This is a genomic window from Pseudonocardia xishanensis (assembly GCF_039541715.1).
Classification (GTDB): Bacteria; Actinomycetota; Actinomycetes; order Mycobacteriales; family Pseudonocardiaceae; genus Pseudonocardia; species Pseudonocardia xishanensis.
This window is the reverse complement of the sequence record NZ_BAABGT010000083.1, coordinates 1-114,281: the sequence shown is the minus strand read 5'-3', so window position 1 is coordinate 114,281 and position 114,281 is coordinate 1. Positions and strand designations below refer to the sequence as shown.

Sequence of the window (114,281 nt, the reverse complement as noted above, 5' to 3'; positions counted from 1 at the left end):
AAGGGCGGCCGCCTCGGCGTGCCTGCGGTGGCGCACCTCGTCCTCGCCGAGCGACCGGTCAGCAGAGATCGCCTCCAGCTCGGCGAAGTCACCACCGACGCAGTAGGAGCTACCCGCGCCGGTGACCACCACGACCCTGATCGTCGGGTCGGCGTCGCAGCGGGAGAGGTGGGCGAAGTATGCCTCGCCCATCGCGTCCGTCCAGGCGTTGTGGCGGTCCGGGTGGTTGAGAGTGATCACCGCGACGTCGTCGGTGACGGACATGGTCGATGCCTCGGTCACCGGTCCTCCAGATGCTCGAGCGCGTCATCGTTGTGCATGACGCCGATCAAGGCTTGATGAACGAGAACACGGGAGTGGTGTCGACGGGCGGCCCAGCCACGACGACCTTGCCGTCGCGCACCTGGAGCAGGTAGGCGTTCGGGTTGAACACCCGGTTGTAGCCCTGCACGGGCAGCTCCTTGCTGAAGTCGATGGGCTCCAGCCCCAGCACCTGGACGGCCGTCGAGCCCTCGAGGGCCTGCTTGAACGACTCGGCGGTGATCGGCCCGGTCATCGCAGCGGCGACGGTCTGGAACACCTCGAACCCCAGGTACCCCTGGATGGAGACGCCGTTGACCGGCACGTTCTTCGCGGCGAGATCCGTGCGGAACTCGTCGAGCCCGGTGAACGTGGTGTCGGCCAGCGGCGGGTACGCGGAGCCGATGGTCAGCGCGACGCCGTCCTTGGCGTAAGCGCTGGTGACCTCCTCCGGGGAGATGCCGATGATCGAGAAGACCTTGATCGTGGAGCTGGTCTGGCTGATCACCTTGCCCATGTTGAGCATGTCGGTGGGAGCGAAGGCGACGCCGACACAGTCGATGCCCTGGCTCTCCAGCGACGCGATCGTGGGGGCGTAGTCGGGGGAGTTCAGAGGAACGGTCAGGTTGATGTCGATCGGGGCGCCGCCGGCACTCTGGTACCCCCACCCGTACGCCTTACCGACGAACTGCGAGGAGGTCGCGGGCGAGGCGATCGTGGCCGGCTTCACACAGCCCTCCGTCCTCATCGCGATCCCGGCCGACCCGGCGTCGGAAAGGGTTCCCCCGGTGAGGGGGAACGAGTCGTCGTTGGAGTACTCGTCAGGTCCGGTGGGAGCGGCCTTGAGATAGGCGATGTCGGCCCGCTGCAGCACCGGCAGGACCTGGTCCGAGAAGTTGATGCTCGCGCTGATCACAGCGACGACGTTCTGCGACACCGCGTCCCGCGCGCACTGAGCAGCCTGGTTCGGGTCGCGCTTGTCGTTGCAGATGATGAGGTCGATCTGCTTGCCGTTGATGCCGCCCGCCGCATTGATCGAGTCGACCGCGGCCTGTGCGGCGTCGCGCCCCTCCGGTTGCTGCAGGCCCGGGGAGACGAACTGGCCCATTGCCATGACTTTGATCGTCTCGCCGGCGGAAGCAGTCGAGTCACCCCCGCCACCCGAGCAGGCGGTGAGCAGCGACGCGAGGCCGACTGCGGCACAGGACACCACGACTTTGCCGAGTTGTCTCTTCATCGGAACAACCCCTTTCTGACGATTGCGGTGAAAGCCGCCTGGCATGCCCGACCCCGATCTCGGCGCCGGCCCCGACGAGCGCGAACACTAAGGACGACCGCCGACGCCGGAGGCCCGGTGTCCCACATCAGGACAACCACGCCGATGCCGTAGCTGGTCGACGCCGTCGCCCCGGATCACCGGCGCGGCGGCCCGCCGTCAGACGCCGTCGGTGGAACGGGTCAGCCACTCCCACTCCGCGAAGTCTCGGGTCTGGTGGGCGCGGGAGGTGCGCACGAGATCCATCGCATCGGAGCCCAGAAGCACGTGCATCGGCGCGCGGGTCCCCGGTTCGACGAGCCGGAGCACGGCGGCGGCCGCCAGCTCGGGGTCGCCGAGCTGGGCGCCGTCGTAGTCGGCCCGGGCGGAGTGGACCGCCGCCGCCATGTCGTCGTAGTCGTCGATCGGCTGTTGCCGTCCCACAAGGGCGGACCCCAGCATGTCAGTCCGGAAGCCGCCCGGAGCGACGGCGGTCACTCGAACCCCGAAGGGTCGGACCTCTCGCGCGACGGACTCGACGAGACCCTCGAGACCGAACTTGCTCGCCTGGTAGGCGGCGAGGCCCTGCATGGTGATCATGCCGCTCATCGATGTGATCTGGACGATGCTCCCCGCCCTACGGGCTCTCATTCCGGGCAGCACCCCACGGATGACCGACGCGGAGCCGAGGAGGTTCACCTCGAGATGAGCACGAAGCTCCGTCGGCGAGGTCTCCTCGAAAAGGCCGGCGCGACAGAAGCCCGCGCAGCCGACCAGGACGTCGATCCGTCCTGCGGCGGACTCGATCTCACCCACGACCCGGGCGACCGCGGCCTCCTCGGCGATGTCGAGGATCCAGCCGTGGGCGCGCCCGGGTGCGACGGCCTCGAAGTCCTCACGATCCGCCGCCTTGCGGAAGGTCGCGTGGACGGTGTCGCCGCGCCGGAGCGCGGCCATCGCGACCGCCCGGCCGATTCCTCGACCCGCCCCGGTGACGAGCACGACCCGCCCGGTCGCCTCGCTCACTGCGCGGCCTCCTCGCCGGTGGGTCCCTCAGACCGACAGCAGCGCGGCGAGTCGGCGCGCCTGCGCTTCCGGTCGACCCAGCAGGACCGCGTCGACGCGCGCGCGTCGGAAGTACAGGTGGGCATCATGCTCCCAGGTGTAACCGATGCCGCCGTAGAGTCGCAGCGACTCCGCGGTGACGTCGAGTGCCGAGTTCGTCGCCTTGTGCAGCGCCACGGCGGCCTCAAGGGCGGCATCGGGCTCGCTGTCGTCGATGGCCGCGGCCGCGGCCCGCACGGCGGTATCGGCGAGCTCGAAGGTGCAGTACATGTCGGCGAGCTGGTGTTTGACGCCCTGGTAGGAGCCGATCGTCCGGCCGAAGGCGACCCTGGTGTTGACGTACGCGCCCAACGCCTCGACGCAGTGCCGGATCACCCCCACCAGCTCGGCGGCGACGAGGGTGTCCAGGCGGCTCCGGATGTCGTCCATGACCGGTGGTGACACGGCCTCCACGTGAGCCGCCGCTCCGGTGATCTCGACCCGCGCGAAGGAGCGGGTCAGATCGAGGCCGGATAGGGGGTCCCGGCGGACGCCCGGCTCGTCCGCGTCCACCAGCCCCACCCCGGGACGACCATCGGCCAGAGCGCCGAGCACGACGAAGAAGTCCGCGTCGACGGCGTCGAGTACGCCGGACACCCGCGCATCGACGCGCGCCGGCCCCTTCTCCGACGCCGCGGTGAGCACGATGGTGTCGCGGTCCGCCCGGGTCGCGAGCAGCAGGGCGACCCGGCGCCTGCCGTCGACGGCATCTGCCACCCAGGCCCCGCCGGCTGTCTCCCCCACCGCGCGCAGCGCCGCCATCGCCAGGCTGGTGGACAGGAGCGGGCTCGTGTCGAGCACGGCACCGCCTTCCTGCATGACGAGGGCGGCCTCGCGCAGTCCGGCGTCGCTCCCGCCCCATTCACCGGCGGCCAGCAGCCCCGCCAACCCGAGCTCGCGGCACGACCGGAGCCATGACGCCGGGTCACAGCCAGGAGCCCGGTCGGCGCTGGGAGCTCCGTGCGACGCCAGGAAGGCCCGAGCAGCAGCTCGCAGCTGCTCCTGCTCCGACGTGAGCAGCAGGTCCATCAGTTACCGCCTCCGATCGCACGTCCTTCGGCGATGATCTCGCGGAAGGTCCTCCCCTGCTGGGTGCTGGGCTCCCGGGGCAGGCCGAGGATCCGCTCGCCGACGATGTTCTTCTGGATCTCCTCGGTGCCGCCCGCGATCGAGAGGGACGGCGAGCTCGTCACCGCGAGGATGAGGGCGCGGCTGTCCGCGTCGCCGCCGTCGAACACCGCCGTCGGACCGAGGATGCGCACGGCGGACCGGGCTGCCTCGATGTCCTGGCGCCCCAGGAGGAGCTTGGCCATGGACTCGCGTGCACCCAGGTCCATACCCGCCTCGGCCTCCTGGCTCATCCGCAGTTTCAGCAGGTCGACGAGGTGCTCGCCGACGAACAGCGCCACCAGGTCCGCTCGGACGTCCGCCCTGGGGTCACCGTGCTCCCGATGGAGCCGCAGGACGTTGGCGAAGGAGACGGATCGCGTCTCGGCTCCGTCGCGACCGACGCCCCGCGCGACGGCGACCCGCTCGTGCTGCAGCATCCGCGACGCCACGGCCCAGCCGTCGTCGGGACGGCCGAGGACCATGTCGTCGGGGACGAACGCGTCTTCGAGCAGCACCTCGTTGAAGTGCGTCCGTCCCGACATGTCCCGCAGCGGCGACACCGTCACGCCGGGCTGCCGCATGTCGAGCATGAGCATCGTGAGCCCGCGGTGCTTCGACCGATCAGGGTCGGTCCGGGCCAGCAGCGCGCCGTGGCTCGCGGTCTCGGCACCGGAGGTCCACACCTTGCGGCCGGCAACCCGGTACCCCCCGTCGACCGGCACGGCCCGGGCGCGGAGGCCGGCGAGGTCGGAACCCGCCTCGGGCTCGGAGAAGAGCTGGCACCACACGTGCTCGCCCGCCAGGATCCCGGGACAGAGCCGGGCACGCTGGCTCTCGGTGCCGATGTCGACGATCGTCGGGCCGACCGTCCCCAGCCCGACCCGGAAGGGCCGCAACGGCAGCTGGTACCGGGACAGCTCCGCGACGATCGCCCGCTCGTCGTCCTCGCTCGCCCCCGCTCCGCCGGCGGACGTCGGCCACGTGACGCCGAGGAGCCCGGCGCGGTGGAGCTCCCGCATCAACGCCCGCGCGGTGTCGAGATCCGCCTCGGCAGGCTCGCCGCCGGCGTAAGCGGCGGCGTGCCGCAGTAGCCAGTCATGGGCTCGCTCGCCGGGTGCCCGCCGACTGTTCGCCACAGCGGCGGCAACATCCAAGGCTGACATGTCCGTGCCTCACACTCGTCGGGGTCGGTCGACCACACCGGGAAACCCCAACGTCGCAGGCGGGTCTCGACGTCCTCGACGTCCTGTCTCGAATTGGGACAACCGGCCGCGGCGCCGCAGCGGCCGGGATCGCCCTCCACCTGCCCCGTCATGTGAACATCGTGCACACTCCGGGAGCGTCCCGCGCACGGTCACGTGTCCGCGATGATCGAGGCCCTCACCGTTGCGTGCGGCTATCCTGGCAGCGAGGCCGGGGGTCGGAGCCGGGCGCTGCACGGGCGACGATGGCAACCACGACCCACCGACACTAGTCTGTCAAGCGGCTTTCCAACGGCGGAGGTTCGGACATGCTGGGGCTCACGCAACGGGCGGAGGCGATCGCCGGCGCGCGGAAGTCCTTCTTGGAACACGATGAGATCCCTGATGCCACGATCGTCCGACCGGAGATCTATGCGTCCTGGGTCCGGTCCGCCACCTACGGGCTGCGTAGCGACACGGTCCGGCTGACCCGCATGGCGGGTACCTCCACCGACGGCGAGCTGGTCAAGGCCAGCGAGGCCGTCGTGGCGGGGCGCCTGGAGACGATCAGCGGGATGCACTGGGGTCTGACCCTGACGAACGAGGTCGGCTGCCTGCTGCGCCGCTGGGTCGGAGACAGCAAGTTCGAGCGGCGGCTCGACCGTCGATCGGTCATCCCCGGGTTCAGCACCGCGGAGAGCACGATCGGCACGAACGCCAGCGGCTGCGCCCTTCTCACCGGTGCCCCGATACTCGTCGCAGGCCCCGAGCACTTCGCCGACGACGCGGCCCACATGAGCAGCGCGGCTGCCCCGATCCGACACCCCTTGACCAGGCGGATCATCGGGACGCTCAGCCTGTCGCTCGACTTCCGCGACACGAATGCACTTCTGCTCCAGTGGGTGCGAGACCTCGTCACCCTGATCGAACAACAGCTGAGGGCCGCCCTCTCCCGGCCGGACCACATCCTGTTCGACGCCTACATGGCCGCCGTCAGGGACTCTCGCCATCCCGTGCTGGTGATCAACGAGAAGACGGTCATCGGGAACGCCGCGGCGTTCCGGTCGATCGGCACCGCGAGCCAGCCGCTTCTCTGGGAGATCGCCTCCCGTTCGGCCGCTGAGCATGGGGAGCAGGAGATCGTGCTGGCGCCCGAGGGCGCCGAGCACGCGGTCCTGGCCCGGTTCTCCCCCGTGCTCGACGGGGACGCGCCGATCGGCGCGCTGGTCCGGCTGCGGATGCAGCGGACCGGGACCTCCATGATCAGCACGGCCACGGGTCATGCGCGCCTCTCTCCGTCGCCCCCCACGCTCGAGGGCCTGGTCGGGGCGAGTCCGGCCTGGCGGAGGTTCTGCGCCGAGGCGCTGGCGGCGGTCAGTGCCGGGCAGCCGCTCCTCGTCGTGGGCGAGCGGGGGGCCGGCCGATCCGCGGTCGCCCACAGCCTGGCCCGTGCGTGCGCGGCCGGACGGCCAATCGAGGTCGTAGCCCCGGGTCCACAGGAGCTCGCCCGGCTCGAGGGCACTCCCGACGACGAGCTGCCTCCGGTGCTCGTCCTGGACGGGGCCCAAGCGCTTGAGGGCGACGACCTGAGCCGATGCTCGGCACTGCTGACCCGGCTCGACCGCCTATCCGTCCAGGTCATCCTCACCGCTCGCCTTCAAGAGCACACCGGCACCGACGAGGGCGTGCGGACCGCGGCGACGTTCGCGGATTGGGACGTGGTCCGGGTCGGGGTCCCGGCCCTGCGCCATCGGCTGCAGGACCTGCCGGCCCTGCTGGATGCGTTCGGCACCGAGCTGGGCGGCCGGGTCACACAGCTGGTGTGGTCCCCCGAGGCCCTGCAGCTCCTCCACCGGGCCCCGTGGCCGACAAACCTGACCGCGTTGCGGTCCCTGGTCAGGACCCTGCTCCAGAAGCGCAACGGCTCGTGGGTCTCGCTCGACGACCTCCCACCCGCGCTGCGGGCGAGCGCCGCCCGGCGGGACCTCGGGGGCATGGAACAGGCCGAGGTCGAGGCCATACTCAGAGCACTCCGGGACGCGGGCGGGAACCGCCGGCAGGCCGCCGTCCAGCTCGGGGTCGCCCGCTCGACCCTGTACCGCAAGATGCGGGCGCTCGGCCTGGACCTCAGCGCCGCCAACTACTGATGGGCCGGTCACGTGACCGGCCCATCGCAGCGTGACGAGCGAAGTGAGTACGTGGCGACGCCTGGTCAGTCAGTACTGGGTCGCTCCTGCGTCGACGGCGAGCGCCTGGCCAGTGACGTTCCGCGAGTCGTCCGAGGCCAGAAACAGGACCGCAGCGGAGATGTCCTCCGGCTCCTGTCCGTCGACCGGCAGGAAATCGCCCATCATCCCGGCGATGCGTGGGTTCAGCCGCGCTGCGTCCGCGATGATCTGCATCGTGGTGCCTTCCGCGGTCATCGGGGTAGGCACGCCGCCCGGGTGCACCGTGTTCACGCGGATGCCGTGCATGCCCAGCTCCGCGGCGAACGCCTTGCCCATCCCCGTCACGGCAAACTTGCTTGCTGTGTAGTTCACCATGAACGGCACCACCTTGAGTCCGGCCACCGAGCTGACCAGTACGATCGATCCGCCGCCGCGCTTGATCAGGTGCGGGGCGCTTGCCATGACGGTGTTCCACGCTCCGACGGTGTTGACGTCGAGCGTGTCGCGGAAGACCTCCTCGGTCACTGCATCCCACGCGGCGGGGATGCAAATTCCGGCATTGGCCACGACCACGTCCAGCCCACCCAACTCGTTGACGGCAGCTCGCACTCGTTCACGCAGAATGTCCAGGTTCCGCACGTCGGCCTCGATGGGAACGATCCGCCGGTCGAACGCCTCGACCTGCGCCACCGTGGAGGCGAGGTCCTCCGCGGTCGCATGCGGGTAGGGGAGGTTACGGATAGGTCCCGCGATATCGACCGCAATGACGTCAGCCCCCTCCTGCGCAAATGCTAGGGCGTGCGAGCGCCCCTGACCGCGTGCAGCCCCGGTGATCAGTGCGACCTTGTCCTGCATTCGTTCTGCCATCACATCCTGCCTCTCGTGCTTTCCAGCCTCGGGGACTCGGCGTCACCGACCGCCATCTCGTATGGGTCCATGGCGATAACCACAATCCCTCAGCTCATCTGGCATCTGGCGTCATGGTTGGAGTCTCCCGATATTGATCGGATGCTCCTCGGGATATTCGCCTGCGACGACATCAACGGCTCGCTTCTGTTGGTCGAAACCGAAATGTGCGTCCACATTTCCACCAGCGGGAACTTCGATCGGGAGTCCGGCATGGTGCGCGTATTAATCCCCTCGTTACCGAGACACCTCCCACTCCACCGCATCTGAATCCCTACTGGATCGATTCAAAGAGGTATGACGATATGCAGACGAGATATCGAATCCTTCCCTGCAGTCGCCCAGTCGGCAATATCGACCAGATCCAGGTTCTCGACGTCCACCGCCGGGCGCGAGTACTTCGACGCGCATTTGCGACTTTGATCATCCAGCTACCTCGTCGCTTCGCTAGTCACCGACGCCTACGGGCTGCTCGACGCCGAGGTAGGCGCGGACGACCTCCGGGTCGTTGCGGATCTCCTCCGGCCTGCCGGTGGCGATGACCTTGCCGCTCTCGAGGGCGACGACCTCGTCGCACACGCTCATGATCAGATCCATGTCGTGTTCCACGAGGAGGATGCCGACCCGGCCGGCGCGGACCTGGTCGCGCAGCAGGCGTCCAAGCTCTGCCTTCTCGACATCGCCCAGGCCCGCGGCAGGCTCGTCGAGGAGCAGGACCTGAGGATCGGGGGCGAAGGCGCGGGCGATCGCGACGAGCCTGCGCATCCCGAACGGCAGGTCCGCCGGCGTCTCGTCGAGATGCGGGGCGATCCCGAACTGCTCGATCGCGGCGATGGCCGGTTCGGAGAGCGTGCGGCGGGCCGGCCGGACGACATCCGCCACGAGCGGCACCCAGCGGTGCCGGTCGGCGGCGGCGCGAATGTTGTCCAGGACGGTCATGTCCTCGAACAGCTCCAGGGACTGGAAGGTCCGAGCGAGCCCGCGACGGGCGCGGACATGCGGGGAAGCGTCGTCGAGCGACTGTCCGCCGAGCCGCACCGAGCCCGCCGCAGCGGGTGCGAAGCCGCTGACCGCCTCGATGACCGTGGACTTGCCCGCCCCGTTCGGCCCGATGAGACCGAGGATCTGGCCGGGTCGCACCGTGAGGTCGACCCTCTCGACGGCGACGTTGCCCCCGAAGCGGACGGTGAGCCCCTCCACCACCAGCTCGGCCGGCTCGCGTCGGACGTGCCCCGGCATGACCATCGTCGACAGGTCCAGCGTCGGGGCAGCGGCGGGCCGTCCCCGCCGCAGGCGGTTGCGCAGGGCACGCCAGAGCTTGGCGTTGATCGACGCCAGCCCGTCCGGGTTGGTCAGGATCATCTGAAGCAGCAGGAGGCCGAGGATCAGGTTCAGCCACTTGTTGGAGTCACCGAAGAGCTGGTTGGGCACGGTGGCAAGCAGGCTGCCCGGCTCGATCTGCGCGCCGAGCAGCGGTCCCGCCACCCAGCCGACACCGCCGACGACGGACTCAGCGACAGCGTTGGTGGACACCGCCGGCGAGAAGTGCTCGAAGAGCAGGCGTGAGTTCCGGAAGCTGAGGAGGACGCCGCCAGCCGCAGCGATCGCCGAGCCCACGACGAACGCGTACAGCTTGGACGCGGCCACGTTGATGCCGATCGCCGACGCCGCCCGTTCGTTGGTCCGGACCGCGAGAAGGCGCCGTCCCGAGCTCCCTCGGCGGATGTTGGTCACCGCCAGCGCCAGCAGGGTGAACACCAGGAGGCACACGGTGAAGTAGCGCTGGGGACTCAGCAGGGCGTCGACCTCGAGGCCGAAGACCGTGGGCGGATCGACCTCCAGCCCCCCGAAACCGCCGTTGAGCTGCTCGTTGCTGAACACGAGCGCCTCGACCGTCACCGCCAGACCGATCGTGACCACCGCGAGGCTGACCCCCCGGACCCGCACTGCGGGGAGGCCGACCAAGAGCCCGATCGGCAGCGCGACCAGCATGGCGACGACGAGGCTCACCAGGAAGGGGGCCTGCAGGTGAGCAGAGACGTTCCCCGCCACCAGAGCGCCCAGGCCGGCGAGCGTGTACTGCATGAGGGACAGCTGGCCCGCGTACCCCGTGATGACGACGAGGGACAGCAGGACCGTGGCCGCGGCCACCGACACGATGGCGGCGTACACCCACACGTCGGGCAGGAGGAACCAGACCGCGACGAGCGCGACGCCGATCCACGCGAGGACCGTCGGGACGCTGACCTTCCCGCTGCCCGCGCTCGGGAAGCGCTGCCCGGCGAGTGCCTTGAAGGAGATACGATCACCCCGCAGCAGCAGGGCGAGCATGATGAAGATGAACGGGACCGCCGTGGTCAGGCCCGGGACCGGAACATACTGGCCGACCTCGGACTGGACGACGCCGAGCACGATGCCGCCGATCAGGGTGAGGGGGAACGACCTGAACCCGCCCAGCAGCGCCACGGCGAGAGCCGGAACCACCAGCAAGGTGAGTCCGTCGGCGGTGAGGCCCGTGATCGGCACCAGCAACAGTCCCGCCAGGCACGCGAGACCGCTGCCGATGGCCCAGTTCGCGATCGCCACACGCTCGACCGAGATGCCGTAGACCGACGCCGTCTGCACGTTCTCCGCCACCGCCGAGCTCCGCAGCCCGAAGGCGGTGTAACGATAGATCAGCCACAGGACCAGCGTCAGCACACACGCGATCAGGAAGATCAGGACCCGGTCGGAGGGCATCCGGGCGCCGAACATGCTGAAGTCGAAGACCGGGAGGAAGCCCTCGACCGGAACGATGGGCACGTCGAACACGAAGGACACGACGGCCTGCAGGATGACCAGGACCGCGAGGGTGGAGATGGTCCGCATCAGCTGGGTCGCGTTGCGGAGCGGCCGGAGCACGGCGACCTGCATCATCACGCCGATGGCCGCGCTGGTGAGGATGCCTGCGATCCCCGCCAGCAGGGTGCCGAGCGTCGGGCGGACCGCGACGAACACGAGCACACCGATCAGTCCCACCGCGCCCTGGGCGAAGTTGACGACGCCGGTGCTGCGGTAGATGAGGACGATGCCGAGGGAGGAGAGGGCGGTGATGCCGCCGACCCCGAGCCCGAGGATCGCGAACTGGATGACTTCCATGTCGTGTCAGTACTCCCGAGTGAGCCCGGTTCGACCGGGTGGGCGGAATCGCGAGGTACTCACCGGACCGCTTCCGGCGCGGGGCCGGACGACCCGAGGTACTCCTCCTCGATCGACTGCATGTTCTGGGCGAGGTCGGCGCTCGTGCCCTCGCGCACGACCCGGCCGTGTTTGAGGACGTAGATCCGGTCGGCGGTGGCGAGGGCGAGGCGGACCTTCTGCTCGACGACGAGGACTCCGGCCCCGCGGTCGGCCGCCTCACGAAGCGCGCGATGGAGGCGGGCTGTCACCTGCGGGGCGAGTCCCAGGGAGAGCTCGTCGGCCAGGAGCAGCAACGGCGACGCCGCGAGGGCCCGCGCGAGGCTGAGCATCTGCTGCTCGCCACCGGAGAGCAGCGCCGCCCGGCGGCGCAGGAGCGGCCGCAGCTCCGGGAAGTACGACAGCGCCTCCTCCGTGGGACCGAGACCGAGGCGCAGGTTCTCGTGCACGGTGAGGGTGGCGAGCACAGAGCGGTCGTCGGCGACCAGTGCCAGCCCACGCCGGGCTCGCCGGTGCAACGGTTCGAAGCGCGTCGAACCGAGGCAGGCGACCTCGCCGCCCTGCGGACGCCTGAGCCCCGCGAGTGCCCGCAGAGTGGTCGTCTTGCCGGCACCGTTGGCCCCGACGAGGGCGACGACCTCACCGGCCCGGACGGTGAGGTCGATGTCGGAGACCACGGCCAGCCCGTTGTAACCCGCCGTCATCCCCCGGCAGGACAGCAACGACGATGCCTGCTCTGTCATTCACAGCTCCTTCGGCGACGGCGGCGTCGATGCGCCAGGGCAACGACCGGGTCCGGTCCGGCGCACCGGCGCACCATGCTCACCGCCCGGCCCCGACGGGCGCCTGGACCTGTCCTGTTATCGGACACGGTCGGGAGACCATCACGTCCGCTCGGCGCCCGTCGCGACGACCGCACCCGGGACCCCGTCGAACACCAGTCCCGGATAGCCTGCCGCGACCTCGTCGGCGATCCGCTGGGTGTAGGCGGGGAGGCCGCCGGCGTAGGGCATGAAGATCCGGGGCTTCCCCGGGATGTTGGCCCCGACGTACCACGACGCGGCCCGGGTGAGAAGTGAGCCGGCGGCGACCTCGTTCACGTGCCGTACCCAGCTGTCCTGGGCCTGCGCGGTGACCTCGAACCGGGTGGCCCCGCTCGCGCGCATGTACTCGAGGAGGTCGCCGATCCAGGCGACGTGCTGCTCGATCGCGACGATCATGTTCACCAGCACCGAAGGACTCCCCGGCCCGGCGATCACGAGCATGTTGGGAAAGCCTGCCACCCCGAGGCCCAGATGGGTCGCCGGTCCCGCGGCCCACGCGTCGGCCAGCCGGAGGCCGTCACGCCCCTCGATCCCCATCCTGGTGAGCGAGCCGGTCATCGCGTCGTACCCGGTCGCGAAGACGACGTCGTCCACGTCCAGCGTCCGCTCGCCCACCGTGATGCCGTCCGGCGTGAAGCCTCGGATCGGTTCCGCGCGGAGGTCGACGAGCTCGACGTTGTCCCGGTTGTAGGTCTCGTAGTAGCCCGTGTCGACGCAGATGCGCTTCGCGCCGATCGGGTAGTCGGTGGGGCAAAGGCGCTCCGCGACCGCCGGGTCGATCACGTACTCGCGGATCCGGTCCCGGACGAAGTCCGCGACGTAGCCATTGGACTCCTCGTTGCGGCCGATGTCGCCGAACGCCTGCATGAAGCCGGCGCCGCCCTCCGTCCACGCCCACCGGAGCTGCTCCTCGCGGTCGCCGGCGCTGACGTCGACGACGTTGCGCGGGTCCAGGCCGTGGTACACGATGCCGGTGCGGGTCTGGGGTGCCTGATAGCGCTCGGCACGCACCGTAGGGTTCGTCCCGATCTGCTCGGTGTCGCCGAGCTTGCGGTTCCGAGCGGGAACGCTGAAGCTCGGCGTCCGCTGGAGGACGTAGAGCCGCTCGGCCTGTTCGGCGAGCTGCGGCACGAGCTGCACGCCTGAGGAGCCCGTGCCGATGACCGCTACGCTGCGGCCGGCGAAATCGACGGGCTCGCGGGGCCACTGTCCTGAGTGGAAGGTCCGTCCGGCGAAGCCCGCGATGCCGGGGAGCTCGGGAACGTTGGAGGTCGAGAGGCACCCGACGGCGAGGAGCAGGAACCTGGCCCGGGCGTCGGCGCCGCCGTCGGTCCGCAACGTCCAGCTGTCGGTGTCCTCGTCGAACCGCGCGCCGACGACGCGCGTACCGAACGTGATGTCCTTGCGCAGGTCGAACTCGTCGGCGACGTAGCGGGCGTAGTCGTAGATCTCCGGCTGTGCCGGGTAGCGTTCGGACCAGGTCCAGTCGTGGCTGATCCGGTCGTCGAAGGAGTAGCAGTAGAAGCGGCCCTCCACGTCGCAGCGCGCCCCCGGGTAGCGGTTCCAGTACCAGGTGCCCCCGACGTCGTCGCCCGCCTCGAAGACGCGGCACGTCATGCCCTGTGACCGGACACGCTGCAGGGCACACATCCCGGCGAATCCGGCACCGACGATCACGACGTCATAGGTGTCCTCGGTCAGGGCCATCCGTGTCCTCCACTCGATACCGTCAGAGCGGGCCGCCGACGGCCCTCACGAGCCGAGCCGACAACGGCCCCCGGGCACGGTATGTGGGCTGCTCTCGGCGGCCCGAACGCCTGTCCTGAAATGAAACAAGGTGAAGCACGCCGTCCTCCGGCGGCACGGCCCCTCTCGCTCCGCTGTCGCACAACGCGACACCTTCCTCCGTGTCACCATCCCACCGGTTGGATCCGACCGAGGCCGGCCGGTCGGCCGTACCGCATGGAAGGGGAGGCGACGTGGTGGAGCACGTGGGACTCGTGACCCGCATCGAGGGTGCCGCGGTGCGGCTGGAGCTCGCCCGGCCCGACGTGCTCAACGCAGTGGACAAACCCCTGCTGACCGCACTCACCCAGGCGATCGACCGGCACGGCGCCGATCCCGCTGTCCGCGTCATCGTGATCGCCGGGCAGGGCCGCGCGTTCTGCGCGGGCGCCGACATCCGCGCCGACGACCAGGTGCTGGTCGAGGCGGCCTCCGGCCTGATCCGGTCGATCACGAACGCCCGGGTGCCCGTCGTCGCGGCCGTGCACGGCCTCGCGGCGGGGCTGGGGGTGTCCCTCGTCCTCGCGTGCGACTTCGCCCTGCTCGCCCGGTCGGCGTCACTGACCCTCGCCTTCACCAGGATCGGCCTCATGCCCGACGGCGGAGCGACGGCTTTGCTCGCCGCGACGGTCGGGAGGACCCGGGCGATGCGCATCGCGCTGCTCGCGGACAGGATCGAGGCGGAGCTGGCCGAGAGCTGGGGCCTCGTGACGAGCGTGCACCCCGACGACGGGCTCGACGCCGCGGTGGCCGACGTCGTCGACCGGCTCGGTCGCGGCCCCGGGCTCGCCTACGCGCAGACCAAGAAGGTGCTCAACCTGCTCTCGATCGGGCAGCTGGAACAGGCGTTCGAGGCCGAGGAGGCAGGTCAGCGGGTGCTTGCCGCGAGTGCCGACTTCCGTGAAGGTGTCACCGCGTTCGCCGAGCGGCGGCGCGCGCAGTTCACCGGTGCGTAGGCGGCCGACTGGAGGCCAGTCGGCCGATGTCGCATTGCGGGACAGTCGAGCCCGCCGCCCACCGCAGACCCTACCGTCCCCCGGGCGGCCCCTTTTGAGAGACAGACACGTTCGAGAGGCATCGTGAGCATGTACGCCAGAGCAGCCGTACTCCGCAGTCAACCTGGCAAGTGGGACATCGTCGATGTGGATCTCGAGCCGCCGAAGTCGGGCGAGGTCCTCGTCCGGATGGCGTACGCCGGTCTCTGTCACTCCGACGACCACATCGCCACGGGTGACTTCACGATGCCCACCCCGATCAACGGTGGCCACGAGGGCAGCGGCGTCGTCGAGGCCGTGGGGCCGGACGTCGTCGGCCTCGCCGTCGGCGACCATGTCGTGACGTCGTTCGTGCCCGCCTGCGGGCAGTGCCGCTGGTGCGCGTCGGGGCAGCCCAACCTCTGCGACGCGGGCATGCGCTTCGGCACCGGCGCCATGGCCGACGGCACCTTCCGGATGTTCGCCGACGGCGTGCCCATCTCGCGCAGCGGCGGCCTCGGGACCTTCGCCACCTATAACGTCTTCGCGCAGCAGTCATGCATCAAGGTGCGGGCCGACGCCCCGCTCGACGTGGCGTGCCTGGTCGGCTGCGGCGTGCCGACCGGGTGGGGATCGGCGGTGCACGCCCTCGCCACACAGCCCGGCGACACGGTCATCGTGATGGGCATCGGGGGCGTCGGCGCGAACGCGCTGCAAGGCGCGCGCCACGCCGGCGCGACCGACGTCATCGCGGTCGACCTGGTCGCGAGCAAACGGGCCAAAGCGCTAGAGTTCGGCGCGCACCACTTCTTCACCTCCATGGACGAGGCCATCGACCTGGCCCGGTCGCTCACGAACGGCCAGGGCGCCGACGGGGTGGTGATCACGACCGGGGTGGTGGACGGCACCCAGATCGAGCGCGCGTTCGCGGGGATCCGCAAGGCGGGCACCGTGGCGGTGACCGCCGCCGGGAGCATGGACACAGTCGGCATCCCTGTCCGCCTGTTCGAGCTGTCGATGTACCAGAAGCGGATCCAGGGGGTGCTCTACGGCATGGGTGCCCCGCGGCGCGAGGTGCAGCGGCTCCTCGACATGTACCTGCGGTCACAGCTCAAGCTCGACGAGCTGATCACGCACCGGTACACGCTCGAAGAGATCAACGCCGGCTACGCGGACATGCGCGCCGGGCTGAACATTCGCGGCATCATCGACTTCGAAACGGCCTGAGCATGAACAGGATCGTGATCGTGGGGGGCAGCATCGCCGGAAGTCTCGCCGCCGCGGCGGCGAGTCGACACGCCGACGAGGTGGTCGTCCTGGAACGTGATGAGCTGCCCAACGAACCGGTCGTGCGGCGCGGGGTCCCGCATGGCGGCCAGTTCCACGCCCTGCTGGCCCGGGGCCTCGCGGCGATCGAGACCCTGGTGCCCGGCTTCGAACAGGACGCGCTGGCCGCCGGCTGCCATCGGATCTGTGTCACCCGCGACATCGCCAACCACAAGCGGTACGGATGGGCGGCCCGGCCCGACTCCGACATCACCAACATCCTCGCCAGCCGGCCGATGATCGAACACCTGGTGCGGGCCCGGGTCCGCGCACTTCCCGGAGTCGTCTTCCGCGAGGGTGTCCGAGTGGAAGGGCTCGTCGCCGGTGACAACGGCCACATTGCCGGCGTCCGGACCGAGGGCGGCGTCATCGCCGCCGACCTCGTGGTCGACGCGAGTGGGCGGTCGTCCGCGACGCCCCAGTGGCTGGTCGAGCTCGGTCACCCCGCGCCGGAGGAGACCGAGGTCGACGCACGCTGGGGGTACGCGAGCTGCCAGGCCCGCCGACCGCCCGGGGTCCACTTCGGCTTCGAGGCATTGTCGGCGCTGCCCCTCGGCGTGACCGCGAGCGGGACGCCCCGCACGCGCGGCGTCGCGATGTGGCGCCAGGAGGGTGACGACCGCTGGATCGTCACCGCCGTCGGCTCCGCGGGTGACCATCCGCCGTCGGACGCGGAGGGGTTTCGGGCGTTCCTCGCCAGCCTCCCCTATCCAGAGGTCGCCACGACGCTCGACGCGCTCGAGCTGGAGCTGCCCGCCCGCGTGTGGCGGCGCACCGTGAACCGGATGCGGCACTACGACCACCTCTCCGCGCCGCCCGCCGGCCTCGTCGTGCTCGGCGACGCCGTCGCCGCCTTCAACCCCGTCTACGGACAGGGGATGACCGTCGCCGCGCTTGAGGCGCTCGACCTGCGCGCCGAGCTCGAAGCGCATGCCGCCCACGGTGGTCCGGCCGCGGAGCACCTCCCCCGATGCTTCCACGAACGCGTGGCCCGCACGGTCGGGTACTGCTGGGAGCTGTCCACCGGCGCCGACTATCGGGTCGAAGGAGTGATCGGCGCGGGACCTCCGCCGGACGCCGTCGAGCGGCGGGCCTTCATGGACCGCGTCGAGGGGCTGTCCAGCGAGGACCCCGCGGTGCTCGTACAGCTGCTCGAGACCACCCAGCTGATCCGCACTCCGGAATGGCTGGCCGAGCCCGGCCTGCGGACCCGAGTGCGGCAGGACTGGGACAGGCTCGGCCGCCTCGTCGATGCGCCCGCCTGACCACCTCCGGACGAAAGGACACCCCGTGCCGGCCCGCACCGACGCCACTCAGCTGCTCCACGCTCCAGACCGCATCTTCGTCGACGGCAGTTGGGCCGTGCCCTCGGCCGCCGCACACTTCGAGGTCGTCGACTCGGCCACCGAGGAGATCTGCTACTCGGTCGCGGCCGCGAGCGCCTCTGACGTCGACCGGGCGGTGACGGCAGCAAGCCGCGCCTTCGAGGACGGGCCGTGGCCGCGGCTGTCCCCGGCCGAGCGAGCGGGGCACCTCCGGGTGATCGCCGACGAGATCGAGCAGCGCATCCCCGAGTTCGCCGAGATCTGGCCCCGCCAGTCCGGCATCCTGCACCGCTCGGCGACGGCGAGCACCGGGCTTATCCCCGGCGTGTTCCGGGCCCACGCCGAGCTGGCCGGCTCCTTCGGGTTCATCGAGCGGCCCGCCGGTCGGCTGCAGCCCGACAGTGTCCTGGTCCGCGAGCCGGTCGGTGTCGTGGGCGCCATCATCCCCTGGAACGCCCCGCTCTTCCTGATCGCCCACAAGCTGGCCCCAGCGCTGCTGGCGGGGTGCACCGTCGTGCTCAAGGCCGCACCGGAGGCACCCGGCGAGGCGTACCTGTTCGCCGAGGTCGCCGAGGCGGCCGGCCTCCCGCCAGGTGTGGTCAACGTGCTCGCCGCGGACCGGGACGTCTCGGAACGGTTGGTCCGCGACCCGCGCGTCGACAAGATCAGCTTCACCGGGTCGACTGCGGCTGGGCGGCGCATCGCCGGGGTCATGAGCGAGCGGATCGGCCGGGTCACCCTGGAGCTCGGCGGTAAGTCCGCCGCGGTCGTCCTGGACGACTTCGACCCGGCCGAGGCGGCGCGCAGCCTCGCGGCGACCGGCTGCAGCATCACCGGCCAGGTCTGCGCCTCGATCACCCGGGTGATCGTCAGCCGCGCGCGGCACGACGAGTTCGTCGAGGCGATGGCGGACGCCTACCGGGCCATCACCGTGGGCGACCCGTTCGCGGCCGAGTCCGACATGGGACCCCTGGCGATGAGCCGACAGCGCGACCGGGTCGAGGGGCTGATCGCCGACGGCGTGGCCGGCGGCGCCCGGCTCGTCACCGGCGGCCGTCGCCCACCGGGTCTGGACCGCGGGTTCTTCATCGAGCCCACGCTCTTCGCCCACGTCGACAACTCCTCCACCATCGCGCAGGAGGAGATCTTCGGGCCCGTCATGTCGGTCATCCCGGTCGACCGGGACTCCGACGCCGTTCGCGTGGCCAACGACTCGATCTACGGTCTGAACTCCGCCGTCTTCACCCACGACCTGCGGCGGGCCGCCGAAATCGCCCGCCGGCTGCGGGCCGGCACCGTCGGGCACAACGGGTTCCGAACGGACTTCGGGGTCGCCTTCGGCGGCTTCAAGCAGTCCGGTCTCGGCCGCGAAGGCGGCCGGGAGGGTCTGTTGCCCTACCTGGAGACCAAGACGGTCGTGCCGGATCCTCGGGACCCGGCCCTCTCCTCGTACCTCGGAGGAGCGACGTCGTGAGCACCGAAGGACTGAGCACCGAAGGACTGAGCAGCGTCGAGCCGACGGGTTTCGACGACGTCGACGTCTTCGCCCGGTTCGACGCCGGAGCCGGGGCCCGGGAGAAGGTCGACCTGTACAACACGTTCCGGCGGCTACGCGAGCGCGCTCCCCTGGTGGAGTCGACGCTGACCACCGAGCTCGGCGTCGATCCCTCGATCTGGGTGACCCCGGCGCACACGGGGTACGAGGGGCTGAACGCCCCGACCTTCCTCGCCGTCGGCTACGACGCCGTGCACACCGTGCTGCGCGACCAGGAGAACTTCGGCCAGCTCGCCCAGGTCCGCGCCTACCGCCACACCATCGGCGACGTGCTGACCGCCCTGGAGAGCGACGCCCACCGCAGCGAGCGCTCGCTGGTGTCGCAGGCGTTCAGCCGGCGGGCCATCGAGAACTGGGGCGACGAGGTGATCGCGCCGGTTGCGGCCGGTCTCGTCGCCGAGATCGGCGCCGGCGATACAGCCGAGCTGATGTCGCAGTTCGCCTTCCCGTTCTCCGCCCGGGTCATCGCGGGCGTGCTGGGGCTCCCCACGTCGCAGTCCGACCGGATGCTCAACCTGGCGTTGGCCTGCGTGGCGCTGGCCGAACCCGAGCTGGCCGAGTGGGGCAAGACCGGGATGACGCGCTGGGCCGATGAGGTGATCGCGGCGCGGCGGGCCGACCCGTCGAACGACGGCCACGACGTCATCTCGATGCTCGTCCGCGCCGAGCAGGACGGCGAGTCGCTGACCGGCGAACAGATCACGACGTTCGTGCGCTTCCTGTACCCCGCCGGCTTCGAGACGACCTACCGGGCGATGTCCAACACCATCGTCGCACTGCTGAGCACCGGCCAGTGGGATGTGCTGCGGGCCGACCGGTCCCTGCTCGGCAACGCCGTGGCCGAGGGGCTGCGGTGGCAGACCTCGTTGATCGGCCACCCGCGCGTGGCCCGCAGCGACGTCGAGGTCGACGGGGTGCACGTCCCCGAGGGCGCGGTGGTGCTGGCCTTCCACGCCGCCGCCAACCGCGACCCCTCCCGTTGGGAGGACCCCGACCGGTTCGACATCACCCGCCCGATCAAGCTCAACGCCACCTTCGGCTTCGGCGCCCACCTGTGCCTGGGCAAGCCGCTGGCCGAGGCGGAGATCAAGCGGGCCCTCGACGTGCTGCTCGACGCGTTCCCGGACCTGCACCTCGACCCGGACGCGGACCCCGCCGACCGGGTAGTCAACGGGGTCGCCTTCCGCTCACCCGCCGGCGTCCAGGTCCGCCTCCGATGAGCGGCGCGGCAGGCACCACCGTGGCGGGGAGGATGCGGCCCTACCGGATTCGTGTACCCGAGAGCTCGATCGATGACCTGCGGCACCGGCTCCGGCAGACCCGCTGGCCGCAGCAGTGGGAGGTGGGCGGCTGGGGCTACGGCACCGATCCGGTCTTCCTACGGAGCCTCTGCGAGTACTGGGCCGAGTCCTACTCGTGGCGGACCGCCGAGGCGGAGCTCGACCGGTGGCCGGGGTTCGTGGACACGATCGACGGCGAACAGGTCCACTTCCTGCACGTCCGCTCCCCCGAGCCGGCCGCCGTGCCGCTGCTGCTGCTGCACGGCTGGCCGGGCTCGATCTACGAGTTCCACCGCGTGCTCGGGCCCCTGACCGATCCGCGAGCACATGGTGCCGAGCCGGCGGACGCCTTCCACGTCGTGTGCCTGTCGCTGCCCGGCTTCGGCTTCAGTGGACCGACCAGGCAGCCCGGGTGGGACATCCGGCGGATCGCCCGGGCGGCGAGCGAGCTGATGACGCGCCTGGGCTACGAGCGCTACGGAGTTCAGGGCGGGGACTGGGGCGCTACCGCGGCCATGCATCTCGGGGTACTCGACGCGGATCGGCTGGTCGGCCTGCACGTCAACCTGGTCAACGTGCCGCCGCCGGATCCCGCAGCCGCCGAGGCGACGTCGCCGGACGAGCAGGCGTACCTGGACCGGCGGGCCGAGCTGGCCGCGCACGGCCTGGGCTACCTCGCGATCCAGCGCACCCGGCCGGCGTCACTGGCGTTCGGCCTGCTGGACTCGCCCGCCGGGCTGGCCGGCTGGGTGCTGGACAAGTTCCGGGCCTGGAGCGACTGCGACGGCGACGTCCTCCGGTCGTTCACCCCCGACCAGCTCCTGACCAATCTCAGCATCTACTGGTTCACCGGCACGATCGGCAGCTCCGCCCGCCTGTACCAGGAGACGGCCGCCGCGAACTCCGGGCTCGTCCGGCAACGGATCACGGTGCCGACCGGCTGCGCGCTCTTCCCCGCCGAGCCGCTCCTGGCGCCCCGGAGCTGGGTGGAGGCGGCGTGCAACCTCGTCCACTGGTCACAGATGCCCGCCGGCGGCCACTTCGCAGCCTTCGAGCAGCCCGAGTTCTTCGTCCGCGACGTACGGTCGTTCTTCGCGCTGGTCCGCTAGCCCGCCGAGGCCGGATCAGGACGCCGGGCCAGCTCGCCGGTGATGGCGGCCGCGACGAATTCGACCGCCTCGGCTCCGCCGGGAAGGAGATCGAACAGCGTGAAGAAGCCGTGCATCTGGCCGGGAACGACCCACCTGTCGACCGGTACCCCGGCGTCCCGCAGGGCCTGCCCGTAGGCCGAGCCCTCGTCGAAGAGCACGTCGTGCGGCGCCTGGACCAGGACGGTCGGGGGCAGTCCCGCGAGCGACGAGGCCTGCAGCGGCGCGACGTCCGGTGTCGCGCGCTGCGCCTCGGTCGCGTAGTGAGCGGCGAACCAGGCCATGTCCGCCGCGGTCAGCAGCAGCTGGTTCCCCGGGTCGCGGTACGAGGGACGCGTCATATCGGTGTCGACCACCGGATAGACGAGCACCTGCTGAGAGATCCGGATCTCGGCGTCCCGCCGGGAACGCAGGGCCGTGACCGCCGCGAGGTTGCCCCCGGCGCTGTCGCCCGCGATCACCAGCGGCAGGCCGCCGAGCGGGCTCGCCTCGACATATCCCATCGTCTGTCGGACGTCGTCGAGCGCGCACGGGAACGGTCGTTCGGGAGCCAGCGAGTAATCGGGAAGCACGACTGTGCAGCCGGCCAGGTTCGCCAGCCGCCGAGCGACCGGCTCGGCGCCGTCGACGCTTCCGACCACCCACCCGCCGCCGTGCAGGTAGACGATCACCCCGGCCGGGTCACCGACCGGGGACACGACCCTGACCTCGAACTCGGTGTGGTCGCCGCGGGCGAGAACCACCGACGCCACGTCACCGACGGCCTCGGTCGGCGGGCGGACCCCCGCCGCGGTGAGCTCACGGGCCTGCTGCGGGGTCAGCCCCGAGAAGGGCTGCACACCTCGCTCCCGCATGGCACGGACCAAGGACGCCGACGCCGGATCCAAGCCCACCTGGTTGCCCCTCTCGCCCGCGGGACCACCCCGACAACGGGAACCTAGGGGAAGCACCGCCCGCCCGCTGCAGGTGTCCGACAACGCGACACGGCCCGGCGCCGCGCCCGGCGGGACCGCGATCGCCCGACCGAGGAGCGTCGCAAATCGCTACACCCGGGGCCGGAAGGTGAGCACCGCGGAGATCGTAGGAGTGGCAGACGACACATCAGGAGGCGTTCGTGGCCGAGGACCTCGTGATCCGTGGTGGGACGATCGTGGACGGCACCGGTGCCGACGGCTACCGGGCGGACGTCGGTGTCCGCGACGGCCGGATCACCGAGATCGGCCGGGTACCCACGGCCGGCCGACGGGTCGTGGATGCCTCCGGTTGCGTCGTCACCCCCGGCTTCGTCGACGTCCATACGCACTACGACGGACAGTCGACGTGGTCCGACCATCTCGATCCGTCCTCCCGACACGGGGTCACGACCGCGGTCCTCGGCAACTGCGGGGTCGGTTTCGCGCCCTGCCGGGCCGAGGATCACGCCCTCCTGGTGAACGCGATGGAAGGCGTCGAGGACATCCCCGAGGTGGTCATGACGACCGGGTTGCCCTGGGACTGGGAGACGTTTCCCGAGTACCTAGACGCGCTCGACCAGCGTGCGCGTGACATCGACGTCGCCGTCCTCCTCCCCCACTCACCGCTGCGGGTCTATGCCATGGGCCAGCGCGGGGCGGACCGCGAACCGGCCACCGACGCCGACCTGGACCGGCTGTGCTGGCTTGCCGAGGAGGGCCTCGAGGCGGGGGCCATCGGATTCGCGACCTCGCGGACGGCGGTCCACCGCCGGGGCGACGGCGAGCACATCCCGAGCTTCCGCTCGGCCGACCGCGAACTCCTGGCCATCGCGCGGGCGATGGGCGGCAACGGCATCGTCCAGATGGTGACGAGCGTCAGCGACGGTGGCGGGCTCGACGAGGTCCGGCACGAGGTCCACCTCATGCGGGACGTGTCGCGCGCCGCCGGCGTGACGGTCACGTTCAGCATCTCCCAGCAGAACGCGGCACCGCACATGATCGACACGGTCTTGAGCTGGACCGATGCGGCGAACGAGGAGGCAGGCGTCGATCTCCGCCCGCAGTTCGCCCCCCGTCCGATCGGCGTCCACATGGGCTTCGCCCTATCGGCCAATCCCTTCTCGGCCTCCGAGACCTACCAGTCGTTGGCGGACCTGCCGCTGCCCGAACGCCTGGTCGAGCTACGTAAGCCGGAGGTCCGAGAGCGAATCGTCACCGAGCCGCCTTCGAGTCGGGTTCTCCCGCTCGTGTCGGCCGCACGCCAGTTCGAACGCACGTACGTCATGACCGATCCACCGACCTACGAGCCGCCGCCCGATCTGAACATCGCCACGATCGCGAGGCAGAAGCGCACCCGCCCGGAGGAGGTCGCCTACGACGCACTCCTGGCGGACGACGGCCAGGCGATGCTCTACGTGGCCTTCTCCAACTATGCCCACGGCAACCTCGACCACATCGCCGGCCTCGTCCGACGGCCGGACAGCATCATCGGCCTCGGCGACGGCGGCGCTCACTACGGGATGATCTGCGACGCGAGCTACCCGACCTTCGTCCTAACCCACTGGGCACGGGACCGGCCGGCAGGCCGGCTGACGCTGGCCGAGGCGGTGCGAGAGCTCACCTCCACACCGGCTGACGCGATCGGGCTGCGGGACCGGGGCAGGATCACACTGGGCGGCAGGGCCGACATCAATGTGATCGAGCACGACCGGATGTCGCTGCCGCCGGCCCGCGTGGTCCACGACCTGCCGGGCCGGGGGCGACGACTGGCCCAGCACGCCCGGGGCTACCGTCACACCTTCGTCGCGGGGCAGGAGATCGTGACCGCCGACGAGTACACCGGCGCGCTGCCGGGCCGGTTGGTGCGCGGTCGCCGCCAGTAACACGACTACCACTCGAAACTGCGCCAAACGCACACCAACGTGAAGGGACAGGTCCGTGTCCAGCATCCAGACCGCACGAGGACCGGTAGGAGCCGACGAACTCGGCAATACCCTGGCCCACGAGCACATCATCACCATGACCTCGATGGAGTACGTCGCCAACTACCGCGACGACTGGAACACCGACGAGCGCATCGACCAGGCGGTGGCGGCCCTGGACGAGGCCAAGCGTCTCGGCGTCGACACGATCTTCGACTGCACAGTACTCGGCCTGGGCCGCTACGTCCCCTGGATCCAGCGCATCGCCGCCCGCACCGACATGAACATCGTCATGGCGACCGGCCTGTACACCTACCGCGACGTCCCGCTGATGTTCCACACCGTCGGCCCCGGCCTCGCCATCGACATCGACGAACCGATGACCCCGCTCTTCGTCAACGACCTCGAGAAGGGCATCGCCGGGACCGATGTCCGCGCGGCCTTCCTGAAGTGCGCCATCGACGAGCCGGGCATGACTCCCGGCATCGAACGCGTGATGCGCGCGGTGGCCCGGGCAAGCGTCGAGACCGGCGCTCCGATCACCGTGCACACCCACCCCGCCACGCGAAACGGCCTGGACACCCAGCGTGTGCTCCGGGAGGAGGGGGTGGACCTGACCAACGTCGTCATCGGTCACTCCGGAGACAGCACCGACATCGACTACCTCGTCGAGCTGGCCGACGCGGGCTCCTACCTCGGCATGGACCGCTTCGGGCTCGGGCTCGGCGCCCCTGACCGCATCGCCACCATCACAACCTTGATCGAGCGCGGATACCTCGAACAGCTCGTGATCTCCCACGATGCCATGTGCTACACCGACTTCCTCCCGCCAGGCGGTCTGGAGGCACTCCCGGACTACAACTACCGGTTCATCCCCACGGCGGTGCTGCCGATGATGCGCGAGGCGGGGATCACCGACGAGCAGATCGACACCATGTTCCGGCTCAACCCCCAGCGCTACATCACCGGCCGGCGCTGAGACGACCATCTCCGCACTGCGCGGCGGCTCGAGGAGGAGCAAACATGCAGGATGCACAGGACGGTCCGTCGCGGACGGACGTCGACGCGATCGTCGTCGGTGCCGGGTTCTCCGGGCTCGACGCCGTACACGTGCTACGCGAACGCGGCTATACGGTCCAGGGAATCGAGGCCGCCGGAGGCGTCGGGGGCACCTGGTACTGGAACCGCTACCCCGGCGCCCGGACCGACAGCAAGGCCTTCATCTACTGCCTCAGCTTCTCAAAGGAGCTGCGTGAGGAGTGGGACTGGTCCGAGCTCTACCCCACCCAACCCGAGGTCCTCGCCTACCTCGAGCACGTCGCCGACCGCTTCGACCTGAAACGATACTTCGCTTTCGACACCACGGTGACGGCCGCCACCTGGGATGACGACACCTCGCTGTGGACGGTCGACACGAGCACCGGCCGCCGCTTCCGAGCCCGCTACCTCATCTCGGGCGTGGGTTGCCTGTCCGCGGTCAACCGCCCGCAGTTCGACGGGATCGAGCGGTTCCAGGGCCGGGTCGAGCACACGGCGCGGTGGCCACAGGAGGGCGTCGACGTGTCCGGGCAGCGCGTGGCGCTGATCGGCGCGGGGTCCTCGGGCGTCCAGCTGCTTCCCGAGCTCGCCAAGACCGCAGGCTCGGTCACACTGTTCCAGCGGACGCCCAACTATGTCGCGCCCTACACCAGCACCAGGTTCTCCGACGAGGACCGCGAGGCGTATCGCCGCGACCACGAGGCCATCCAGGCGCACATCCGCCAGAACCCGGGGACGATGTACTTCAGCCCCGCCGGCCCCTCGGCCAAGCTGGCAGACCCGGCGGAGCGCGAGACGGTCTTCGAGCAGGCCTACGCCCAGGGCGGCCTCGCGATGCTCCTGGGGACCTACGAGGACCTGCTGGTCGACCCGGAGTCGAACGACCTCGCATCGGAGTTCCTGCGCAGCAAGATCAAGGAGACGGTGCACGATCGGGAGACCGCCGAGATCCTCACTCCGCGCACCTATCCCTTCGGTGTGAAGCGGCCGCCGTGCGGCGTCGGCTACCTCGACGCGTTCAACGAGCCCACCGTGTCCGTGGTCGACGTGCGGTCCACCCCGATCGAAGGCTTCACCGAGCGGGGACTCGTCGTCGACGGCAGCGAGTACGAGTTCGACGTCATCATCCTCGCCACCGGTTTCGACGCGAGCGTGGGAGCCCTTCTGCGGCTCAACGTCACCGGCCGCAACGGCCGCAGGCTCGCCGACGTCTGGGCACACGGACCGGAGAGCTATCTGGGCCTCGGCATCCCCGACTTCCCGAACCTGTTCACCATCATCGGCCCGCTCTCCGCCTTCGGCAACCTGCCCACCGTCGTCGAGCACAACGTGGACTTTGTCGCCGACCTGCTGGACAAGGCCCGCGCGGCGGGGACGCCGGTCGTCGAGGCCGATGTGGCGGCCACCGACGCGTGGGTCCAGGAGTCCCGCACCATCGCCGCCCAGACGCTTCTCACGTCCGCGAAGGCGGCCAACTCCTGGATCATGGGCGCGAACCTCGAAGGACGTGAGCTCGCTGTGCTCTGGTACCCGGCCGGCGCCAACACGTACTTCGACCGCTGCGACGAGGAACGCGAGCGCGGGTTCCCCGGGTTCAGCCTCGCACCCGCCGTCCCCACGACGGCGATGGCGGTCTGACCGGAGTCAATCGCCCCGCGGTCGGTCACCCACGACGGGGGAGCCCGCCAGTCCCGTCGTGGGTGACTACCGCCGCCGACCGTTCGCCCGGTACGCGGAAGCCACAGCGCCAGCGCGCCGAGGTCCGCGAGGGGTACGGCCGCCTTGATCCGGCCACGTCCTTGTCCAGCCACAGCCGGTGCCGTGGCAAGAGCCGGTCGGTCGAGGAGGTGCTCGTCAACCGGTCGATATCCTGCTCGGTGATGGCGTAGCCGAACTCGCAGATCAGGACGTGGACATCCTCGGTGTCGAGTCGCGCGCCGGGCCCGCTCATGCGCGGTCCAGCGATCGCCCGGGTGATGAGAATCCCGCGCTCCCGGAACGCCCGAGGGCCGCCCTGCTCGGCCTCGACCGGACGATCGCCGGCACCGCCGGACACCATCCTTCGGCTCGGCGCGCAGGGTCGGCGTAGGACGGCGACCCTGCGCGCCGACCAGGGGGCGGAGCGTCCATCAGGCGATGCGGTATGCGCGCGGACTCGACAAATAACATCCCACCGGGGGCCGAGCACCAAGGCATCCGCTCGCCGACGCCGATCCCTCCGCTCAGCGTGCCCCGCGGACGAGGCGCCCCGGGAGTTCGCCGGTTGCCTCACCGTCTCGGTAGGTCTCAACGCCGCCGACGAAAGTGTGCACATAACCAGAGGCAGACTGAAGCAGCCGCCCCCCGCCGGCAGGGAGGTCGAACACCATCTGCGGCTTGTGCAGCCGGAGATTGGCGTGGTCAACGACGAGCAGGTCGGCGCGCAGCCCGGGGCGGATGCTCCCCCTGTCCGACAGCCCGACCGCTTCAGCCGTGCGGCTGGTCTGCGTCCGTACCATCTCGGGCAGGCTGAACCGGTTGTCGCGGTCCCTGGCCCAGTGGGTCAACAGGTACGTCGGGAAGCTGGCGTCGCAGATCGTCCCCACGTGCGCTCCGCCATCGGACAGGCCCGCAACGGTGTACCGGTGCCCCAGCATCTCCCCGACGACGCCCAGGTCCCCGGACACGTAGTTCCCGCTCGGCTTGTACAACATGCCGCGTCCGTTGTCGGACAGCAAGATGTCGTAGGCGAGCTCCTCGGGTGTCCGGCCGCAGGCGGCGGCCCGTGCCGCGAGCGACTGTTCCGGACCCGGCTCATAGTCCGGCTCCTCTCCCAGCTCGAACATCTGCTCGAACTGGGTCACGTGCCCGCTGCCGGCGATGAATGCCCGTTCCACCGACCCGTCCCCATCCAGGATCTGAGCCCGGACGGTGGGATCGGCCATCCGCCGGGCCTGTTCGGCCACCGGAAGGTGGGAGATCGCGCGCCACCCGGGGCTGAACATGAAGGGGTGGAGCGTGCACTCGAGGCCGAGGATGAGGCCGATGGCGCGGGCCGCGACCTGGGCCCGCACTCGGTGGCCTTCGGCGTTGACCTCGTCGAGGAACCCGAGGACGTCGCGGTGCTTGTCGGGCGCCGCCCGCGTCTGGAGCAGCGAGATCGACATCGGCCTGCCCGAGGCGGCGAGCATCGCCCTGACGAGGTCGAACTCCGGGCGCGAGTCCGCCGACCAGTCCGTGATCATCTGGATTACGCCGCTGCCCGCACCGTGCATCGCGGTCGCGATCCCGACCAGCTCCGAGGCCGCCGCACCGTAGGAGAAGATGAGCTCACCGGCCCGCGTCTTGTGGTTGACCGTCCGCGACGTGGAGAAGCCGAGAGCACCAGCCTCCAATGCCTCGACTGTGAGGCGGCCCATCGCGGCGACCTCGGCCTCGGTGGCGTCCTCGTCGGCGACCGCACGGTCGCCCATCACGAACAGGCGTAGGGCGGCGTGCGGTACCTGGGCCGCGATGTCGACGTCGTGCCGACGCACGGCGAGGTGGTCCAGGTACTCAGGGAAGCTCGTCCATTCCCACTTCAGCCCCTCGGCCAACGCCGTGGCCGGGATGTCCTCCACGCCCTCCATCAGCGCGATCAGGCGGTCGTGATCGTGTCCCGCCACCGGGGCGAAACCGACACCACAGTTGCCCATGACCACGGTCGTGACACCGTGCCACGAGGACGGCTGCATCTGGTCCGCCCACGTGGCCTGGCCGTCGTAGTGGGTGTGGATGTCGACGAATCCCGGCAGGACATGGGCACCGTCGGCCGAGACCTCACGATGTCCGCGACCGGACACCCTGCCGACCTCCACGATGCGCCCGTCGCGGACGGCGACGTCAGCGACCCGCTCGGGGGCACCCGTCCCGTCGACGACGACGCCGCCGCGAATCACCTGATCGTACTCGGTCATCGGAACTCCTCTTCGAGTGTCGTTGCCGGCACCAGCGAGCAGCACGCCCCACCAGATTCCGAGGAACCCCTCAGGGAGCCGCACCGACTGTCGCGTATTGGTACATCCAAGAACCCATCCCGCCGGGCAGGTGTCCCAAAACCGGCCTTGCTTCTCGACGACGTGCGTGCGCCTGCGAAGCTGCACCGCGATGCCCGACACCAGCGATGGCCCAGACCTCGCCGACGCACTCGAGGCACTGCTCGCGTCGAGGAGGAGTTGCCGAGCGTTCCTGCCCACGCCCGTGCCACACGCCACGATCATGCGGCTACTGCGGCTCGCGCAGCGATCGCCCTCGTGGTGCAACACCCAGCCCTGGGAGGTCGTCGTCACCTCCGGCCCGGCAACCGACCGTTTCCGGGAGGCGATACGTGCACAGGCCTCCACCGGAAGCGGCCAGGCCCCGGACTTCCCTTGGCCGGAGCGTTACGACGGCGTGTACCAGGAGCGTCGGCGCGAGTCCGGTTGGCAGTTGTATGAGGCGGTCGGCGTCCGGCGCGGAGATCGTGCCGCATCCGCGGCTCAGGCGGCCCGCAACTTCGAGCTGTTCGGAGCCCCGCATGTCGCCATCGTGACGACCGATGCAGTGCAAGGCGTCTACGGCGCCGTCGACTCGGGGATCTACGTCGGGGCGTTCCTCCTTGCTGCGGAGAGCATGGGAATCGGCGCCATCGCACAAGCTGCTCTGGCCGGATACGGCCCCCTGATCCGGGAGCACCTCGGCATTCCGGACGACCGAAAGGTGCTGCTCGGCATCTCGTTCGGGTTCCCGGACCGCGACCACCCCGCCAACAGCTACCGCACGACGCGCGCAGACCTCGGTGAAGTGGTTCGCTGGGTCGAGTAGGGGCCGCCTCGCGAGGGCGGCGTGCCCCTCGCTCACCAGAGGGAGGCGCTCAGTCCGGCGTTCGTCCGCGCGTGTTCACGGTGGGTGCCGCTCTCTGGCTCGATGCGGCGCTCCCGCGAAGCAATGCGACGCCCGCACCCCAGGTCTCCAGACGAGACCACAGCAGTTCCCGGGTCGGCGCGAAGTTGTGCATGTGGGCCATCCGCGGCGTGATCGACACCGTGACGTCACGGGCGCTTTCGTAGTAGAGCGGCTCCATGCGGGGTTGAGGCACCGTGTCCCGCTCCCCGGTCGCGAGGAGCACCGGACACTCGATCACCGACGCCTCGAGAGAGACCACCCCCGGAGAGGTCACCGAGAAGGCGGCAGGTGGGACGGTGGCGCTGGCCCAGGGCGGGAGCACGCCGCCGCGGGTGGGGTAGTCGACCAGGTCTGCGGTGACGACGTCGAGCGGCGTCTCCTCGTGGTGAAAAGCCCAGGTGTGTGGGGGCAGGCGTCCGTCGGGCGACCGGTACGACACCGCCGGATCGGCCGCCCCCACACGGGGTGGGATCACGGTGGTGGCGAGCGCACCGCGCGGGATCAACCGGCCGGGATGCGCGGGCATTCCGGGCGGCCGTGGGATCACGGTGTGGTAGGCGCTGAAGCCGAGCACCGCGATGGCGTCGAACGTCGCGTGCCGGCCTTGGTGGACGATCAGGATCGCGCCACCCATCGACTGCCCGATCCCGATCCGGGTCGGTGACGCGAGTGGCGGCAGGTCGCGGAGAAGCCTGCCTTCCTGCAGTCGCGTGGAGACCGTCTCGACGGTCGCCGCGTTGGCCGCCGCCAGGACGTCCAAGGTCAGCTGCGCGGGGTTCGCCGGCGTCGAGCTGTCCCCGACCCCCAGATGGTCGCAGGCAACGACGATCCACCCGCCCGCGGCGTGATGGCCGGCCTGCCCACCTCCGGATGAGTCCGGCATGTCGAAGGAGAAGTAGCCGCGACCGTACCCCGCTCCCGGAAACGCAAAGCACACCAGCGGGTGCGCCGGCACGACGTCCGGGCACGCGACGGTGACCGCGGTGTGCAGAGGCTCGCCGAGGCCCGTCGCCCTGGACACGTCGATCTCGAGCTCTGCGATGCGGACCACGTCGTTTCTCCTGCCGCCGGTCCCGAAAGGGTCTCAGCGGTTCCGGACCAGGGCACTGCCGATGATCGACTTCATGATCTCGTTGGTCCCGCCGTAGATCCGCTGCACGCGGGCGTCCTCGTAGGCGCGGGCGATGGGGTACTCGCGCATGTAGCCATAGCCGCCGAACAGCTGCAGGAGCCGGTCGATGGCCCGGCCGCCGACCTCGGTGGCGTGCATCTTGGCCTGGGCGGCCTCGACCGCGGTCAGCTCGCCGGCGGAGAGCGCCACAACCGCGGCGTCGAGGTAGGCGCGCAGCACGTCGAGCTCGGTGGCGACCTCGGCGAGGACGAACCGCGTGTTCTGGAAGTCGGCGATCGACCGACCGAACGCCCTGCGCTCCACGACGTAGTCGAGGGTCCAGCTGAGGGCGGCGTCGGCTGCCGCCATGGCGCTGGCCGCGATGGCCAGCCGTTCGGTGGGCAGGTGGTGCTTGAGCTGCGCGAGTGCTTCGCCCTCGACGCCGAGAAGGTTGGCGTCGGGTACGAAGACGTCGGCGAAGGACAGCTCGGCGGTGTCCTGCGCGGCGAGCCCGATCTTGTCGAGCTTGCGGCCGCGGGTGAACCCCGCCATCCCCTCCTCCACGACGAGGAGACTGAACCCGTCCGGGCCACCGTCCGGCTTCGTCCGGACCACGGTGATCACGGCGCCGGAGTTGATACCGGAGCTGATGAAGGTCTTCGCGCCGTTGACGATCCATCCCCCGTCGACGCGCTCACCCGCGGTGCGGATCCCCTGGAGGTCGCTGCCGGTCCCGGGCTCGGTCATGGCGATCGCCATGATCAGCTCGCCCCGGCACATCGGGGGTAGCCACCGTGCCTTCTGGTCGGCGTCGCCCAGCGAGGCGACGTAGGGGGTCACGATGTCGTCCTGGACGGAGAAGCAGGCCGAGAGCGCGCCGGCCGGGACCTTCGCGAGCTCCTCCATGATCACGTTGCGGAAGCGCCAGTCCGTCAGCCCGGCGCCGCCGAACTCCTGGGGGGCGAGCAGGCCCACGATGCCCTGGTCGGCGGCGGCCCGCCAGGCCCGCGGGCTGACCGAGCGGTTCTGGTCCCACTCCTCGAGATGTGGTCGGACTTCGCGCGCGATGTACTCACACACCGTGGCGCGGAACATCTCGTGTTCGGGCTCGTACAGCGATCGCTTGATGTCAGTGCCTTTCTGCTCGATGTGGCGTGCGGGATGCGGATTCGGCGCGATGCGGGGCGGTCAGCGCGACCTGTCCAGGTCCGTGACCGGGGCCTCGGCGTTGAGGAACTCGCGCAGCCGGGAGCGGGAGAGCTTCCCGTTGGGCGAGGTCGGTAGGTGGTCGAGGAACCTGATCCGGCGTGGCCGCTTGTAGGTGGCGAGCCGGGCGGCGCAGTGCTCGGCGACGACGTCCTCGGTCACGGAGCCGACCAGCGTCGCGCAGACGACCTGTCCCCATTCCGGGTCCTCGACACCCACCACCGCAGCGGCGTCGACGCCGGGGATCTCCAGCAGGACCCGCTCGACCTCGGCGGGGTAGACGTTGAGTGCACCGGACAGGATGAGGTCGTCCCGGCGGGCGGTCAACGACAGGAAGCCCTCCGCATCGAACTCGCCGAGGTCCCCGAAGCCGATCCAGCCGCCGCCGCGCAGCGGTCCCGGCAGTTCCGGCGCGGGGATGCTGCCCATCACGGTGGCGGTCATCGGGCCGCGGACGTAGATGGTGCCCAGCTCACCGGTTCCGAGGCTGCGGCCGGCCTCGTCGCAGACCACCACCTCGGCGAGGAACGCGGGCTTGCCCACGGCCTCGGGATGGTGGTGCTGCTCTTCGGGGCGGAGCACAGTGACCATGCCGGCCTCCGTCGAGCCGTACATCTCGTACAGGCCGACGCCCGGCCAGTTCTCCGCCATCCGCCGCTTGAGCTGGGGCACCAGCGGCGCGCCGAGCGAGACCACGGTCGTCAGGCACGGCGGCGCGGGCCGGTCGACCAGCCTGGTGATCATGGTCGGGACCAGCATCGCGTTCGTGGCCCCGACCGCCTCCACGTCCGCGAATAGGGTGGCCGCGTCGAACTTCTCACGGACCACAACCTGCGCGCCGACCGCCAGGTTCGACACGGCGATCTGCATCGCCGCGTGCGCGAGCGGGGCGACCACGAGGTTGACGTCGCCGGCGCCGAGGCCCATCTCGAGGGCCATCTCGAGGGCGTAGTGCTCACGCAGCCGCTGGTCGCGGCCGAACATCTTGGGTCGGCCGGTGGTCCCCGAGGAGAAGCTCAGGCTCATCACGTCCGTCTCCCGGACGTCGTGCCCCTCCGGCATGCGGTCGGAGCCGGCGGACAGCACCTCCGGGACGGTGACGGCGGCCGGGGACGTGACGTCGCCGAGGACGAGGCGGGGAGCCAGCTCGGCCAGCAGCCAATCGATCTCCTCGGCCACTGCGTGCCTGCTGATGGGGGCGTAGGCGAATCCGCCGCGTGAGGCCGCGTAGTACATGGCGAGGTACTCGGGGATGTTGTCGAGGCAGACCGCCACGACCTCGCCGCGGCGGGCACCGAGTGCGAGCAGTCCGCTTGCGAGCCGGGTGACGAGGTCGTCGAACTCGGTGTAGGAGTACGAGCCGGAGCTGCCGACGACCGCTGTCCTCGTGCCATGGCGGCGGGCGAGTCGCGCGAGTCTGCGGTGGGGCAGCAGGCGACGGCCGTCGGGCCACGGCGATTCGTCCGATGTCGAGTAGGCACGGACTCGCGGCTCGGGACCCTGCCCCTGGGTGCTGTCGATCATGGTTGGCCTCGTCCTTCCGCGTGGGCTGCGGTGGTCACGCCGGCTCCTCGGTCGGCCGCCCGGGTGCACCGAACATGTCCATCGCGCCACGCAGGCTCTCCGCGGCGTCGGTCACGATGCGCTCCACGAGATCGGCGACCGAGGGCACGTCCTCGATCAGCGCTTGGGCGAGGCCGGCCGTCCAGATGCCCGCGTCCAGGTCACCGCTCTCGAACACCTGGCGGCCGCGGACGCCCCTCACCAGCTCGCGGACGTCCGCGAACTCACCGCCGTCGGCGAGGATGCGCACGACCTCGGTGCTCACCGCGTTGCGCGCGACCCTGGCGGTGTTGCGCAACGGGCGGAAGATCAGCTCGGTGTCGTGCTCGCCGGCCGCGACGATGCACCGCTTGACGGCGTCGTGGACCGGTGCCTCGGCGGTGCACATGAAGCGCGTCCCCATGTTGATGCCGGCGGCACCCAGGGCGAGCGCGGCGGCGAGGCCGCGGCCGTCGGCGAACCCGCCGGAAGCGATCACCGGGATCGTCACGGCACGCACGGTCAGTGGGATGAGGACGAGCCCCGGAACGTCGTCCTCCCCGGGATGCCCGGCACACTCGAAGCCGTCGATGCTGATCGCGTCTACCCCGGCGCGCTCCGCCTTGACCGCGTGCCGGACGCTGGTGCACTTGTGCACCACCCTGATGCCGTGCGGCGAGAAGGACTCCAGGTGGGGCTCGGGGTTCGATCCGGCCGTCTCGACGATCGAGACACCCGAGTCGATGATGACCTTGCGGTACTCGTCGTAGGGCGGCGGCGCGATGGTCGGCAGGATGGTGAGGTTCACCCCGAAGGGCTGGTCGGTGAGGGTTCGGGCCCGCTCGATCTCGACGGCGAGGTCGGCTGGTGTCGGGAAGGTCAGCGCCGTGATCATGCCCAGGCCGCCCGCGTTGGAGACCGCGGACGCGAGCTCCGCGCGGCCGACCCACTGCATTCCGCCCTGCACGATCGGGTAGCGCACCCCGAACTGCTCGGTGAACGGCGTGCTCAGCTGCGCGGTCATCGGCTCGTCGGCAGGCCGAGGGCCTTCTCCGCGACGAAATTGAGCAGCGTGTCGTTGTTCACCGGCGCGATCCGCCACAACCGCAGCTGGCGGTGGAAGGTGACGATGTCATAGTCCTCGTCGAAGGCGTACCCGCCGTGAACCTGCGTGACGGCGTCGAGCGCCTCGCAGGCGTACTCGGTGGCGAGGTACTTGGCGGAGTTGGAGAGGACGCCGGCCGGCGCTCCCGCGTCGATGGCGTCGGCGGCCTCGAACATCAGCGACCGGGCGGCGCGAAGACCGATGAACGCCCGCGCGAGGGGATGCTGCACCGCCTGGTACTCACCGATCGGGCGGCCGAAGGGTGCCCGCTCACCGGCGTAGCGGGTCGCCTTGGCGAGCAGGAACGTGGCGAAGCCGATGGCCTGCGCCGCCACGAGCAGGCGCTCGGGGTTCAGCGCGCTGAACAGGTAGCGGGCGCCCTTCCCCGCCTCGCCGACCAGTGCCGTGGCCGGCAGCCGGACGTCCTCGAGCCGGACGATGTACTGCTTGTCCACCCCGCCCTGGTGGATGTTCATCGGCGTCGCCGTCAGCCCGGCGACGGGCAGCTCGGTGAGGAAGATCGACAGGCCGTCTGACCTCGCCGCCTGGTCATACGGCGCGGAGCGGGCGACGATCATCGCGTGGGTCGCCGAGCCGATGTGCGAGATGAAGCACTTCTCGCCGTTGAGCATCCAGCCGGTGTCGGCCCGGTCCGCCCGGGTGCGCATCGCGAAGGTGTTGGTGCCGTTGTCCGGCTCGGTGATGGCGAAGCTGTAGATGCCGGTCCCGTCCAGGGAGCCGGGGACGAACGACGCGACCTGCTCTTCGCTGCCGTAGCGCAGGACCAGGCTGCGCACGAAGTTGCCGATGAGGAACGTGCCCGCCGGGACGCCTGCGCGGGCGAGCGACTCGACGAGTGTGAGCTCCTCGCCCAGCCCGCCGCCCTGCCCGCCGGCTTCCGGTGCCACGCCCAGACCGAGCAGCCCGCCCTCCGCGAGGGCCGCCATGAGCTCGTTCGGCCGTTCCTCGAGCGCCGTGCACTTGCGGATGTAGTCCCGGTCGTACTTCTCGGTCAGCCAGGCGACGGCATTGCGCACATCGGCGTACCGCTGGTCAGCCGGATGGGAGAGGAGCTGGTCGATGTCCACGGCTGTGCTACCGCGGGGCCATGCGGATCGAGCCGTCGAGCCTGATGACTTCACCGTTGAGCATCGGGTTCTCGACGATGTGGGCCACCAGCTGGGCGAACTCGCTCGGGTCGCCGAGGCGCGACGGGTGCGGCACCTGCCGGCCCAGCGACGCGCGCGCCTCCTCGGACAGCGTCGCGAGCAGTGGTGTGTCGAACAGGCCGGGTGCGATCGTCATGACCCGGATCAGGTGCTGGGCGAGGTCCCGAGCGATCGGCAGGGTCATCCCGACGACGCCGCCCTTCGACGCCGAGTAGGCCGCCTGGCCGATCTGGCCGTCGAACGCCGCGGCCGAGGCGGTGTTCACGACGACACCGCGCTCCTCCCCGAGCGGCTCGAGCTTGACCATTCGCTCGGCGGCGAGCCGGATGACGTTGAAGGTGCCCACGAGGTTGATGCGGACGACCCGCTCAAACTTGTCCAGTGGGTAGACGCCGTGCTTGCCGAGGACTCGGATCGCGTCGCCGGTGCCGGCGCAGTTCACCACGGTCCGCAGCTCGCCGAGCTCGAACGCGGCGTCAAGCGCGGCAGCGACCTGATCCTCGTCGGTGACGTCAGCCGCCGCGAAGGCGGCATCCTTGCCCAGCTCGCCGGCGACGGCCGCTCCGGCCGAGCTCGGCAGGTCGACGAGGAGCACCCGGGCCCCGGCGGAGAGCAGCCTGCGGGCGGTGGCCAGGCCCAGGCCCGAGGCGCCGCCGGTGACCAGCGCCGACGTTCCGGTGATGTCCATGGGGGTTCGTCCTCCCAGTGTTCGAGTCAGAGAAGTTCGATGATGGTGGTGTTGGCCTGCCCGCCGCCCTCGCACATCGTCTGCAGGCCGTAGCGGATACCGGCGTCGCGCATGTGATGGACGAGCGTGGTCATGAGGCGCGCCCCGGACCCGCCGAGCGGGTGCCCCAAGGCGATCGCACCGCCGTGGACGTTGAGCGACTTGGGGTCGGCACCGGTGTCGGCCAGCCAGGCCAGCGGGACCGGGGCGAATGCCTCGTTGACCTCGAACGCCCCGATCTCGTCGATGGCCAGGCCGCTGCGGGCGAGCGCCTTCTGGGTGGCGGGGATCGGCGCGGTGAGCATGATGATCGGATCCGCCCCGGCCACAACCGCGGTGTGCACCCGGGCGAGAGGACGCAGCCCGAGCTCGGACGCCCGTTCCGACGTGGTCATCAGCAGCGCCGCCGACCCGTCGCTGATCTGCGAGGAGTTGCCGGCCGTGACGACGCCGTCAGGGTGGAAGGCGGGGGTGAGGCCGGCCATGCGCTCGGGGGTCGTCCCGCGGCGGACTCCCTCGTCGCGGGTCACGACCGAGCCGCTCGGCGTGGTCACCGGGATGATCTGGTCGTCGAACCGGCCCTCGTCCTGGGCGCGAGCCGCCTTCTCGTGGGACTCCAGGGAGAACTCGTCGAGCTGGGCGCGGGACAGACCCCACCGCTCGGCGATCAACTCCGCACCGATGCCCTGGTTCGGCGCCTCAGGGCCGTAGCGGACGGCGAACGCCGGACCGATCGGGTTGCCGTCCGCGAAGCTGGAGCCCATCGGCACCCGGGACATCGACTCCACGCCCCCGGCCACGACGACGTCGTAGTGCCCCGCGACCAGGCCCGCGGCGGCGAAGTGCACCGACTGCTGGGACGAGCCGCACTGGCGGTCCACAGTCACCCCGGGAACGCTCTCGGGCCAGCCCGCGGACAGCACGGCGGTCCGGGCGATGTCCAGGGTCTGGTCGCCGATCTGGCCGACACAGCCCCAGATGACGTCGTCGACGAGCGCGGGATCGATCGCGCTGCGCTCGGCGAGCCCGGTCAGGACCTGCGCGGAGAGATCGGCCGGATGGACGTCCGCCAATCCTCCGTTGCGCTTGCCCAGCGGCGTGCGGACCGCTGCGACGATGACGGCGTCTCGCATGGAACTCCTCTGTCGTGGTGCGGACGTAGCACGGACCGGGCGGTCCCGGTCGGGCGGCGGTCCGTGGCCTGAGCGCCGAGGCGGGCCACCGTCCGATCCTCACCGTAGGAACGGCCGGGCCCGGGTCCGCCGTCGCTGTCGCACATTGGGACAACCCCGGCTCCCACGTCACGGCCGCCATCCGGCCCGTGCGGACCTCGCTCGCCGCGCGCTGTGAGGGCGGCCCTCGGCGAGGAGCGTTCGCGACGAGCAGACAGCCATGGTCAGCCGATCCGCCGGGTCCCCTGCCAGAGTGAGCCCCGCAGCTCGCGGCGCAGGATCTTGCCCTCCGCCGACCGGGGCAGCTGGTCGACGAACACGACCCGGCGCGGTCGCCGGAACCCGGCGATGCGGTCCTGGGTCCAGGACAGCAGCTCGTCCGCCGTCAGGCACCCGCCCGCAACGGGCACGACGACGGCTACCACGGTCTCGCCCCATTTCTCGTCAGGGCCGCCGACCACGACCAAGTCGTCGACGGACGGGTGCTGCAGTAGCACAGACTCGACCTCGCGTGGATAGACGTTCTCCCCGCCCGTGACGATCTTGTCGGTCATCCGGTCCGTGAGAAACAGATAACCGGCGCGGTCCAGGTACCCGACGTCGCCGGTGCGCAACCAGCCACCCGGGGCGTAGAGCGCCGAGGTCGCCTCTGGCCGGTTCCAGTAGCCCGGCGTGCACTGCACCGAGCGGATCCAGAGCTCCCCCACCTCGCCGTCGGGGCACGGCTCGAGGGTGACCGGGTCGAAGATCCCCACCTCGTTCCACGGGAACGCCCGGCCGGCGGAGAGGGCCAGTCCTCCGGTGTGCTCGTCGGGCTCGAGGTTCGTCACCGCCCCACAGGTCTCCGTCATGCCGAAGGCCTGGAACAGCCGTGTCTCCAGGATCTCGCGGATCTCCCGGATCGCGGCCTCGCTGATCGCCTGCCCGCCGTACATGACGGCGTCCCATCTGGACAGGTCCCGGGGATGCTCGTGCTGGGCACGGACGAGCATCGTCAGCATCACTGGGGCGAGGGTCAGGAAGGTGACGCGGTGCCGCTCGATCAGGTCCAGCGCATTGTCCACGCGGAAGGCTCTGAACAGGACCACGGTGCCGCCCTGGGTCAGCCCCATCGAGAACGTCGCGTTGCCCCCGACGTGATGCACCGGCTGGGGGAGCCCGATGACCGACCGGTCGTCGAGTCCGTAGGTCGGGCAGATTCGGATGTAGGACTCGTACATGCGGTTGGTCAGCAGCACGCCCTTGGGCAGCCCGGTCGTTCCCGAGGTGTACGACTGGACCACCACGTCGTCGGGCGACGGTGCACGGCACGGCACGAGCCCGCCCTCCTGCCGCTCCCGCCAGCTGCCGAAGTCGGCGCCGGTCAGCAGTCGCCGCACGCCGTCGGGCACGAGTGCGGCGAACTCGTCGTCGACGACCACGAATCTCGCCCGCGTGTCGGCGATCAGCGCGGCGATCTCCTCGTCTGTCACGCGCCAGTTCAGCGGGGTGATCACCGCGCCAAGCTTCGCGGCTCCGTAGAGCAGCTCGAAGAACTCGAGCCGACCGTGTCCGATGTAGACGACCCGCTCTCCGGGCGCCACCCCCGCCCCGGCAAGGCCCGCAGCGACCAGATCCGACCGGCGGTGCAGCTCGCGGTAGGTGATCGAGATCTCCCCGTCGACCAAGGCCACCTTGTCGCCCCGCAGCGCCACCTGGTCGGCCAACGAGGCCGGAAAGCTGAACGGCACCGGCTGATCCTCCTTCGGATAGCTCGTGACCAGCACGAGATCAGGCGAGAGCCCACTGCACAAGCGAGTAGCCCTCGTGGTGCTCGAAGACGGCGTTGACCGCGGAGCCGATGACGATCGGCTGGTCTGGGTCGCCCACGAGGTTCCCGATCACCCGGACGTTACCGGCGTCGGGCAACGACACGAGCAGCACGACGTAGGGGCAGGCGGCGGCGAGGGCGTCGTCGACCGGATGCCAGACCCGCGCCCAGCTGAACACCACGCCCTGCGGCGCGTGGTCGACGAAGGCGAGCTCCTCCGACAGACACGCGTGGCAGAGGTGTTCCGGAGGGCTCTGGAAGCTGCCGCACTCGGCACACTGCTGCACGACCAGACGGCCCTCCCGGGCGGCGACCTGAACCGGGGCGACGATGTCGACGGCGCCGCCGGCCTGCCGGGTGAACAGCTCGGGAAGCACGTGGTCGCTCACCGGGTCGTTCACAGGGTCGCCGCCGACCCGTAGACGACGGTGCTGGCCGGGGCCGACATCGGCCCGGCGATCACGAGGCTGACGTCCGCGTCCCGCACCTGGTTGGACGAACGCCCCTGCAGCTGGCGGACCGCCTCCGTGTGCAGACCCATCCCGTGCACGTAGCACTCGGCCAGATTGCCGCCGCTGGTGTTCAGCGGCAGCGACCCGGTGTCCGCCCGGAGGTTGTCGAGGGTCAGTAGCGACCCCGCGTTCTCCCGCGTCACGAAGCCGTGCTCGAACAGCGACATGACGACACCTCCCGTGAAATTCTCGTAGGCCTGGACGACGTCCACGTCGGCCGCGGTGATCCCCGCCTCGGCGAACATCCGTGGGGCGAGGGTCGTGTACTCGGCGGTGGCGAAGTTCCGCGCGTCGAGGACGTCGCCGAGGATGCCGCCCCCACGATGGCCGTTGCCCTGCGCCGCACCCAGCACATAGGCGGGACGTTCGGACAACGACGGGGCCCGTTCCGCGGGCACGACGATTACCGCGGCCGCGCCGTCGCTCTCCTGGCAGCAGTCGTAGAGCCGGAACGGCTCGACGACCCAGCGTGCGGTGTCGTAGGTCGCCGCGTCGAGCGGCCGTCCGTAACGGACGGCACGCGGGTTCTGCTGTGCGTGGAAGTAGCTGGTCAGGGCGATCTCGCGCTGGGTGCTCGCAGGGATCCCGGTCTCGTGGAAGAAGCGGTTGACGATCAGTGCGTAGTGCTGCGCGGCGCTGAGCAGCCCGTACGGCGCGGTGAGCGGCGAGGTCCGGCGGGTCGCCGCACCGACCTTCGGCCGGCCGAAGCGTCGGCCGTCGACCTGGGCGAGCGCGCGGTACACCACCACGCACTCGGCCGCGCCGACGGCGACCGCGGCACAGGCCTGCTGGACGGCCCCGGCCCCGCCGACGCCGCCTCCCTGCCACTGCATCGTCGACCATCGCACCTCGTCCACCCCCAGGGCGGCGGCGACCCTTGAAGACGTGTTCGCGTCGTTGGCGAAGCTGACGAAGCCGTCGATCGACCTCGGTGAGACACCCGCGTCCGAGCAGGCAGCCAGGATCGCGTCGAGGCAGAGCTGGAACTCGCTCCGCCGTGACTGACCGTGCTTGGCGAACTCGGACTCGCCGACACCAACGACCGCGGCCTTGCCACGGAGGGTTCGGCTCACGGCGCGCCTCCTCGCCTGCCCGGCGTCATCCGCTCGATGTCGGGGCACCGGCACGCCCCCCGTCGATGCCGGCCACCCCCCACTCGCCGAGGACCTCGGCGGCGTGCTCGCCGTGGCCGGCTGGCGGGGTCAACCCACGTGACGGAGTCCGGCTCAACCGGGGGGCCGGAGCGGGCTGCGCCACCTCGTCGACCGTCACGAACGCCTGCCGCGCCCGCGCGTGCGCGGAGATCGCCGCCTCCGCGAGCCCCAGGACCGGCGCGACGCAGGCATCCGTCCCGGCGAAGTGCTCGCTCCACTCGTCCCGGGTCCGGGAGGCGAAGCGACCGGCCAGCTCGGCTCGCAGCGCCGGCCACGACGACTCGTCGTCGCGGTCCCAGGAATCGGGATCCAGGCCGAGTCCGTGCATGAGCTCGGCGAAGAACTTCGGTTCGAGTGCCCCGACCGCGACGTGGCGGTCATCGGAGCAGCGGTACACGTCGTACCAGGGTCGGCCGGAGTCGAGGAGGTTGACCCCGCGCTCGTCCTGCCACTCACCGCTGTGCACGAGTCCGTGCAGGAAGGTGGTCAGCGACGCCGCGCCGTCGACGATCGCCGCGTCGACCACCTGGCCCAACCCGGAGGTGTGCCGCTCGTGGAGCGCGGCGAGGATGCCCATCACGAGGTAGGCGGACCCGCCGCCGAAGTCACCGAGGAGGTTCACCGGGATCGCGGGCGGCTCGCCCGCGCGTCCGACGACGTGCAGCGCACCGCTCACCGCGAGGTAGGTGATGTCGTGGCCGGCGGTCTGCGCGAGCGGGCCGCCCTGTCCCCACCCTGTCATCCGGCCGTAGACCAGGCCCGGGTTGCGGTCCAGGCAGACCTTCGGCCCGAAGCCGAGCCGTTCCGCCACGCCCGGCCGGTAACCCTCGATCAGGACGTCGGCCCGGTCGACCAGCCGGAGCAGGATCCCGAGGTCGTGCTCGGACTTCAGGTCGAGAGCCACGGACCGGCGGCTTCGCCGCAGCAGGTCCGTCGGCTGCACCGCGGGCCCCCGCAGTACCTCGGGACGATCGACGCGCACGACGTCGGCACCCATGTCGCCCAACAGCATCGCCGCGAACGGACCGGGCCCGATCCCGGACAGCTCGAGGACCCGAAGCCCGGCCAGCGCGCCCGAGCGCGCGGGCGCCCTCATGCCGCCGCTCCGCCGAGGTCGCTGCGCTCGAGCACCGCTCTCGGCACCTCGGCCGAGTCCGCGATCACGACGCGCGCCCGCGCCGCGGAGCGCGAGCCGGACACCAGCTCCACGCCCAGCCTGACGACGTGCACGCCGTTGACGAGGGTCCCGGAGCCGCGCACCGTCGCCCTTCCGACGAGGTCAGGCCCGACGTAGGCCGGCGCGAGCAGCGACATCTCACGCTTCAGGACGTACCAGGCCGGGCCGACAGGACCGAGGACGGTGCGGTCGATGAACCCCTGCAGCATCATCGTGTTGGCGTAGACGGTCTCGAGGTGCTGCACGTCGCGGGCATAGCTCTCGAGGTGATGGCCGGCGAAGTAGTCACGGCTGGCCGACGGGATCAGCAGGACGCGACTGGCGGTCATCGCCAGCACCGTCTCGGGCAGCTCCAGGCCGTCCTCCATCGCAGCTGGGGCGAGCGACCGGGCGGCGGTCACGATCCGCTCCCGGGCTCGTCGGGACTGAACCGGAACAGCACGTTGACGTTCTCGGCGACCTCGTCGCCGTCCTGGTCCACGTAGATCGACCTGGTGGTGACGAAATGTCCCTTCCCCAGCCTGGACTGCTTGAGCTCGCTGACCGCGACCAGCTCCTCGACGGCCGTCAGCCGGTCACCGACCCGCAGCTGTCTGAAGAACGTGGTCTCGGTGGAGACGTTGACAAGGGTGCGCATCGGCAGCGGGATGGTGGCTCCGAACGCCACCTCACGCTTGGCACCTCCCGGGCGCCAGGGCAGTCGCTGGAAGACCGCCATGAGCAGGCCACCGGGCGCATCGGACAGGTCGTGGTCCCAGTAGGCCGCCCGGGCGTCCTCGATCTGCGAGCAGAAGGCCTCGACTTGGCCCTGCTCGACGGCGACCTCGGCGACCAGCTCGCGGCGCGCCACGCCTACCAGCGCCAGTGCCTCCTCGTAGCTCCCGCCGGTGTCGTAGTCGATCAAGTACCCGCACCTCCCGTTTCGATGGTGCCCGGCCGGCCCGGGGCGCACCTTCGAGCCGGGCGGAGCAGCAGTGTGCGGGGCCTTGCCGATTCTGACTTCCCCGGCCACCCGTGCAGGGCGATGTCGCGTTATAGGACATCGCGGGTGGGCGTGGTGTTCCATTACGAATCAGGCTCGGGCGGGCGCGCCCGCCCCCCGCTAGCGTCCGTGCCGTCAACAGGTCCGTCTGCCGGTCCGACCGGCGTCACCCGGAGGTCTCCGTGTCGCTCGACAGCGGGCTGCGCAGCTCACTCGTGCTCCCGGCCATCTGCCCGCCGATGTTCCTCGTCAGCGGCCCGGACCTCGTCGGCGAGGCCTGCCGCGCCGGAATCGTGGGTGCGTTGCCGCGCGCGAACGCCCGGACCACGGAGCAGTTCGAGTCCTGGCTCGCCGCCATCCGGTCCAGCCTCGACGAGGTCGAGAATCCCGGCCCGCTCGCCGTCAACTTCACCGCCAAGATCGATCCCGCCGAGCTGCGGGACAACCTGAGGATCTGCGCGAAGTACGGGGTGCGCGTCATCATCAGCGCGACCGGGAACCCCAGGCGGCTGACCGAGGAGGTCCACGACTGGGGAGGCCTGGTCTTCCACGACGTGACCAGCGTCCGGTTCGCGGAGAAGGCAATCGACGCCGGTGTCGACGGCGTCGTCTGCATCGGCGCGGGCGGCGGCGGGCACTCCGGCACGGTCAGCCACCTCGCGCTGATCCCGAAGGTCAGGGAGTTCTACGACGGCACGATCATCGCGGCCGGGGCCATCGCGACCGGGGCCGCCGTGCGGGCGGCCGAGATCCTCGGGGCCGACCTCGCCTACCTGGGAACTCGCTTCATCGCCACGCAGGAGTCGATGGCGCACCGTGACTACAAGTCGATGCTCGTCGACTCGACGTCGGTCGACCTGCGTTACGTCGCAGCCGAGGGGGGTGTCCCGGCGAACTGGCTGGCCGCCTCGCTCGCTCGCGTGGGTATTGACGTCGACGCCCTCGACGCCCCTGCGTCGCCAGGCCTGCCGAAGGACCTGCGTTACTGGGTCGATGTCTGGAGCGCCGGGCAGGGCATCGACCTGATCGACGACCTCCCCACCGTCGCCGAACTCACCCGCCGCCTCCGCCGAGAGTACGTCGCGGCCTGCGAGCTGTCCGACATGTCGGCGGCGGCGCGGCTGGCGAACGACGCGCTCGAGATCGGCTGAGCAGACAGGGGGTGCCCGCCGGTGAACGGCGGGCACCACGGCAGGCGGCGAGCCGACGTCAGCGGCCGGTCCACTCCGGCGCACGCTTCTCGGCGAACGCCGCGGCACCCTCGCGGGCGTCCGCAGAGCCCAGGATCGCCTCGAGGAGCGGCTGCTGGCGGACGAACCCGGCTTCAAGACTGTCGTCGAGCGCGCCGGACACGATCTCCTTCGTCGCCGCGACGGCGAGCGGGCCGTTTGCCCTGATCTGCGCGGCCAGTGCCTTGGCCCCCTCGAGCGCCCGACCAGGCTCTGTGAGCCGGTTCACCAGCCCGTACCTGTGGGCGACCTCAGCACTGAACGCCTCACCGGTCAACGCGTACTCCATCGCCACCGCCGGCGGGATACGCCGCGGCAGACGCAGCAGCCCCCCCGCCGCCGCGATCAAGCCACGCTTGGTCTCCGGCAGCCCGAACCGTGCATCCGAGGCGGCGACCATCAGATCGCAGGCAAGCGCCACCTCGCAGCCGCCGGCGAGCGCCCAACCCTCGACCGCGGCGATCACCGGCTTCCGCGGCGGCCGCTCGCAGATACCAGCCAACCCCCGCCCCGGAATGATCATGTCCTCGCCGGCGAGGAACGCCTTCAGGTCCATGCCGGCGCAGAAGGTGCCGCCAGCGCCGGTGATGATCCCGATCACCACATCCGGCCGAGACTCCATCTCGTCGATCACCGACGCCAGGCCGACCGCAACCGCATGGTTGATCGCATTCCGTGCAGCAGGACGATTAATGGTGATTATTGCCAACCCCGCATCGATGTGCATCAGCACTTCATTGCCAGACTCGTTCTCCATCCTAGCGACACTAGACAGAGAACCGACTGACTACGTAACACTGTCCGAAAATGCGACACAGCGCATGCCGGCTCGATGGGACCAGTAACCCACCGGCAACCGGCCTCTGCCGATTCAGCAGCAATCCGTGAGCGCGCGGCAGCCGTCGTAACTTCCGCCAGAAGTACTCTTCGCGTTATCACAGCCGCACCGGTCAACGACCTTGCATTGGCAGCGGAAGGCCCCTCGCCCTACGGAAACGCGTACCGCGCCGCCGTTGCGCTGACCGGACTGACGCGGGCCATTGGCCTCACCAGTGGGCGCCCGTATTCCGGACATGCCGAGGCGCCCCATCTCCACGATTCGAGACGCCTCTTCTCGTACTTTCCAAGAATCCGTTGGCCAGCGACGGCGTGAGGTTGCAGGCAGGACTCATTTGGTTCGCCCGGATTTGGACTGCAAGGACTGCTGCGCAGTGCTGTAGCGACTGGATCCGGTAGTTGAGCAGGTTTCGGAAGCCCAGGGCGCTTCGGCGCAGCGCCTCGCGGCGGCCGTTGATTGCCTCGGTCGGACCGTTCCAGACGTGGTGGTCGAGTAGGCGAGGACGTCGCCGAGGCGACGGTGCAGGGCCCGACCGAGGGGGCCGAGTTCGTCGAGCCCGGCCGGTGGCCCGCTGCGGAGCCGGTCGATCATGTGTGTGAGTAGTGCCTTGCCGCGTCGCCGGTCCTCGGTGGCGTAGACGGCGATGATCGGATGATCTGCCGAGAAGCCCGCCAGGTGACCTCGACCGCGACGAGCTCGTCGCCGCCTGACACACATCGAGCTTGTGCCCGGCCACTGCAACGACGTGGAACGGGCCAATCACCGTCACCGCGTCCGGGACATACGTTGGTGGCGGCGTTCTTGTGGAGCCGCCGAACCCGTCCATCGCCACCACCCAGACCTGTCACGGAAGGTCTGGTCGCGGGACGCCGAACCAGGTCCTCAGCGCTTCGGCCGAGCGGTCCGCGGCCACGTTGAACAGTCGCGCGGTCCCGTGACCTGCAACGACGGCGGTCTAATCGGTGATCACGGTGACGAACCCGTCGCCGCTGGCTACGAACACATGGGCCCACTCGTGCACGTCGAGTCCGATCACCTGGACCCCGTCGAGGCGGGCGGGGCCGGCGGCGAGCGGCAGAGCCTCGGTGGCGGCGACGGCGACGCTGTTCACGGTGTCCCAGCAGCGGCCCAGCTCGCGGGCGACCACGGCGGCGGTGGCCTTATCGATCGCCAAGCGCCGCAACATATCGTCCGCGCACCGCCGGGTGGTCGAGGCCCCGGGACGAGTCGTGGACGAAGACCTCGCGGGCGCAGCCGTCATCCTCGCACTGGTAGCGCGGCACCCGCACGCGCAGCTGCAGCGGATGCCCGACCACCGGCATGTCGCTGACGCGGCGCTCGACGCTGTCGCGGTAGACCCCGACCGCCCCGCACCCCCGGGCACGACCCAGGGCGTCGATGGGCAGGTCGCACTACAACACCGCGGTCTCACAGTGCAGAGCGGCGTCGGTGATCCGCACCCCGAGCTGGACGGTACGGACGATCGTGACTGCCACGATCTGAACAGGCGGGAACGCATCATCAACTTCTCGTGGCCCGCGCCTCAGCGCAGCGACACAACCCCACTCCGGCGGCCGCTCATGTCCTCACCTGCACTCCGTTCTTGGAAGGCCGGTTTCGCCCGCCACATCCGATATCAGAATGCTGTCCGCCATGTCCGATATCGGGACAGTGTGAGCTGCCCGCCGAGCCCGCCCGGTGAGCATGGTGCGTCGGTGCGCGGTCCCGTGCAGCTGTCGTCCTGACGCCCCCGACGCCGTCGCCGCGAAGGAGCTGCGAATGACAGAACAGGCCTCATCCTCGCTGTACCGTCCCGTAACGACGGGGGGCCACGACGGGCGGCGGGGTCGCCGGCACGCCGGCGACGGCGAGTGCCATGAGCAGGCCACGGAGACGGTCCGATGACAGTCATCGCCCGACGTGCGTCGTCGTTCCGCCAGGGCATCGTGCTGGGCGCCGTGACCTCACTGTGCTGCGCCGTGACCGCCTGCTCCGGGCCCTCCGGGTCGGCGACATCGATCGCGAAAATGGACCCGGTCGAGCTGGTCGTCAACGTACACAGCGTGAAGGGTGTCGACCAGGCTCTCGAGTTCGAGGCGTTCGCCAGGAACGTCGGGGAGCGAACCGGCGGCAAGATCACCTTCGACCTCCAGTATGGCGCTGTGCTGATGCCGGTGGAATCCTCGCTGTCCGGACTCAGTGACGGTCTGGCGGACATCTCACTGATCGTCACCTCGGTGAGCAACGAGCTCCCCCGAACCAACGCGATCGCCGGTCTGCTCTCCGATCCCGACCGCAAGCTCCCGCACACCCTCCTCGCCGGCGCCGCGGCCATGTACGAGACGGCGGTCGAGGACCCGGACCTTCGGGCCGAGTACGAGGCCCAAAACGTCGAGCTGCTGGGCGGCACCGCAGTGTCGAACGACCTGTTCTGCACCAAGCCCGCGGACAGCGTCAGCGACCTGGCGGGCCGCCGGGTCCGGCTGGCAGGTGAGGCCTGGTCCACCCAGGCGGCGAGCATCGGCATGGTACCGGTGCAGATCCCGCTGACCGAGGCCTACGAAGCCCTCCAGCGCGGTGTCATCGACTGTGTCATCGCGCCGATGTACCTGCTGGAGAACCGACAGCTGTGGGACCACGCCAAGTGGATCATTCCCGGGGTCTTCGCTCTGAACACCAGCCTCGTCTGGGGCATGAACAAGAACACGTTCGAGTCGCTGCCACCCGAGGCGCAGAACATCCTCCGCGAGGAGACCGCGACCCTGTTCAGGACCGACATCTCCCAGATCCTGACCGACCTCTCCGAGGTGGCGACCCTCGGCCCGAGGGAGCACGGTCTCCAGTTCGACGATCCGAACAAGATCCGGGACGTGCTGGCGAGCGGCTCCGTCGCTCTGCGAGCCGCGTCGCTCAAGAAGCTGGCCGACGCCGGCATCGCCGATCCGGAGGCGTTCGACACAGCATTCCAGGAGCGTGTGGCCAGGTGGGAGTCCTCGCTCGTCGCGGCCGGTCTGAGGACGAGCGACGCGGCGAACCCCGACGCGGTCCGCGATGCCTACGCGGCCCTGGGCAACAGCACCAGCGTCCTCAACACCTGGTTCGACGAGATCGCCACACAGCTGCGGTGACCACCGCGACCCCACATGTGCCGTCCGACACCGCCTCGGTCCGGGGCAAGTCCGCTGTCCCTCCCCGGGCGCCGGTGCGTGGACGCTCCACGCTGGCGAACGGAGATTGCCGACCATGACCGAACACAGCCCGCGCACCGTTGCCGACGGTGCGGTCCTGTCCCTGGTGCGCAGGATGGCGCACGCCGCCGCCACGGTCGCCGGGGCCGCAGTGGTGGCGATGGCCGTCCTCGTGACGCTGGATGTCGTGATGCGGTGGGTCGCCAACCGGCCGGTGGAGGGGACCCTCGACATCGTCGGTCAGTGGCTGATGCCCGCGGCCGGCCTGCTCTGCGTGGGCCTGGTCCAGATCAACGGCCAGCATGTACGGGTCACGCTCGTCTTCGACAACGCGGACGCCGGCCTGCGGCGCGCGGCGGCGGCGGTCTGCGAGGTCGCCAGCGTGGTCATGCTGCTGTGGATGGCGTACCTGGCGATCGGCGAAGCCGTCGACTCGGTGAGCAACGGGGAGCGCTCGACGGTTGTGGGCTGGCTCCCCTTCTGGCCAGGACACGTCGCGGTCGCGGTCGCGCTCGTCATCGCGACCTGCTGTGCGATCGCCCGGCTGTACGCCGTCGTACTTCGTCCAGATCTTCTCCCCGAGCCGGAACCGGAGGCCGTTGCATGACGGGAATCCCCCCCTCGACGACCACCCCTGCCCTCGACACGTCACCGCGCCCCGCCGTTGTGCTCCGCCTGGTGTACCTCGCCACGACAGTCGCGACTATGGGGCTCTCGGTTGTGGTGGCGACAGGGGACCTGGGGAAGACCGCAACGGGCGGCCTGACAATCCTCGTCCTCCTCGGCCTGCTGGCGATGGGCATCCCCGTCGGCTTCGCCATGATCCTCGCTGCTGTCGTGGCCATGATCGGGATTCGCGACGTGCAGTTGGCGGAGTCGTCCCTGCAGTCGATCACGTTCGAGGGCGTCGCCTCATGGAGCTACAGCGTCATCCCGATGTTCGTGCTCATGGGCATCGCGATGTGGGTCTCGGGCGTCACCGGCCGTGCCTATGGGTCGGCCCGGGTGTGGTTCCGTCAGCTGCCGGGTGGTCTCGGCATCACGACGAACTTCGCTGGCGCGGTCCTGTCGTCCGCCAGCGGGAGCACCATGGGAATCACCATGGCGCTGACGAAGATGGCCGTCCCGGAGATGCTCCGGGCGAAGTACTCGCCGGCGCTTGCGACCGGGTCCGTCACCATGGCGGGGACGCTGGGCCAGCTGATCCCGCCGAGTGTGCTCCTGGTGATCTACGCCGGCGTCGCCGAGACCCCGATCGGGCCCCAACTGCTGTCCGGCATCGTGCCGGGCGCCATCATCGCCGTCGCGTACTGCGTTGTCATCGCCGCCTGGGCAGTGCTGGTCCCGACGGCCGCACCCCGCTCCGAGCGCGTCACCTCCACCTGGGCGCAGCAGCTGCGGGCCGTAACGCAACTCCTCCCGGTCATCGCGATCATGCTGCCGGTTCTCGGCGGCATGTACGCGGGGATCTTCACCGCGACCGAGGCCGGGGCCGTCGGCGCGGTCGTGTCGGTGCTGGTGAGCTACTTCGCCCAGACGCGCGACGGCAACGGCGGCCGGCTGGGCCCGCTGCGGTTCGTGGCGACGTGCGTGCGGGAGTCCATCACCTCCGTCGCCGGGATCTTCCTCATCGTCATCGGCGCGCTGATGCTGACCTCGGCGATCGCCCGGAGCGGCCTCGCCACCCTCGTCACCGAGGAGCTGATCGCCTGGAACCTCACCCGGGTGCAGCTGCTGATAGTCCTGATCCTGGTCTACCTCGTCCTCGGGATGTTCCTCGAGTCGCTGCCGATGATCCTGCTGACCGTCCCGATTCTCGCCCCGGCCCTCGAAGCCGCCGGGGTCGACCTGGTGTGGTTCGGTGTCTTCATCGTGATCATGTGCGAGATCGGCATGGTGTTCCCGCCGATCGGTATGCTGGTGTTCGTTGTCAACCGGCTCGTCCAGGAACCTCGCACCAATCTCGGCGAGCGCATCACGTTGACCACTCAATTCAGGGGAGTTCTCCCCTTCGTCGCAGCAGCCGCGGCCATCCTTGTGCTGCTCATCATGTGGCCCGACCTCGTCACCTGGCTGCCGTACAGATCCGACAGCGGGGGATAAGATCGCGCCGTGCCCATGTAATCGGAGTGAGCTCGCCCTGGCACGACGTGCGCGAGATTGAGTCAGCGATCTCAGCGTGGGTGAGGTGCGGGCCACTTCATCCGACCGGCCGGGACATTCCGGACCGTCGAGGCAAGGATGGCGACCCAGGACATGTCGTGAGGGCCGTCCTGCACGTCACAGATCCGGTCACATCTCCGGGCAGCTTCCCGTCGCACGCGGGCTCTGGAGTGCCAACTTGTTGATGTGCCGGCCCAGCGAAGGGGTCAAGTCCCGGGTTTGATAACGGCTCGGTTCTCACGCTCCGGCGTGCTGCCGGGCGAGGTCGGCGTCGGCGTGTAGGGCTTCGGCCAATGCGTCGACTTCCACGAGTCGCTCGCCGTAGCGCACAGCAACATATTGCTTGGATTCAAGAATGGCGTTCGCCCGCCGTAGCTCCCGAACCTCACGCTCGAGCTCAGCCAACCGCGTCGCGCCGTCGATGGTCGTGCCCGGCCTGCCGCCGTTGTCGATCTCGACCTGCTTCACCCAGCCGCACAACGTCTCCGGGCTGATCCCCCACTGCCCGCCGATGCGCTTGAAGACGTTCCCGCCCCCGCCGTCCGGGGCGGCCTTCGCGTCGAGCACCAGCCGGATCGTTTGTTCCCGCAGCTCGGTGCACTCGGTCCGGAACACGCCACGGTCCTGCAGCTCGGGCACGACCTTCGCGGCGAACTCGTCCAGCCCGCCAGGGGTGATGTGCTGGAAGAGGATGAAGCCGTCGGCCGCGTCGTTCTGCACGTGGTGGTTGATCTGCTCGGCCACCGAGGCGGGGGTACCGACGAACAGCTGGCGTGCGCCGCTGACCTCGATCACCAGCTGGCGGATCGACAGGCCCTTCGCCTCCGCGAGCTCACGCATCTGCCGCGCCTGCCCGGCCCAGTCGATGTGCGGTCCGGACGTCTCCCGACCACGTGCTCGCCGAGGCCCGCCCGCTCTATGCAGCGTGACCTCCCGCTGCTCAGCGAGATGATCGACGCCATCGAGCAGATCCAGCACCTCGCCGCCGCGACACCACCCTCGACGAGCTCGACGAGAGGCGCGAACGGGCGCGACGCGCTGCTCCGGAACTTCACCGTGCCCGGCGAGGCCGCGGGCCAAGTCTCCACCGAGACCAAGGCCCGATTCCCCACCCTCGCGAGGCAGCAAGACGTTCGGCTGCGCATCCGCACCCTCCACGGGTACCGGTACGGGTACGGGTCCATCGACTGGCGATCCTCATGACTACGCCGCCCGGAGCCGACTACCCGCATTCGCCGGCGAGCCATGGCGATCATCGTCTCGGCACGCGAATGCGGTTCCACCGCCCTCCGACCTCAGAAAACCTCGACCGGGCCGCCGCGTTCTGGCGCGACGTCATGGGCTTCAGGGCCGCCGTGCGCCGGACGCTCCCCGACGGCGAGGCCGACGACCTCAGACGAGCATGGCACCGGCTCTGCTCGACGACATCTTGAAGATCGAGGGAGCCGCTCGCTCTGCGCCGTGACAACACACCCTTACGGAGCGGTGATCGAGCTCCAGCAGCCGATCAACCCGTTGGTCGTGACGACGCCTGAGGAGAACCTCCGCTACTGCCACACCGGCGTGCATGAGCTCGGCTTCCAGGTCGACGACATCGACTCGTGGTTCGAGAGGATCAAGAAAGCCGGGTACCGGCATAGTCGGACGCCAGGTTGGTCAGTCCCGGCACTCTGGCCAGAACGCTGTTGACATATCCGTCAACGACTGCTTGGGTAATGCTCGTCACTAATCGAGTCCTGCCGGCACCGGCCCTACGCCGTCGGCTCCACGAGATCGGGACACGGCCGTGCCCGGACGCAGGTTCGCCGAGGCCGCGCCTCCCCCGACCTCCACCGTTCGGAAGGAGTGCTGCGATGCAAAAAGGGATCTGCTATGTGGAGTCCTACCCCACATCGCCGGAGCAGGAGGCCGAGTACAACGAGTGGTACGACAAGGTCCACCTGCGGGAGATCGTGTCGTGTGACGGCTTCGTGAGCGCCCGGCGCTACGCGCCGGCAGGCCCGGGACTGCCCTACGTGGCGATCTACGAGATCGAGTCGGAGGACGTCCAGAGTTCGGTCGACGGGATGTGGGCCTTCGCTCGATCAGGTCGGATGACCGCGTCCGAGGCCATCCAGAGCGATCCTCCAGCCGTGGTGCGCGCCCTCGTCTGCACCGCCGAGCACGTCGCGGTCGACGCACCTCGGTAACTCTCACCGGTGCGGATCCGAGACGTGCAAACCACGGCGCGACCGGCCCCGAGGCCTCGGCGCCGACCTGACCGAAGGAGATCGATAGTGCCCGACCAGCCCAGCATCGACGCTGTGGAAACCGACGCGCTCGTCATCGGCGCCGGATTCGCGGGTCTCGACGCGGTGTACGTCCTGCGCGAACGCGGATTGACCGTCCGCGGTCTCGAGGCCGCGGACGGTATCGGCGGCACCTGGTACTGGAACCGCTACCCCGGGGCCCGTACCGACAGCAAGGCCTTCGTCTACTGCTACACATTCTCGAAGGAGCTGCGCGAGGAGTGGGACTGGTCGGAGCTCTACCCGACGCAGCCCGAGGTCCTCGCCTATCTCGAGTTCGTAGCCCGGCGACTCGACCTCACCAAGCATTTCCGTTTCGGCTCGACCGTCACCGGCGCCCGATGGGACGACGACACGGCACGGTGGACCGTGCACAGTGCGGACGGCAGCGTCTACCGCTGCTCCTACCTCATCGCCGGGGTCGGCTGTCTGTCCGCCGTCAACGTGCCCCGCTTCCCCGAGCTCGACTCCTACCGCGGCACTCTCGTGCACACTGCCCGGTGGCCACACGAGGGCCTCGACGTCACGGGCAAGCGAGTGGCCGTCATCGGCTCGGGGGCCTCCGGCATCCAGGCGCTGCCGGAACTGGCCAAGACCGCGGCCGCAGTGACGGTGCTGCAGCGGACCCCCAACTACGTCGCCCCCGCCGTCAGCCCCGAGTTCACCGACGAGGACCGGGCCGCCTACCGCCGCGATCACGACGAGATTCAGGCCTTCCTGCGGTCCAGCCCGTTCTCCCAGTACCTCAAGTCTGCGGGGCCCTCGGCCAAGGCCGCCGACCCCGAGGAACGCGCGGAGGTTCTCGCGCGAGCCTGGACCGAGGGTGGTCTCGGCATGCTGATGGCCACCTACGACGATCTCCTCGTGGATGCCGAGTCGAACGAGGTGGTCGCCGAGTACATCCGGCAGAAGATCCGGGACACGGTTCACGACCCTGCCACGGCCGAGAAGCTCATCCCAACCACCTACCCGTTCGGGATCAAGCGTCCGCCGGGCGGCGTCGGCTACCTGGAGACCTTCAACCAGCCGAACGTCTCGGTCGTGGACATCGCGGCCACGCCCATTGAGCGGTTCACCGAGGCAGGCCTGATCATCGACGCAACGGAGCTCGAGTTCGACGTCGTCGTCCTCGCCACCGGCTTCGACGCCGCGACCGGGGGCATCCTTCGGCTGAACATCGCGGGCCGCGGTGGACTCCCGCTGACCGAGGTCTGGGCCGAGGGGCCGTCGAACTATCTGGGGCTTGCGGTCCCGGAGTTTCCGAACCTGTTCACCATCATAGGCCCGCTCTCGGCTTTCGGAAACCTTCCTTCCTGCATCGAGCACAACGTCGAGTTCATCGCCTCCGCGATCGATCATGCTCGCTCGATCGGCGGTCCGGTCATCGAGGCGACGGTCGAGGCCGCCGACGAGTGGACCACGTCGGCCCGAGGAATCGGCGAGCAGACCCTGCTCACGCTGTCGACCGGCCAGGCGGCGAGTTCCTGGATCGTCGGCAGCAACATCGACGGTCGCAAACCGAGCACCCTGTACTACCTCGGCGGCGCCAACACCTACTTCGATCTCTGCGACGCGGAGCGTGAACTAGGGTTCCCGGGCTTCACCTTCATCAAGGCCGGGGATCGGGTGCCTGCCCACGCTCACAGCGACTAGTAGGGCTTTGACAGGTCGGGTTGGGGTAGGGGCGTTTGCAGGTGTGTCAGGCGCCGGTCCAGGCGCCGAGGAGGGTCTGGATCTCGCGGAGGACGGCATAGAGGGTCAGCCGGCGCAGGGGCTTCCGGGTCGTGACGCAGGCTGGCAGAAGGCCTGGGCGAGTTGCGGTGACGGTGACGTGGCGGTGCCAGCCGAGGTAGCTGCGGCCTTCGACGGGGTCCAGGCCGAGGCCGTCTTCGAGTTCGCGGTAGTCGTGTTCGATGAGCCAGCGGATCTTTGCCGGTTGAACGAGTAATCGGAGTCCGGTGTCGGGTGGGAGTGAGGACGATTGATGATCATGACCAGCACGTCTGCATCGACCGACGCCTGTAACGACACGTTCGCTCCCTCAGTACGGAGGGAGCTCGTGGTCGAGCGCCAGGGGTGTCAGACGAGGGAGTCGCAATGACAGGCAGGGTCGAGGGCAAGGTCGCTCTGGGCACCGGAGAGGCGCGCCGACAGGGCCGCTCACACGCCGTGGCGCTCGCGCGTGAGGGTGCGGGCGTGATCGCAGTGGACATCGCGGGGCCGATCAGGAACCCGCCGCCCAGGAGTCCGAGGCCATCTCGGCGGCCGTCCTGTTCCTCACCTCGGACGCGGCTCGTTAGTGCGGTGACCGCGCAGGCCCTCGCAGTGAACTCCGGAGCAACCGCCTCCTGATGTGATGTCGTGTCGCATCGCGGGACACGGACAGCACGCCGGCACGGCAGCCGCTTAGCCTCGCAGCCGCCGACAGGTGTGCATATCGCAAGGCCGCCCCGAGATGGGGCCTGGAACGGTTCCAGGGTTCGTCAGCCAAAGGACCGGCCACCCTTGCTGAACAAAAAGGAGTCATCGTGGACGACCTCAGTGCAGTGCCCGGCGGCCTCTCCAGCCGCAGGTGGACAAGGCTCATCCCGCTGTTCGGCGTCTGCATGTTCGTCCTGTACGTCGACCGTTACAATATCGCACTCGCCGCGCCAGTGATCCAGCAGGATCTCGGTCTGTCCAACGCGGACATCGGCACGATCACCGGCGTCTTCTTCCTCGGCTCGGTCATCTTCCAGATCCCCTTGCTGGCCTCGATGGCGCGCTTCGGGGGCAAGATCGTCATCGCCGTCTCGATCTTTGTCTGGGGCCTGGGGGCCAGCGCGTCGGGCCTCGCGCAGACGCACGACCAGCTCGTGGTCGCGCGGCTAGTCGTCGGGATCGGAGAAGCGGCCTTTCACCCCGCGATGTATGTCCTCATCGCACTGTGGTTCATGGAGCGCGAACGCGGCCGAGCGAACAGCATCTTCTTCTCCTTCAACATGGTCGCCGGAGTGGTCGCCACCCCGTTGACCGGGCTGATGCTCGAGCACATGAGCTGGCACACCGTGCTCGTCCTGCAGGGACTGCCGGCCATCGTCCTGGCAGTGGTATGGCTCATCGTGTACAACGACCGCCCGAGCCGGGTGTTCTGGCTCGCGCCGGGCGAAGGAGAGCTGATCGAGGACGCGGTGGCGCAGGAGAAGAAGGGCAGGCCCTCGGTCGCCTCGCTGGGATACCGGCGGGCCCTGCTCAATCCCACGGTGCTGCTCCTCATGCTGATCTACGGTCTGCTCGGCGGGGTGTCCGGAGTCTTCTCCATGTGGCTTCCGACAGTCATCCATGCGACCTTCCGCGGGCTCGGCCCGTTCGCCATCGGTGCGCTGGCGGCGGCGCCGGCGCTGGTCGGGGGCCTCGTGGCGATCGCACTGGGTCGTTTCGCCGACCGCACGAACCGCTACCGCTCGACGGTTGCCGCAACCATGCTGGTCGGCGCACTGGGACTGGCGGCTGGACCGCTGATCGCCGAGCCGCGGTGGTTGCAGATCGTGCTGCTCTGCGTGGTGGCAAGCGGCTGCGTCGGAGTGGTACCGCTGTTCTACGCGTCCCCGACGTGGATGCTGCCGTCGGCAGCCGTCGGGGTCGGGATCGGGCTCATCAACACCACCGGTGCGCTGTTCGGCTTCGCATCGTCCTACCTGGTCGGGTATCTCGCCGACGCGCTCGGATCGGTACCGGCCTCCTTCTCGCTTCTCGCGCTGTTGCTGGGTCTTGGCGCGCTGCTCGCCGCCGTGGTGCTGCGGAATCCGGACTCGTCGGTTTCCGTACCGCAGGCCCCCGGGTCGATGGCCGAGATCGAAGACCGATGACGGACCGACGTCAGACCACCCGACAGCGGCCCCGGCTGAGAGCCGGCGTCGTCGTCGGACCGCCTTGCTACGACCGTTCACGGCTCGACTCACTGAGATCGCCGGCTCGTGACGTGCGCCTGTCGGGCGTGGCCCACGAGGTCACCGAGATCGGCGCGTCCGACCTCGGACTCCGGACCGCCACCGAACCGGCCGCCAAGCCGCGCGGATCGCCCACTGCACCGACATCCCGATCATGGCCGACTCGATACCGGGTTCGGCCAGCGCGCACAACACAAAGTGGCACACATTGGCGTATTGACACGCAGCGGCGCTTGTCTCTAGCGTCCTCGGCGGTGGATGTGTCGCAGCCCACTAAATCAGGAGGTAGCGAACGATGGCCGTACCGGTCCCGTATCCCCTTCCCCTTCGCCAAGACGAGGTACTTGCCCCACCGCTCGAGCGCGACTTCGCCGAGCTCCGGTCGATCTCGCCGCTCGTGCGCGCGACCTTCCCCTTCGGCGGCGAGGGCTGGATCGCGTTGGGATACAAGGAGGTCAAGGCCGTTCTGAGCGATTCCCGGTTCAGCCTCGCAGAGGCGATGCGGGGGGATCATCCCCGGATCAGGATCACCGAGGGCGGGCCGCCGTTCCCGCCGTCCTTCACCCAGCTCGACCCTCCGGAGCACACCAAGCAACGCGGCGTGCTCATGAAGCACCTGACCGTGAAGCGCGTCCGCGCGCTCCGTCCGGCGATCGAGAAGATCGTCGGCGAGCAACTGGACGCGATCGAACGGAAGGGGCCGCCGGCCGATTTCGCCACCGATTTCGCGCAGGACATCCCGGTGCGCGTGCTCTGTCATCTGCTCGGAGTGCCGGCGACGGAGCGTGCGCGATTCCTCGCCGATGCGTCTCCTCTTGCCAACTCACGGGTCGTCGACGTCGAGGAGGCGGCCCGGCTGTTCGCATCGCTGACGGAGTACTTCGGCGAGCTGGTGGCGCGCAAGCGCGCCCACCCCACGGACGATCTGCTCAGTGCACTCGTCCACGACACGGAGTTGGGTGGTCTGTGGACCACCGAGGAGCTGCACGGTGTCGGCGTGGTGTTGCTGATCGCAGGCCATGACGCCACGGCCGCGATCCTGGGCGGCATCCTCCGCTGGCTCGTCCACCAGCCGCACACGTATGCCTCGCTGCGCGACGAGCCGGAAATGATTCCGAAGGCATTCGAGGAGTTCGTGCGGTTCCTGCCCGCCGGCCTGGCCGGCACCAGGTCGAGGATCGCCATGGAGGACGTCACGATCGGCGACGTCACGATCGCCGCCGGTGAGGCCGTCCTCCCGATCGTGCACGCCGCGAACTTCGACGAATCGGAGTTTGCGCACGCTGGCGAGCTGGACCTGAACCGGAGCGCGTCACCGCACGTCGCATTCGGTCACGGTGCCCATTCGTGCGTGGGGTCGCAGCTTGCCAGGGTCGAGATCGATGTCGCCGTGCGGGCGACGCTCCAACGGTTCGAACGACTCGTCGCGGTCGATCCCGACCCCGAATGGCGACAGCAGATCCTGCTGCGCGGCCCGAAGTCCATTCCCGTCACATGGTGACGGGTCATCTCAAAGGAGACGCAACGTGATCGGCAATGGAGCCAGGACGCGCTTCACCGCCCTCCTCGACCAGGGCAAGGTTCCCCTCGGCATGTTCGTCGCGTGCGAGGATCCCGCGTTCACCGAGATCCTCGGACGATCCGGCTACGACTTCGCCATCCTCGACGCCGAGCACTCGCACATGGGGCCTGCCGATCTCCTGGGACACGTCCGCGCCGCGGACGTGTCAGGACTGGTACCCGTCGTGCGAGTCTGGGAGAACTCCCGGCCGTTGATCCAGAAGTTCCTGGACATCGGCGCTGAGGGGATCGTCGTGCCGCACGTCGACACCGCCGAGCAGGCAGCCGCAGCGGTCGCGGCCACGCGCTTCCCCCCGCACGGCGAACGCAGCATCTGCCCGACGAACCACGCGTCCGGATACTCGATCGCCTACTGGGACGCCTACCGCGAGCACTCCCTCGAGAATGTGCTCGTCATCCCGATCATCGAGTCCGCCACGGCGTTGGAGAACCTCGAGTCGATCCTCGCGGTCGACGGGATCGACTATGTCTTCTTCGGTCCGGGCGACTACTCCCTCTCGATCGGCGTCGCCATGGACGCACCCGAGGTGGGGCTGGCGTGGGAGCGGGCCCGGGCACTCGCACGCGCGGCCGGCAAGCGTGTCATGACCACCGACAACGTACCCGGTCTCAGTGCGGGGCAGGCCGGCGCGATCGTCCACGGCATGGACCTGATGCACGTCAGCGAGTGGGCGGTGGGGGCCGTTGCGGCCCTGCGTGCCCGCTACGACAACCCTGCCGGTGTCGACCGGCTCGTACCCGTGGGAGGACAGTGAGATGGCCCGCGTGCTGATCACAGGTGGATCCGGACTCATCGGCTGGCGTGCCGTGGAACAGTTCGTCGAGACGGGTCACGAGGTCGTTGTGTACGACCTCCGACCCAACTATGAGAACCTCGCCGGAGTCCGCGACGAGGTGGAGGTGGTCACCGGTGACGTCACCGACCTGCCGCGTTTGCTGTCGGTGATGAAGAAGCACCGGATCGACCGGGTCCTGCACCTGGCGGCCTTCATCGCCCACGAGTCGCACAGCAGCCCGGTGGCCTCGTTCACGGTCAACATCATGGGCTCGGCCAACGTCTTCGATGCGGCGCTCGCGCTCGATGTCGAGCGGGTCTGCTGGGCGAGCACCGTCAATGCGGTCGGCATCATGCCCGACTACGACGGCACTCCGGTGGACGAGGACTACCGCTGCTCACCAGTCAGCCCGTACGGAGCGGCGAAATACGGCTGCGAGGTCATGGCCGGTGTCTACCGGGCCGAGCGGGGCCTCGATGTGATCGGCATCCGCCCGTCGCTCGCCTACGGACTGGGCCGACTGACCGGCGGTACGGGCCTGTTCAACGATGCGGTCCGGCGCGTGGCGGTCGGTGAGCCCGCGGTCGTCAACGACTTCGGTCGCGTACCCCATTCCCCGATCTACAACCGGGACATGGCCGCGATGTTCGTTGCCGGCACGCTGGCGCCCCGCACGGAACATCACCTCTTCAACACCCCCGTCGAGGCCACCTACACCGGCGAGGAGATCGCGGCTCTGCTTCGGAAGATCCGCAGTGACGCGGACGTGCGGGTCGAGCCGTTCCCCGACTACGCCACACCCGCGCCCGTGATGGACGGCAGCCGCGCTCGCGCCGAGCTCGGCTTCACCCCGAGATACACGCTCGAAGAGGGCCTGCGCGAGATGCTGGACTTCTACACCTCGGCACCGACGTCCGAGGCCCAGTCGTGAAGATCACGGCGAGCGCGGACAGGTGCATCGCAGCCGGCAACTGTGCCCTGATCGCTCCGGAGGTCTTCGACCAGAGCGACGAGGACGGGACGGTCGCCGTCCTCGACGACTCCCCACCGGTCGAGGCCCACGACACAGTTCGCCAGGCCGCGGCCGCATGCCCGGCTGCTGTCATCCACATCGACGACTGAGTCCGTCCGGAAGTGGACCGACCTCGAGGAAGAGGGACCCAGATGGCCGTTTCGGACGCTGACATCACGATCCTCCCCGACGCATCGCCCCTCATCGGGAGCGAGCGGCGCGGTACGACCTCCGGGGGTACGCACGATCACATCTACCCTGCCACGGGCCGGGTCACGGTTGCGGTGCCCTTGGCCGGCGCGCTGGAGGTCGACGAGGCGATCACGACCGCCCGTCGGGCACTCCCCGCGTGGCGGAACACGACAGCCGACACGCGCCGTCGAATCCTGCTCGACATCGCGGCGGCCGTCAGAACACATGCGGCGGAGCTCACCGCTCTGCAGGTCGCGGAGAACGGGACGCCTTCCGCGGTCGCGGCCTTCTCGGCCGGGGTCGTCGCCGACAGCCTCGAGTACTACGGGGGCTGGGTGGACAAGGCGGGCGGGGAGGTCCACCCGATGTGGCCTGCTCCGGCGCTCGACTACTCTCTTCGGGAACCGCTCGGCGTCGTCGGCGTGATCATCCCGTGGAACAGCCCGCTCTACACCCTTGGTTCGGTGGTGGCGCCGGCACTGGCGGCCGGCAACTGCGTCGTCGTGAAGCCACCTGAGCTGACCCCGTTCACCGCCGCACGCTTCGCCGACCTCGCGCTGGCGGCGGGTCTGCCGTCGGGCGTGCTCAACATCCTTCCCGGCGGTGCGGAAGCCGGCAGCGCGCTGGTTTCCCATCCAGGACTCGACAAGATCCATTTCACGGGCAGCGGGCGGACTGCGGGCGCCATCCTGGCCGCTGCGGCCGCGACCCTCGTTCCGGTCGGGCTAGAACTCGGAGGCAAGTCCCCCAACATCGTCTTCGCCGATGCCGACATCGAGGCCGCCGTCGGACAGACCGTCTCGGCGGTGCTCAGCCTCTCCGGTCAGGGCTGCATCAACGGAACACGCGTGCTCGTCGAGGACCGGGCGTACGACGACGTGGTAGAGCGGTGTCGAGTCGCCCTCCGACAAGCGTCCGTCGGGGACCCGGCCCTGACCAGCACGGTCGTCGGGCCGGTGATCGACGAACGCTCCTGTGTCCGGATCCTCGACACGATCGACCGGGCCCAGGAGAACAAGGACGGCACCCTGATCACGGGTGGCGGCCGGTGCCAGGGAGACCTTGCCGCCGGGTACTTTCTCGAACCGACGCTGTTCGCGGACGTCAAGCCGGACGCCGACATCGCTCGCGAGGAGATCTTCGGCCCGGTGCTGTCGATCATGCGTTTCGGCACCGAGACCGAGGCGCTGGAGCTGGCCAACGACACGCCGTACGGTCTCGCCGCCTATGTGCAGACCAACGATGTCAAAAGGGCCCATCGACTGGCGGCCCAGCTCGACGCCGGCATGGTCTGGATCAACGGGTTCGGTGGGCTCCCGCCGTCCTTACCTTTCGGCGGGGTGAAGGCAAGCGGTGTCGGCAGGCTCGGCGGCAGGTCCGGGCTCGACGAGTTCAGCCGCACCAAGAACGTTTGGCTCGCACTGTGACCACAGATCATGACGAACTGGAGGCCCGACGATGACGGGACGTGTGGAAGGCAAGGTCGCCCTCATCACCGGCGCTGCCCGAGGTCAGGGGCGCTCCCACGCGCTGCGGCTCGCAGAGGAGGGCGCTGACATCATCGCGGTCGACGTCTGCGCGCCGATCGAGACGGTCAACTACGACCCTGCGACCCCGGCCGATCTCGAGGAGACGGTACGGCTCGTCGAAAAACTGGACCGCCGGATCGTCGCCACCCAAGCGGACGTCCGGGACTTCGACGCGCTCCAGGCTGCGGTCGACCGAGGTGTGAGCGAGCTCGGCAGGCTCGACATCGTGCTGGCCAACGCCGGCATCGCCACCTACGGGCCGGCCGCAGAACAGTCCGAGCAGCAGTGGGAGACGATGATCGGGATCAACCTGACCGGTGTGTGGCACACCGCGAAGGCCGCCATTCCGACCATGACCGCCCAGGGCTCCGGCGGGTCGATCGTCATCACCAGCTCGCTGGCCGGGATCAAGGGATTCCCGAACTCGGTGAGCTACTCGGCCGCCAAGTTCGGCGTGGTGGGGATCGCCCGGACACTCGCCCACGAGCTCGCTCCGCATGCGATCCGCGTGAACACGGTGCATCCGACCAACGTGCACACGACCATGCTCGACAACCCGGGCATCTACAAGCTCTTCCGACCGGATCTCGACAACCCCACCTTCGAGGATGCCAAGGACGTGTACAGCGTCATGAACCTCATGCCGTTGCCGTGGGTCGAGACCATCGACATCTCCAACGCCATCCTCTGGCTGGCATCCGATGAAGCGCGATACGTGACGGGCATCAGCCTGCCCGTCGACCTCGGCGCCAGCGCCAAGTAGCCGATCAGGCATCCGCCACCAAGTACTGGAGAGCTACATGTCCACTTCATCCGCCCAGCAGGAGACCCCGCGCGAGCGCTCGGGTCGAGCGATCGTCATCGGTGGAAGCATGGCCGGCTCGCTCGCGGCCGCCGCATTGTCGCGGCACTTCGCCGAAGTGACCGTCCTCGACCGGGACGCCTTCCCCGAGAAGCCAGACCATCGCAAGGGCGTGCCGCACGGTCATCATTTCCACGCACTGCTCGCCGGCGGCCGGGAGGCGATCGACAGCCTCCTCCCGGACTTCTCCCGCCGAGCTGTCGAGGACGGTGCGCACACCCTCTCGGTGACTGCCGACGTCAGATACCGGCAGAGGTGCGGTTGGATGCCGCGGTTCCCGGGAGCCCTCGAGGTCGTGATGGCGAGCCGGCCCTTCATCGAGTGGACCGTCCGCGAGCTGGCCGGCCAGATCGACGGGATCCACTACCGGCCCCGGACGTCCGTCCTCGGCTTGCGCCTGGCCGATGGCCGAGTGACCGGAGTGTCGGTCAAGGACGAGCAGTCCGGTGCCGAGTCCGATCTCGATGCCGACCTGGTCGTCGACGCCAGCGGCCGCAACTCCAAGGCGAGCTCCTGGCTGCGCGAACTGGGGTACCCGAGCCCCTCGGAGACGACCGTCAACGCCCACTGGGGGTACTCGAGCGTCTTCGTCCGGGTGCCGAAGGGCTGGGATCCCGGCTTCCGCGCCATGTACACCCCTCCGCTGGGCGAGGGGGCTCCCGAGGGCGGCGCGCGGACACGCGGCTGCGCGATGTGGGTGCAGGAGGGCGAGGATCGCTGGATCTTCACCGTGCAGGGTGCTGCCGGCGACTACCCGCCACGGGACGAGGCCGGTCTGCGCGCGTACGTGGCAACCATCGGTGTCGCCGAGGTCGACGCGGCGGTGGCCGAGTTCGAGTTCATCAGCCCCGTCCAGGTGTGGCGCGACACGACGAACAGACTGCGCGACTATGCGAACCTCGCGATGCGTCCGGAGAACTTCGTGCTCCTCGGCGACTCGGTCGCGGCCTTCAACCCGGTCTACGGCCAGGGCATGACCATGGCGGCCATCAGCGCTGTCACTCTGGACCGCGAGTTGCAGAATGTGCCCAGCACGCGCCCCGATGCGCTCGCCGGCCTCGCCGAACGGTTCCAGAAGTCGTTGGACGGGTCGATCCAGTTCTGCTGGTCGACCTCCACCGGACAGGACTACCGAGTACCCGGGGTCGAGCTCATGGTGGACGGGCAGGCACAGCCCAGCCCTGCCGGCGAGGCGGAGTTCTCCGACCGGCTGCTCGCATTCGTCTCCCGCGACCGCGAGACGTACGAGAAGTTCATGGAGACCACCCAGTTGATCCGCTCACCCGAATGGCTTGCCGGCGACGAGGTGGTGTCGGCGATCCAGGCCGACTGGGACGAGCTCGGCAAGCTGGTGCTCCGATGACCACCGCGTCCACGAGCCGTGAGACGGCCGGTACACCCCGCGAAGGGGTGACCCCGTTCGAGGTTCACGTCACCGATGAGGATCTCTCCGACCTGCGCGAGAGGCTCTCGCGAACCCGCTGGCCCGACCAGATCCCGGGCAGCGGATGGGGTTACGGCACGGACCGCGACTATCTGAGGGATCTGTGCGGTTACTGGGAGACGACGTTCGACTGGCGGAGTGTGGAGTCACGGCTCAACCAGTGGCCCCAGTTCGTGACGACGATCGACGGGCAGCAGGTACACGCCATCCACGCCCGTTCGAAGGAACCGAGCGCCACTCCGCTGCTCCTGCTCCATGGCTGGCCGGGGTCGGTCATGGAGTTCCTCTCGCTCATTGGTCCGCTGACCGATCCCGTCGCCAACGGTGGACGCGCAGAGGACGCGTTCCACGTCATCTGTCCTTCCCTCCCGGGATTCGCCTGGAGCGGCCCCACGACGGAACCGGGGTGGGACGCCGCTCGGATCACGACGGCGATGCTGACTCTGATGGACAGGTTCGGCTACGAGCGGTTCGGGGTCCAAGGCGGCGACTGGGGCGCAGTCGTGGCCACTCGGATAGCCGCTGCGGCTCCCGAACGCGTCATCGGCCTGCAGCTGAACTTCGTCGTCACCGCCGGGCCGATCCCGGAGGACGGCGACCCCACAGCGGAGGAACAGCAGCTGCTCGCCGAGATGGGGGCCCACCTCGCCACGGGAAGTGGGTACGTCGCGATCCAGAGCACCCGGCCACAGAGCCTCGCATACGGTCTGACGGACTCGCCGGCCGGTCTCGCAGGCTGGATCGTGGAGAAGCTGCACGCGTGGACCGACTGCGGCGGTGACGTGGAGACCGCGATCTCGCGGGACGAGATCCTGGCGAACCTGAGCGCCTACTGGTTCACCGGCACGATCGGTTCCTCCACCCGGATCTACTGCGAGTCGGAACGCTCCGGAAACGGGGGACCACTGCCGGAAGCCGTGACGGTGCCGACCGGCTGCGCCATGTTCCCTCGTGAGCTGTTTCGGCCTTCCCGACGCTGGGCCGATCGCCACTACAGCGACATCCGGCGCTGGACGGTGATGCAACGCGGCGGCCATTTCGCCGCGCTCGAACAGCCCGACGCCCTGCTGACAGAGATCCGCGCCTTCTTCGCGGCGCTCGCCTGACCCGAGGAGACCGACGATGAGCCCCGCCACCGTTCCGCCACGACCCGGTGCACCCGAGTGGGACGGCGAATTGATCGTCACGGAGCGAGAAGTCGTCGCCGACGGTGTCGTCATGATCGCCTTGGGCTGCCCGGACGGTTCGCCACTGCCCCGATGGGATCCTGGTGCCCACGTCGATCTCGTCCTGGCTCCGACCATCATCAGGCAGTACTCGCTGTGCGGTGATCCCGGTGACCGCGCGAGCTGGCGGATCGCGGTGCTGCGGGAGCCCGAGAGCCGCGGGGGCTCCCGTCTCGTCCACGATTCCCTCATCGCGGGTTCGACTGTACGAGTGCGGGGGCCCCGCAACAACTTCCCGCTGGTAGACGCTGATCGTTACCTGTTCATCGCCGGCGGCATCGGCATCACCCCGATCCGCACCATGATCGCGGCGGCCGAGGCGGCGGGGAGAGAATGGACGTTGCTCTACGGCGGGCGAACCAGGGGGGCGATGGCCTTCCTGAACGACTTCGACGACCGAGCGCCGACTTGGGCGTCCTCGGCATCCGGACGGGTCGTCGTCACTCCGCAGGACGAGGCAGGGCTCCTGGATCTCGACGCTCACCTGGGCGCTCCCGATCCGGGTGCTGTCGTCTACTGCTGCGGGCCGGAGGGTCTGCTCGACGCAGTCGAGTCGAAGTGCGCAACCTGGCCGCCGGGGTCGCTGCACGTCGAGCGGTTCCGTCCGCGCGGGGACGCGCAGTCCTCGGCGTCACGATTCCAGGTGGAGCTGCGGCGATCCGCTCGGACGATCACCGTGGAGCGCGACAGATCAATCCTCCAGACCCTCGAGAACGCGGGTGTCGATGTTCTGACGTCCTGCGAAGAGGGCACGTGTGGCACGTGCATGGTCCCGGTGCTCGACGGGATCCCCGATCATCGCGATTCTGTTCTGACGGGGGCCGAGCGTGCCTCCGGTGAACAGATCCTGGTCTGTGTGTCCCGTTCACACTCGCCCACGTTGGTTCTCGACCTGTAGCAGGACCAGCCGCCCGCGACAACTATTACAGTCGGGTCGGTAGCATGAAGGCCGGGCGCAGGAAGTGGGACATGGCGAACGACAATCAGACGCCTCGACGGCCGGGGCTGCGCGAGCAGCGTCGCGATCAGCTCCTGCACGACGTTCGGCAGGTGGCACTCCGCCAGTTCGGTGAACGCGGCTACGAAGCGACGACATTGAAGGAGATCTGCGAGGAGGCCGGAATCTCGCTCAGGACGCTGTTCCGCCACTTCAGGGGCAAGGACGACATTCTTGCCTCGCGGATCGCGGACTGGTCGCGGCGGATCCCGGAGAAGCTCAGCGAGCAACCGTCGGATCTTCCACTCCTGCAGGCCTATCGGATCGCCCTGCTCGCGACAGTGGGTGATCTGGAATCCGACCGCGAGGAGGTGCGCCTGACACTTCGGCTCTACGACGAGGTGCCGGGCATCCGCGGCGAGTACCTGGGGCGAGCAGGGGGCCACGCGGAGGACACGATGAGCGTGGAACTCGCCGAGCGGCTCGACGTACATTTGACCGATCCTCGAATACGTCTACTCCGGTCGTACATCACGTCAGCGGTTGTGCAAGCCATGTCGGACTGGTCGAGGGGGGCGGTCCCGGGCGATCTCGGGACTCTCGTCGACCGCTACCTCGCGACGATCGACGGGGTCCCGGACGCCATCACCGCTACTCCCTGGGTGCGGGAAGAAGCAACCGCCGACACAGCGATCGCTGCGACGACGCCGCGGCCTGGCGGTCGATCCGCAGCTCGGTGAGCCCGGCGACGGGTTCGGCGTCGCGCTCGGCCGCCCCGTAATGGAACTCCACTTCAGACGGACACGCACCGCGTCGAGCGGCGGCTCGCGTGCGGGCAATTCACCAAGCCCGGAGAGCTCCGCGACTACGAGCCCGATCCAGAAAACCATCGACGAGATTGTCGACGAAGCCGCGGGCAACAGCCAGGTCGAGTTCGTCTCGGAGTTTGCCATACCGCTCACCGCGCGCGTGACAATGAGCACCCTGCACCTGCCGGTCGTCGACACACTGATGACGTCCGTGGGTTCGACGTAATATCTATTGCTGTGATGCGCGCCAACCCAGGATCGCCACTTGATCTGGTTACATGCATGCATGATAATCGCTAGTTGGAAAGCATCCCGATGACGTGGAGGCGGTATGATCGGCCTGGCTCAAAAACCTTCGGCTACTGATCAGCTGGACCGGTGGTTCGAGGGGGCCGTCGACCGGTTCCGGTCCAGGACTCCGCGCTCCTCGGCCGCGTTCGACGAGGCAAGCAGGCTCATTCCCGGCGGAGTTATCCCCGGCACCCCGGACAGCGTGGTGCCGCTCCCGTTCAACGACCCCGACGGTGCGGAGACGCTCGATTTCGGTCTGCATTGGACCGAAACCCCGGTGACCGATTTCGACACGACGCAGGCCTCGGATCGTGAGGTCATCTCCCGACTGATCCTCAACCTCTACAACGAGGGTTTCCTCATGTTCCGTGCGGGCACCGATACGCTCACCGCGGCCATGACGCACGATGACGTGGATTCCGTGCTGCGCGCACTGGATGCCTCCCTGCGCGAAAGCGGACTGGGCGGATGAGGTTCGGCGCCGTGCTGCCGACCCAGGAGATCGGCTCGGACCCGATCGCGATCCGGGACTTCGCCCAGGCGGTCGAGGAACTCGGGTTCGATCACCTGGTCGCCTACGACCACGTACTGGGCGCCGTCCACGAGGGTCGCGAACCGCCACTGGCCGGTCCCTACGACGAGCAAGACCCGTTCCACGAACCGTTTGTCCTCTTCGGATACCTCGCGGCGCTGACACGGAGGATCGAGCTGGCGACCGGGGTGCTGGTCCTGCCGCAACGTCAGACCGCGCTCGTGGCGAAGCAGGCAACCGAGATCAGCCTGCTGTCCGGCGGGCGGCTCCGCCTCGGCGTCGGCACCGGCTGGAACTACGTCGAGTACTCCTCGCTCGGCACCGAGTTCGCGCAACGTGCTTCGGTGCTGACCGAACAGATCGAGGTGCTGCGCGCGTTGTGGCGCGACCCGGTCGTCGACTTCCAGGGCAAGCATCACCGCATCGACCGGGCCGGCCTTCTCCCTCGGCCCGAATCGGACATCCCATTATGGTGCGGCGGCAGCAGCCTGCCCGCCGTCCGACGCGGCGCCCGCATGGCCGATGGATTCATGTTCGGTTCCACCCGGCCGGTCGTGTTCGAACTGGCGCCCCGGGCGCTCGAACTGGTCGACCAAGCCGGCCGGGACCCGCGGCAATTCGGGCTCGAAGCGGTCATCGACTACACCGCAGGGGAAGCCGAATGGGAGCGGGCGCTCGCCGACTGGGAAAAGGTCGGCGGAACACACTTCTCCTTCCGCACCATCTCGACCGCCGCCGACTGGATGCGGATCGAGGCACCTGGCTTCACCTCACCCACCGAACACATCACCGCATTGGAAAGGTTTGCCCGGAAATGCCTGTAACGACGGAACCCCTCGACACTCGACAGGCCGTCGACGCGATCGCCCTGTAAGGATCGCCACTTCCGTACTTTGGACACCAACGACTGCGTCACGTCAGGTCGTCCACCGACCGACCCCACGGCCCGTTCCCGGACGTTCACGATCAACGAGGCGTGGCTGACCGTTGTCCTGCTCGCCGTCGACCTGCTCTCCGCGACCCAACATCTGCTGGATCCGGGCGAAGGTGCGGCGTTGACCTCGGGTGATTCGGGCGGCGAGGGGTCCTGGCCCTGGGCCGAACAGCTCGCGGCGGCCTTGGCCCGGCTCCACACGCTGCCCGTCCCCGTAGGCTGAACCAGCCTGACCGTCGGCACGAGCAGAGCGGAGCACCCGGCAGAACCGCAGGCCGGACGACCCCGCACGTCCCGATCGAGGTAGACGACGTCGAGGACGCCTACGACACTCTGCCGGAGCTCGCGATGGGCCCAGGAGGAAGCCATAGCGTTGTCGGCCCCGGAGGAGTGGGACCTCGATGAGCAGTTCGGCAACCGTCGGGTCCTCCTGACCGACCAGCCGGTGTCGGCTTCCAGCTGGTCGAGCGACCGCCCTCGCCCCTGACGGCCCTGCACCCCTTCAGCGGAACGGGCTTCGCCCACGAGTAGGGGCTCCGGGGAGGGCTCGCGGTCGGTGACCGCGAGCCCTCCCCTCAGCGACTCGCCCGACCGAATGTCAGGCGCGGATCGTGCGGGCCCTTGGGCTCGACCCAGGCGTCGAGCGCCAGGTCCTCGGGCCGCCCGCCGTCCAGGTAGGAGTCGAAGTCGGCGACGCCCTCCTCTTCCAGGACCTCGTCGTCGATGAAGAAGTTGCCCGTGCAGGTGCTCGCAGGCCGAGTGAGCACCGCATGGGCGGCGTCCGCCATGATCTCCGGCTTGCGAGCGTGTCGAGCGAACTCCGGCCCCATCAGCATCCGCACCGCCGCGGTGCTGATGGCGGTCCGCGGCCACAGGCTGTTGCAGGCGATCCCGTCCCCCCGCAGCTCCTCGGACAGCCCCAAGGTCACCAGGCTCATCGCGTACTTCGACATCGTGTACGCCGTGTGCGCACCGAACCACCGCGGCGCCGTGAGGATGGGTGGGGACAACGTGAGGACGTGGGCGTTCGCGGAGGCCCTCAGGTGCGGGATCGCCGTTCGGGCGAGCAGGAAGGCGCCGCGCGCGTTGATGTCGTGCATCAGGTCGTACTTGCGCATCGAGATCGTCTCCGAGCTCGACAGGTCGATGGCGCTCGCGTTGTTGATGACGACGTCGACGCCACCGAACCGCTCCACGACCGTCCGCACGGCGGCGACCACGAAGTCGTCGTCGCGGATGTCGCCGACCAGCGGCAACGCCCGACCGCCCGCGGCCTCGGCCGCCGCTGCCACCGAGTGGACCGTGCCCGGCAGGTTCGGGTTCTCCTCCGCGGACTTCGCGAGGAGGGCGACGTTCGCGCCGTCTCTGGCGCACCGCAGCGCAATCGCCTCCCCGATGCCCCGGCTTCCGCCCGAGATCACCACCGTCGCCTGGTTCAGGGTCACCGAGAACTCCTCACGGTCGGCACGACGGCAGCGCGCGCCTGGTCGAGAGCGGACGCGACACGGTCGAGGTGGGAGTCCGCACTCCCCCACGACATCTGGAAGCGCTTCATCATCCGGGTGTACAGGTGCAGCGGGTACTCCGTGGAGAAACCCATCGCGCCGTGGACGAGGTGCGAGCTCGCCTCCACGTCGTCGATCACCTGGTCGACGTAGCTCTTGGCCACGGAGGAGGACGCCGGCGGCGCGGACTCGGCGTCGAGTGCCCACGCCGCCTCCAGGACCAGGAGCCGAGCGGCGTCGATGCCCATCCGCATGTCGGCGCACCGGTTGCTGACGGCCTGGAACGACCCGATGGGTCTGCCGAACTGCCGGCGGTCCTTCGCCCAGGTCACGGACAGCTGCAGCGCGGACTCGCACGCGCCGACCGCCTGTGCGGCACCGAGCACCATCGCGGTGTCCAGCGCCGTGGTGACGAAGGCCTCCACCTCCTCCTGGCTGTCGAGGACGACGTCCGCCTCGGTCACGTGCATGCCGTCGAGCACGACCCTCGCCGAAGGCGAGCCGCCGACCACGCGGAGGCTCCGGGTGGCGAGACCACTCGCCCCGCCCGCGATGGACAGCAGCCGCGGGCCCCGCCCTTCGAGGTCGACGACGACGAGGATCGTGTCCGCGGCGGCGCCCCAGGGAACCATCGCCAGGACGCCGGACACCGTCCAGCCGTCGCCGCTCGCCGCCGCCGTGAGGCTCCGCCGAGCCCATTCGTCCCGCATGCCCTCCTCGAGTACGGCCAAGGTCGCGAGGGTCCGGCCCTCGACCAGGTCGGCGACGAAGGCCGCGGACCGCGGCGCGGTCCGCGCGAGCGGGATGGCGACCAGGGCGATCGAGGCGTCGAGCGGCGTGGCGACCGCGGCCCTGCCCAGCTCCTCGTAGACCAGGGCGAGATCGAGGACGGTCGCCCCCAGCCCCCCGTGCGACTCCGGCAGCGGGATCGCCGTCCAGCCCAGGTCGACCGCCTCGGCGAGCAGGGCCCTCGGGTCGGCTTCGGCGCGGACCCGCTCCGCCGTGTCGTCGAGGGGGTACCGGGTGGACAGCAGCTTGCGCGCGGTCCGGACGAGTTCCTGCTGCTCGAGATCGAGAGTGAGCTTCACGGCTCAGCCCGCCTTCGGGAGGCCGAGGCCGTGCCGGGCGACGATGGACCGTTGGATGTCGGACGTGCCGCCGGCGATGGTCATGGGGAGCATCTCCACCCACTCGCGTTCGATCCGTCCCTGCATCGGTGCCCCGGGCTCGTCCTCCAGGATGGCGCCACTCGCGCCCGCGACGGCCACGCCCGCTCTGGCCGCCTTCTGCACCACCGTGGCCCCGTGGACCCAGGCCATCGACGACTCCGCCACCGGGTCCTGGCCCGACTCCACCATCGAGGTGATGCGATAGCTGATCAGCCTCGCCGCCCGGTAGTCGCAGTAGGCCCTCGCGATGGCCCGCCGCACATCGTTGCGCGCCATGAGCGGCTCGCCGTCGGCGACGGTCTCACGGGCGTGGTCGACGAGCTGCTCGAGCATGGCGCCCGCGCGCGCGTGCATGGCGATGCCCGTCCGCTCGAACGAGAGACCGAAGGTGATCGCGGGCCAGCCCGCGTTCTCCTTCCCCAGCAGGTTCGCCGCCGGGACGTGCACGTCCTCGAAGAAGATCTCGTTGATCTCTCCCATGCCCGCCATCGACCGAATCGGTCGCACGGTGATGCCCGGTGACCTCATGTCGACGAGCAGGATCGAGATGCCGGCGTGCTTGGGCTCGGTGGGCCCGGTCCGGACCAGGAGCATGCACCAGTCGGCGGGCGAGTTCGCGTAGCTGTTCCAGATCTTCTGTCCGGTGACGACGTACTCGTCCCCCTGCCGGACGGCACGCGTCGACAACGAGGCGAGGTCGGAGCCTGCCCCGGGTTCGGAGAAACCCTGCGTCCAGATCACCTTGCCCGCCGCCATCGGCGGTAGGTGGGTCCGCTTCTGCTCCTCGGTGCCGAATCGCATGATCATCGGGCCGATGTAGTTGAGGTTCATGTACTGCGGGCCGCGCGGCTCGCCCGCGGCCCACATCTCCTCGCGGAGCACCATCTCGGTCCAGAGGTCACCGTCGCCGCCCCCGTACTCCGACGGCCACGCACGGGCCAACCAGCCCCGCTCCGCCAGGGCTTCGCAGACCGCGCGGGTGATCGGGATCATCTCCTCCGAGTTCGACCCGAACAGTCCGCGCCAGCCGTCGGGAAGGAGCCCGCGGACGAACTCCCGCAGCTGAACGCGGAACTCGTCCTGCTCGGCGCTGAACGCGAAGTCCACCTCACGCGCCTTCCACGATCAGAGAGGCCACCGTGGCCATGCTTCCTCCGAAGTTCAGGGTCATCGCCCGCCGCGCGCCCTGGACCTGGTAGTCCCCGGCCGAGCCGGTGACCTGTCGGTGAGCGTCGAGGAGCATTCGGAGCCCGCTAGCCCCCACCGGGTGCCCGACGCCGAGGAGACCGCCGCTCGGGTTGACCGGTGACCCGCCGTCCGGCGCCAGCTGACCGGTCTCCAGCAGCTGCGCCCCCTTGCCCGGAGCAGCGAGTCCGAGGTGCTCCACGATGACGAGCTCGGAGATGGAGAAGCAGTCGTGGACCTCGAACAGGTCGATCTCGGCGACCGTCGTGCCCGCTGCGGCGAGCGCCCGGTCCGCGACCTTCTTGACCCCGGGCATCAGGTAGCCGCCGTCGGCGGACTGCTCGAGCTTCGTCTGCAGCCCCAGCGGGCCCGTCCCGTGGGCCGTGCCGACGATCCGGGAGGCGTGTGACCGGAGCTCGGGACGCCGGTCCAGGAACTCGTCGTCGACGAGGAGGACCGCGACCCCGCCGTCGGTGATCTGGCTGCAGTCGGACCGTCGCAGCCCACCGAGGACGAAGGGGTTCGTCTCGTCGGAGGTGCCCGCGGGCCCGGCCAGGTCGACCTCGGGCCAGCCCCGCGTCTGGGCCAGCGGGTTGGCGCGGGCGTTGCCCAGGTTCAGCGCCGAGATCGCGCGCAGGACGCCGTCGTCGAGCCCGTAGCGGCGGTCGTACTCCTCGCGGATACGGTCGAACACGTAAGGCCAGGTCAGTGACACCCCATCGGCCTCGTGCCCGACCCAGGAGGCTCCGGACATCAGACCACCCGCGTCTCGGCCCGCGGACCGCTCGAGCTCGAGCCCGACCACGAGAACACAGTGCGAGCCCGTTGCCAGGTCCTTGAGCGCACCCAGCGCCGCCATCGATCCCGAGGCACAGGCGGCCTCGTGCCGGCTCGCGGGAAGCCACTGCAGCTGCGGCAGCACCGTCGCGGGCATGGTCCCGAGATGCCCCTGCCCCTGGTACGCCTCCCCGAAGGCGTTCGCCACATGGATGGTCTCGACGTCGGTCGGCTCGACGGGAAGGCTCTCGAAGAGCGAACCGAGCACCTCCGAGCACAACGCGGCGAAGTCGGCGCCTTCTCGGGCGAGACTCCGCGCGAAGTCGGTCTGGACCCCACCCAGTACCCAGTAGCTCATGTCCGGCCTCCTCGCCCTGCGGGCCGCGTCCGTGGTTCGGCGGCTGCGGGAGCCGACTCTAGGCAGCGTTGACACTATAGTCAACACTGCCTAGAGTGCGTTCCGGGTGCCGCCGCGGGGGCGCACCGGTACGTGAGGAAGCGGATGACGATCAGACGAGTCTTGATCGCGAACAGAGGCGAGATCGCGACCCGGATCGCAGGCACCCTGAATGAGCTCGGAGTGGAGACCGTCGCGGTGGCGGCCACCGACGACCTCTCGGGCCTCCATGTGGACGGCGCCGACACGGTGGTCCGGCTCGACGGCCCGGGTGCCGCCGCGTACCTCGATGCCGATGCGCTGATCGAGGCGGCGAGGTCCACGGACTGCGACGCCGTCCATCCCGGCTACGGCTTCCTGTCCGAGAGCGCCGAGTTCGCCGCCGAGTGCGAAGCCGCCGGGCTCACGTTCATCGGGCCCCGGCCGGACACCTTGTCGACCTTCGGCGACAAGGCCGCCGCACGCCGCCATGCCGCCGCCGCGGCGGCCCCGGTGCTCCGCGCCACGGACGGGGCCACGAACCTCGAGGGAGCCGTCGAGTTCCTCGAGTCGCTGCCCCCTGGTTCCGGTGTGATGCTGAAAGCCCTGCACGGCGGTGGCGGTCGCGGCATGCGCGTCATCACCTCGGTGGACCAGCTTCGCGACGAGTTCCCGCGCGCCGCGTCCGAGGCGACGAAAGCCTTCGGTGACGGCGACCTCTTCGTCGAGCAGCTGTTGCTCGACGCTCGCCACATCGAGGTCCAGATCGTGGGTGACGGCACGGGCGACGTCTCACACCTGTGGGACCGCGACTGCAGCATCCAGCGCAACCGCCAGAAGATCATCGAGCTCGCCCCCGCCGAGGGGCTCGACCCGGACTCGCGCCGGCAGCTCCTCACCGACGCCGTGACGATCGGGGCGAAGGCGCAGCTGCGCGGACTGGCGACGGTGGAGTTCCTGGTGAAGGGATCCGCCTTCTACTTCCTCGAGGTGAACCCGCGGATCCAGGTCGAGCACACCATCACCGAACAGATCACGGGGGTCGATCTCGTCGCGGTGCAGGTGGGGATCGCCGAGGGACGGACCCTCGCCGAGCTCGGCCTCACACAGGAGCAGGTGGCCGAGCCGTCCGGCTCGGCGGTCCAGCTCCGCCTCAATGCCGAGACACTGCTCTCCTCGGGCACCGTCGCGGCGGCGGTCGGCACGGTGGACGAGCTGGTGTTGCCGTCGGGGCGCGGGATTCGGGTGGACACCTGGATCCGGCCCGGCACCCCGATCGGCACCGCCTTCGACACCCTGGCGGCCAAGATCATCGTGTGGTCGGGACGAGGTCTGGTGTCGACAGTGGCGAAGGCTCGGCGCGCGCTGGCGGGAACCGTCGTGGGCGGTGTCGACACCAACCGCGAGCTGCTGCTGGCGATCCTCGACCACGACGCTCTGCCGAGACACCCCTCCACGACCTTCGTCGAGCAGCATGCCGCGGAGCTGATCGCGGCCGACGCGGCACCCCGGGTCCACGCCGAGGCACCCGCGGACCCGAACCAGAGCACGGTGTGCTCGGAGATGCCCGGGACGATCCTGAGTGTCGAGGCCGGGCCCGGCACCGGCGTCGACGCAGGAACCGTCGTGGTCGTGGTCGAGTCCATGAAGATGGAGCACGCCGTCACCGCGCGGGTATCGGGCCTGCTGGCCGAGGTCCATGTCGAGGTCGGGCGATCGGTCACCGCGGGGGCGCCGCTGTTCTCGATGATCCCGGACGGCCGCATCGACGCGAGCGGGGAGGCGGCGGACGAGCTCGACCTCGACCACATCAGCCCCCAGCTGGCGCAGGTGCTGGACCGCCGCCATCGCACGACCGACGAGCACCGCGCCGCGGCCGCCGCCAAACGCCACGCGGCCGGGCGCCGCACGGCCCGCGAGAACATCGCGGACCTGTGCGACCCGGGCACCTTCCACGAGATGGGCGCGTTGACGATCGCGGCACAGCGCAGCCGCCGCTCCGTCGCGGAGCTGGTCGAGTCGACCCCGGCCGACGGGTTGGTCACCGGCTTCGGCGAGGTCGACGGGCACCGGGTGACGGTCATCTCGTACGACTACTCCGTCCTGGCCGGGACACAGGGCATCCACAGCCACGAGAAGCTCGATCGGTTCGTGCGCATCGCGATCGACGAGACCCTCCCCGTGGTCATCTTCGCCACCGGAGGCGGCGGCCGCCCGGGCGACACCGACTTCGCCGGAATGGTGGGTCTCGACCAGCCGAGCTTCCGGTACTTCGGCCAGCTGGCGCGAGCCGTCCCGGTCATCTCCGTCGTCGCCGGACGCTGCTTCGCCGGGAACGCGGTGCTCGCCGGGTGCGCCGATGTCATGATCGTGACCCGGGACAGCTCCCTGGGCATGGGCGGACCGGCGATGATCGAGGGTGGCGGCCTGGGCCGCGTACACCCCGACGACGTCGGTCCCCCGGATCTCCTCAGCCGGATCGGTGTGATCGACGTCGTCGTGGAGGACGACGCGGCCGCGGTGGGTGCGGCTCGGGAGGCCCTCCGCCACGCGCTCGGGGTCCGCTTCCCGGAGTGGGAGTGCGAGGACCAGCGCATCCTGCGGCACGCGATTCCGGAGAACCGGGTGCGAGCGTACGACCTCGACCGGCTGATCGGATGGATGTGCGACCGGGACTCGGTCCTGGAGCTGCGGGCCGACTTCGGCAGGAGCATCAAGACCGTCCTCGCGCGCATCGAGGGCCGCCCCGTGGGCGTCATGGCCAACGACAACCGCTTCCTCGGCGGAGCGATCGACTCCGAGTCCGCGCGCAAGGCGAGCTATCTCCTCGCACTGTGCGACAAGTACGGCATCCCGGTGGTCTCGTTGGTCGACACCCCCGGGTTCATGGTCGGACCGGACTCCGAGTCGGAGGGCGCGGTCCGCCACATGAGCCAGATGTTCGCCGCGGGTGCCAACCTCCGGGTCCCGATGTACGTGCTCGTGCTCCGCAAGGCCTACGGTCTGGGCGCCATGGCGATGGCGGGCGGAGACATGAAGCAGTCCATCGCCAGCGTCGCGTGGCCGACGGGCGAGTTCGGCACGATGGGATTCGAGGGCGCCGTGCGCCTGGGGTTCAAGCGGGAGCTGGAGGCCATCGCGGACGACGCCGAACGTCAGGCGCGGTTCGACGAGCTCCTGGCGGAGATGTACGAACGCGGGACCGCGCTCAACGTCGCAGGCGTGTTCGAGATCGACGACGTCATCGACCCCAAGGACACCCGCGAGTCGATCGTCGCGACACTCTCGGTGAGTCGGCGGTCGGTATGGAACGGAGCTGGATATGAGCGCTGAGGACACTCGGGACAGCAGTACGCAGGACGGCACCGGGGACATCCGGGACTGGCCGGTCCGCTCCGCCGAGGGTGGTCTCCTGGTCACGCAGAAGGGCGCGGCCGCGGCGGTCGTGTTCAACCGGCCCGAGCGGCTCAACGCTCTGACCCTGGACGACACCCACTCGCTGCTGACCGTGCTCCGCGAGCTGAGCGCCGACCCGACGGTGCGGGCCGTGGCGCTGACCGGAGCGGGACGGGGCTTCTCCGCGGGCGCCGACCTCGAGGGGGCGTTCACCCCGGACGCCCTGGCGGCGATGCCGGCACACCTGCGCGAGATCACCACCCCCACCCTCACGCTCATTCGGGAGATGCCGAAGCCCGTCGTCGCCGCCGTGAACGGGGTGGCGGCCGGAATCGGATGCTCGTTCGCACTGGCCTGTGATCTGGTGGTGGCGCGCAGGAGCGCGCGCCTGACCATGGCCTTCAGCAAGATCGGGCTGAGTCTGGACGGCGGGTCGAGCGCCACGCTGGTCGCTCGGGCGGGCTTCGGCACGGCGGCCTGGATGGCGATGACCGGCAGACCCGTGTCTGCCGAGATGGCCCTCGGAAGGGGACTCGTCGACGAGGTACTGGAGTCCGAGGAGTACGACTCCGGGGTCTCGCGTCTGCTGTCCGACCTGGCCGCCGGGCCGACGCGTTCGTTCGCCGCCACCAAGCGGCTGTTGAACGCGTCCGGGTATCCCCGACTGCGGGAGGCCCTCGAAGCGGAAGCCGAGATCGTCGAGGACATGTTCGCGACCAACGACTTCCGTGGCGCGATCCAGGCAGTCGTGGCCGGACGCCCGGTCTCGTTCCAGGGCGACTGACCGCACGGCGAGGCACGCATCGGAGCTCTCATGATCGGTTCAGCAGACCCGTGGCACGTTCAGAACGTCCCGCCGGACGCCGTGCGCTCGAAGTCGGTGGTCCAGTTCGACCCTCTGCCCGAGATCGGGCGGGAGGTCGCTGACCGTTACTACCGTGGAGCCCACACGGGCTACGCCCGACGCTTCATGCGGGCGATGCCGGACATCGTCAGCTACCACATCGGGCTCGCGACGGGCGGATTCGACATCGCAGGCGGTTTCGCCGCGCCTCCTCCGACCTTCCGCTACCTGACGATGCGTTTCGCGACGTCGGCCGGTCTCGACATCCCCGCGGAACTCGCCGACCGGCTGGCCGAAGACCACCGGGTCTTCCTGTGCAACATCCGAGGATTCGGCGTCGCGGAGAGTGTGCGGTTCGATCGTCTCGGTCGGGCGACCTCCCTGCAGAGATATCAGTTCGAGTACGAACGCACGGACGACGAGCCCGACGCCGTGAGCGCCGAGCGGCTGGACCGGCAGGTCTCCTCGATCGAACGGCTGATCGGCGAGGCCTTCGGCGCCCGGTTGCTCGTGGTCGACCGGGTCGTCGCAGAGCGGCGGCCGCTGGCGATCGACCAGCCTGGGCAGCGGTTGTCCGCGGAGCTCCTCCCCCGATCCAACCGCACCGCCTTCATCTCGGTGTACTTCGACCAGGAGGAGTGGGCGCAGGAGTGGTTCGGACGAGACGACGTCCGAGCCGCCGTACTCGGCACCGGGTGGTCGGCCGTCCGCGGAGCCAAGATCGACGAAGAATGTGGTCTGGACCGACGGTGACGGATCCCCAATAGATCGTTAACACTACCGTCAATGCTCGGCGATCATCGTCGCACCATCCCGAAAGACTCAAAGACGAGGGAAATCGATGGCACAATCTCGTGCGCGCCTGCTCCTGGTCGCACTCGCCGGGGCTCTGGCACTCGTCGGTTGCGGCAGCGGTGGTCAGGCGGCGTCCAACGACGAGTTCGAGGTGCTCTACCTCGGCGGACTGAGCGGGCCGCTCGCGCCCGTGACCGCCCAGAGCGTCGCCGGCCTGAAGGCGGCCGCGGACATGCTCAACGAACGGGGTGGCGTCAACGGTCGACGGGTCGTCGTCCGGACCGAGGACACCCAGGAGGACGCCGCCCGGGCAACGGCACTGGCTCAGCGAGAGCTGATGGGATCGGACAAGCCGGACGTCGTGTGGGCGGGCGCCACGAGCACGAACGCCGTCGCGATGGCTCCGGTGACCACCCGGGCCGGGGTACTGTCGATCAACCAGGCGCAGACGCCGGACCTGTACGCGCCGTCGACCTACCCACTCACCTTCGGCTTCCTCCCGTCGGCGGACGAGCTGACCCGGCTCACCCTGACGCACTTCGCCGACGCCGGGGTCACGAGGATCGGAGTGCTCGCCTCCAACGACGTGTTCGGGCAGAGCTTCCGGACCGCGTTCGAACGGCGAGCCGCGGCGCTGGGGATCGAGGTCGTCGCCGAGGACTTCTCCACCACTGACCTGGATCTCACCGGCAGCTACCAGCGTATCGTCGCCCAGGAACCGCAACAGATCTTCATCAACACCCTCGGGCCCGCGGCGGGCCGCATCATGGACGCCCGGCTCAAGATCGGCGCTACGGACATTCCGACGGTGCTCGGAACCGGCCTGATGGCGACGGGAGACGGGCCGTTGTCGTACACGAGCCCGCAGGCGCTGGAGAACGCGTTGATGTCGATCTACACGACGCAGCGATACGTCGCGGGAGACCCCGACGCCCCCGAGCCGCTCAGGCAGTTCTACACCCACTACGCGCAGTACGCGCCGAAGGTGGGGCCGAACAGCACGGCGCAGATCGCGTGGAACGCACTGGTCACCGTGGGTGCCGCGGCCGAGCAGGCGAAGTCCGCCGACGGGCCCGCGATCGCTGCGGCGCTCGAGGACCTGACCCCGCCCGACCAACCGCTGTGGACTCCCATGGGGGACTTCACCTCCCTCACGAAGGACGTTCACATCGTGGCGGCCAACGACGACCTGCTGTCCTTCGTCGTCCCGGTCGCGCTGACCGAGGGCGGGTTCCCCGACCGGGGGTGAACGAGAGCTCGCGTGGCCCGGGCGGGCAAGCTCTCACCCGGGCCACCGACCCACGTCGTGAACGACAGACCCAGGAGAGACACCCATGGCGATCACCGACTTCGAGGGCGCGCACATCGGGCGCTACACCTCACTCGCCGCACACCTCTACGGAGAACGGGAGCTGGTCGCCGACCGCGGGGTACGCCTGACGTTCACGGCGTTCCATCAGTGGGTGGAGGCGGTGGCGACCTGGCTCGTGCAGCAGGGCGTGCAGCCCGGCGACCCGGTCCTCATATTCTCCGGCAACTCGGCAGAAGTCCTCGCGGGGCAGTGCGCGGCCTGGCGCATCGGCGCGGTCCCCTCCCCCGTCGTGTCGGCCTACCGCGCCCACGAGATACGCCAGATCGTGGCCGCCCTGCGTCCGCGCGTGGTCATGTCGACCGTGGTTCCCATCGGGTCGCGACGGCTGCACCGGGAGCTGGACGAGTGCGTGAGCGGCGCGCAGCAGGATCCGCTGCGGGTACTGCTGGACGGTGAGGAACCCGGCTGGACGCGGATGCCCGGCCCCGGGACGGCGGTGAGCGGGCCGGACCTGCCGTCGGCGCCCGACGACCCGAATGCCACGAGCCTGATCCTCTACACCTCGGGGTCGACCTCCGCCCCGAAAGGCGTGCGGCTCACGACCACGGGACTGTGGCAGGGGCTTCGGCTGTTCGAGCAGCGGGGGCTCTTCGACGAGCACTCGGTCGGTCTCACCGTCGCCCCGCTCAGCCATGTCGGTGGGTTGGTGACGTCCTTCCTCGCGCCGCTGGTGCTGGGCGGACGCACCGTCGTGATGCGACTCTGGGACGCCGACGAGGCGGTCGCCCACATCGCTGCGGAGCGCGTGACCTACATCGGCGCCTCGATGACGTTCATCAGCGACATCCTCGACAAGTACGAGTCCGCTCCGGACGGAGCGTACCGGCTCCCGACCTTCACCACGGGGGGCGCGTCAGCTCCTCCCGCGCTCATCAAGAGGGCGGACCGCCTCGGCATATGGGGCGGCCGGATCTTCGGGATGACCGAGACCTCCGGACTCGCGTCGGCGCCCGCCCGGGATGCGACGCTCTGGGATCGCGCGCACCTCGACGGTTTCCCCGCGGACTCGGTCCAGGTCCGCATCGTGGACGAGGACGGGCACGAGCTGCCCCCAGGGTCAGTCGGCCGGATCCTGCTCAATGGCCCGCAGCTGACCATCGGCTACACCTCGGACGAGGACAACGCGCAGCATTTCGTGGACGGCAACCTCGACTCCGGCGACGTCGGTTGCGTGGACGAGCGCGGCTGGCTGAGCATCACCGGACGGACCAAGGACATCATCAACCGCGGCGGGGAGAAGCTGCCTGCCCGCGACATCGAGGAGGCCCTGCTCGGGCACCCCGACGTCACCGGAGCCGCGGTCATCCCGATCGCCCACGAGCGACTCGGCGAGGTCCCGTGCGCCTTCGTCACCACACGCCTCGGGACGTCCGTGGACACGCAGGAGGTTCAGGTCTTCCTGCGGGGCCGCCGGCTCGCGGCGGCGAAGGTGCCCGCTGAGATCCACTGTGTACCGTCCTTGCCGGTCTCGGCGACCGGCAAGGTGCAGAAGCACGTCCTGGCGACCATGCGCGAGGCATGACGGGTTCGACGATGGGAGTGAGTCGATGACGAAGACACCGAGTCCGAGCGAGACCCTGGAGCGGTTCCTCGGCTACTACCGGGCGGACGACCATGACGGGCTTCGTTCGATCACCGCGCCCGACGCCGTGTGGCGCGAAGCCGAGTCCCTCCCGTACCGGGGCGAGTGGCACGGCGCAGACGGCTTCATCGACCTGGTACGCGAGATCAACACGCCCATGGTCTTCGAGGTCGAGTCGCACACGATGCACGAGGCGGGTGAGGTCGTGACCCTGGAGCTGACCGGGGTGTTCGTCTCGCGGGCCACCGGGCGGCGGCTCTCGATGCCGATCATCGAGCTGTACCGCGTCCGAGGCGGCTTGGTGTACGGAGCGGACATCTACTACTTCGACACCGCCGCCCTCAACGAGCTCGCCGCCGAGCGCTGACGACAGGCCCCCCCCCGACGACCACGGCGGCCGCGAGCACTCGCTCGCAGCCGCCGTTGTCCTGTCGGGCCCGACGTCGCTCAGGCCGGGGACAGTCCCGCAGCGTCTCGAGCCAGGGCGAGGGCCTCCGCCATGGGGTAGTGGAAGCGGGCGACCAGGCGTTGGGCGTGGAGCCCCCCTCCCCCGTGCAGGGTGGTGACCGCGCGCCATCCCCCGTAGCTGTCGGCGACGAAGTCCCGGACCGCGTGCAGGACTCGGAGTCGGTCCTCACCACCGAACCCGGGCGAGCCCGCCATGTATCGGCGGACGTAGGCGCCGGTCTCCGGTGACTCGAGGTCCGCGATGGCGGGAGCGGTGGCCACGGCACCGCCTGCGATGTCGATCAGGTGGCGTGCCATGAGACCGAACTCGGCCGCACCGTGGTACTTCGCCGCATTGGTGAACAGCTCGTCCGGGACCAGGTTCCCGTCCGACGTGGACGCCGTGTTGGCGATGGCCGCCTCGAGCCCCGACCGCACCAGGGTCGCGTAGATGACGATCTCGCTGATCTTCTGGCGGACGTGCTCCACGCGGGTGAGGCCGTTCGCCTCGGCGGCGAGCTGGGCGAGCCCGACCATCAGGTCGGCGTCGTGTGCCATGTCCGCGATACTGCCCAGCCGCTCCCAGAGGCCGATGGCGTGGGCGAACCGAGCCGACATCTCGACCTGGCCGTCGAGGAACACGCGGTCCCAGGGGACGAAGACGTCGTCGAACACGACGAAGCCCTCGGGCATCTGGCGTCGGCTCGAGATGGGGTGGCTGCGATCGTCCGCTCCGCGGAACTGATAGCTGGTGTTGAGGATGGTGACTCCCGGCGCGTTGACCGGCACTGCGCAGGCCACGGCGAAGCGCTCCTCACCTGCACGCATCTTCTTGGTCGGCATGACGAAGAGCTCGTGGGCGAGGGCGGCACCGGTGATGTGGAGCTTCGCGCCCCGGAGCACCACTCCGTCGGACGTGCGGTCGACCACCGCGAGGTACGACTCCGGGTCGCCCTGCTCGCCCGGGTGTCGTGAGCGGTCGCCTTTGGCGTCCGTGATGCAGGTGGCGACGCGCAGGCCCTCGTCGGCGAGGCGGTCGACATGAGACCGTGCCCGTTCCCCCGACACCGGATCCAGCCGGTCCAGGGCCGGGGCCACCGTCCGCAGGCTCATCGCCGAGGTGAAGGTCGTGTGGGCCAGCATGTCGACATGGGTCAGGGCGTCGACGGCGGCCCGAAGCTCCAGCGGAGTGGTCGGCGGCGCCAGCAGCGGACGGTCGAACGGGGGAAGACCTGCGGCCACGGCGTCGTAACCCGCCGCGACCGAGGCGGCGGGGACGCGGGTGAGTGGATCGGTGACGACGTCGTCGATGCGACGACCGTCGATGTGCAGCACCCGCCCGTCGTCCAACGACTTCAGGTAGTCATCGCCCGTGATCACACGAACATCCTCTCGTCGGGACGGAGCCGCACGGCGGACCCCGCCTGCGCGAATCGCACGCCTGCGCAGGGGTCACTACCGGACGGATCCGTCGCGATACGGCCTCCCAGACGGTCTGGGTCGCAAGGGCAGCGCGCCCGGCACCAGGAGACAGCACGTTGACATTGATGTCAACACCTCGGCCGCGCGGCGCGCCTGACGAGCCTCCGCTCCGGCTGGACGCTCGTCGTCCATCGCCCCGGCCGACGACTGCGCCACCTCGGCCACGGACTCGAGGGAGCGTCGAGTGGCCGTCGGGCCCACCGCCCGGACGCCGGGGACAGCGCTGAGGTGGAGGGGCTGAAGTTGGTCGCCCGGATGCACCAGACGCTGGTCTGGGACCGGACCCGGCACTGAAGCGCGACCACCTGAGCGATGGCCTGGTCGATCCGGCGGTGGGCCACGAGCACGGCGAAGAAGCGTCCGCGCGACACCCGCAGGAACATCTCGCTCACGTACACCATGATCGCACTGATGGCTCCTCCAGTTCAGGTCCGACGAGGACGGCCTGTCCGCCGACCCCCCGGCTCGCGCCGGGGTGGACCCTGCGGAGCCCCGTCGGCTCCGTGCGGGGCCCAGGTCGCCTCGCACCACACCGCCCTGAGCGGCGGGTGGCCGCTGCCGCTCGGCCGTGCGCTCAGGCGGACCGACTCCCGTGGCGGGGATCCGCGAGCAGCAGCTCCGGCGCAGCAGACCGGGTGGCCGGGGCCTCTCGCAGCCACTCGACGGCGTCCATCGAGGTCAACGCGGTGTGGTCGATCGCGGTCAGCCTGCTCAGGACGTGCCCGACGGGGTGCTCGGCGGTGACGCCGATCCCACCGTGGAGCTGGACGGCCTGCTCGCCGACGAACCGGCCTGCCCGCCCGGTCTCCACCGCCGCGCGGTGACAGGCCTCGAGGCCCAGGGGGGATCCCTCCGCGACCGCCATCGTCGCCCACATCGTCGTGCTACGGGCCATCTCCATCGCGACGTACATGTCGGCGGCCCGGAACGTGAGCGCCTGGAACGCCATCAGCGGCTTGCCGAACTGCGTGCGCACACGAAGGTACTCCGACGTCAGACCGACGGCCGTCTCCATCAGCCCGAGCGCCTCGTGGCACAACAACAGCTTGGCCTCGGCGAGGGCGGCACCGACCAGGCCACGGCGGTCCTCGTGCCCGTCGTCGCCGAGCAGGTGCGCCGGGGCCCCCCGCAGTGACACCCGCGCCGCCCGCCGGTGGTCGTGAGTCGGATAGCCGTCGATCTCCAGCCCGTCGCTGCCGGACTCCACCACGAACAGCAGCAGGCGGCAGTCGACCTCCGCCGTCACGACCAGCAGATCGGCCTCCGCGCCACCCACGACGGGCTCTTTGACCCCCGAGAGCTCCCAGGCACCCGACCATCGGGCGGCGGTGACACGGCTGAGGGCTCCGGGCTCCAGGTGGGCCAGGACCACCCGGTGCGTGCCTGCGGCCAAAGCAGGCTCCATGGTCCGTCGCTGCTCGGGCGTCCCGGCGGAGGCGATGAGCCGCGCCCCGAGCACAAGGGACTCCACGTAGGGTTCCGGGGCGAGGCAGCGGCCGATCTCCTCGGCGACGATCGACGCCTCGACGAGGCTCGCGCCCATTCCGCCGTGGTCGGAGTCGATCGTCAGGCCCAGTGCGCCCATGCGGCCGAGCTCGGCCCAGCCGTCGGCGTCGGGCTTCTCCGCCTGCTCGACGATCCGCCCCCCGTCCGACGGCGGGTAGCGCCGTTGCAACAGGGCCCGGACCGCAGACCGCAGGTCGTCGTGTTCTGTGTCGTAGGTGAAGTCCATGCTCAAGCCCTCAGTCCCAGGATCGCGCCGGCGATGATCTGCCGTTGGATCTCGTTCGAGCCGCCGTAGATCGACGTCTTCCGGAAGTTCAGGTAGACCTCGGACGCCCCCCGGACCCAGGCGGGGACGTCGGACCGCGCCGCTCCAGCGCGGACGATCGCCCGCTCGCCGCCGAGATCCATCCACAACGCCGTGATCTCCTGCTGGATCTCGGTGCCGCGCAGCTTCAGGATCGACGAGGCGGGATGGGGCTCCCCGTCGTCGGACGCCGCGGTCACGCGGATGGCGGTGAGCTCGAGGGCGACGAGGGTGTTCTCGATGTCGACGAGCCTGGACTGCACCGCGGGGCGCTGCAGCAGGCCCTCCTCCGCCGCGAACTCGCGCAGCGCGGACAGGTCGCGCTTCATGATGCCGACCGGGGCGGCGCCCACGCGCTCGTTGCCCAGCAGGAACTTCGCATAGGCCCATCCCCGGTTCTCCACACCGACCAGGTTCGCCTCGGGTACGCGGACGTCGTCGAGGAAGACCTCGTTGACCTCGTGGCCGCCTGCCACCAGTGCGATGGGCCGAACGGTCACGCCCGGGGACCGCATGTCGATCAGGAGCATCGAGATGCCCGCCTGCTTCTTCGCGGCGCGGTCCGTGCGGACCAGGGCGAACATCCAGTCGGCGTGCTGTGCGTGGGTCGTCCAGGTCTTCTGGCCGTTGACCACGTACTCGTCACCGACGTGGACCGCCGACGTGACGAGCGAGGCCAGGTCCGACCCGGCCCCCGGCTCGCTGAACCCCTGCGCCCACCAGATGTCGAGGTTCGCGGTCGGGGGCAGGAACCGCCGCTTCAGCTCCGCGGAGCCGAACTCGGCCAGCACCGGCCCGATCATGGAGGCGTTGAGCATCAGCGGGACCGGGACGGCCGCGCGGTGCATCTCCTCGTACCAGATGTGTCGCTGCAGGGGGGTCCAGTCCCGGCCGCCCCACTCGACCGGCCAGTTCGGGACGGCGATGCCCGCCGCGTTCATGATCCGCATGGCCTCGACGTGCTGGGCCTTGGTGAGCTCCCGGCGCTCGCGCACGGTCTCCCGGATGGAGTGCGGGATCCTGGTCGTGAAGAAGTCACGGAGCTCGTCGGCGAACGCAGCGTCGTCGTCGCTCAGGTACAGCCGCATGGGTCGTCCCGGGTGTCGGAGGGTGATGTCACGAGTCGAGGCCTGCCAGCGACCCGTCCAGCGAGACGGGCGGCAGTCCGAGGGGGTGGTGCGGCCAGAGCATCACGCTGTCCCCGGTCCGCCCGCCCGGACCTTCGGCCAGCAGGTCCACCAGGACGGCGGCGACGTCGTCCGCGTCCAGCGTCGACGCAGGCGGTTCCCCGCGGAGGAAACCCCGGAAGGTGGGCGTGTCCGTGGCGCCCATGCCGAAGGAGTTGACGCGGACGCCGTGGCTCCCCAGCGCGCGCGCCCACACCTGGGTGTAGCCCTTCAAGGCCCACTTCGACGCGTCGTAGAGGTCGAAGTACTTGTTGCCCAGCGGTGCGCGGGGTCGATCCGCGAAGGGACACGTGGAGCCGTCCGGGTGCTCGACCGCCACCGGGTAGCCGCACGTGTGGATGTGGTCGGTGGTGATGTTGACGATGTCCGCGGCGCCGGCTCGGACGAGGTGCGGCATGGCGGCCCGCCCCACCAGGAAGACCGCTCTGGTGTTGATGTCGAAGACGGAGCCGTACAGCTCGACGGCGTCGTCCCAGTCGGTCCCCATCGTCGGGCTCACGAGCGTCACCGCGGCGTTGTTCACCACGATGTCCAAGCCACCGAGCGCCTCGGCCGCCTCGTCGACGGCGGCGCGGACGGCGGCAGGGTCGGTGAGATCGTGCACCCCCGCGTGGACGTCGCCATGGACGTCGTCGCCGTGGACGACGGCGCGGATCGCCGCCGCGGTGTCGCGTACCCGTTCCTCGCGGTCGACCAGGGCCACCGAGGCACCCGCGCGCGCCAGGGCACGGGCGAACGCCGCGCCCAGGCCCTGGGCGGCGCCCGTCACGAGCGCCTTGCGGCCGGACAGCTCGCGGACCTCGGTCATCGGCCTGCCTCCGGCTCTCGCTGGAGCGTCTCCCGTAGTCCCAGCAGGTCCTTGCGCTGGATCTTCCCGGTGGCGGATCGCGGTAGGTCGTCGACGATCAGGAACTCCCCCGGGATCTTGGCCTTCGCCAGTCCCCGGTCGAGGAGGTACGCGGCCAGCCCCTCCGGCGCAAGCTCCGCGCCGTGCCGAGGCTGGACGAACGCGCACGGCACCTCGCCGAACCGCTCGTGTGACACGGCCACCACGGCCGCGGTCGCCACGTCGGGGTGCGAGGCGATGGCGTCCTCGATGTCTCGTGTCGCGAACTTCTCCCCCCCGCGGTTGATGATCTCCTTCGTCCTGCCGGTGATCTTCAGCCAGCCGTCGGCGGACAGGACCCCGACGTCGCCGGTGTCGAACCAGCCGTCGCTGAACTGGGCCGCAGTCGCCTCGGGATCGGTGTACCCCCGCACGACGTGTGGTCCCCTGACGTGGATGTCGCCCTCCGTCCCCGGCGGGAGCGGCGCGCCGTCGTCGTCGAGTACCCGCACCTCGGCCTCCTCGTCGAGCAGGCCGTCGAGTGTGGAGCGCTCGACGAGCGAGGAGGTCAGGTACGGAGCCGAGACGACGCCCGAGGTCTCCGTCATGCCGTACACCCTGCCCACCCAGATCCCCAGCTGCTCGGCGCGTTCGACGAGGGCGGGAGGGGTGGCGGCGCCGCCGCTGGTCATCTTCACGATCCGGTGCCCGCCGGGCCCGACCCGCTCGTAGTGGTTGCAGAGATCGGTGAGGAACGTCATCGGCCCGCCCACGTAGGTGACGCGTTCGCGGGCGATGAGGTCGACGGCATTGTCGACGGCCCACCGTCGCAGGATCGTCGTCCGGGCGCCGAGACACCACTGCAGCAGGAACGACGTGACCAGGCCGCTGACGTGGCTCAGGGGGCTCATCGTCATGCCGACGTCCTCGGGACCCAGGATGCCTCGGTCCTCGAAGATCTGCAGGCCCCGGTGGATGCCACGGCTCGTCAGCTCGACGCCCTTGGGAGCGGCGGTCGAGCCGGACGTGTGGAGGAGCAGGCAGGTGTCGGTGTCGGAGTCCGGCGACGCGACGGGGGTCAGATCGACCTCGACCTCACCACCGGGCCGCCCCGGCATACCCTGCCAGCCCTCGCGGGTCCCGTCGGTGAGGACCGCCGGCGGGCGGCTGGTCAGGTGGCGGTCCATGAGGCCGTCCAGCTCGGACACCGTGTCACGGCTCCCGAATCCGCCGACCGAGGTGACGACGGCCCGGGGCTGCACGCCGCGCGTGATCTGACCCAGCTCGTGTCGGCCGTAGCCGGTGACCACCGGAGCCGGGACCGCGCCGATCCGCCACAAGGCCGCGAGCGCGACCATCATCTCGATGGAGTTCGGTGTCAGCATGAGCACGGGGTCACCTCGTCTCACCCCGAGGTCGTGCCACCATCGAGCGACCCCGCGGCTCCACGCGTCGAACTCGACGTAGGTGAGCCGGTGCTCGCCGTCGGAGATCAGCTCACGGTCGCCGTAGAGGGCCGCCGCCGTCCCGGCGTAGGCGCCGAGATGCAGACCGTCGAACGACTTGATCATCGGGGCTTCCCCGTTTCCTTCCCGGCCCCGTCGGTTGCGCCGACCGGGCGTCCCACGTAGATGTCGCGGATGGCATGCCGCAGCGCATCCGACGGTGGAGCGTCGAGCACGGACCGGCCCACGTCGAGCACGACGACATGGTCGGCCACGTCCACCGCGGCATCCACCGACTGTTCGATCAGGAGGACGGCGAGGCCCTCGTCTCGAAGCTCACGGATGAGCTCGAGCACCTGGGCCACGATGCTGGGCGCGAGTCCCGTGGAAGGCTCGTCCAGGATCAGCACCTTCGGGTCGCCGCACAGCGCCTGTGAGATCCCGATCATCTGCTGCTGCCCGCCACTGAGGGAGCCCGCGGCATGGTGCCGCTTGGACTTCAGGATCGGGAAGCGGTCGTAGGCGGCGGCGACCCGCGACTCCACCTCGCGTCGGGTGAGACCCGCGGGATGACACCCGATCCGCAGGTTCTCCTCCACGGACAGCTCCCGGAAGATCCGCTTCCCCTCCTGTACGAAGGCCAGTCCCCGCTTCGGCAAGAGGTGCGCGGGCAGCTTCGTCACGTCCTCCCCGAGCAGAGCGACCGATCCGGTGCTGAGCGTGTTCAAGCCACTCAGTCCTCGGGCCAGCGTCGTCTTCCCCGCGCCGTTGCGACCCAGCAGCGTGGTGATGGTCCCCCGCTGCAGGGACAGGTCGACGTCCCGGACGACGGTGAGGTCCCGGTACCCGGTGCTCACCCCGTCGGCGACCAGTACCGCGCTCACGGCGCCGCCTCCTGCTCGATCCCCATCGCGCCCCGTCCGAGGTACTTCTCGATGACCTCGGGATGGCTCGAGATCTCCTGCGGCGTCCCACCGGCGACGACTCGTCCCTCGGCCAGCACGTACACGACGTCCGCGACCTCGTTGACGAACGCGAAGTTGTGCTCCACCAGCACCGTGGTGGCACCGCAGGAACTCAACCAGCCCACCACGTCCTTGAGGTCGACCAGCTCCTCCTCGTCCAACCCGGAGGCCACCTCGTCCAGGAGCAGGACGCTCGGTCGGCCGAGCAACGCCCGCCCGAGCTCGACGAGCCGCCTCGTCCCCGCCGGGAGCTCCTCGGCCGTGGCATGGAGGAGGTGGTCCAGCCCGAGGAGGCGAGACACCCGATCGACCTCGGCGGTCAGCTCCGCGCGGCGACGACGATAGCCGGGTGTGCGCAGGATGGTCGCAGCCAGCGGCGGCCGGGACCGTCGCAGCTCACCCGACTCCAACACCTCACGCACCGTGAGAATGCTGGGGATGGCGGGAGTCTGGAAGGTTCGGCCCACCCCCCTGCGCGCGATCGCCATCGCCGACTGGCCACGGACCGACCGGCCGTCGAAGATGACGTCACCGTCGTACGGCGCGGACAACCCGCTGATCAGGTTGAGCGCGGTCGTCTTCCCGGACCCGTTGGGCCCGATCAGCGCCGTGACGCGGCCCGCGGCCAGCTCGAGGTCCACGCCGTCGAGTGCCGTGGTCCCGCCGAAGGTCTTCCGCATGCCCGCGATGCGGATCGTGCTGCCGCTCAGCTCCAGTACCTCGTGCTGCCGCGCGGCCGCCGCATCGGAGCGTCGCACCGTACCGCTGTCGGCGTGCCGACGGATCCAGGCACGGACGAGCCCGACGACCCCGCCGCCTCCACGGGTGAGCAGTACACCCCCGGCCAGGAGCAGGGTGCCGTAGCCGATGGTGGCCCACGACTCGAAGCGGGCCGACTGCTCGTGGGCGAACTCGAGGAGGAACGCCCCGACGACAGCGCCGACGACTGTGGCGGGCCCGCCGATGATCGAGGCGGCCAGCAGCCCGACGACGAGCTCGAGGCCGAACTCGCTCGGTGCCACGAAACCGTTGACCGAGGCGGACAGTGCGCCTGCGGCTCCGGCGGGCAGCGCGCCGAGGAGGTAGGCGGTCAGCTTCAGGCGGAAGGGCGACAGCCCGAGGGACGCCGCGAGCACCGGGCTCCGCCGCATGCTCAGCAGGGACACGCCCCATGGCGAACGGACGATGTTGCGGAAGGTGACGAACCACAGCAGCGCCGTCACCGCCACGACCAGGTAGGTGCCTGCGACGTCGAGCTCCGAGCCGAACATCGTCGGGAGGCCGACGGTCATCCCGTCGTAGCCCCCGAGCTGCTCTCGCAGGAGATCGACGATGTCCGGGATCAGGATCACCAGGAAGAAGGACGTGACCGCGAGCGACCAACCGCCGATCCGCAGGGCGGGTAACCCGGTGATGGTCCCGAGCACCACGGCGACCCCGCTCGCGACGACCACACACACGAGCAGGTCGTCGGTCACGTTCGCCGCCAGGTACGCGCCGGTGTAGGCCCCGGCCGCGTACATGGCCGCCTGGCCGAGGGCCATCTCGCCGCCGAACCCCAGACTGAGGTTCAGCCCGCTGACGACGAGGGCGAGGATCGCGACTGCCGAGAGCTGGCGGAGCAGGTGGTCGTCGCCGATCCACCACGGTGCGGTGACCAGCGCCAGCGCTGCGACGGCTGCGACAAGCCTGCCGACGGCGGGCCGTGCCACGGCGCCGATCACACCAGCCTCGTTTCCCGGCGTCCGAGAACACCGTGGGGGCGGACCATCAGGACGAGGAGGAACAGGACGAACGGCACGATGTACTGGTAGTGCGGGTCGAGATAACGTGACGCGAACGCCTGAACGAGGCCCAGCAGCACGCCGCCCAGCACCGCGCCCAGATCGCTGCCGAGCCCGCCCAGGATCAGAGCGACGAAACCCATCACCGCCAGGAACGTCGGGAGACTCGCCACGGCGAAGGTCTTCGCGGCGACGAGCGGCCCGACGAAGCCGCAGACGGCGCCCGACACGGCGAAACCCCAGAGCGAGAGCCGCCGTGCGTTGACGCCTCGCAGCAGTGCCGCCTCGTAGTCCATCGTCTGAGCCCGGCTGAGCAGACCCGACACCGTGTGCTTCGACCACATGACCGTCAGCGCGCCGACGAGTAGTGCGGCGCCCACGAGCACCACGTCGATGGGGAGCATCCGACCGCCGAGGAACGACAACGGGTCGTCGAACCCGGCCCCGAGCCGGACGGCGCGCAGGTCGGGCCCCCACAGCAGCAGCATCAGTCCGGTGAGGACGGTGGCGACGCCGACCGTCGTCACGAGTTCGCCGTGCGAGTCGTTCTTGCGCAGCGGACGGATCGCGACCCGCTCCTCCACGATGGCGAGCATGCCCGTCGCGACAGCGCAGACGACGAGGACGACCAGAACGGGCAGGCCCAGCCCGAGCAGAGTGAAGGCCAGCAGGGCCGAGAGGATCATCAGGTGCGCGACCGCGAAGTTGAGCGCTCCCGAGACCGCGCGGGAGAGGTTGTAGCTGAGGGCGATCAATGCGTAGACCGACCCGATGGCCACCCCCGCCCAGACCGTCGTCATCATCGTGGAGTTCTCTGCTGCGGCCCACGGACGACGAACGGCGTCATCTCTCGGCGAGGCCTCGGCTGACGCATCGCGATCCATCCGGGGGAACCGCCAGCGATCGAGCTCTGCATGTCCCCCGCTTCCCGTACGGCGCGAAGCCGTCTTCATCGACGCTCATCCGTGCCCTCCTCCTTCGAGCAGCGGCTTCACTCAACCACAGCGTTGACGCTCATGTCAACGCCGTTGGCGCTGGTGAGTGCACAGAAGAAGAACGCTCGCCACGGATCGACCCGTGGCAAGCGTCCGCGGGTCTGCCGACTCAGACCAGGCGGAAGAACCGATAGCGGAACCGCTTGCCCACGACACGCCCACGCGCGGCCACGACGGCACGGTTGAGCCACTCGTGCGGACCCTCGGGAACGTCGAAGTTCGCGACGATCGTCCAGTTGATGCGTGAGACGTCGACATCCTCTCCCTGTCGGAGCCGCTGCAGATCCAACCAGGAGTCGATCATTCCTTCGTAGTGCAAGGCGAACGCAGGGCCGTCAGAGGGCTCCAGAACGAGGTCGACGTTCGGCACGAGCACGCCGTCGGGCCGGATCCAGGCGAAATCGGTGCCCACCGGCGCGAGCTTGCCCGTCGCCGCCGGACCCTCGAACGTGCCTCCCACGATCCCGCCGACGAATCGACGTCCACTCGGGGTGTCCCCGATGCTCCACGGTCCCTGTGTCTCCGAGAGCAGAGCGAGTTCCATCTCGAACAGGAACTCGGTCGAGAAGTCGTCCTTCCAACCGTCGATCTCCATGTCAACCTCCGAGGTCGTCGATGCGTCGAGCGCTCCGAGAAGGAGCGCGACGCGAGGAACGTCAGCAGACCCAATGTTGACGATCTGTCAACAGGTCGCCCGACCGACACCCTCAGGGTGCCACCCTGAACCCGATCATGCGCTCGTACAGGCCCGTGAGGTCGTCCCGCACGCGCGCCAGCTCGGCCTCGGCGGCACCGCGGTGCCGAATGCCGAAATGCAGGAGAACGGCGTTCATGGCCTCACAGACCAAGCGAGCATCGACGTCGGGGTCGGCAAGGCCGTCCGCCTGGAGGCGCGAGACCCACCGCACCGCTCGATCGGTCTGCCGGCCCCACAGTGACTGCCACTTCTCCCCTGCCGCCGCGTCGACCTTGGCACGCTCCTCGAGGAGTGCGATCAGGTCGTTGGTGTCGGCATAGAGCGTGAGGACCGATCCGATGGTGGAGGTCAGCGCCGCATGCGGATCTGTGCCGACCTGGCCACGGCGGCCGCGCTGAGCCTCGATGGTGCGCTCGATGAGGTCGTCGACGAGCACATGGAACACCTCCTCGCGGGAGGTGAAGTACACATAGAAGCTCGCCCGAGAGAGACCTGCGGCTTCCGTGATCTTCGCGATGGACGCCTTCGCGTATCCGTGCTCCCTGAAGGTCTGCGCCGCGGCCTCCAGCAGACGCTTTCGTGTCTCGGCGTCCGTGCGGTCGTAGTCGGTCCGCTTGAACCATGCGGTCCGCTCGCTCTGAGTCATGTGAATCAACCACCTCGCCGAGCTCCGGCCCGCGAATCGTGATGGGCACTCACGACACATGCTGCCATGGGCCTCGCGGTGAGGACTGTCAGCGGCCGGTCCAGACCGGTTCGCGCTTCTCGATGAACGCACGCACCCCTTCGGTGAAGTCGTCCGTCGCGAACATCGTCTTGAGCGCCTCGTCCGCCAACTCCTGCCCGGCGCCCTCCTCGACGAGCAGCGACTCCAGCAGCACCCGACGCGTCTCCCGCACCGCAGCCGGAGCGTTGATCGCGATGCGCCCCGCGAGATCCACCGCCTCCGCGAGTGCCCGGCCGGGTTCGACGAGCCGGTTGACGAGGCCGAGACGCTCGGCCCGCTCAGCGGAGATCGGATCGCCGGTCAAGGCGATCTCCATGGCGACGTTGAGCGGCAGGCGCCGCGGCAGGTTGTACAGCCCACCGCCCGCTGCCACCAGGCACCGCTTGACCTCGGGCAGGCCGAAGCGCGCCGCGGTCGATGCCACGACCATGTCGCACGCCAACACGACCTCGGCGCCACCCGCGAGCGCAGGCCCGTCCACCGCGGCGAGGACCGGCTTGGACCGGTTCCGACGCGTCAGACCCGCGAAGCCGCCTCGCGGCGTACTCAGCTCCGAACCCCGGCCCTGCTCCACGACCTTGAGATCGGCGCCCGCGGAGAACACCGGCGGTGCGCCGGTGAGCACTGCGGCCCGGAGCTCGTCCGAGCCCTCGAGCCGGTCGATCGCCTCCTCGATCCCGGCGGCGACGGAACCGTCGATCGCATTGCGGGCCTCAGGACGATCAATGGTCACGACCAGCACGTTCGCCTCGACCGACGTCTGCACCGACATGTTCGCTCCCTCCGTACGGACTTGTCAGCCTAGAAGTCGTTGACATTTATGTCAACGACCTGCTCCCCCCGTTACCTTCTTGATCAAGCCCGGTGAGGGCTTGCAGGCCACCGGCCACGGCATGACTTTTCGCCCCTGTCGTTGATGATCTGGGGGGGTGTTGTCACCGTGGTCGGCGGGCGCCAACGACCGCTGATAGAGACCTGACCCGCTTGCGTGGTCTGCTCGTAACGTGGCTGCCGGCGCGGGTGTCCAGGTCGGCCTGTGGAGCGGGTCGGGCTGCTCCGTCTGGGGCCACATAACGGGTGGTGTCGGGGGCATGGTGGTCGGTCCGTTGCGCACTCGCAGAAGGGCAGATCGGCCATGTTGGAGCGGTACTTCGCCAAGCCGTCGACGCTCGATCGGTTCCGGGGCTCGTGGATCGGGACCGATATCGAGACCTATGCCGGCTGGCTTGTCGGGCAGGGTTACAGCGTCAAGAGCATCTGGCGTCGGGTGCCGATCGCGTTCGCGTTCGGCGAGTTCGCTCATGCTCACGGAGCGCGGTCGGTTGCGGAGTTGCCCGCCCATGTCGTGGGGTTCGTCGCCGGGCGGGTCGCGGCGCATGACGCGCGGACCGGCTCGACTCGGCCGATGGCGAAGGAGCTCGGCGATGGACCGCTGCACGCGAAGGGTGCCCGTTAGGAGGTCGACGTCGTCCCACCGCAGCGTGCAGAGCTCGCCTCGGCGGGCACCGGTGACCATCGTCAGCCAGACCAGGACAGCCCAGTCCGGGTCATCCCACGACGCGTTCAAGATCCGGGCAGCCTCCGCTGAGGTCGGCGGCTGCGGGTTGGCGGCCGGCTGCTTCGGCGGCTCCGCGTGCTCGATCGGGTTGCGGGAAAGCCAGCGCCAGCGCACAGCCCGTCGGAGCGCGCCGCTGAGGATCACGTGGATCTGACGGATCGTCGACTGGGCGAGCGGCTTGCAGACGTGGCGACGACAGCGGTGGTCGCAGTCATGCTTCCCCTTCACGCGGTGCTCGATCATCCGCTGTCCTTTGCAGTGGAGTCGGCAGCGGCGAAGGAGCGCATAGAAGGAGTCGAAGATCTGTGAGGACAGCGCGGCCAGCTTGACCTTGCCGATGACCGGGACGATGTGGGTGCGGGCGAGGTTCTCGTAGGTCGCTCGGGTCGTCCGTTCGACCTCGAGGAGTGCGAAGTGCTTCTCGAGGAGCTGCGCGACGGTGGCCGCAGTCCGCGGGTTCACCTTCTCGTCGACCTGCACAAGCAGACGACGGAGTGCCTTCTCGGCCTCATCCTCGGCGAGCGGCCCGGCCGGAATGATCTCCGTCAGGCGGTGCCGCTGCTTCGTGACCGGGTCAGTGCCCGCGGCGACGCGCACGCGGATTGAGCCGCTCGGGAGGGTCTCGATTTCACCCCGAGGGCGTACTCGACGCTTCGGTCGCGTGCTGGCCATGGGGAAGACCGTAAAGCCGTTCGCCCCACAACCTGCCCCACAACACGACAGGCCCGAGAGTCGGGAGACTCATCGGGCCTGGTCAGAAGGGTGGAGCTGAGGGGATTCGAACCCCTGACCCCTTGACTGCCAGCGGAATGAGGACTGTCCACACAGTCCATCCAGTCCGCTGAGCTGCGAGGCGATCCGCAAGAGAGTCCAGGGCAGGGCCTCCAGAGCAGCCCGTTTCGAACGATCCGTGAGAGATCCGTGAGACGGGCGCCCCTCGGCCGGTGCGTGAACACCGGGCCCGAGGGACTTGATCGGATGGAGGTCCGACCCGTGAGTATCCTGCCCGACGCCCTCACCCCCACCACTCTCGACGCGCTCACCACCTGCCCGCCGTGGTGCACCAAGCCCGATGGGCACGAGCCCGATGACGTCGAGTCCGACGGCACCGTCTACGTCTGGCACCGCCGCCCGGCGATGCTTGCCGGCGGCCGTCGGGTCGCTCTGCAGCAGTGCGTCATGCTGATCGAGGGCCGCGACCTCCGGGTCGCTCCGGCCGAGATCGTCGTCGACGGTCAGCTGGACCGACCCCTCGACGTCGACACGGCCCGCGCGTTCATCGCCGGTCTCGCCCTGACCGCCGAGCTCGCCGCCGGTGGTGTCCGATGAGCGAGCCCCAGACCCACCGGGTCGCCGTCGTCGTGTTCGTGAATGCCGAGGGCGTCGACGGGCTCGATGCCGTCAACCGGGCCGAGCAGGCGGTCGCCGTCGCGACCGATCACACCGCCGGTGTCGTCTCGGTGATCGAGCTGGGCCGCGCGCTGCGCGCCGGTCGGCTCTCCGTCCGCCCTGCGGTCCACGGGGGCGAGGCATGAGCACCCACATCGCCGTCTCGCTCGACTTCACCTCGACGGTCACCGTCGAGCCCGGCCCCGCGGGGTCGACGTTCTACCTGCGCGCCGACGGGCTCACCGTGGCGATGACCAACGAGCAGCTCGAGCAGCTCGCCGCGTCGGCCGCCTTGATCCTCGCGACCGACGCCGTCCCCGCCGGGGGTGTCCGGTGAGCGCCAACGAGATGCGTGCGTCGGTGTCGCTGCCGGTGGACTCCCGGCTGCAGGTCGCCGTGCGGCCCTACTCATCGAGCCTGCTGCTGCAGCTCGGCGGGCTGACGGTGTGCCTCACCCCGGAGCAGGCCCGCAGGCTGCACAGCCAGCTCGCGCGCCAGCTCACCTACCGGGCGGAGGCGGGCTGATGCTGAAGTTCCTCCTCGGCATCGCCGCAGCTGTCGCCGTCGTGGTCCTGCTCGCCCGCGCCTTCTCCCCCCTCGCCGTCGAGGACCTGGTCCCGGGCGGCGGGGCGTCCGACCCGGCCATCACGTTCGTGCAGACCTGCGAGCAGTCCGGTGGGAAGGCGATCGTGCGCACGCTGCCCGACGGTGGCATCGAGGGGGTGCAGTGCTCATGAGCTCGCGCGACTCCCGAGACTGGATCGCCGACGTCGGCACGCTCGTCGTCGGGGCCGCCGCCGCGGTCCTCACCTTCACCACACTGCGCGACCTCGCCACCGCGGTCGGAATCGTCGGCTGGCTCGCCTGGCTCGTCCCGGTGACCGTCGACGTGGCGGGCGTCGTCGCGACCCGCGTATGGCTGCGCGGCCAGGCCCCCGCCGATGCGGTCGCGTTCGCTCGTGCACTTGCCTGGTCGTGCATCACCGGGTCGGTCGTCGGCAACGCCGGTCAGCACGCGATGGCGGCCTACGACCTCACCGCGCCGTGGCCGGTCGTCGTGCTCGTCTCGGCCGTACCGCCCGCGATGCTCGGCGCGATGGTGCACCTCGGGCACCTGACCCGACGGCCGACGACCAGCACCGAGGTCACCTCAGCGCCGCCAGAGGTCGACGCTGCGGCCCTCACCGACACCGACCCGCGCGGCTGGTGGGCCGTCGAGACCGAGCAGCCCGCGCCGACGGACCGCGCGTCCGTGCTGATCGCGTCCGGCATCGGCCGCCGCAAGCTCGCAGCCGAGCTCGGGATCCGGGAGCACGAGGCCCGGAAGATGATCCAGGCGCACCGGGCGGGGGTGGCCGCATGAGGTTCTACCTCGGCGTCACGATCGCCGTCGCCGCGGCGATCGCCTGGGCGGCCGGCTACGGCCCGGTCCTGGTCGCCGCCGCCGTGCTCACGCTCCTGGGGTGGGCACGGTCCAGGACGGGAACGACCGCGGGCGGCTACCGGGCGGTTAGCGTCCGCGGTCACTCCCACGGGGGCCGCGACGGCACGCTGATCGCCAAGCACGAGGCGGGGCACGCGACCGTTGCTCGCGGCTACGGCGGGCGGGTCCGCTCCGCCCGCATCTGGGACGACGGTGGGCTCGTCCAGGCGGAGCTGCCGACCGATGACCCCGAGGCGGCGATCGCGTTCTGGAAGGGCGGCGAGATCGCCGCGGGCACCGGGCGCGGCGCTGGGGCCGACCGCGACCTGATCCGCCGCGAGCTCCGGAAGGTCCCCGCCAACCAGCGCCGGGACCTCGAGCGCCGCGCGACCAAGCAGGCCCGCCGCATCGTCTCCCGCGCGTCCGGCCAGATCCGGCGCGACGCCGCCACCCTGCGAGCGAAGGGGCACCTCTGATGAGTCCGAACCTCGACGACACCAGCCGCTGCCCTCTCGGGCACCGGTGCGAGTCCTGCGGGACCGCGCCCGACGATCTCTCCGTCGCGACGGCGACGACCGCGCTCGGCGTGCTGTGCGTGACCCTGTGCCCGTCGTGCGCGAGGTCCCCGCACAGCCCACGGGTCACCCTCGGCACGGCCCAGCGGTTCGTCCTCCAGCACGCCGGACACCTCGGCATCGACCTCGACCAGATGGCCGCCGCGATGCAGGAGGGCGACCAGTGAGCACCGAGCACACCCCTGAGGCCGAGACCGGCGAGCTGGTCCCGGTTGACCCGCCGGAGCATCCAAAGACGATCCACGCGACCGCCCTGTCGGTGCGGGACACCGAGCGGCGCCCGATCGTGCCCGCCTGGGCGCGGAACCGGGAGGAAGCCCGCCAGCTCGCCGCCTGGCTCGCCCGCTACGGGATCCACGTGTCGGTCTACCACCTCACGAGGTCCCCGAAGTACGGGGCGAAGCTGCTCGGCCGGGTCCCGGCAGGGGCGTGGTTCGCGCTGGTCACCCTCCACGGGTGGGTGTTCGACACCGAGGCCCGCCCGCTACGGGCCGACGCGGTCACCCGCAAGGACCTCGCCGGGTACCTGACGCTGTCCAAGCAGCGCAACCGGCGGGTGCGCCAGCGGCTCGCGCTGCTCGGCGCTGCCCCGGTGGGGTTCCTCGTGGTGCTCGTGGTGGTGTGGGTCGCCCGCGTGGCCACCGCGGCGCCCGGCAGCCCGGCGCCCGGGTTCTGGCCGTCCCCGCCCGGCTGGGCGGTGCTACTCGGCGCCGCCCTGGCCCTAGCCGTCCTCGGCAAGCTCGGCACCCCGGCGGACCGGCGGGTGACCGACGTGGCCACGGTGACCGCGGCCGCGCCGCCGCGGCTGACCGCCGAGGTGGTGACCCGCGCGCTCCAGGCGCTCGGCATCGCCGCCCTGACCGCGAAGGGCGCCACGATCTCCTACGTCGCGCCGATCACCCGCGACGGGCCCGGGTGGCGGGCAGACGTCGACCTGCCCTTCGGCGTCACGGTCGGGGACATCATGGAGCGCCGCGACCGGCTCGCCTCCGGCCTGCGCCGCCCCCTCGGGTGCGTGTGGCCCGAGGCGAAGGCCGAGGAGCACGAGGGCCGGCTGGTCCTGTGGGTCGGCGACCGGGACATGGCGCAGCAGAAGCCCGCCCCGTGGCCGCTGGCCAAGCGCGGCAGCGTCACCCTGTTCGACCCGATCCCGTTCGGCGTCGACCAGCGCGGGCGGCCGGTGGCGATGACGCTGATGTTCGAGTCCGTCCTGATCGGCGCGAAACCCAGGATGGGCAAGACCTTCGCCCTGCGCGTCCTGGTCCTGGCCGGCGCACTCGACGTGAACACCGAGCTGCGGCTCTTCGAGCTCAAGGGCACCGGGGACCTGTCGACGATCGAAGGGTGCTGCCACCGCTACGCCTCCGGTGCCGACACCGTCGCCCTCGAGGCGGCGATGGCGTCGCTGCGTGAGGTGTACGCCGACCTCGACGTCCGGGCGGGGAAGATCCGCAGCCTTCCGCGGGCGGTCTGCCCGGAGAACAAGGTGACCCCGGAGATCTCCGCGCGGCGCAGCCTCGGCCTGCACCCGGTACTGCTGGGGATCGACGAGTGCCAGGAGCTGTTCTCCCACCCCGACTACGGCAAGGAGGCCGAGCGGCTCTGCGAGGCGATCATCAAGCGCGGCCCCGCGCTCGGGATCGTCCTGATCCTGGCCACCCAGCGGCCGGACGCGAAGAGCCTGCCGACCGGGGTGAGCGCGAACGTCGGGATCCGGTTCTGCCTGCGGGTCATGGGGCAGGTCGAGAACGACATGATCCTCGGGACGTCGAGCTACCGGAACGGCATCCGCGCCACCACGTTCACCGCGCGGGACCGCGGCATCGGCTACCTCGCCGGCGTCGCCGACGACCCGCTGATCACGAGGACGGCCTACATCGACGGGCCCGAGGCGGAGAAGATCGCCGAGCGGGCCCGCGCGGCCCGCGAGGCGGCCGGGACGCTGTCGGGTCACGCCCTGGGCGAGCAGCCCGAACGGGATGACCGGTCGCTGCTCGACGACCTCGCCACTGTGTTCGCCACGATCACGGTCGACAAGGTGTGGTCGGAGACGGTGATCGAGAAGCTCGCCGAGCTCGACTCCGGCCGATACGGGCGGATGAGTCCAGAAGCCCTCACCGCTGCGGTGAAGCCGTACGGGCTGACCACCGGGCAGGTGCATGGACGGCTACCCACCGGGGGCACCGCGAACCGCCGCGGGCTGACCCGGGAGGACGTCCAGGCCGCGCTCGACCGGTACCGCCGCGAGCTGACCGTCTAGCAGAGCGGCCCGCTAGACCTAGCACCCCCGCTAGCGGCTGATCAGGCCGCTGACCAGGGCGCTAGCGATCTAGCGGGCCGCTCTGCCAACTCGCCGATCACACCCGGGAGGGCTCTGTGACCACCCTGATCCTGCTAGCGCTAGGTGTCCTGATCGTCTACGTCGCCGCTTGCGCCTGGTGGCCGTACGCCGCCTGCCGGCGCTGCTCCGGCTCGGGCAAGCGCCGCTCGCCGACCGGCAAGGCCTGGCGGCCCTGCTGGCGATGCGAAGGCACCGGCCGCCGCGTCCGGTTCGGCCGCCGCATCTATGAGCTGTTCGCCGACCGCAGGTAGACCAGAACTCCGGTCAGCTCTCCCCGAGGAATCGACGGAGCCGGGCGGCGATGTCCGGGCGCAGAGGCGGCGGCTTCGGGCCCGGCTCGTCGCTGGTGAAGTCCTCACCACAGCGACGGCACTCCCCCGCGTCGACCTCCTCCTGGGTCTGCCAGAGCCCACACGAAGGGCAGCCGGCGACCACACCGGGCCGCGGATTCCGGTACTTCTCGCGGCCCTCCGGGGCCGTCGGCTTCGCCATGCCGAGTGGCTCGTGCCCACCGATCCAGCTCGTTACGTCTCGACGAAACGCTGAGCCCCATCCCCGAGAGGTAGATCAACATGAGCACACCCACCACCCTGCCGACCGGCCGTATCGCCTACTCGGTCCGCGAGGTCGCCGAGTTCCTCGGCCTGCACTATCAAACGGTGCTGGCCATGACGCACAGCGGTGAGATCCCGAGCCGCTACTTCGGGCGGCACATCCGCATCCCCGCCGACTGGGTCCACGAGCAGGGCGCGACCGAAGGCGCCCGATGACGGCGCGGCCGGGCGCGCTGGAGCAGCTCGTCCACAGCGAGGTAGCCCGTGCGCTCACCGAGCACCGCTGCAGCTGCACCGCCGTTCCCCCGCCCCAACGAGGTAGCGCCGAGGAGCCTGCGCGGCCGTTCCCCCGAGCGTTCTTGCGCGTACAGGAGGCGGCCGACGTCCTAGCCGTGCCGGTGAAGCAGATCTACACGCTGGTCCAGTCCGGCGAGCTGCCCCATCGGCGCATCGGCAAGCACATCCGCATCCCCGATCCCGGCGTTCGAGGCGTTCATCGGTGAGCAGGAGGGCGGCGGCTGACCGTGAGCTGCGCGGCGTAGCGCCGGGGCCACCGGCAGCGAGCATCGTGATCACGTCCATGTGGAGTCGGAGCTGACTCCGGACAGGTCTCCTGTCAGCCCTCCGGCCCGAGGCCGATCAGAGGCCCTGCTGTTCGACGTCCTGGGTGGGGCTCGTCCCGAGCTGGCGCTCCTCCTCCAACTCGCGGATCCGCTCGTCGACCAGCTTGCGGAGGAGACCCTCGTCCGGCGGCGGCGACTCGACGTTGACCTCTACGTTCATTACGGGCGGGGGCTCCGGAGTACCGCCGAACCCGTCGTCGACGATGTCGCGTGTGACGCCGAGGACGGCCACCAGACAGCTCACGTAGGCGAGGATCAGCAGCTGGATCTCGACGTTCGTGAGACCCCGAACAGATGGCAGGGCCTCCGCCACACGAGCCTCGATCGCGGCCTCGGGGTCCGGCTCAGCGGCCACGTCGCGAGCGACGACCTGCGCATCCCGGAAGGCACTCCGCGCCAGGGTGGGGGTCAGCCCGTTGGCCAGAGCCAACTCTTCCCACACCAGCTGTCCGCTGCCTTCCATGACGGGCTGCCCGCCCTCGAGGACGAGTTGTCCGCCCTCGACGACGAGCCCTTGCTGACGCGCCAAGCCCGCGGCCTCGAAGCTCCTCCCGATGACCTGGAGCATCTCCGCGGCACGCGACTGTGCCTCCCTCATCCCGCCGGCCTGCTCGCGGATGGCCTTCAGCGTCTCCTGCATCGACCGCGTGACCGCGTCGAACTCAGAGGAGACCGGGGGCATCCGGACCATCGCGCTGGCGAGGCCCGCACGGACCGCGGCGGTCGTTCGAGCGAGGGGAACCATCGCCTCCTGCAGCCGGTCCAGCTGCTCTGCCGTCAGCTCGAAGTTGCTGCCCTCATTTGCACCCGCCGTCGCCCAAGCCACTCGGAGAGAATCCCCGAGAGCGCCTGTCACATGACCGCCAGAGCGTCGATGATGCTGCGGATGGGCGGGCAGAGCCGACGACCGGCGCAGAGGTGACGGCCGCCGCCGCACGGCTGACGGTTGCTACGTGCAGTAGTGCCGTCGCGGCGAGTGACCCACGATCGGGTAACACCACCCGCACGGCCGACGACGTAGCGCAGGTGCAAGCGTTGACTCGTAGGGGAGCAGGCTCTAAGCGACTCCATCGCATTGGACGGGAGGGAAGCGTCATGGTCTCGGCAAACGACGTCGCGGCATACATCCTCCGTTCCGCAGGGCCGATGTCGGCCATGAAGATGCAGAAGCTCGCCTACTACGCGCAGGCATGGCACCTCGTCTGGGAAAGCGCACCGCTGTTCGACGACCGCATCGAGGCGTGGGCAAACGGGCCGGTCATCCTCAACCTGTACCGCCAGCACCGCGGGCGCTTCCACCTAGACGCCTGGACGACCGGCGACGCTGACAAGCTCTCGCCGGAGGAGCAGGAAACTGTTGACCTCGTCATCGGTTCCTACGGTCGATTCTCCGCGCAGCAGCTCAGCGAGCTGACTCACCGCGAGGAGCCGTGGATCTCCGCGCGACACGGGCTCGGCCCGAGCGTTCGCAGCAACCACGAGATCGAGCCCCAGGCGATGCAGGACTACTACTCCGCCGTCGCCGCGAACGCCGAGGCACAGAACGTCTAGTGGCTCCGCGACGCGACAAGCGCGTCCCGTCCTCCGCTCTACCCACCTCGAGCGACCGGAAGGTCCCGAAGAAGCTTCTCGGCGTCGTCCCCGCCGATGAAGACTCGACGGTGATCGACCAGAAGCCGGCGTGGGGGTTCGCGCTACTGGACCGGGACGACAACCACCCCTGGTCGATGTGGCCCGCAGACCGAGACGGTCTGATGGCGCTGCTCGCCATGCTCCAGGAGATGGAGCGCCTCACGTGGCGTGAGGTGAGGGACCAGATGACCGGCGGCCACAGACGGCGCGGCCCGAAGCACAAGTCGATCCCGGTCGATCACATCATCCCCGAGGCGCAGGCACGCCTCGCCGAACTCGACCTCGACGACTTCCCGGAGCTGTTCCGCTTCCGCCACGGGAACAAGGGCAGGCTCTGGGGAGTGTTCGTCGGTGGCCACCATGTTTTCTATCCGGTGTGGTGGGACCCCGAGCACAAGGTCTGCCCGAGCAAGGACAAGTAGCCGTCAGCAGGTCGAGACCGGTCACACCCCCGCTCCCATCTTCGCTCGGCGGATGGTCGCCCGCTCCGAGGCCGAGATCTCGGTGCGCACCACGCCGCGGATCTCCTGCCCGTCGATGTAGTTGCGGACCTCGACGACCGGGGCGGCGACGTCGACCCGCGCCGCGCCGGCCGAGCCCGAGCCGAACGCCGCCCGGTTCGCCGCGATCAGCCGCTGCAGGTCGTCGGCACGGGCGATCACCCCGCCGTCCGCCATGCCGCGGGCCACGGAGTAGCCGAGGCGCCGCGCGGTCTCCTCGAAGATGGCCCGGGACCGCTGCGAGCCGTTGATCGGGATGTAGGCCTCGTCGTCCCGGATCCGGTCCCCGATGATCCGGGGGGTGTTGGGCGGGAAGATCTGTGCGATGCCCGCTGGGGTCGAGCCCATGGGGCGGCCGTTGAACAGGCTCGCGCCGCTGGCCATCGGCAGCACCCCACCGTCCGCCATCGCGCGGGCGATCCCACCGATCGCGGCGCCGCCGCCGGTGTTGAACCCCGGGATCGCGGCCGCTTCCCACTTCACCGAGACGGTCGTGTTCCGGTTGCGGGCGACGTAGTTGATGGCCGCCTCGGCCGCCGCGGTGTCGGCGTCGACCTTCAGCAGCGCCCGCAGCTGGTCGACGTAGGCCTTCAGCGCGTCCGACTTCGCGGTGCCGGGCTGGGTGTTCGCGTCGGCCGTCATGATGCCGATCAGGCCCTCGATGTAGCCACGCATCGCGTCGCCCTTGGCGGTGCCCGGAGCGTTGTCCGCGTCCGCCGTCATGATGCCGATCAGCCCGCTGATGTGCGCCTGCAGGGCGTCCCCGGAGACGGTGCCGGGGGTGGTGTCGGCGTCGGCCTTCATGATCGCGGTGATGCCGTCGATGTGGGCCTTCATGGCGTCGCCCTTGGCGGTGCCCGGCGCGGTGTCGGCGTCGGCCTTCGCGATGATGACCAGGCCCTCGACGTAGGACTTCATCGCTCCGGCCTTCTGCTCGGCCGTGGCGGTGTCGAGGTCGATCTTCGGTGCGGCCTTCGCCGTCGAGATCGTCGCGATGAACGCGTCGAGCCTCGCCCGGCCCTCCGCGTCCTCGACGGTGACCTTGACGCCCTTGTTGTCCGGGAGCTGCTCGACGGCGAACCCCATGTCGCGGAGCTGCTGCTGGGCCTCCGCCGACAGCGTCCGGACCGTCACGTCCTTCTGGTTCGGAACGGCCTTGAGCTGCTCGTTGAGCGTGATCAGCTCAGCCTGGGCGCCCTGAGCGTCCAGCCGGAAGATCGTCTCCGCCGCGGCGGGGATCAGGCCGATCTGGTCGGCGAGGGCCTCGGCTGCCTCGGCGCTCCCGAGCGCGGCCGTCGCGGCCTTGACGAAGCTGTCCCGCGAGGCCTGCATCGACTCGCGGGCCTTCGCTGCCCCGCCGTCGATGTCGCCGATCTTCTGGGCGACCTTTCCCGCCTCGACCGCGGTCCGGGTCGCCGACGCCCCGAGCGCCTCCAGGCCCTGACGCATCGGGTCGGTGATCGCCCCGCCGTTCTTCAGGGTCTCGAAGCCCTTGTTCTCGACCAGCGTCGCCAGGACCTTGTCGAAGTCCTGCATCGCCGCGGCGGTCTGCTCGACCCCGCGCTGGGCGTCGGCGAACGTCCCCGCCTGGTTGCCCAGCAGCCGCCCGATCTCCCCGAGCGGGCCGATCGCGTCGGTCACCTTCCCCTGCAGACCGCGCCAGCCGAGCCCGACCGCGTCGAGCTTCCTCTGCATCTCGTCCTGGGCCTGGACGTTGCCGAGCGCGGCCGCGGTCGCCAGGTCGAGCGTGACCCCGGCCTTGTTCAGCTCGGCCCGGTTCTGCGCCCACGCGTCGGATCCCTGCAGGGCGTTGCGTGCCTGGGTGAACAGGGTGGCGTTGAGCTGGTCGAGCTTCGGCTGGTTCCCCGTGGTCGCGTCGACGTAGTCGGTCGCCGAGATCCCCGCCTTCGCCAGGGCACCGGCCAGGGTGGTTGTCCCGTCGGACAGCTTCGTCGAGGTCAGCGACTGGGCGGTCATCTCACGGGTCGCCCTCGTCGCCGCCCCGGTCACGTCGTCGAGGGTCGTCGCGAGGTCCTGCTCCTTCTGCGTCTGCCGACGGGCGGCCTCCTCGGCTCGTGCGTGGCTGTCCGCGAGCAGGGAGATGGCGGCCACCCCCGCGCCGATCGCGAGACCCCACGGCCCACCGAGGGCGCCCATCAGCCCACCGAGCCCGGTCTTCACCAGCGATCCGCCAGCAGCGGCGACACCACCGAGCCCGCCCGCGAGGGTGGTGAACTTCCCGTGCGTGCCGTCCGCCGCGGTACCCGCGTCGACGACCCGATCCCGCACGGTGACGAACGCCGCGGCGGCCTGGCCGATGGTCCCGGACCGCTCGGAAAGCGTGCCCATCGCTGCGGACAGCCGACCGATCGGCTCGCCCGCCGCCGCGGCGCCGTCCCGGATCGAGTTGGTCTGGTCCCGGAAGTCCCGCAGGGCGGTCACAGTGCGACCCGTCGAGGTCTCGAACGCCGCCTGGTAGGCACCCCAGCGCCCGATCGACTCCCCCGCGGCCTGCGCCAGGCCGCGCTGCACCCGGGCCTCGTCGTTGAACGCTCGCAGCCCGTCCGGCTTCACCGCGTTGACCGCGGCCGCGAGCTTCGACGCCGACCCGCTCGCCGTGTCGAGGTACCCGGACACCAGGCGGAACCCGACGAACGCGGCCAGCGCCGCCTGCACCGGACCCGGGAGACCCGCGAACACCGTGAGCACCCCGCCCACCAGGTCCCCGACTGGCCCCAGCACCCGCGACAGCAGCTCGACCCCACCGGTCAGGACGGTGACCGACCCGGAGAACGCGGACGTCACCCCGTTGCCCTCCTCGAAGCCGGCGAACAGCTCCTCCAGCCCCTCACGCACCGGCGCGGCGGCCACCCCGAGGTTCACCAGGACCTGGCGGCCCGCCTCGAGGACCCGCTCCAGGCCGCCCGCGTCGATGTCCTTCCCGCTGAGCAGAGCGGACAGGTCCTCCAGCCCGTCCGCCCCGCCCCGCGCCAAGTCCGCGAGGGGCCCCTTGATCAGGTCGTAGATGGACAGGGCCACGTCCTCCGCGGAGCCCTGCAGCTCGTCCATCGCACCCGAGAGGCCCTGGCTGTTCGCCGCCGCCGCCTTCGACGCCGCGCCCTGCTCCCGCACGGCCGTGCCGAGCTCGCGGAACTCGCCGACGCCCTGCGTCGCCAGGACGTTGGCCGCCGCCATGCCCTCGTTGCCGAACGCCACAGCGGTCGCCGCGGCGAACTCGCCGTCGGTCATCCGCCCCTTGGCCGCGGTGAGCTGCCCGGTGATGACCTCCAGCCCGCGGAACTTCCCCGCCTGGTCGAACGCGGAGACTCCCAGCGCGTCGAGGGCCTTCTTCGCCGGCCCAGACGGTGCCGCGATCGAGGCGAGGACACCACGCAGCGCGGTGCCCGCCTCGGAGCCCTTGATCCCGGCGGTCGACAGCATCGCCAGCGCGGTGGAGGTGTCCTCCAGCGAGATCTTCAGCCCGGCCGCGACCGGGGCGACGTACTTGAAGGACTCGCCCAGGTCACGGACGTTCGTCGTGCTCGCGTTCGCGGTGGCCGCGAAGACGTCGGTGACCCGCCCAGCGTCCGCGGCCGCCAGGCCGTAGGTGTTCAGCGTGTTCGCCAGCAGCGAGGCGGCGTCGCCGCCGTCCAGCATGCCCGCGCGGGACAGCACGATCGCGTCCCGCGCGACCGTCATCGAGTCGTTGACGCTGAAGCCCGCCTTCGCGAGCTCCTCGATCGCGGCCGCGGCCTGCGACGAGCTGGTCCCCGCCAGAGACGCATCGGTCCCCAGCTCCCGCGCGCGAGCAGCGACCTTCCCCATCTCGGCCGCGGACGCCCCGCTCGTCGCCTGGATCCGGGACAGCGTCGAGTCGAACTCGTTGCCGATCTTCACCACCGCGGCGATGCCAGCGCCCGCGCCGATCAGCCCGACGCCCAGCGCCGCGCCGATCGCCTTACCCGCCGTGCTCGCGATCCCGGTCGTGCCGCGGAGGCCCGCCTCCAGCTTCCCGGGGAAGGCGTCGAGCGCCGGGTCCACATCGATCAGAATTCGGCCGCCGGCCATCCGGGGCACCTCCAGCACGTTGTTCGGTCTGCGGGGTCTTCCTCCACGTGGCCGGCGTCGCGCCGAGGCACTTCGTGGTGGGGGTGTCGACCCGCATCGCGCGGGAGATCAGGCATCGCGCCCTGGTCGTGCCGTCCTGCTCACCGAGCCTCGCGCCCGGTCCTGCTGCTCCCGGGCGTCGCGCCCGGGTCGTCGTACCTCGGTGAGATCGGGTTCGGGCCGCTCCTCACAGGTCCGAACCCGATCTCACCCCGCCAGCCCTGCCCAGGCCAGGCGGTCCGCGAGCCGGTCAGGATCGCCCTGTCCCGGCCCGAAGTCACTAGTCGATGGGGTCTAGCAAAGCCCCCAGGCGCGCAGCTGCGCCCACGGCGTTGGGATGAGGCGGCCGTCCGGTCCCGGCACCCTTCCCAGTCCGGCCTCACGCGCCCACCCCTCGGCAGCCTGCGGGCGCCGAGTCCCCGGCTGAGAGCTACCGCTGTACCGGTCGCGCGCTGTCGCCCGCCACCCGTGCTTGGCCATGAACGCCAGGTAGGCCTCATGGGAGTGCCACACCTCGGCGTCGGGGTCGAGCAGCTCCGGCGGCACCTCGTGCCCGTCGATCACCAGGCCGCCCGCGGTTGCGACGCCCCTGAGCTTGCCACCACCCGCACCCTGCGCGGCCCGCGCTCGCCGCCGAGCCGTGGTCACGACGGCCGCCCGCTGATTGACACGACCGGCGCAGCCGGGCCCGCGTCCTCGATCCGCCAGCCCAACGCCGTCAGCCCCGCCGGGGTCAGCCCCAGCTTGTCCCCGAGGTGCCGGAACTCCTGCGCGTGCCAGGCGCTGGCCTCCCCGGACAGCATCGCCGACGAGTGCGAGATGTACGCGGCGACCGCCAGCCGGAAGCTGTCGTCCCACTGCGTGGCCTGCGGGCTCGACCACAGCTCAGCCCACAGCTCCCGCTCGTCCTCCGTCCACTCCCGACCAGCAGGCAGGTCCGGGACCGGCAGGTCGCAGCCCTCCGCGGGAAGCATCACGAGCCCACCCCTCGACGGAGCCGCCGTCCGAGCCCGGGAGTGCGGCTTCCCCGGGTTCCGCATCGGGCCCGGCATCAGCGACCACCCCCAGCGACCCGCCGGGCCGCCCAGGAGGCGCTCACGGGGCCCGTTGGGTCTATCTGCTCGCCGCACTTCTCGGAGGCCTTGCCTGCGGCGTCTCGAAAACGGGTGGGGAGGGGGCAATGTCCCCACCCCCTCCCCCGGGTGGTCGCCGAGCTCGTCGAGGTGATCACGACGTGACCTCGTCGAGGTCGTTGTCGACGTCGTCGGTCGAGTGCTGCGATCGCGCGTTCTTCCGCGAGTTGCATGAGCGACACAGCACAGCCAGTGGGCCGCGGCCGTGACCTGCGTCAGCGACCGAGACCACGTGGTCGGCGGTCAGGTCGGACGACTGGTGAGCTTCGACCTCGAAGCCAGGACACCAGTCGCCGTGGACACGGCGATGCTGGGCCACCACGCGGGCTCGACGGCGCTGCTCGGCGCTGGTCCTCGTGACCTTCGTCGGCGTGGTCCGGCGCTGGTGTCGGTCGAGCTCGGCGGCGTGGGCGGGGCAGCGGCCCACCCGCTCGGCCAGCTCGGGGCACCCCGCGATCCGGCAGGGCCGGGCGGTGACGCGGTTGCCCATGCTCAGCCGTACCTGACTCGGCCGGTCTGCCCCGCCGCCTTCTCGCGGTGGTACAGCTCGCGACCTCGGTTCATCCCAGACGGAGCGGGCGGGGCCGTGTTGCCAGCAGCCTGGCCCGGGTTCGGGGCGAACACCGGGACCGCGGGGGCACGACTGGCGTAGAGGGCTCGGACCGCGTTGGCCTGGTCGAGCAGCTGCTCCGCTGTGGTGCCGGTGAGGAGTACAGCGTCGGCCTCCTCCAGGCCCGCGGTCTGCAGGATCCGGGTGCGGAGGGCGTCGAGGTCCTCGGCCGACGGCGGCACGCTCGCGGCAGCGGGCTCGGGTAGCCCCACCTGCGGCGGCTGGACGGGCGTCGGTGCGGGGACGGTCTCGGGGTAGAGCCTGGCCAGTCGCTCGGCGCTGTGGGGGTTGCCGACCGCTGCGCCGTGCTCCAGGCTTCGCCGCTCGTAGTAGGCGACGGGGTCGGGGATCAACCTGCGGATCTCCTCCGCCGCCGCGGTGTCGCCGCGGTCGGCGCGGGCGCGCAGTCCGCCGAGCCTCATCCCGTCGATGGGCGCGGCGGGCTGGTTGGGCATGGTCATCAGGAGACTCCCCGCCGGTTGAGGTACGGGTCGACCCTCGGGGACATGTCACGCCAGGGGCCGTCGTAGGGCTTGTTCTCCGGCACGGCTTGGGACATCGCGATGTACTCCTGGGTGAGCGACCGCGCCTCGGGGCGGGCGCCCTCCGCGGGGTCCGCCTCGGGCTGGGGCTCGTCGAGGCCGAGGTGCCGACGGACCCGGTCGCTCTGGGTCAGCCGGTACTGCGCGGCGGTCTCATCCCGGACGGCCAGCCTGCTGCTGGTGTCCAGCCCGGCGGCGACGGTCTTCTCGATCTCGAGGTCGAGGACGGCGAGGTGTGTCTCCTCGACCCGGGTGGGCAGGTGGACCCGGACGTCGTCCAGAAGCGCGCGGGCAGCACCGAGGTTTCCCTCCGCGATCGCGGCGTCGAGCTTGCCCTGCCCGGTATCGAGGGCGGTCTGAGCCTCCCGGTGCACGGCGACCGCGGCGTCGAGGTCGGCCTGCCGCTCGAAGTAGACGAAGGCCGCAGCGAGCTGGGCTGGGGCGTGCCGCAGCTCGAACTCGATGGAGCGGATGTTGGACTGCTGGTTGCCGGTGTTCCGCTCGCGGGAGTGGTTGAAGCGCCGGGTCGCCTCGCGGATCCCGCTGACGATCCGGCCGGCGTCTCGACCGAACCGGGCGGCCGTCGCCTCGACGGTCTCGACGATGTCGTCGACGTCGAGACGGACCGGCCACGCCTGGGCCCGGGTGCGGACCTTGCTGATCTCGACGTCCAGCGTGGCGCGGGCGTCGGCCAACTCGGCTGCGGTCGGGCCGGGGATCGTGGTGCTGCGGGCGGGGCTCATGCGGCTCCTCGGGTCGTGGTGGCGAGCTGGTCGACGTAGGTGTCGAGGTCGGCGGTGCGGATCCGGACGAGGCCGCGGACCTGAACGGTCGGCAGCTCCCCGGTGGAGGTCAGGCGCTTCACCTGGCGCTGCGAGCAGGAGAGCCGGCGGGCGGCCTCGGCGTAGTCCAGGAGCAGCGGGGTCACGAGCGGATCGTCGAGCGGGGCCGGGTGGCCGTCCACGCTGGGCACCGGCTGTCCCTGGGTGGCCCCGGCCCGCAGCGCCCGGCCGAGCTCGGCGAGCGCTGCGGGCTGGGGGTGCCCGTTGCTGCGCAGCCGCTGGACGTAGGCGCCGATCGCGAGGACGAGCGTCCCGGCAAGGGGGCGCGGGAGGACGAGGACGACCGGCCAGTCGTCCGGCGCTGCGCTCATGCCACGTCGTCCGGGGGCAGGAGTCCGTCGGCGAACTGCTCGTCGGCTCGCTGGTTGTCGGTGATGCGGCGGGCACGCTCCTCGGCGTACTCGGCGATGCGGAGGGTGTGCGCAGGGGCGTGCCGGTGCAGCCCGCGGACGAGGGCCTCGACCGCGGCGTCGTGCTCGGCGTCCTCCTCGGACCGCTCGGGGATCGTCGAGAACGGGTGCCGGGTGCGGCCGGTGCGGAGTCGGTGGGTCGGGGGCAGCCGGTCGGCCTGGCCGCCGAGGTGTCGGGGAGCGTCCACGGGGAGCGGGGTCCTCTCTGTTCGGGGTTCGGGTCAGTCGACGTCGGCGGTGAGGTCGGTGCCCTCCCCGATGTCGACCAGGGTCCGGCTGCTGATGAGCGCGCCGCCGCTGTAGGTCACGACGGTGACCACGCCCTCGGTGATGTCGGCGAGCTCGTGGAGCTCGGAGTCGACCCGCTTGAGGTGCACCACCGAGTCGGGGCTCGCGACGTACCGGCCGCCGCGGGTGAGGAGCATGAGCACGCCGTCCTTCGTCCGCTCGGCGTGGAAGGGCTGGGGGATCTCGTGGCCGGGGGGAACGTGGATCTCGGCCAGCGCCCACGCGGCGAGCACCTCGGCCTCGGTGCAGTCGGTCGGGATGAACTTGGGCCCGAACGCCGACGGGAGGTAGGGCGCCGCGGGGTCGGGGCCAAGTTGCTCGAGCAGGTGCGCGCGGAGCCTGGCGGTGGTGTTCGGCAGCGCGGTGACCTTCAAGTCCCACTCGCCCAGGCCGAGGGCTTCGGCCTCGCGCAGGGTGTCGAGGATGCGGTCGCGGGGGTCGGTCGTCATGTTGCTGGTCCTTCGGGTCGGGGTGGGCTCGGCGGAGGGAGCGGCCGTCGAGATCACGCGGAGCGGGGCTGGTCGTCGACCGGTGCTCCGGTGCGGCGCCACACGTTCGACGGCCTGGAGGTGTCCGCAATATCCGCGCTATCCGCAGAACCTCCATCCGTGCTGGTCAGCGCCTCGCGGGACGGTTCCGCAGAACTCGCCGCAATATCCGCAGAAAGCCTGTGATGTCTCAGGACATGGGTGACAGTTCCGCATCAGGACATCGGTGACAGTTGGTGT

At 70.0% G+C, this 114,281-nt stretch carries 110 protein-coding genes and 2 pseudogenes (1 of these 112 running past the window's edge); 54 read left to right on the top strand and 58 right to left on the bottom strand.

Features of this window, described 5'->3' with window-relative positions; all coding sequences use genetic code 11:
• The 5 genes from ABD993_RS26705 to ABD993_RS26685 all read right to left on the bottom strand — a co-directional run.
• A protein-coding gene (locus ABD993_RS26705) for an enoyl-CoA hydratase-related protein (protein WP_345424235.1) crosses the window boundary here: on the bottom strand, positions 1–282 show its beginning. It extends 519 nt beyond the left edge of the window; 282 of the gene's 801 nt are visible here — the first part of the coding sequence; the start codon lies at positions 280–282; its stop codon lies off the left edge, out of view.
• A gap of 46 nt (positions 283–328) precedes the next feature.
• A complete protein-coding gene (locus tag ABD993_RS26700; RefSeq protein WP_345424233.1) occupies positions 329–1,414 on the bottom strand; it encodes an ABC transporter substrate-binding protein in 1,086 nt (361 codons plus the stop codon).
• Positions 1,415–1,735: 321 nt separating this feature from the next.
• Entirely contained in the window at positions 1,736–2,581 is an 846-nt protein-coding gene (locus ABD993_RS26695; protein WP_345424230.1) for an oxidoreductase, read from the bottom strand.
• Positions 2,582–2,608: 27 nt separating this feature from the next.
• Positions 2,609–3,688: an acyl-CoA dehydrogenase family protein gene (locus ABD993_RS26690; RefSeq protein WP_345424228.1), complete on the bottom strand. Its 1,080-nt coding sequence runs from the start codon at positions 3,686–3,688 to the stop codon at positions 2,609–2,611.
• Positions 3,688–4,905, bottom strand: a complete 1,218-nt coding sequence (locus ABD993_RS26685) for an acyl-CoA dehydrogenase family protein (protein ID WP_345424226.1) — start codon at positions 4,903–4,905, stop codon at positions 3,688–3,690. Before ABD993_RS26685 ends, ABD993_RS26690 begins: the two co-directional genes overlap by 1 nt.
• Before the next feature lie 374 nt (positions 4,906–5,279).
• Here ABD993_RS26685 and ABD993_RS26680 point away from each other — a divergent pair, with 374 nt between their 5' ends.
• Positions 5,280–7,097 carry a sigma-54-dependent Fis family transcriptional regulator gene (locus ABD993_RS26680; RefSeq protein WP_345424223.1) on the top strand — a complete coding sequence of 606 codons (1,818 nt, stop codon included), beginning with the start codon at positions 5,280–5,282 and terminating at the stop codon, positions 7,095–7,097.
• 69 nt (positions 7,098–7,166) lie between these two features.
• Here the strand turns inward: ABD993_RS26680 and ABD993_RS26675 are convergent, their stop codons facing one another.
• From ABD993_RS26675 to ABD993_RS26660, 4 genes are all read right to left on the bottom strand, one after another.
• On the bottom strand, positions 7,167–7,973 hold the full coding sequence (locus ABD993_RS26675) for a mycofactocin-coupled SDR family oxidoreductase (RefSeq protein ID WP_345424220.1): 807 nt from the start codon (positions 7,971–7,973) through the stop codon (positions 7,167–7,169).
• Positions 7,974–8,471: 498 nt separating this feature from the next.
• Positions 8,472–11,162, bottom strand: a complete 2,691-nt coding sequence (locus tag ABD993_RS26670) for an ABC transporter permease subunit (protein WP_345424217.1) — start codon at positions 11,160–11,162, stop codon at positions 8,472–8,474.
• A 59-nt stretch (positions 11,163–11,221) separates the two neighbouring features.
• Positions 11,222–11,944, bottom strand: a complete 723-nt coding sequence (locus ABD993_RS26665) for an ABC transporter ATP-binding protein (protein ID WP_345424214.1) — start codon at positions 11,942–11,944, stop codon at positions 11,222–11,224.
• Positions 11,945–12,085: 141 nt separating this feature from the next.
• Positions 12,086–13,732 (bottom strand): flavin-containing monooxygenase, encoded by a 1,647-nt coding sequence (locus tag ABD993_RS26660; protein WP_345424211.1) that lies wholly within the window; start codon positions 13,730–13,732, stop codon positions 12,086–12,088.
• 272 nt (positions 13,733–14,004) lie between these two features.
• Between ABD993_RS26660 and ABD993_RS26655 the strand changes: the two genes are divergently transcribed.
• From ABD993_RS26655 to ABD993_RS26630, 6 genes are all read left to right on the top strand, one after another.
• Complete coding sequence (locus tag ABD993_RS26655; RefSeq protein ID WP_345424209.1) at positions 14,005–14,766, top strand: enoyl-CoA hydratase-related protein; 762 nt, start codon at positions 14,005–14,007, stop codon at positions 14,764–14,766.
• A 129-nt stretch (positions 14,767–14,895) separates the two neighbouring features.
• Positions 14,896–16,011, top strand: coding sequence for an NDMA-dependent alcohol dehydrogenase (locus ABD993_RS26650; RefSeq protein WP_345424206.1), 1,116 nt, complete (start codon positions 14,896–14,898; stop codon positions 16,009–16,011).
• Between the two features lie 2 nt (positions 16,012–16,013).
• On the top strand, positions 16,014–17,375 hold the full coding sequence (locus ABD993_RS26645; RefSeq protein ID WP_345424203.1) for an FAD-dependent oxidoreductase: 1,362 nt from the start codon (positions 16,014–16,016) through the stop codon (positions 17,373–17,375).
• Positions 17,376–17,400: 25 nt separating this feature from the next.
• A complete protein-coding gene (locus tag ABD993_RS26640; RefSeq protein WP_345424200.1) occupies positions 17,401–18,909 on the top strand; it encodes an aldehyde dehydrogenase in 1,509 nt (502 codons plus the stop codon).
• Complete coding sequence (locus ABD993_RS26635; protein ID WP_345424197.1) at positions 18,906–20,210, top strand: cytochrome P450; 1,305 nt, start codon at positions 18,906–18,908, stop codon at positions 20,208–20,210. The genes ABD993_RS26640 and ABD993_RS26635 overlap by 4 nt, the downstream gene beginning before the upstream one ends.
• Positions 20,207–21,379 carry an epoxide hydrolase family protein gene (locus tag ABD993_RS26630; protein WP_345424194.1) on the top strand — a complete coding sequence of 391 codons (1,173 nt, stop codon included), beginning with the start codon at positions 20,207–20,209 and terminating at the stop codon, positions 21,377–21,379. Before ABD993_RS26635 ends, ABD993_RS26630 begins: the two co-directional genes overlap by 4 nt.
• Here the strand turns inward: ABD993_RS26630 and ABD993_RS26625 are convergent.
• Complete coding sequence (locus ABD993_RS26625; RefSeq protein WP_345424191.1) at positions 21,376–22,272, bottom strand: alpha/beta hydrolase; 897 nt, start codon at positions 22,270–22,272, stop codon at positions 21,376–21,378. The two genes, ABD993_RS26630 and ABD993_RS26625, sit on opposite strands and share 4 nt — an antisense overlap.
• A 260-nt stretch (positions 22,273–22,532) precedes the next feature.
• Between ABD993_RS26625 and ABD993_RS26620 the strand changes: the two genes are divergently transcribed.
• Genes ABD993_RS26620 through ABD993_RS26610 form a run of 3 tightly spaced genes read left to right on the top strand, consistent with a single transcriptional unit; the run spans position 22,533 to position 26,969 of the window.
• Positions 22,533–24,254, top strand: coding sequence for an N-acyl-D-amino-acid deacylase family protein (locus tag ABD993_RS26620; protein WP_345424188.1), 1,722 nt, complete (start codon positions 22,533–22,535; stop codon positions 24,252–24,254).
• A 55-nt stretch (positions 24,255–24,309) separates the two neighbouring features.
• Entirely contained in the window at positions 24,310–25,272 is a 963-nt protein-coding gene (locus ABD993_RS26615; RefSeq protein ID WP_345424185.1) for a phosphotriesterase family protein, read from the top strand.
• A 44-nt stretch (positions 25,273–25,316) separates the two neighbouring features.
• Positions 25,317–26,969: a flavin-containing monooxygenase gene (locus ABD993_RS26610; protein WP_345424183.1), complete on the top strand. Its 1,653-nt coding sequence runs from the start codon at positions 25,317–25,319 to the stop codon at positions 26,967–26,969.
• 25 nt (positions 26,970–26,994) lie between these two features.
• Here the strand turns inward: ABD993_RS26610 and ABD993_RS26605 are convergent, their stop codons facing one another.
• Both ABD993_RS26605 and ABD993_RS26600 read right to left on the bottom strand, forming a co-directional pair.
• Positions 26,995–27,390, bottom strand: coding sequence for a hypothetical protein (locus ABD993_RS26605; protein WP_345424180.1), 396 nt, complete (start codon positions 27,388–27,390; stop codon positions 26,995–26,997).
• A 163-nt stretch (positions 27,391–27,553) separates the two neighbouring features.
• A complete protein-coding gene (locus tag ABD993_RS26600; RefSeq protein WP_345424177.1) occupies positions 27,554–29,638 on the bottom strand; it encodes an N-acyl-D-amino-acid deacylase family protein in 2,085 nt (694 codons plus the stop codon).
• Here ABD993_RS26600 and ABD993_RS26595 point away from each other — a divergent pair.
• On the top strand, positions 29,568–30,152 hold the full coding sequence (locus ABD993_RS26595; protein ID WP_345424174.1) for a nitroreductase: 585 nt from the start codon (positions 29,568–29,570) through the stop codon (positions 30,150–30,152). The genes ABD993_RS26600 and ABD993_RS26595 overlap by 71 nt on opposite strands.
• A gap of 49 nt (positions 30,153–30,201) precedes the next feature.
• Here ABD993_RS26595 and ABD993_RS26590 read toward each other — a convergent pair whose 3' ends face one another.
• From ABD993_RS26590 to ABD993_RS26530, 13 genes are all read right to left on the bottom strand, one after another.
• Positions 30,202–31,284: an alpha/beta fold hydrolase gene (locus ABD993_RS26590; RefSeq protein ID WP_345424171.1), complete on the bottom strand. Its 1,083-nt coding sequence runs from the start codon at positions 31,282–31,284 to the stop codon at positions 30,202–30,204.
• 33 nt (positions 31,285–31,317) lie between these two features.
• Complete coding sequence (locus ABD993_RS26585) at positions 31,318–32,439, bottom strand: acyl-CoA dehydrogenase family protein (protein ID WP_345424168.1); 1,122 nt, start codon at positions 32,437–32,439, stop codon at positions 31,318–31,320.
• A 93-nt stretch (positions 32,440–32,532) separates the two neighbouring features.
• Positions 32,533–34,074 carry a class I adenylate-forming enzyme family protein gene (locus tag ABD993_RS26580; protein WP_345424165.1) on the bottom strand — a complete coding sequence of 514 codons (1,542 nt, stop codon included), beginning with the start codon at positions 34,072–34,074 and terminating at the stop codon, positions 32,533–32,535.
• Positions 34,075–34,108: 34 nt separating this feature from the next.
• Entirely contained in the window at positions 34,109–35,116 is a 1,008-nt protein-coding gene (locus tag ABD993_RS26575) for an NAD(P)H-dependent flavin oxidoreductase (protein ID WP_345424162.1), read from the bottom strand.
• Positions 35,113–36,285 carry an acyl-CoA dehydrogenase family protein gene (locus ABD993_RS26570; RefSeq protein ID WP_345424160.1) on the bottom strand — a complete coding sequence of 391 codons (1,173 nt, stop codon included), beginning with the start codon at positions 36,283–36,285 and terminating at the stop codon, positions 35,113–35,115. The genes ABD993_RS26575 and ABD993_RS26570 overlap by 4 nt, the downstream gene beginning before the upstream one ends.
• 7 nt (positions 36,286–36,292) lie before the next feature.
• The gene (locus tag ABD993_RS26565; protein WP_345424158.1) at positions 36,293–37,054 is read right to left on the bottom strand and encodes a 3-hydroxyacyl-CoA dehydrogenase; all 762 of its coding nucleotides are present in this window, start codon (positions 37,052–37,054) and stop codon (positions 36,293–36,295) included.
• A 26-nt stretch (positions 37,055–37,080) separates the two neighbouring features.
• Entirely contained in the window at positions 37,081–38,226 is a 1,146-nt protein-coding gene (locus tag ABD993_RS26560; RefSeq protein WP_345424155.1) for a thiolase family protein, read from the bottom strand.
• 263 nt (positions 38,227–38,489) lie between these two features.
• A complete protein-coding gene (locus ABD993_RS26555) occupies positions 38,490–39,995 on the bottom strand; it encodes an AMP-binding protein (protein WP_345424153.1) in 1,506 nt (501 codons plus the stop codon).
• Between the two features lie 40 nt (positions 39,996–40,035).
• Positions 40,036–40,464: a Zn-ribbon domain-containing OB-fold protein gene (locus ABD993_RS26550; protein WP_345424150.1), complete on the bottom strand. Its 429-nt coding sequence runs from the start codon at positions 40,462–40,464 to the stop codon at positions 40,036–40,038.
• An 8-nt stretch (positions 40,465–40,472) separates the two neighbouring features.
• Positions 40,473–41,660, bottom strand: a complete 1,188-nt coding sequence (locus ABD993_RS26545; RefSeq protein ID WP_345424147.1) for a thiolase C-terminal domain-containing protein — start codon at positions 41,658–41,660, stop codon at positions 40,473–40,475.
• Between the two features lie 25 nt (positions 41,661–41,685).
• Entirely contained in the window at positions 41,686–42,837 is a 1,152-nt protein-coding gene (locus tag ABD993_RS26540) for a CaiB/BaiF CoA transferase family protein (protein ID WP_345424144.1), read from the bottom strand.
• Positions 42,834–43,319: a hotdog family protein gene (locus ABD993_RS26535; RefSeq protein ID WP_345424141.1), complete on the bottom strand. Its 486-nt coding sequence runs from the start codon at positions 43,317–43,319 to the stop codon at positions 42,834–42,836. The genes ABD993_RS26540 and ABD993_RS26535 overlap by 4 nt, the downstream gene beginning before the upstream one ends.
• A complete protein-coding gene (locus tag ABD993_RS26530) occupies positions 43,316–43,822 on the bottom strand; it encodes an FAS1-like dehydratase domain-containing protein (RefSeq protein WP_345424138.1) in 507 nt (168 codons plus the stop codon). Before ABD993_RS26530 ends, ABD993_RS26535 begins: the two co-directional genes overlap by 4 nt.
• 260 nt (positions 43,823–44,082) lie before the next feature.
• Here ABD993_RS26530 and ABD993_RS26525 point away from each other — a divergent pair, with 260 nt between their 5' ends.
• Complete coding sequence (locus ABD993_RS26525; RefSeq protein WP_345424135.1) at positions 44,083–45,051, top strand: NAD(P)H-dependent flavin oxidoreductase; 969 nt, start codon at positions 44,083–44,085, stop codon at positions 45,049–45,051.
• 58 nt (positions 45,052–45,109) lie between these two features.
• On the opposite strand, the gene ABD993_RS26520 is transcribed toward ABD993_RS26525, so the two are convergent.
• The 4 genes from ABD993_RS26520 to ABD993_RS36905 all read right to left on the bottom strand — a co-directional run bounded on the left by ABD993_RS26520 (position 45,110) and on the right by ABD993_RS36905 (position 47,358).
• Positions 45,110–45,886 (bottom strand): crotonase/enoyl-CoA hydratase family protein, encoded by a 777-nt coding sequence (locus ABD993_RS26520; RefSeq protein WP_345424132.1) that lies wholly within the window; start codon positions 45,884–45,886, stop codon positions 45,110–45,112.
• 289 nt (positions 45,887–46,175) lie between these two features.
• On the bottom strand, positions 46,176–46,793 hold the full coding sequence (locus tag ABD993_RS36910) for a transposase (protein WP_425569147.1): 618 nt from the start codon (positions 46,791–46,793) through the stop codon (positions 46,176–46,178).
• Positions 46,794–46,922: 129 nt separating this feature from the next.
• Positions 46,923–47,141: a hypothetical protein gene (locus ABD993_RS26515; RefSeq protein ID WP_345424129.1), complete on the bottom strand. Its 219-nt coding sequence runs from the start codon at positions 47,139–47,141 to the stop codon at positions 46,923–46,925.
• Positions 47,128–47,358 (bottom strand): transposase family protein, encoded by a 231-nt coding sequence (locus ABD993_RS36905; RefSeq protein WP_425569150.1) that lies wholly within the window; start codon positions 47,356–47,358, stop codon positions 47,128–47,130. The genes ABD993_RS26515 and ABD993_RS36905 overlap by 14 nt, the downstream gene beginning before the upstream one ends.
• Positions 47,359–47,868: 510 nt before the next feature.
• Here ABD993_RS36905 and ABD993_RS26510 point away from each other — a divergent pair.
• The 3 genes from ABD993_RS26510 (at position 47,869) to ABD993_RS26500 (ending at position 51,258) form a co-directional block, all read left to right on the top strand.
• Positions 47,869–49,095: a type 2 periplasmic-binding domain-containing protein gene (locus ABD993_RS26510; protein ID WP_345424127.1), complete on the top strand. Its 1,227-nt coding sequence runs from the start codon at positions 47,869–47,871 to the stop codon at positions 49,093–49,095.
• A gap of 115 nt (positions 49,096–49,210) precedes the next feature.
• Positions 49,211–49,762, top strand: a complete 552-nt coding sequence (locus ABD993_RS26505) for a TRAP transporter small permease (protein ID WP_345424124.1) — start codon at positions 49,211–49,213, stop codon at positions 49,760–49,762.
• Between the two features lie 98 nt (positions 49,763–49,860).
• A complete protein-coding gene (locus ABD993_RS26500) occupies positions 49,861–51,258 on the top strand; it encodes a TRAP transporter large permease (RefSeq protein ID WP_345424122.1) in 1,398 nt (465 codons plus the stop codon).
• Between the two features lie 297 nt (positions 51,259–51,555).
• Here ABD993_RS26500 and ABD993_RS26495 read toward each other — a convergent pair whose 3' ends face one another.
• Complete coding sequence (locus ABD993_RS26495) at positions 51,556–51,885, bottom strand: transposase (RefSeq protein WP_345424250.1); 330 nt, start codon at positions 51,883–51,885, stop codon at positions 51,556–51,558.
• A 15-nt stretch (positions 51,886–51,900) separates the two neighbouring features.
• Positions 51,901–52,167 (bottom strand): annotated as a pseudogene (locus tag ABD993_RS26490) (F420-dependent methylene-tetrahydromethanopterin reductase); the annotation flags it as partial.
• Between the two features lie 99 nt (positions 52,168–52,266).
• On the opposite strand from ABD993_RS26490, the gene ABD993_RS26485 reads away from it, so the two are divergent.
• The 4 genes from ABD993_RS26485 (at position 52,267) to ABD993_RS26470 (ending at position 55,259) form a co-directional block, all read left to right on the top strand.
• Positions 52,267–52,521, top strand: coding sequence for a ribonuclease HepT family protein (locus ABD993_RS26485; RefSeq protein WP_345424120.1), 255 nt, complete (start codon positions 52,267–52,269; stop codon positions 52,519–52,521).
• 282 nt (positions 52,522–52,803) lie between these two features.
• A complete protein-coding gene (locus ABD993_RS26480; protein WP_345424118.1) occupies positions 52,804–53,007 on the top strand; it encodes a VOC family protein in 204 nt (67 codons plus the stop codon).
• A 164-nt stretch (positions 53,008–53,171) separates the two neighbouring features.
• Entirely contained in the window at positions 53,172–53,507 is a 336-nt protein-coding gene (locus ABD993_RS26475; protein ID WP_345424117.1) for a hypothetical protein, read from the top strand.
• Positions 53,508–53,594: 87 nt separating this feature from the next.
• Positions 53,595–55,259, top strand: coding sequence for a flavin-containing monooxygenase (locus ABD993_RS26470; RefSeq protein ID WP_345424115.1), 1,665 nt, complete (start codon positions 53,595–53,597; stop codon positions 55,257–55,259).
• A 107-nt stretch (positions 55,260–55,366) separates the two neighbouring features.
• On the opposite strand, the pseudogene ABD993_RS36900 reads toward ABD993_RS26470, so the two are convergent.
• Positions 55,367–55,596: pseudogene (locus ABD993_RS36900) on the bottom strand (IS701 family transposase); the annotation flags it as partial.
• Positions 55,597–56,134: 538 nt separating this feature from the next.
• Between ABD993_RS36900 and ABD993_RS26455 the strand changes: the two are divergent.
• The 15 genes from ABD993_RS26455 (at position 56,135) to ABD993_RS26385 (ending at position 69,883) form a co-directional block, all read left to right on the top strand.
• On the top strand, positions 56,135–57,454 hold the full coding sequence (locus ABD993_RS26455) for an MFS transporter (RefSeq protein ID WP_345424112.1): 1,320 nt from the start codon (positions 56,135–56,137) through the stop codon (positions 57,452–57,454).
• Between the two features lie 376 nt (positions 57,455–57,830).
• A complete protein-coding gene (locus tag ABD993_RS26450; protein WP_345424109.1) occupies positions 57,831–59,036 on the top strand; it encodes a cytochrome P450 in 1,206 nt (401 codons plus the stop codon).
• A 25-nt stretch (positions 59,037–59,061) separates the two neighbouring features.
• Positions 59,062–59,871, top strand: a complete 810-nt coding sequence (locus ABD993_RS26445; RefSeq protein ID WP_345424107.1) for an HpcH/HpaI aldolase family protein — start codon at positions 59,062–59,064, stop codon at positions 59,869–59,871.
• 1 nt (position 59,872) lies between these two features.
• Positions 59,873–60,823, top strand: coding sequence for an NAD-dependent epimerase/dehydratase family protein (locus ABD993_RS26440; protein WP_345424104.1), 951 nt, complete (start codon positions 59,873–59,875; stop codon positions 60,821–60,823).
• Positions 60,820–61,014 carry a ferredoxin gene (locus ABD993_RS26435; protein WP_345424102.1) on the top strand — a complete coding sequence of 65 codons (195 nt, stop codon included), beginning with the start codon at positions 60,820–60,822 and terminating at the stop codon, positions 61,012–61,014. The genes ABD993_RS26440 and ABD993_RS26435 overlap by 4 nt, the downstream gene beginning before the upstream one ends.
• Before the next feature lie 42 nt (positions 61,015–61,056).
• Entirely contained in the window at positions 61,057–62,523 is a 1,467-nt protein-coding gene (locus ABD993_RS26430; protein ID WP_345424099.1) for an aldehyde dehydrogenase family protein, read from the top strand.
• 31 nt (positions 62,524–62,554) lie between these two features.
• The gene (locus ABD993_RS26425) at positions 62,555–63,388 is read left to right on the top strand and encodes a mycofactocin-coupled SDR family oxidoreductase (protein ID WP_345424096.1); all 834 of its coding nucleotides are present in this window, start codon (positions 62,555–62,557) and stop codon (positions 63,386–63,388) included.
• Between the two features lie 37 nt (positions 63,389–63,425).
• Positions 63,426–64,850: an NAD(P)/FAD-dependent oxidoreductase gene (locus ABD993_RS26420; RefSeq protein WP_345424093.1), complete on the top strand. Its 1,425-nt coding sequence runs from the start codon at positions 63,426–63,428 to the stop codon at positions 64,848–64,850.
• Positions 64,847–66,037: an epoxide hydrolase family protein gene (locus ABD993_RS26415; RefSeq protein ID WP_345424090.1), complete on the top strand. Its 1,191-nt coding sequence runs from the start codon at positions 64,847–64,849 to the stop codon at positions 66,035–66,037. Before ABD993_RS26420 ends, ABD993_RS26415 begins: the two co-directional genes overlap by 4 nt.
• A 16-nt stretch (positions 66,038–66,053) precedes the next feature.
• Positions 66,054–67,055 (top strand): PDR/VanB family oxidoreductase, encoded by a 1,002-nt coding sequence (locus tag ABD993_RS26410; protein ID WP_345424087.1) that lies wholly within the window; start codon positions 66,054–66,056, stop codon positions 67,053–67,055.
• A gap of 44 nt (positions 67,056–67,099) precedes the next feature.
• Entirely contained in the window at positions 67,100–67,834 is a 735-nt protein-coding gene (locus tag ABD993_RS26405) for a TetR/AcrR family transcriptional regulator (protein ID WP_345424085.1), read from the top strand.
• Positions 67,835–67,874: 40 nt separating this feature from the next.
• The gene (locus ABD993_RS26400) at positions 67,875–68,129 is read left to right on the top strand and encodes a hypothetical protein (protein ID WP_345424083.1); all 255 of its coding nucleotides are present in this window, start codon (positions 67,875–67,877) and stop codon (positions 68,127–68,129) included.
• Between the two features lie 105 nt (positions 68,130–68,234).
• Complete coding sequence (locus ABD993_RS26395; protein ID WP_345424081.1) at positions 68,235–68,666, top strand: hypothetical protein; 432 nt, start codon at positions 68,235–68,237, stop codon at positions 68,664–68,666.
• Between the two features lie 11 nt (positions 68,667–68,677).
• Positions 68,678–69,550, top strand: a complete 873-nt coding sequence (locus ABD993_RS26390) for an LLM class F420-dependent oxidoreductase (RefSeq protein WP_345424078.1) — start codon at positions 68,678–68,680, stop codon at positions 69,548–69,550.
• A gap of 69 nt (positions 69,551–69,619) precedes the next feature.
• Positions 69,620–69,883 (top strand): hypothetical protein, encoded by a 264-nt coding sequence (locus ABD993_RS26385; RefSeq protein WP_345424075.1) that lies wholly within the window; start codon positions 69,620–69,622, stop codon positions 69,881–69,883.
• 352 nt (positions 69,884–70,235) lie between these two features.
• On the opposite strand, the gene ABD993_RS26380 is transcribed toward ABD993_RS26385, so the two are convergent.
• The 4 genes from ABD993_RS26380 to ABD993_RS26365 are packed head-to-tail and all read right to left on the bottom strand — an operon-like array spanning position 70,236 to position 74,654.
• Entirely contained in the window at positions 70,236–71,105 is an 870-nt protein-coding gene (locus ABD993_RS26380; RefSeq protein WP_345424072.1) for an SDR family oxidoreductase, read from the bottom strand.
• Positions 71,102–72,253 (bottom strand): acyl-CoA dehydrogenase family protein, encoded by a 1,152-nt coding sequence (locus ABD993_RS26375; RefSeq protein WP_345424070.1) that lies wholly within the window; start codon positions 72,251–72,253, stop codon positions 71,102–71,104. Before ABD993_RS26375 ends, ABD993_RS26380 begins: the two co-directional genes overlap by 4 nt.
• A 3-nt stretch (positions 72,254–72,256) precedes the next feature.
• Complete coding sequence (locus tag ABD993_RS26370) at positions 72,257–73,441, bottom strand: acyl-CoA dehydrogenase family protein (protein ID WP_345424067.1); 1,185 nt, start codon at positions 73,439–73,441, stop codon at positions 72,257–72,259.
• A gap of 1 nt (position 73,442) precedes the next feature.
• On the bottom strand, positions 73,443–74,654 hold the full coding sequence (locus ABD993_RS26365; protein ID WP_345424064.1) for an acetyl-CoA acetyltransferase: 1,212 nt from the start codon (positions 74,652–74,654) through the stop codon (positions 73,443–73,445).
• A gap of 144 nt (positions 74,655–74,798) precedes the next feature.
• On the opposite strand from ABD993_RS26365, the gene ABD993_RS26360 reads away from it, so the two are divergent.
• The 6 genes from ABD993_RS26360 to ABD993_RS26335 all read left to right on the top strand — a co-directional run bounded on the left by ABD993_RS26360 (position 74,799) and on the right by ABD993_RS26335 (position 83,028).
• Positions 74,799–78,005 (top strand): acetyl-CoA carboxylase family protein, encoded by a 3,207-nt coding sequence (locus ABD993_RS26360; protein WP_345424061.1) that lies wholly within the window; start codon positions 74,799–74,801, stop codon positions 78,003–78,005.
• A complete protein-coding gene (locus ABD993_RS26355; protein WP_345424058.1) occupies positions 77,995–78,852 on the top strand; it encodes an enoyl-CoA hydratase/isomerase family protein in 858 nt (285 codons plus the stop codon). The genes ABD993_RS26360 and ABD993_RS26355 overlap by 11 nt, the downstream gene beginning before the upstream one ends.
• 30 nt (positions 78,853–78,882) lie before the next feature.
• Positions 78,883–79,665 carry a hypothetical protein gene (locus ABD993_RS26350; RefSeq protein WP_345424055.1) on the top strand — a complete coding sequence of 261 codons (783 nt, stop codon included), beginning with the start codon at positions 78,883–78,885 and terminating at the stop codon, positions 79,663–79,665.
• Positions 79,666–79,753: 88 nt separating this feature from the next.
• Positions 79,754–80,956, top strand: coding sequence for an ABC transporter substrate-binding protein (locus tag ABD993_RS26345; RefSeq protein ID WP_345424052.1), 1,203 nt, complete (start codon positions 79,754–79,756; stop codon positions 80,954–80,956).
• An 85-nt stretch (positions 80,957–81,041) separates the two neighbouring features.
• Positions 81,042–82,601: a class I adenylate-forming enzyme family protein gene (locus tag ABD993_RS26340; protein ID WP_345424050.1), complete on the top strand. Its 1,560-nt coding sequence runs from the start codon at positions 81,042–81,044 to the stop codon at positions 82,599–82,601.
• A gap of 25 nt (positions 82,602–82,626) precedes the next feature.
• Positions 82,627–83,028, top strand: a complete 402-nt coding sequence (locus ABD993_RS26335) for a nuclear transport factor 2 family protein (protein WP_345424047.1) — start codon at positions 82,627–82,629, stop codon at positions 83,026–83,028.
• Between the two features lie 80 nt (positions 83,029–83,108).
• Here ABD993_RS26335 and ABD993_RS26330 read toward each other — a convergent pair whose 3' ends face one another.
• From ABD993_RS26330 to ABD993_RS26275, 12 genes are all read right to left on the bottom strand, one after another.
• Positions 83,109–84,488 carry a 4-hydroxyphenylacetate 3-hydroxylase N-terminal domain-containing protein gene (locus tag ABD993_RS26330; protein WP_345424044.1) on the bottom strand — a complete coding sequence of 460 codons (1,380 nt, stop codon included), beginning with the start codon at positions 84,486–84,488 and terminating at the stop codon, positions 83,109–83,111.
• Positions 84,489–85,164: 676 nt separating this feature from the next.
• The gene (locus ABD993_RS26325) at positions 85,165–86,322 is read right to left on the bottom strand and encodes an acyl-CoA dehydrogenase family protein (RefSeq protein WP_345424041.1); all 1,158 of its coding nucleotides are present in this window, start codon (positions 86,320–86,322) and stop codon (positions 85,165–85,167) included.
• 2 nt (positions 86,323–86,324) lie between these two features.
• Positions 86,325–87,488, bottom strand: coding sequence for an acyl-CoA dehydrogenase family protein (locus ABD993_RS26320; RefSeq protein ID WP_345424038.1), 1,164 nt, complete (start codon positions 87,486–87,488; stop codon positions 86,325–86,327).
• A gap of 28 nt (positions 87,489–87,516) precedes the next feature.
• Positions 87,517–88,395: an SDR family NAD(P)-dependent oxidoreductase gene (locus ABD993_RS26315; RefSeq protein WP_345424035.1), complete on the bottom strand. Its 879-nt coding sequence runs from the start codon at positions 88,393–88,395 to the stop codon at positions 87,517–87,519.
• Positions 88,392–89,984 (bottom strand): class I adenylate-forming enzyme family protein, encoded by a 1,593-nt coding sequence (locus tag ABD993_RS26310; RefSeq protein ID WP_345424033.1) that lies wholly within the window; start codon positions 89,982–89,984, stop codon positions 88,392–88,394. Before ABD993_RS26310 ends, ABD993_RS26315 begins: the two co-directional genes overlap by 4 nt.
• A complete protein-coding gene (locus tag ABD993_RS26305) occupies positions 89,981–90,742 on the bottom strand; it encodes an ABC transporter ATP-binding protein (RefSeq protein ID WP_345424030.1) in 762 nt (253 codons plus the stop codon). The genes ABD993_RS26310 and ABD993_RS26305 overlap by 4 nt, the downstream gene beginning before the upstream one ends.
• Complete coding sequence (locus ABD993_RS26300) at positions 90,739–92,535, bottom strand: branched-chain amino acid ABC transporter ATP-binding protein/permease (RefSeq protein WP_345424028.1); 1,797 nt, start codon at positions 92,533–92,535, stop codon at positions 90,739–90,741. The genes ABD993_RS26305 and ABD993_RS26300 overlap by 4 nt, the downstream gene beginning before the upstream one ends.
• 8 nt (positions 92,536–92,543) lie before the next feature.
• Positions 92,544–93,410 (bottom strand): branched-chain amino acid ABC transporter permease, encoded by an 867-nt coding sequence (locus tag ABD993_RS26295; protein ID WP_345424025.1) that lies wholly within the window; start codon positions 93,408–93,410, stop codon positions 92,544–92,546.
• A gap of 301 nt (positions 93,411–93,711) precedes the next feature.
• Positions 93,712–94,197, bottom strand: coding sequence for a DUF3237 domain-containing protein (locus ABD993_RS26290; RefSeq protein WP_345424022.1), 486 nt, complete (start codon positions 94,195–94,197; stop codon positions 93,712–93,714).
• A gap of 112 nt (positions 94,198–94,309) precedes the next feature.
• Entirely contained in the window at positions 94,310–94,945 is a 636-nt protein-coding gene (locus ABD993_RS26285; RefSeq protein WP_345424019.1) for a TetR/AcrR family transcriptional regulator, read from the bottom strand.
• A gap of 88 nt (positions 94,946–95,033) precedes the next feature.
• Positions 95,034–95,798, bottom strand: coding sequence for a crotonase/enoyl-CoA hydratase family protein (locus ABD993_RS26280; protein ID WP_345424016.1), 765 nt, complete (start codon positions 95,796–95,798; stop codon positions 95,034–95,036).
• 51 nt (positions 95,799–95,849) lie between these two features.
• Positions 95,850–97,256, bottom strand: a complete 1,407-nt coding sequence (locus ABD993_RS26275; protein WP_345424013.1) for a site-specific integrase — start codon at positions 97,254–97,256, stop codon at positions 95,850–95,852.
• A gap of 321 nt (positions 97,257–97,577) precedes the next feature.
• Between ABD993_RS26275 and ABD993_RS26270 the strand changes: the two genes are divergently transcribed.
• The 10 genes from ABD993_RS26270 to ABD993_RS26225 all read left to right on the top strand — a co-directional run bounded on the left by ABD993_RS26270 (position 97,578) and on the right by ABD993_RS26225 (position 102,563).
• Positions 97,578–97,913, top strand: coding sequence for a DUF6907 domain-containing protein (locus ABD993_RS26270; protein ID WP_345424011.1), 336 nt, complete (start codon positions 97,578–97,580; stop codon positions 97,911–97,913).
• Positions 97,910–98,119 carry a hypothetical protein gene (locus ABD993_RS26265; protein ID WP_345424008.1) on the top strand — a complete coding sequence of 70 codons (210 nt, stop codon included), beginning with the start codon at positions 97,910–97,912 and terminating at the stop codon, positions 98,117–98,119. Before ABD993_RS26270 ends, ABD993_RS26265 begins: the two co-directional genes overlap by 4 nt.
• The gene (locus tag ABD993_RS26260; RefSeq protein WP_345424005.1) at positions 98,116–98,310 is read left to right on the top strand and encodes a hypothetical protein; all 195 of its coding nucleotides are present in this window, start codon (positions 98,116–98,118) and stop codon (positions 98,308–98,310) included. Before ABD993_RS26265 ends, ABD993_RS26260 begins: the two co-directional genes overlap by 4 nt.
• The gene (locus ABD993_RS26255; protein ID WP_345424002.1) at positions 98,307–98,498 is read left to right on the top strand and encodes a hypothetical protein; all 192 of its coding nucleotides are present in this window, start codon (positions 98,307–98,309) and stop codon (positions 98,496–98,498) included. Before ABD993_RS26260 ends, ABD993_RS26255 begins: the two co-directional genes overlap by 4 nt.
• A complete protein-coding gene (locus tag ABD993_RS26250) occupies positions 98,498–98,710 on the top strand; it encodes a hypothetical protein (protein WP_345423999.1) in 213 nt (70 codons plus the stop codon). The genes ABD993_RS26255 and ABD993_RS26250 overlap by 1 nt, the downstream gene beginning before the upstream one ends.
• The gene (locus tag ABD993_RS26245; RefSeq protein ID WP_345423996.1) at positions 98,707–99,336 is read left to right on the top strand and encodes a DUF2637 domain-containing protein; all 630 of its coding nucleotides are present in this window, start codon (positions 98,707–98,709) and stop codon (positions 99,334–99,336) included. The genes ABD993_RS26250 and ABD993_RS26245 overlap by 4 nt, the downstream gene beginning before the upstream one ends.
• Positions 99,333–99,872: a hypothetical protein gene (locus ABD993_RS26240; protein WP_345423993.1), complete on the top strand. Its 540-nt coding sequence runs from the start codon at positions 99,333–99,335 to the stop codon at positions 99,870–99,872. The genes ABD993_RS26245 and ABD993_RS26240 overlap by 4 nt, the downstream gene beginning before the upstream one ends.
• On the top strand, positions 99,872–100,138 hold the full coding sequence (locus tag ABD993_RS26235; protein WP_345423990.1) for a hypothetical protein: 267 nt from the start codon (positions 99,872–99,874) through the stop codon (positions 100,136–100,138). Before ABD993_RS26240 ends, ABD993_RS26235 begins: the two co-directional genes overlap by 1 nt.
• Positions 100,135–102,231: a P-loop NTPase family protein gene (locus ABD993_RS26230; protein WP_345423987.1), complete on the top strand. Its 2,097-nt coding sequence runs from the start codon at positions 100,135–100,137 to the stop codon at positions 102,229–102,231. Before ABD993_RS26235 ends, ABD993_RS26230 begins: the two co-directional genes overlap by 4 nt.
• Positions 102,232–102,347: 116 nt before the next feature.
• Positions 102,348–102,563, top strand: a complete 216-nt coding sequence (locus ABD993_RS26225) for a hypothetical protein (RefSeq protein ID WP_345423984.1) — start codon at positions 102,348–102,350, stop codon at positions 102,561–102,563.
• Between the two features lie 13 nt (positions 102,564–102,576).
• Here the strand turns inward: ABD993_RS26225 and ABD993_RS26220 are convergent, their stop codons facing one another.
• Positions 102,577–102,804 carry a hypothetical protein gene (locus ABD993_RS26220; protein WP_345423981.1) on the bottom strand — a complete coding sequence of 76 codons (228 nt, stop codon included), beginning with the start codon at positions 102,802–102,804 and terminating at the stop codon, positions 102,577–102,579.
• A gap of 80 nt (positions 102,805–102,884) precedes the next feature.
• On the opposite strand from ABD993_RS26220, the gene ABD993_RS26215 reads away from it, so the two are divergent.
• Together ABD993_RS26215 and ABD993_RS26210 are read left to right on the top strand one after the other, a co-directional pair.
• Entirely contained in the window at positions 102,885–103,082 is a 198-nt protein-coding gene (locus tag ABD993_RS26215; protein WP_345423978.1) for a helix-turn-helix domain-containing protein, read from the top strand.
• Positions 103,079–103,369, top strand: coding sequence for a helix-turn-helix domain-containing protein (locus ABD993_RS26210; RefSeq protein WP_345423975.1), 291 nt, complete (start codon positions 103,079–103,081; stop codon positions 103,367–103,369). Before ABD993_RS26215 ends, ABD993_RS26210 begins: the two co-directional genes overlap by 4 nt.
• A 136-nt stretch (positions 103,370–103,505) precedes the next feature.
• Here ABD993_RS26210 and ABD993_RS26205 read toward each other — a convergent pair whose 3' ends face one another.
• Positions 103,506–104,315 carry a hypothetical protein gene (locus ABD993_RS26205; protein ID WP_345423972.1) on the bottom strand — a complete coding sequence of 270 codons (810 nt, stop codon included), beginning with the start codon at positions 104,313–104,315 and terminating at the stop codon, positions 103,506–103,508.
• 329 nt (positions 104,316–104,644) lie between these two features.
• On the opposite strand from ABD993_RS26205, the gene ABD993_RS26200 reads away from it, so the two are divergent.
• Together ABD993_RS26200 and ABD993_RS26195 are read left to right on the top strand one after the other, a co-directional pair.
• Positions 104,645–105,040: a Panacea domain-containing protein gene (locus tag ABD993_RS26200; protein ID WP_345423969.1), complete on the top strand. Its 396-nt coding sequence runs from the start codon at positions 104,645–104,647 to the stop codon at positions 105,038–105,040.
• 110 nt (positions 105,041–105,150) lie between these two features.
• Positions 105,151–105,543, top strand: coding sequence for a hypothetical protein (locus ABD993_RS26195; protein ID WP_345423966.1), 393 nt, complete (start codon positions 105,151–105,153; stop codon positions 105,541–105,543).
• Between the two features lie 21 nt (positions 105,544–105,564).
• On the opposite strand, the gene ABD993_RS26190 is transcribed toward ABD993_RS26195, so the two are convergent.
• From ABD993_RS26190 to ABD993_RS26155, 8 genes are all read right to left on the bottom strand, one after another.
• Positions 105,565–109,707 carry a phage tail tape measure protein gene (locus ABD993_RS26190; RefSeq protein WP_345423963.1) on the bottom strand — a complete coding sequence of 1,381 codons (4,143 nt, stop codon included), beginning with the start codon at positions 109,705–109,707 and terminating at the stop codon, positions 105,565–105,567.
• Positions 109,708–110,372: 665 nt separating this feature from the next.
• Positions 110,373–110,768 carry a phage terminase small subunit gene (locus ABD993_RS26185; RefSeq protein WP_486362900.1) on the bottom strand — a complete coding sequence of 132 codons (396 nt, stop codon included), beginning with the start codon at positions 110,766–110,768 and terminating at the stop codon, positions 110,373–110,375.
• 187 nt (positions 110,769–110,955) lie between these two features.
• Positions 110,956–111,351, bottom strand: a complete 396-nt coding sequence (locus ABD993_RS26180; RefSeq protein WP_345423957.1) for a hypothetical protein — start codon at positions 111,349–111,351, stop codon at positions 110,956–110,958.
• Between the two features lie 2 nt (positions 111,352–111,353).
• A complete protein-coding gene (locus tag ABD993_RS26175; RefSeq protein WP_345423954.1) occupies positions 111,354–111,932 on the bottom strand; it encodes a hypothetical protein in 579 nt (192 codons plus the stop codon).
• Positions 111,932–112,756 (bottom strand): hypothetical protein, encoded by an 825-nt coding sequence (locus ABD993_RS26170; RefSeq protein WP_345423951.1) that lies wholly within the window; start codon positions 112,754–112,756, stop codon positions 111,932–111,934. Before ABD993_RS26170 ends, ABD993_RS26175 begins: the two co-directional genes overlap by 1 nt.
• Positions 112,753–113,166, bottom strand: coding sequence for a helix-turn-helix domain-containing protein (locus ABD993_RS26165; RefSeq protein WP_345423948.1), 414 nt, complete (start codon positions 113,164–113,166; stop codon positions 112,753–112,755). Before ABD993_RS26165 ends, ABD993_RS26170 begins: the two co-directional genes overlap by 4 nt.
• On the bottom strand, positions 113,163–113,453 hold the full coding sequence (locus ABD993_RS26160; protein WP_345423945.1) for a hypothetical protein: 291 nt from the start codon (positions 113,451–113,453) through the stop codon (positions 113,163–113,165). The genes ABD993_RS26165 and ABD993_RS26160 overlap by 4 nt, the downstream gene beginning before the upstream one ends.
• Before the next feature lie 33 nt (positions 113,454–113,486).
• Complete coding sequence (locus ABD993_RS26155) at positions 113,487–114,002, bottom strand: hypothetical protein (RefSeq protein ID WP_345423942.1); 516 nt, start codon at positions 114,000–114,002, stop codon at positions 113,487–113,489.
• Positions 114,003–114,281 lie beyond the last annotated feature (279 nt).

Bases quoted from the DNA above. Each gene is read 5' to 3' on its own strand.
- ABD993_RS26700 (WP_345424233.1), bottom strand. From the start codon at position 1,414: ATGGCAATGGGCCAGTTCGTCTCCCCGGGCCTGCAGCAACCGGAGGGG.
- ABD993_RS26690 (WP_345424228.1), bottom strand. From the start codon at position 3,688: ATGGACCTGCTGCTCACGTCGGAGCAGGAGCAGCTGCGAGCTGCTGCT.
- ABD993_RS26680 (WP_345424223.1), top strand. From the start codon at position 5,280: ATGCTGGGGCTCACGCAACGGGCGGAGGCGATCGCCGGCGCGCGGAAG.
- ABD993_RS26675 (WP_345424220.1), bottom strand. From the start codon at position 7,973: ATGCAGGACAAGGTCGCACTGATCACCGGGGCTGCACGCGGTCAGGGG.
- ABD993_RS26670 (WP_345424217.1), bottom strand. From the start codon at position 11,162: ATGGAAGTCATCCAGTTCGCGATCCTCGGGCTCGGGGTCGGCGGCATC.
- ABD993_RS26665 (WP_345424214.1), bottom strand. From the start codon at position 11,944: ATGACAGAGCAGGCATCGTCGTTGCTGTCCTGCCGGGGGATGACGGCG.
- ABD993_RS26660 (WP_345424211.1), bottom strand. From the start codon at position 13,732: ATGGCCCTGACCGAGGACACCTATGACGTCGTGATCGTCGGTGCCGGA.
- ABD993_RS26650 (WP_345424206.1), top strand. From the start codon at position 14,896: ATGTACGCCAGAGCAGCCGTACTCCGCAGTCAACCTGGCAAGTGGGAC.
- ABD993_RS26645 (WP_345424203.1), top strand. From the start codon at position 16,014: ATGAACAGGATCGTGATCGTGGGGGGCAGCATCGCCGGAAGTCTCGCC.
- ABD993_RS26630 (WP_345424194.1), top strand. From the start codon at position 20,207: ATGAGCGGCGCGGCAGGCACCACCGTGGCGGGGAGGATGCGGCCCTAC.
- ABD993_RS26625 (WP_345424191.1), bottom strand. From the start codon at position 22,272: ATGCGGGAGCGAGGTGTGCAGCCCTTCTCGGGGCTGACCCCGCAGCAG.
- ABD993_RS26610 (WP_345424183.1), top strand. From the start codon at position 25,317: ATGCAGGATGCACAGGACGGTCCGTCGCGGACGGACGTCGACGCGATC.
- ABD993_RS26605 (WP_345424180.1), bottom strand. From the start codon at position 27,390: ATGGTGTCCGGCGGTGCCGGCGATCGTCCGGTCGAGGCCGAGCAGGGC.
- ABD993_RS26595 (WP_345424174.1), top strand. From the start codon at position 29,568: ATGCGGCTACTGCGGCTCGCGCAGCGATCGCCCTCGTGGTGCAACACC.
- ABD993_RS26585 (WP_345424168.1), bottom strand. From the start codon at position 32,439: ATGTTCCGCGCCACGGTGTGTGAGTACATCGCGCGCGAAGTCCGACCA.
- ABD993_RS26580 (WP_345424165.1), bottom strand. From the start codon at position 34,074: ATGATCGACAGCACCCAGGGGCAGGGTCCCGAGCCGCGAGTCCGTGCC.
- ABD993_RS26575 (WP_345424162.1), bottom strand. From the start codon at position 35,116: ATGACCGCGCAGCTGAGCACGCCGTTCACCGAGCAGTTCGGGGTGCGC.
- ABD993_RS26565 (WP_345424158.1), bottom strand. From the start codon at position 37,054: ATGGACATCACCGGAACGTCGGCGCTGGTCACCGGCGGCGCCTCGGGC.
- ABD993_RS26560 (WP_345424155.1), bottom strand. From the start codon at position 38,226: ATGCGAGACGCCGTCATCGTCGCAGCGGTCCGCACGCCGCTGGGCAAG.
- ABD993_RS26540 (WP_345424144.1), bottom strand. From the start codon at position 42,837: ATGAGGGCGCCCGCGCGCTCGGGCGCGCTGGCCGGGCTTCGGGTCCTC.
- ABD993_RS26520 (WP_345424132.1), bottom strand. From the start codon at position 45,886: ATGGAGAACGAGTCTGGCAATGAAGTGCTGATGCACATCGATGCGGGG.
- ABD993_RS36910 (WP_425569147.1), bottom strand. From the start codon at position 46,793: ATGGACGGGTTCGGCGGCTCCACAAGAACGCCGCCACCAACGTATGTC.
- ABD993_RS26510 (WP_345424127.1), top strand. From the start codon at position 47,869: ATGACAGTCATCGCCCGACGTGCGTCGTCGTTCCGCCAGGGCATCGTG.
- ABD993_RS26505 (WP_345424124.1), top strand. From the start codon at position 49,211: ATGACCGAACACAGCCCGCGCACCGTTGCCGACGGTGCGGTCCTGTCC.
- ABD993_RS26500 (WP_345424122.1), top strand. From the start codon at position 49,861: ATGGGGCTCTCGGTTGTGGTGGCGACAGGGGACCTGGGGAAGACCGCA.
- ABD993_RS26485 (WP_345424120.1), top strand. From the start codon at position 52,267: ATGATCGACGCCATCGAGCAGATCCAGCACCTCGCCGCCGCGACACCA.
- ABD993_RS26475 (WP_345424117.1), top strand. From the start codon at position 53,172: ATGCAAAAAGGGATCTGCTATGTGGAGTCCTACCCCACATCGCCGGAG.
- ABD993_RS26450 (WP_345424109.1), top strand. From the start codon at position 57,831: ATGGCCGTACCGGTCCCGTATCCCCTTCCCCTTCGCCAAGACGAGGTA.
- ABD993_RS26440 (WP_345424104.1), top strand. From the start codon at position 59,873: ATGGCCCGCGTGCTGATCACAGGTGGATCCGGACTCATCGGCTGGCGT.
- ABD993_RS26430 (WP_345424099.1), top strand. From the start codon at position 61,057: ATGGCCGTTTCGGACGCTGACATCACGATCCTCCCCGACGCATCGCCC.
- ABD993_RS26425 (WP_345424096.1), top strand. From the start codon at position 62,555: ATGACGGGACGTGTGGAAGGCAAGGTCGCCCTCATCACCGGCGCTGCC.
- ABD993_RS26420 (WP_345424093.1), top strand. From the start codon at position 63,426: ATGTCCACTTCATCCGCCCAGCAGGAGACCCCGCGCGAGCGCTCGGGT.
- ABD993_RS26415 (WP_345424090.1), top strand. From the start codon at position 64,847: ATGACCACCGCGTCCACGAGCCGTGAGACGGCCGGTACACCCCGCGAA.
- ABD993_RS26410 (WP_345424087.1), top strand. From the start codon at position 66,054: ATGAGCCCCGCCACCGTTCCGCCACGACCCGGTGCACCCGAGTGGGAC.
- ABD993_RS26405 (WP_345424085.1), top strand. From the start codon at position 67,100: ATGAAGGCCGGGCGCAGGAAGTGGGACATGGCGAACGACAATCAGACG.
- ABD993_RS26400 (WP_345424083.1), top strand. From the start codon at position 67,875: ATGGAACTCCACTTCAGACGGACACGCACCGCGTCGAGCGGCGGCTCG.
- ABD993_RS26395 (WP_345424081.1), top strand. From the start codon at position 68,235: ATGATCGGCCTGGCTCAAAAACCTTCGGCTACTGATCAGCTGGACCGG.
- ABD993_RS26365 (WP_345424064.1), bottom strand. From the start codon at position 74,654: ATGAGCTACTGGGTACTGGGTGGGGTCCAGACCGACTTCGCGCGGAGT.
- ABD993_RS26360 (WP_345424061.1), top strand. From the start codon at position 74,799: ATGACGATCAGACGAGTCTTGATCGCGAACAGAGGCGAGATCGCGACC.
- ABD993_RS26355 (WP_345424058.1), top strand. From the start codon at position 77,995: ATGAGCGCTGAGGACACTCGGGACAGCAGTACGCAGGACGGCACCGGG.
- ABD993_RS26350 (WP_345424055.1), top strand. From the start codon at position 78,883: ATGATCGGTTCAGCAGACCCGTGGCACGTTCAGAACGTCCCGCCGGAC.
- ABD993_RS26345 (WP_345424052.1), top strand. From the start codon at position 79,754: ATGGCACAATCTCGTGCGCGCCTGCTCCTGGTCGCACTCGCCGGGGCT.
- ABD993_RS26340 (WP_345424050.1), top strand. From the start codon at position 81,042: ATGGCGATCACCGACTTCGAGGGCGCGCACATCGGGCGCTACACCTCA.
- ABD993_RS26335 (WP_345424047.1), top strand. From the start codon at position 82,627: ATGACGAAGACACCGAGTCCGAGCGAGACCCTGGAGCGGTTCCTCGGC.
- ABD993_RS26325 (WP_345424041.1), bottom strand. From the start codon at position 86,322: ATGGACTTCACCTACGACACAGAACACGACGACCTGCGGTCTGCGGTC.
- ABD993_RS26320 (WP_345424038.1), bottom strand. From the start codon at position 87,488: ATGCGGCTGTACCTGAGCGACGACGACGCTGCGTTCGCCGACGAGCTC.
- ABD993_RS26315 (WP_345424035.1), bottom strand. From the start codon at position 88,395: ATGACCGAGGTCCGCGAGCTGTCCGGCCGCAAGGCGCTCGTGACGGGC.
- ABD993_RS26310 (WP_345424033.1), bottom strand. From the start codon at position 89,984: ATGATCAAGTCGTTCGACGGTCTGCATCTCGGCGCCTACGCCGGGACG.
- ABD993_RS26295 (WP_345424025.1), bottom strand. From the start codon at position 93,410: ATGATGACGACGGTCTGGGCGGGGGTGGCCATCGGGTCGGTCTACGCA.
- ABD993_RS26290 (WP_345424022.1), bottom strand. From the start codon at position 94,197: ATGGAGATCGACGGTTGGAAGGACGACTTCTCGACCGAGTTCCTGTTC.
- ABD993_RS26285 (WP_345424019.1), bottom strand. From the start codon at position 94,945: ATGACTCAGAGCGAGCGGACCGCATGGTTCAAGCGGACCGACTACGAC.
- ABD993_RS26280 (WP_345424016.1), bottom strand. From the start codon at position 95,798: ATGTCGGTGCAGACGTCGGTCGAGGCGAACGTGCTGGTCGTGACCATT.
- ABD993_RS26275 (WP_345424013.1), bottom strand. From the start codon at position 97,256: ATGGCCAGCACGCGACCGAAGCGTCGAGTACGCCCTCGGGGTGAAATC.
- ABD993_RS26265 (WP_345424008.1), top strand. From the start codon at position 97,910: ATGAGCGAGCCCCAGACCCACCGGGTCGCCGTCGTCGTGTTCGTGAAT.
- ABD993_RS26260 (WP_345424005.1), top strand. From the start codon at position 98,116: ATGAGCACCCACATCGCCGTCTCGCTCGACTTCACCTCGACGGTCACC.
- ABD993_RS26250 (WP_345423999.1), top strand. From the start codon at position 98,498: ATGCTGAAGTTCCTCCTCGGCATCGCCGCAGCTGTCGCCGTCGTGGTC.
- ABD993_RS26245 (WP_345423996.1), top strand. From the start codon at position 98,707: ATGAGCTCGCGCGACTCCCGAGACTGGATCGCCGACGTCGGCACGCTC.
- ABD993_RS26240 (WP_345423993.1), top strand. From the start codon at position 99,333: ATGAGGTTCTACCTCGGCGTCACGATCGCCGTCGCCGCGGCGATCGCC.
- ABD993_RS26235 (WP_345423990.1), top strand. From the start codon at position 99,872: ATGAGTCCGAACCTCGACGACACCAGCCGCTGCCCTCTCGGGCACCGG.
- ABD993_RS26220 (WP_345423981.1), bottom strand. From the start codon at position 102,804: ATGGCGAAGCCGACGGCCCCGGAGGGCCGCGAGAAGTACCGGAATCCG.
- ABD993_RS26215 (WP_345423978.1), top strand. From the start codon at position 102,885: ATGAGCACACCCACCACCCTGCCGACCGGCCGTATCGCCTACTCGGTC.
- ABD993_RS26210 (WP_345423975.1), top strand. From the start codon at position 103,079: ATGACGGCGCGGCCGGGCGCGCTGGAGCAGCTCGTCCACAGCGAGGTA.
- ABD993_RS26200 (WP_345423969.1), top strand. From the start codon at position 104,645: ATGAAGATGCAGAAGCTCGCCTACTACGCGCAGGCATGGCACCTCGTC.
- ABD993_RS26185 (WP_486362900.1), bottom strand. From the start codon at position 110,768: ATGCGGAACCCGGGGAAGCCGCACTCCCGGGCTCGGACGGCGGCTCCG.
- ABD993_RS26180 (WP_345423957.1), bottom strand. From the start codon at position 111,351: ATGGGCAACCGCGTCACCGCCCGGCCCTGCCGGATCGCGGGGTGCCCC.
- ABD993_RS26175 (WP_345423954.1), bottom strand. From the start codon at position 111,932: ATGACCATGCCCAACCAGCCCGCCGCGCCCATCGACGGGATGAGGCTC.
- ABD993_RS26170 (WP_345423951.1), bottom strand. From the start codon at position 112,756: ATGAGCCCCGCCCGCAGCACCACGATCCCCGGCCCGACCGCAGCCGAG.
- ABD993_RS26165 (WP_345423948.1), bottom strand. From the start codon at position 113,166: ATGAGCGCAGCGCCGGACGACTGGCCGGTCGTCCTCGTCCTCCCGCGC.
- ABD993_RS26155 (WP_345423942.1), bottom strand. From the start codon at position 114,002: ATGACGACCGACCCCCGCGACCGCATCCTCGACACCCTGCGCGAGGCC.